This is a genomic window from Pseudomonas inefficax, assembly GCF_900277125.1.
In the GTDB taxonomy this organism is placed as follows: domain Bacteria; phylum Pseudomonadota; class Gammaproteobacteria; order Pseudomonadales; family Pseudomonadaceae; genus Aquipseudomonas; species Aquipseudomonas inefficax.
On record NZ_OPYN01000207.1, the window covers coordinates 1 to 115343 of the forward strand.

At 63.2% G+C, this 115343-nt stretch carries 98 protein-coding genes, 1 rRNA gene and 1 pseudogene (1 of these 100 running past the window's edge); 60 read left to right on the forward strand and 40 right to left on the reverse strand.

Going from position 1 to position 115343, the window contains the following annotated elements; translation table 11 throughout:
• Positions 1–929, reverse strand: a 16S ribosomal RNA gene (locus tag JV551A3_RS25020); the annotation flags it as partial.
• Positions 930–1385: 456 nt separating this feature from the next.
• Between JV551A3_RS25020 and JV551A3_RS25025 the strand changes: the two genes are divergently transcribed.
• Positions 1386–2282 carry a formate/nitrite transporter family protein gene (locus JV551A3_RS25025; RefSeq protein ID WP_133974912.1) on the forward strand — a complete coding sequence of 299 codons (897 nt, stop codon included), beginning with the start codon at positions 1386–1388 and terminating at the stop codon, positions 2280–2282.
• Positions 2283–2285: 3 nt separating this feature from the next.
• Here the strand turns inward: JV551A3_RS25025 and JV551A3_RS25030 are convergent, their stop codons facing one another.
• Positions 2286–3377 (reverse strand): MBL fold metallo-hydrolase, encoded by a 1092-nt coding sequence (locus JV551A3_RS25030; RefSeq protein ID WP_133974913.1) that lies wholly within the window; start codon positions 3375–3377, stop codon positions 2286–2288.
• 129 nt (positions 3378–3506) lie between these two features.
• Between JV551A3_RS25030 and JV551A3_RS25035 the strand changes: the two genes are divergently transcribed.
• A complete protein-coding gene (locus tag JV551A3_RS25035; protein WP_133974915.1) occupies positions 3507–4577 on the forward strand; it encodes a diguanylate cyclase in 1071 nt (356 codons plus the stop codon).
• Positions 4578–4628: 51 nt separating this feature from the next.
• Positions 4629–7214: a bifunctional diguanylate cyclase/phosphodiesterase gene (locus JV551A3_RS25040; RefSeq protein WP_133974917.1), complete on the forward strand. Its 2586-nt coding sequence runs from the start codon at positions 4629–4631 to the stop codon at positions 7212–7214.
• 162 nt (positions 7215–7376) lie between these two features.
• Here JV551A3_RS25040 and JV551A3_RS25045 read toward each other — a convergent pair whose 3' ends face one another.
• Together JV551A3_RS25045 and JV551A3_RS25050 are read right to left on the reverse strand one after the other, a co-directional pair.
• Complete coding sequence (locus JV551A3_RS25045; protein WP_013973906.1) at positions 7377–7712, reverse strand: DUF2025 family protein; 336 nt, start codon at positions 7710–7712, stop codon at positions 7377–7379.
• 123 nt (positions 7713–7835) lie between these two features.
• A complete protein-coding gene (locus JV551A3_RS25050; RefSeq protein WP_133974919.1) occupies positions 7836–8744 on the reverse strand; it encodes a LysR family transcriptional regulator in 909 nt (302 codons plus the stop codon).
• A 112-nt stretch (positions 8745–8856) separates the two neighbouring features.
• On the opposite strand from JV551A3_RS25050, the gene JV551A3_RS25055 reads away from it, so the two are divergent.
• The gene (locus JV551A3_RS25055; protein ID WP_133974922.1) at positions 8857–9615 is read left to right on the forward strand and encodes an SDR family NAD(P)-dependent oxidoreductase; all 759 of its coding nucleotides are present in this window, start codon (positions 8857–8859) and stop codon (positions 9613–9615) included.
• 142 nt (positions 9616–9757) lie between these two features.
• On the opposite strand, the gene JV551A3_RS25060 is transcribed toward JV551A3_RS25055, so the two are convergent.
• The 7 genes from JV551A3_RS25060 to JV551A3_RS25080 all read right to left on the reverse strand — a co-directional run bounded on the left by JV551A3_RS25060 (position 9758) and on the right by JV551A3_RS25080 (position 14689).
• On the reverse strand, positions 9758–10627 hold the full coding sequence (locus JV551A3_RS25060; RefSeq protein WP_133974924.1) for an efflux RND transporter periplasmic adaptor subunit: 870 nt from the start codon (positions 10625–10627) through the stop codon (positions 9758–9760).
• Positions 10628–10639: 12 nt separating this feature from the next.
• Positions 10640–10846 carry a DUF1656 domain-containing protein gene (locus tag JV551A3_RS25065; RefSeq protein WP_063913097.1) on the reverse strand — a complete coding sequence of 69 codons (207 nt, stop codon included), beginning with the start codon at positions 10844–10846 and terminating at the stop codon, positions 10640–10642.
• A complete protein-coding gene (locus JV551A3_RS25070) occupies positions 10833–12821 on the reverse strand; it encodes an FUSC family protein (RefSeq protein WP_133974926.1) in 1989 nt (662 codons plus the stop codon). Before JV551A3_RS25070 ends, JV551A3_RS25065 begins: the two co-directional genes overlap by 14 nt.
• Before the next feature lie 298 nt (positions 12822–13119).
• Positions 13120–13236: a cytochrome c oxidase subunit CcoM gene (gene ccoM, locus JV551A3_RS31275; protein ID WP_025340347.1), complete on the reverse strand. Its 117-nt coding sequence runs from the start codon at positions 13234–13236 to the stop codon at positions 13120–13122.
• A gap of 135 nt (positions 13237–13371) precedes the next feature.
• The gene (locus JV551A3_RS30785) at positions 13372–13533 is read right to left on the reverse strand and encodes a hypothetical protein (RefSeq protein ID WP_166674299.1); all 162 of its coding nucleotides are present in this window, start codon (positions 13531–13533) and stop codon (positions 13372–13374) included.
• A gap of 67 nt (positions 13534–13600) precedes the next feature.
• A complete protein-coding gene (locus JV551A3_RS25075; protein WP_112250672.1) occupies positions 13601–13930 on the reverse strand; it encodes an aspartate-semialdehyde dehydrogenase in 330 nt (109 codons plus the stop codon).
• 63 nt (positions 13931–13993) lie between these two features.
• Positions 13994–14689, reverse strand: a complete 696-nt coding sequence (locus JV551A3_RS25080) for a M949_RS01915 family surface polysaccharide biosynthesis protein (RefSeq protein ID WP_133974928.1) — start codon at positions 14687–14689, stop codon at positions 13994–13996.
• Positions 14690–14862: 173 nt separating this feature from the next.
• Here JV551A3_RS25080 and rapA point away from each other — a divergent pair, with 173 nt between their 5' ends.
• Positions 14863–17709 carry an RNA polymerase-associated protein RapA gene (rapA, locus tag JV551A3_RS25085; RefSeq protein WP_133974930.1) on the forward strand — a complete coding sequence of 949 codons (2847 nt, stop codon included), beginning with the start codon at positions 14863–14865 and terminating at the stop codon, positions 17707–17709.
• A 310-nt stretch (positions 17710–18019) separates the two neighbouring features.
• Positions 18020–20284: a putative bifunctional diguanylate cyclase/phosphodiesterase gene (locus JV551A3_RS25090; RefSeq protein WP_133975088.1), complete on the forward strand. Its 2265-nt coding sequence runs from the start codon at positions 18020–18022 to the stop codon at positions 20282–20284.
• On the opposite strand, the gene JV551A3_RS25095 is transcribed toward JV551A3_RS25090, so the two are convergent.
• Positions 20184–21071, reverse strand: coding sequence for an NAD(P)-dependent oxidoreductase (locus tag JV551A3_RS25095; protein WP_133974932.1), 888 nt, complete (start codon positions 21069–21071; stop codon positions 20184–20186). The genes JV551A3_RS25090 and JV551A3_RS25095 overlap by 101 nt on opposite strands.
• Positions 21072–21379: 308 nt before the next feature.
• On the reverse strand, positions 21380–21691 hold the full coding sequence (locus JV551A3_RS25100; protein WP_112250665.1) for a DUF2288 domain-containing protein: 312 nt from the start codon (positions 21689–21691) through the stop codon (positions 21380–21382).
• Between the two features lie 360 nt (positions 21692–22051).
• On the opposite strand from JV551A3_RS25100, the gene JV551A3_RS25110 reads away from it, so the two are divergent.
• The 8 genes from JV551A3_RS25110 to nhaA all read left to right on the forward strand — a co-directional run bounded on the left by JV551A3_RS25110 (position 22052) and on the right by nhaA (position 31110).
• On the forward strand, positions 22052–23167 hold the full coding sequence (locus JV551A3_RS25110) for a branched-chain amino acid ABC transporter substrate-binding protein (RefSeq protein ID WP_112250663.1): 1116 nt from the start codon (positions 22052–22054) through the stop codon (positions 23165–23167).
• A gap of 186 nt (positions 23168–23353) precedes the next feature.
• The gene (livH, locus tag JV551A3_RS25115) at positions 23354–24277 is read left to right on the forward strand and encodes a high-affinity branched-chain amino acid ABC transporter permease LivH (protein WP_025340356.1); all 924 of its coding nucleotides are present in this window, start codon (positions 23354–23356) and stop codon (positions 24275–24277) included.
• The gene (locus tag JV551A3_RS25120) at positions 24274–25530 is read left to right on the forward strand and encodes a high-affinity branched-chain amino acid ABC transporter permease LivM (protein ID WP_133974935.1); all 1257 of its coding nucleotides are present in this window, start codon (positions 24274–24276) and stop codon (positions 25528–25530) included. The genes livH and JV551A3_RS25120 overlap by 4 nt, the downstream gene beginning before the upstream one ends.
• On the forward strand, positions 25527–26294 hold the full coding sequence (gene livG, locus JV551A3_RS25125; RefSeq protein WP_025340358.1) for a high-affinity branched-chain amino acid ABC transporter ATP-binding protein LivG: 768 nt from the start codon (positions 25527–25529) through the stop codon (positions 26292–26294). Before JV551A3_RS25120 ends, livG begins: the two co-directional genes overlap by 4 nt.
• A complete protein-coding gene (locus JV551A3_RS25130) occupies positions 26295–26996 on the forward strand; it encodes an ABC transporter ATP-binding protein (protein ID WP_013973921.1) in 702 nt (233 codons plus the stop codon). It abuts the gene before it with no gap.
• Positions 26997–27236: 240 nt separating this feature from the next.
• Entirely contained in the window at positions 27237–27911 is a 675-nt protein-coding gene (locus tag JV551A3_RS25135; RefSeq protein ID WP_025340360.1) for a COG3650 family protein, read from the forward strand.
• 103 nt (positions 27912–28014) lie between these two features.
• Positions 28015–29622: an NAD(P)/FAD-dependent oxidoreductase gene (locus JV551A3_RS25140; RefSeq protein ID WP_133974937.1), complete on the forward strand. Its 1608-nt coding sequence runs from the start codon at positions 28015–28017 to the stop codon at positions 29620–29622.
• 312 nt (positions 29623–29934) lie between these two features.
• Positions 29935–31110, forward strand: coding sequence for a Na+/H+ antiporter NhaA (nhaA, locus tag JV551A3_RS25150; protein ID WP_133974939.1), 1176 nt, complete (start codon positions 29935–29937; stop codon positions 31108–31110).
• Positions 31111–31178: 68 nt separating this feature from the next.
• On the opposite strand, the gene JV551A3_RS25155 is transcribed toward nhaA, so the two are convergent.
• Positions 31179–31643 (reverse strand): outer membrane lipoprotein, encoded by a 465-nt coding sequence (locus tag JV551A3_RS25155; protein ID WP_013973925.1) that lies wholly within the window; start codon positions 31641–31643, stop codon positions 31179–31181.
• Between the two features lie 146 nt (positions 31644–31789).
• On the opposite strand from JV551A3_RS25155, the gene JV551A3_RS25160 reads away from it, so the two are divergent.
• Entirely contained in the window at positions 31790–32023 is a 234-nt protein-coding gene (locus JV551A3_RS25160) for a hypothetical protein (protein WP_133974941.1), read from the forward strand.
• Positions 32024–32152: 129 nt separating this feature from the next.
• On the opposite strand, the gene pdxH is transcribed toward JV551A3_RS25160, so the two are convergent.
• From pdxH to dinG, 5 genes are all read right to left on the reverse strand, one after another.
• Complete coding sequence (gene pdxH / locus JV551A3_RS25165; protein ID WP_133974943.1) at positions 32153–32800, reverse strand: pyridoxamine 5'-phosphate oxidase; 648 nt, start codon at positions 32798–32800, stop codon at positions 32153–32155.
• Between the two features lie 18 nt (positions 32801–32818).
• Complete coding sequence (locus JV551A3_RS25170; RefSeq protein ID WP_133974945.1) at positions 32819–33796, reverse strand: OmpA family protein; 978 nt, start codon at positions 33794–33796, stop codon at positions 32819–32821.
• Between the two features lie 99 nt (positions 33797–33895).
• Positions 33896–35041, reverse strand: coding sequence for a serine hydrolase domain-containing protein (locus JV551A3_RS25175; protein ID WP_133974947.1), 1146 nt, complete (start codon positions 35039–35041; stop codon positions 33896–33898).
• Positions 35042–35268: 227 nt separating this feature from the next.
• On the reverse strand, positions 35269–37503 hold the full coding sequence (locus JV551A3_RS25180; protein WP_133974949.1) for a beta-galactosidase: 2235 nt from the start codon (positions 37501–37503) through the stop codon (positions 35269–35271).
• A gap of 80 nt (positions 37504–37583) precedes the next feature.
• On the reverse strand, positions 37584–39728 hold the full coding sequence (gene dinG, locus JV551A3_RS25185) for an ATP-dependent DNA helicase DinG (RefSeq protein ID WP_133974951.1): 2145 nt from the start codon (positions 39726–39728) through the stop codon (positions 37584–37586).
• A gap of 98 nt (positions 39729–39826) precedes the next feature.
• On the opposite strand from dinG, the gene JV551A3_RS25190 reads away from it, so the two are divergent.
• Positions 39827–40291, forward strand: coding sequence for a CopD family protein (locus JV551A3_RS25190; protein ID WP_133974953.1), 465 nt, complete (start codon positions 39827–39829; stop codon positions 40289–40291).
• A gap of 184 nt (positions 40292–40475) precedes the next feature.
• Here the strand turns inward: JV551A3_RS25190 and JV551A3_RS25200 are convergent, their stop codons facing one another.
• The 4 genes and pseudogenes from JV551A3_RS25200 to JV551A3_RS25215 all read right to left on the reverse strand — a co-directional run bounded on the left by JV551A3_RS25200 (position 40476) and on the right by JV551A3_RS25215 (position 42630).
• Positions 40476–41234, reverse strand: a complete 759-nt coding sequence (locus JV551A3_RS25200) for a collagen-like protein (RefSeq protein WP_133974957.1) — start codon at positions 41232–41234, stop codon at positions 40476–40478.
• Positions 41227–41502, reverse strand: coding sequence for a DUF1145 domain-containing protein (locus JV551A3_RS25205; protein ID WP_023663398.1), 276 nt, complete (start codon positions 41500–41502; stop codon positions 41227–41229). The genes JV551A3_RS25200 and JV551A3_RS25205 overlap by 8 nt, the downstream gene beginning before the upstream one ends.
• A gap of 98 nt (positions 41503–41600) precedes the next feature.
• Positions 41601–41840 (reverse strand): annotated as a pseudogene (locus JV551A3_RS25210) (OmpA family protein); the annotation flags it as partial.
• Positions 41841–41937: 97 nt separating this feature from the next.
• The gene (locus JV551A3_RS25215; RefSeq protein ID WP_087500242.1) at positions 41938–42630 is read right to left on the reverse strand and encodes an OmpA family protein; all 693 of its coding nucleotides are present in this window, start codon (positions 42628–42630) and stop codon (positions 41938–41940) included.
• A 159-nt stretch (positions 42631–42789) separates the two neighbouring features.
• Here JV551A3_RS25215 and JV551A3_RS25220 point away from each other — a divergent pair, with 159 nt between their 5' ends.
• The 4 genes from JV551A3_RS25220 to JV551A3_RS25235 are packed head-to-tail and all read left to right on the forward strand — an operon-like array spanning position 42790 to position 44456.
• Positions 42790–43284 (forward strand): DUF6231 family protein, encoded by a 495-nt coding sequence (locus JV551A3_RS25220; protein WP_133974961.1) that lies wholly within the window; start codon positions 42790–42792, stop codon positions 43282–43284.
• Positions 43285–43286: 2 nt separating this feature from the next.
• Entirely contained in the window at positions 43287–43763 is a 477-nt protein-coding gene (locus JV551A3_RS25225; protein ID WP_015271542.1) for a YchJ family protein, read from the forward strand.
• A gap of 2 nt (positions 43764–43765) precedes the next feature.
• Positions 43766–44251, forward strand: a complete 486-nt coding sequence (locus JV551A3_RS25230; protein WP_133974964.1) for an LEA/WHy family protein — start codon at positions 43766–43768, stop codon at positions 44249–44251.
• Positions 44252–44258: 7 nt separating this feature from the next.
• On the forward strand, positions 44259–44456 hold the full coding sequence (locus tag JV551A3_RS25235) for an SEC-C metal-binding domain-containing protein (RefSeq protein WP_003258907.1): 198 nt from the start codon (positions 44259–44261) through the stop codon (positions 44454–44456).
• A gap of 54 nt (positions 44457–44510) precedes the next feature.
• On the opposite strand, the gene JV551A3_RS25240 is transcribed toward JV551A3_RS25235, so the two are convergent.
• Positions 44511–45707, reverse strand: a complete 1197-nt coding sequence (locus JV551A3_RS25240) for an MFS transporter (protein ID WP_133974966.1) — start codon at positions 45705–45707, stop codon at positions 44511–44513.
• A gap of 155 nt (positions 45708–45862) precedes the next feature.
• Between JV551A3_RS25240 and JV551A3_RS25245 the strand changes: the two genes are divergently transcribed.
• The 7 genes from JV551A3_RS25245 (at position 45863) to pdeM (ending at position 57836) form a co-directional block, all read left to right on the forward strand.
• A complete protein-coding gene (locus JV551A3_RS25245) occupies positions 45863–47203 on the forward strand; it encodes an aminotransferase-like domain-containing protein (RefSeq protein WP_133974968.1) in 1341 nt (446 codons plus the stop codon).
• A gap of 377 nt (positions 47204–47580) precedes the next feature.
• Positions 47581–50022 (forward strand): penicillin acylase family protein, encoded by a 2442-nt coding sequence (locus JV551A3_RS25250; RefSeq protein WP_133974970.1) that lies wholly within the window; start codon positions 47581–47583, stop codon positions 50020–50022.
• A gap of 627 nt (positions 50023–50649) precedes the next feature.
• Positions 50650–51666, forward strand: coding sequence for a ligase-associated DNA damage response exonuclease (locus JV551A3_RS25255; RefSeq protein WP_133974972.1), 1017 nt, complete (start codon positions 50650–50652; stop codon positions 51664–51666).
• On the forward strand, positions 51663–53321 hold the full coding sequence (locus tag JV551A3_RS25260) for an ATP-dependent DNA ligase (protein WP_133974974.1): 1659 nt from the start codon (positions 51663–51665) through the stop codon (positions 53319–53321). The genes JV551A3_RS25255 and JV551A3_RS25260 overlap by 4 nt, the downstream gene beginning before the upstream one ends.
• Before the next feature lie 222 nt (positions 53322–53543).
• A complete protein-coding gene (locus JV551A3_RS25265) occupies positions 53544–54659 on the forward strand; it encodes a succinylglutamate desuccinylase/aspartoacylase family protein (RefSeq protein ID WP_133974976.1) in 1116 nt (371 codons plus the stop codon).
• Positions 54660–54726: 67 nt separating this feature from the next.
• Positions 54727–57189, forward strand: a complete 2463-nt coding sequence (locus tag JV551A3_RS25270; protein ID WP_133974978.1) for a ligase-associated DNA damage response DEXH box helicase — start codon at positions 54727–54729, stop codon at positions 57187–57189.
• Positions 57186–57836, forward strand: a complete 651-nt coding sequence (gene pdeM / locus JV551A3_RS25275; RefSeq protein WP_133974980.1) for a ligase-associated DNA damage response endonuclease PdeM — start codon at positions 57186–57188, stop codon at positions 57834–57836. The genes JV551A3_RS25270 and pdeM overlap by 4 nt, the downstream gene beginning before the upstream one ends.
• A gap of 6 nt (positions 57837–57842) precedes the next feature.
• On the opposite strand, the gene JV551A3_RS25280 is transcribed toward pdeM, so the two are convergent.
• Both JV551A3_RS25280 and dcd read right to left on the reverse strand, forming a co-directional pair.
• Entirely contained in the window at positions 57843–58070 is a 228-nt protein-coding gene (locus tag JV551A3_RS25280) for a hypothetical protein (RefSeq protein ID WP_133974982.1), read from the reverse strand.
• A gap of 93 nt (positions 58071–58163) precedes the next feature.
• The gene (gene dcd / locus JV551A3_RS25285; protein ID WP_003258001.1) at positions 58164–58730 is read right to left on the reverse strand and encodes a dCTP deaminase; all 567 of its coding nucleotides are present in this window, start codon (positions 58728–58730) and stop codon (positions 58164–58166) included.
• Positions 58731–59058: 328 nt separating this feature from the next.
• Here dcd and JV551A3_RS25290 point away from each other — a divergent pair, with 328 nt between their 5' ends.
• A complete protein-coding gene (locus tag JV551A3_RS25290; RefSeq protein ID WP_056802159.1) occupies positions 59059–59268 on the forward strand; it encodes a cold-shock protein in 210 nt (69 codons plus the stop codon).
• Between the two features lie 188 nt (positions 59269–59456).
• Here the strand turns inward: JV551A3_RS25290 and apbC are convergent, their stop codons facing one another.
• The gene (gene apbC / locus JV551A3_RS25300) at positions 59457–60551 is read right to left on the reverse strand and encodes an iron-sulfur cluster carrier protein ApbC (protein ID WP_133974984.1); all 1095 of its coding nucleotides are present in this window, start codon (positions 60549–60551) and stop codon (positions 59457–59459) included.
• Positions 60552–60709: 158 nt separating this feature from the next.
• Between apbC and metG the strand changes: the two genes are divergently transcribed.
• From metG to JV551A3_RS30790, 7 genes are all read left to right on the forward strand, one after another.
• Positions 60710–62749 (forward strand): methionine--tRNA ligase, encoded by a 2040-nt coding sequence (metG, locus tag JV551A3_RS25305; RefSeq protein ID WP_015271555.1) that lies wholly within the window; start codon positions 60710–60712, stop codon positions 62747–62749.
• Between the two features lie 165 nt (positions 62750–62914).
• Positions 62915–63463: an Rnf-Nqr domain containing protein gene (locus tag JV551A3_RS25315; protein WP_133974986.1), complete on the forward strand. Its 549-nt coding sequence runs from the start codon at positions 62915–62917 to the stop codon at positions 63461–63463.
• Entirely contained in the window at positions 63460–64434 is a 975-nt protein-coding gene (locus JV551A3_RS25320; protein ID WP_133979221.1) for an RnfABCDGE type electron transport complex subunit D, read from the forward strand. Before JV551A3_RS25315 ends, JV551A3_RS25320 begins: the two co-directional genes overlap by 4 nt.
• Positions 64431–65033: an RnfABCDGE type electron transport complex subunit G gene (locus tag JV551A3_RS25325; RefSeq protein ID WP_133974990.1), complete on the forward strand. Its 603-nt coding sequence runs from the start codon at positions 64431–64433 to the stop codon at positions 65031–65033. The genes JV551A3_RS25320 and JV551A3_RS25325 overlap by 4 nt, the downstream gene beginning before the upstream one ends.
• Positions 65026–65550, forward strand: coding sequence for an NADH:quinone oxidoreductase (locus tag JV551A3_RS25330; RefSeq protein WP_133974992.1), 525 nt, complete (start codon positions 65026–65028; stop codon positions 65548–65550). Before JV551A3_RS25325 ends, JV551A3_RS25330 begins: the two co-directional genes overlap by 8 nt.
• 4 nt (positions 65551–65554) lie before the next feature.
• Positions 65555–66193 (forward strand): endonuclease III, encoded by a 639-nt coding sequence (gene nth, locus JV551A3_RS25335; protein WP_112250605.1) that lies wholly within the window; start codon positions 65555–65557, stop codon positions 66191–66193.
• Positions 66194–66297: 104 nt separating this feature from the next.
• On the forward strand, positions 66298–66474 hold the full coding sequence (locus tag JV551A3_RS30790) for a PA3496 family putative envelope integrity protein (protein ID WP_166674300.1): 177 nt from the start codon (positions 66298–66300) through the stop codon (positions 66472–66474).
• A gap of 43 nt (positions 66475–66517) precedes the next feature.
• Here the strand turns inward: JV551A3_RS30790 and JV551A3_RS25340 are convergent, their stop codons facing one another.
• Positions 66518–67138, reverse strand: a complete 621-nt coding sequence (locus JV551A3_RS25340) for a response regulator transcription factor (protein ID WP_112250603.1) — start codon at positions 67136–67138, stop codon at positions 66518–66520.
• 362 nt (positions 67139–67500) lie between these two features.
• On the opposite strand from JV551A3_RS25340, the gene JV551A3_RS25345 reads away from it, so the two are divergent.
• On the forward strand, positions 67501–67983 hold the full coding sequence (locus JV551A3_RS25345) for a hypothetical protein (RefSeq protein ID WP_133974994.1): 483 nt from the start codon (positions 67501–67503) through the stop codon (positions 67981–67983).
• Positions 67984–68054: 71 nt separating this feature from the next.
• On the opposite strand, the gene JV551A3_RS25350 is transcribed toward JV551A3_RS25345, so the two are convergent.
• Both JV551A3_RS25350 and JV551A3_RS25355 read right to left on the reverse strand, forming a co-directional pair.
• Positions 68055–69272: an argininosuccinate synthase gene (locus JV551A3_RS25350; RefSeq protein ID WP_013973956.1), complete on the reverse strand. Its 1218-nt coding sequence runs from the start codon at positions 69270–69272 to the stop codon at positions 68055–68057.
• Positions 69273–69545: 273 nt separating this feature from the next.
• On the reverse strand, positions 69546–70463 hold the full coding sequence (locus tag JV551A3_RS25355; protein ID WP_133974996.1) for a flagellar protein MotY: 918 nt from the start codon (positions 70461–70463) through the stop codon (positions 69546–69548).
• A 130-nt stretch (positions 70464–70593) separates the two neighbouring features.
• On the opposite strand from JV551A3_RS25355, the gene pyrC reads away from it, so the two are divergent.
• Entirely contained in the window at positions 70594–71640 is a 1047-nt protein-coding gene (pyrC, locus tag JV551A3_RS25360) for a dihydroorotase (RefSeq protein WP_046614753.1), read from the forward strand.
• Positions 71641–71699: 59 nt separating this feature from the next.
• Positions 71700–72311 carry a ribonuclease T gene (gene rnt / locus JV551A3_RS25365; RefSeq protein WP_230388460.1) on the forward strand — a complete coding sequence of 204 codons (612 nt, stop codon included), beginning with the start codon at positions 71700–71702 and terminating at the stop codon, positions 72309–72311.
• 159 nt (positions 72312–72470) lie between these two features.
• Here the strand turns inward: rnt and JV551A3_RS25370 are convergent, their stop codons facing one another.
• Complete coding sequence (locus JV551A3_RS25370; protein ID WP_003254945.1) at positions 72471–73073, reverse strand: peroxiredoxin; 603 nt, start codon at positions 73071–73073, stop codon at positions 72471–72473.
• A gap of 224 nt (positions 73074–73297) precedes the next feature.
• Here JV551A3_RS25370 and JV551A3_RS25380 point away from each other — a divergent pair, with 224 nt between their 5' ends.
• Both JV551A3_RS25380 and bfr read left to right on the forward strand, forming a co-directional pair.
• Positions 73298–73516, forward strand: a complete 219-nt coding sequence (locus JV551A3_RS25380) for a bacterioferritin-associated ferredoxin (protein WP_133974998.1) — start codon at positions 73298–73300, stop codon at positions 73514–73516.
• 201 nt (positions 73517–73717) lie between these two features.
• A complete protein-coding gene (bfr, locus tag JV551A3_RS25385) occupies positions 73718–74191 on the forward strand; it encodes a bacterioferritin (protein WP_003258014.1) in 474 nt (157 codons plus the stop codon).
• A gap of 139 nt (positions 74192–74330) precedes the next feature.
• On the opposite strand, the gene grxD is transcribed toward bfr, so the two are convergent.
• Both grxD and JV551A3_RS25395 read right to left on the reverse strand, forming a co-directional pair.
• Entirely contained in the window at positions 74331–74666 is a 336-nt protein-coding gene (grxD, locus tag JV551A3_RS25390) for a Grx4 family monothiol glutaredoxin (protein ID WP_003254949.1), read from the reverse strand.
• 91 nt (positions 74667–74757) lie between these two features.
• The gene (locus tag JV551A3_RS25395; protein ID WP_133975000.1) at positions 74758–76866 is read right to left on the reverse strand and encodes a molybdopterin-dependent oxidoreductase; all 2109 of its coding nucleotides are present in this window, start codon (positions 76864–76866) and stop codon (positions 74758–74760) included.
• A gap of 397 nt (positions 76867–77263) precedes the next feature.
• Between JV551A3_RS25395 and argF the strand changes: the two genes are divergently transcribed.
• A complete protein-coding gene (argF, locus tag JV551A3_RS25400; RefSeq protein ID WP_112250596.1) occupies positions 77264–78184 on the forward strand; it encodes an ornithine carbamoyltransferase in 921 nt (306 codons plus the stop codon).
• On the forward strand, positions 78181–79290 hold the full coding sequence (locus tag JV551A3_RS25405; RefSeq protein ID WP_025340392.1) for an ABC transporter ATP-binding protein: 1110 nt from the start codon (positions 78181–78183) through the stop codon (positions 79288–79290). Before argF ends, JV551A3_RS25405 begins: the two co-directional genes overlap by 4 nt.
• Positions 79291–79410: 120 nt before the next feature.
• On the opposite strand, the gene ybaK is transcribed toward JV551A3_RS25405, so the two are convergent.
• On the reverse strand, positions 79411–79881 hold the full coding sequence (gene ybaK / locus JV551A3_RS25410; protein WP_105945838.1) for a Cys-tRNA(Pro) deacylase: 471 nt from the start codon (positions 79879–79881) through the stop codon (positions 79411–79413).
• A gap of 303 nt (positions 79882–80184) precedes the next feature.
• Here ybaK and JV551A3_RS25415 point away from each other — a divergent pair, with 303 nt between their 5' ends.
• The 4 genes from JV551A3_RS25415 to glpD all read left to right on the forward strand — a co-directional run bounded on the left by JV551A3_RS25415 (position 80185) and on the right by glpD (position 85557).
• The gene (locus JV551A3_RS25415) at positions 80185–81036 is read left to right on the forward strand and encodes an MIP/aquaporin family protein (protein WP_112250595.1); all 852 of its coding nucleotides are present in this window, start codon (positions 80185–80187) and stop codon (positions 81034–81036) included.
• Between the two features lie 52 nt (positions 81037–81088).
• Entirely contained in the window at positions 81089–82588 is a 1500-nt protein-coding gene (gene glpK / locus JV551A3_RS25420; RefSeq protein WP_133975002.1) for a glycerol kinase GlpK, read from the forward strand.
• 233 nt (positions 82589–82821) lie between these two features.
• Positions 82822–83577: a DNA-binding transcriptional repressor GlpR gene (glpR, locus tag JV551A3_RS25425; protein ID WP_046614760.1), complete on the forward strand. Its 756-nt coding sequence runs from the start codon at positions 82822–82824 to the stop codon at positions 83575–83577.
• A 441-nt stretch (positions 83578–84018) separates the two neighbouring features.
• Positions 84019–85557, forward strand: coding sequence for a glycerol-3-phosphate dehydrogenase (gene glpD / locus JV551A3_RS25430; protein ID WP_133975004.1), 1539 nt, complete (start codon positions 84019–84021; stop codon positions 85555–85557).
• 36 nt (positions 85558–85593) lie between these two features.
• Here glpD and JV551A3_RS25435 read toward each other — a convergent pair whose 3' ends face one another.
• Positions 85594–89742, reverse strand: coding sequence for an NEL-type E3 ubiquitin ligase domain-containing protein (locus JV551A3_RS25435; protein WP_133975006.1), 4149 nt, complete (start codon positions 89740–89742; stop codon positions 85594–85596).
• Between the two features lie 341 nt (positions 89743–90083).
• On the opposite strand from JV551A3_RS25435, the gene JV551A3_RS25440 reads away from it, so the two are divergent.
• The 7 genes from JV551A3_RS25440 (at position 90084) to JV551A3_RS25470 (ending at position 96957) form a co-directional block, all read left to right on the forward strand.
• Positions 90084–91001 carry a glutamate/aspartate ABC transporter substrate-binding protein gene (locus JV551A3_RS25440; protein ID WP_112250592.1) on the forward strand — a complete coding sequence of 306 codons (918 nt, stop codon included), beginning with the start codon at positions 90084–90086 and terminating at the stop codon, positions 90999–91001.
• Positions 91002–91143: 142 nt separating this feature from the next.
• Positions 91144–91890: an amino acid ABC transporter permease gene (locus JV551A3_RS25445; RefSeq protein WP_112250591.1), complete on the forward strand. Its 747-nt coding sequence runs from the start codon at positions 91144–91146 to the stop codon at positions 91888–91890.
• On the forward strand, positions 91891–92562 hold the full coding sequence (locus tag JV551A3_RS25450; protein ID WP_133975008.1) for an amino acid ABC transporter permease: 672 nt from the start codon (positions 91891–91893) through the stop codon (positions 92560–92562).
• Positions 92559–93293 carry an amino acid ABC transporter ATP-binding protein gene (locus tag JV551A3_RS25455; RefSeq protein ID WP_003258023.1) on the forward strand — a complete coding sequence of 245 codons (735 nt, stop codon included), beginning with the start codon at positions 92559–92561 and terminating at the stop codon, positions 93291–93293. Before JV551A3_RS25450 ends, JV551A3_RS25455 begins: the two co-directional genes overlap by 4 nt.
• Before the next feature lie 73 nt (positions 93294–93366).
• The gene (gene aauS, locus JV551A3_RS25460) at positions 93367–95271 is read left to right on the forward strand and encodes a two-component sensor histidine kinase AauS (protein ID WP_133975010.1); all 1905 of its coding nucleotides are present in this window, start codon (positions 93367–93369) and stop codon (positions 95269–95271) included.
• Positions 95268–96596: a two-component response regulator AauR gene (aauR, locus tag JV551A3_RS25465; protein ID WP_133975012.1), complete on the forward strand. Its 1329-nt coding sequence runs from the start codon at positions 95268–95270 to the stop codon at positions 96594–96596. Before aauS ends, aauR begins: the two co-directional genes overlap by 4 nt.
• Positions 96597–96621: 25 nt before the next feature.
• Positions 96622–96957: a GlpM family protein gene (locus JV551A3_RS25470; protein WP_112250588.1), complete on the forward strand. Its 336-nt coding sequence runs from the start codon at positions 96622–96624 to the stop codon at positions 96955–96957.
• 158 nt (positions 96958–97115) lie between these two features.
• Here JV551A3_RS25470 and JV551A3_RS25475 read toward each other — a convergent pair whose 3' ends face one another.
• A complete protein-coding gene (locus JV551A3_RS25475) occupies positions 97116–98111 on the reverse strand; it encodes an alpha/beta fold hydrolase (RefSeq protein ID WP_133975014.1) in 996 nt (331 codons plus the stop codon).
• Positions 98112–98307: 196 nt separating this feature from the next.
• Between JV551A3_RS25475 and metR the strand changes: the two genes are divergently transcribed.
• Positions 98308–99225, forward strand: coding sequence for a transcriptional regulator MetR (metR, locus tag JV551A3_RS25480; protein WP_003258025.1), 918 nt, complete (start codon positions 98308–98310; stop codon positions 99223–99225).
• On the opposite strand, the gene JV551A3_RS25485 is transcribed toward metR, so the two are convergent.
• The gene (locus JV551A3_RS25485) at positions 99209–99622 is read right to left on the reverse strand and encodes an NUDIX hydrolase (protein ID WP_133975016.1); all 414 of its coding nucleotides are present in this window, start codon (positions 99620–99622) and stop codon (positions 99209–99211) included. The two genes, metR and JV551A3_RS25485, sit on opposite strands and share 17 nt — an antisense overlap.
• A gap of 246 nt (positions 99623–99868) precedes the next feature.
• Between JV551A3_RS25485 and JV551A3_RS25490 the strand changes: the two genes are divergently transcribed.
• Together JV551A3_RS25490 and JV551A3_RS25495 are read left to right on the forward strand one after the other, a co-directional pair.
• Positions 99869–104137, forward strand: a complete 4269-nt coding sequence (locus JV551A3_RS25490) for a DEAD/DEAH box helicase (RefSeq protein WP_133975018.1) — start codon at positions 99869–99871, stop codon at positions 104135–104137.
• A gap of 268 nt (positions 104138–104405) precedes the next feature.
• Positions 104406–106025, forward strand: a complete 1620-nt coding sequence (locus JV551A3_RS25495) for an FMN-binding glutamate synthase family protein (RefSeq protein WP_133975020.1) — start codon at positions 104406–104408, stop codon at positions 106023–106025.
• A 124-nt stretch (positions 106026–106149) separates the two neighbouring features.
• Here JV551A3_RS25495 and JV551A3_RS25500 read toward each other — a convergent pair whose 3' ends face one another.
• On the reverse strand, positions 106150–107571 hold the full coding sequence (locus JV551A3_RS25500; protein ID WP_133975022.1) for an amino acid permease: 1422 nt from the start codon (positions 107569–107571) through the stop codon (positions 106150–106152).
• Between the two features lie 475 nt (positions 107572–108046).
• On the opposite strand from JV551A3_RS25500, the gene JV551A3_RS25505 reads away from it, so the two are divergent.
• The 3 genes from JV551A3_RS25505 (at position 108047) to JV551A3_RS25515 (ending at position 112584) form a co-directional block, all read left to right on the forward strand.
• Positions 108047–111196, forward strand: coding sequence for a transglycosylase domain-containing protein (locus JV551A3_RS25505; RefSeq protein WP_133975024.1), 3150 nt, complete (start codon positions 108047–108049; stop codon positions 111194–111196).
• Positions 111197–111284: 88 nt separating this feature from the next.
• The gene (locus tag JV551A3_RS25510; protein WP_046614772.1) at positions 111285–111830 is read left to right on the forward strand and encodes a PadR family transcriptional regulator; all 546 of its coding nucleotides are present in this window, start codon (positions 111285–111287) and stop codon (positions 111828–111830) included.
• Positions 111823–112584: a siderophore-interacting protein gene (locus JV551A3_RS25515; protein ID WP_133975026.1), complete on the forward strand. Its 762-nt coding sequence runs from the start codon at positions 111823–111825 to the stop codon at positions 112582–112584. Before JV551A3_RS25510 ends, JV551A3_RS25515 begins: the two co-directional genes overlap by 8 nt.
• Before the next feature lie 91 nt (positions 112585–112675).
• On the opposite strand, the gene JV551A3_RS25520 is transcribed toward JV551A3_RS25515, so the two are convergent.
• Positions 112676–113305, reverse strand: coding sequence for a Pr6Pr family membrane protein (locus JV551A3_RS25520; RefSeq protein ID WP_133975028.1), 630 nt, complete (start codon positions 113303–113305; stop codon positions 112676–112678).
• Between the two features lies 1 nt (position 113306).
• Positions 113307–113528, reverse strand: a complete 222-nt coding sequence (locus tag JV551A3_RS25525) for a VF530 family protein (RefSeq protein ID WP_003252112.1) — start codon at positions 113526–113528, stop codon at positions 113307–113309.
• A gap of 165 nt (positions 113529–113693) precedes the next feature.
• On the opposite strand from JV551A3_RS25525, the gene JV551A3_RS25530 reads away from it, so the two are divergent.
• Positions 113694–115343 carry the 5' portion of a TonB-dependent receptor gene (locus tag JV551A3_RS25530; RefSeq protein ID WP_133975030.1) on the forward strand. It continues 396 nt past the right edge of the window, so 1650 of the gene's 2046 nt are visible here — the first part of the coding sequence; its start codon is at positions 113694–113696; the stop codon falls past the right edge of the window.

Consider the following 115343-nt stretch of genomic DNA (forward strand, 5'->3'; position numbering starts at 1 on the left):
TGCGGGCCCCCGTCAATTCATTTGAGTTTTAACCTTGCGGCCGTACTCCCCAGGCGGTCAACTTAATGCGTTAGCTGCGCCACTAAAATCTCAAGGATTCCAACGGCTAGTTGACATCGTTTACGGCGTGGACTACCAGGGTATCTAATCCTGTTTGCTCCCCACGCTTTCGCACCTCAGTGTCAGTATCAGTCCAGGTGGTCGCCTTCGCCACTGGTGTTCCTTCCTATATCTACGCATTTCACCGCTACACAGGAAATTCCACCACCCTCTACCGTACTCTAGCTCGCCAGTTTTGGATGCAGTTCCCAGGTTGAGCCCGGGGCTTTCACATCCAACTTAACGAACCACCTACGCGCGCTTTACGCCCAGTAATTCCGATTAACGCTTGCACCCTCTGTATTACCGCGGCTGCTGGCACAGAGTTAGCCGGTGCTTATTCTGTCGGTAACGTCAAAACAGCAAGGTATTAACTTACTGCCCTTCCTCCCAACTTAAAGTGCTTTACAATCCGAAGACCTTCTTCACACACGCGGCATGGCTGGATCAGGCTTTCGCCCATTGTCCAATATTCCCCACTGCTGCCTCCCGTAGGAGTCTGGACCGTGTCTCAGTTCCAGTGTGACTGATCATCCTCTCAGACCAGTTACGGATCGTCGCCTTGGTGAGCCATTACCCCACCAACTAGCTAATCCGACCTAGGCTCATCTGATAGCGCAAGGCCCGAAGGTCCCCTGCTTTCTCCCGTAGGACGTATGCGGTATTAGCGTTCCTTTCGAAACGTTGTCCCCCACTACCAGGCAGATTCCTAGGCATTACTCACCCGTCCGCCGCTGAATCAAGGAGCAAGCTCCCGTCATCCGCTCGACTTGCATGTGTTAGGCCTGCCGCCAGCGTTCAATCTGAGCCATGATCAAACTCTTCAGTTCAATACTGCTTGGGTTTTTAAGAAACCCTAAACTTGGCTCAGCAATCTCAAATGACTATGTGATTTCTCGCATGGCCACTTGTGATGCTGATAATCTTTGTGACTATCAGTCCGTACTCACAAGCACCCACACGAATTGCTTGATTCGATTTGTTAAAGAGCGTTTGGTTAAGAGCTTTTCGTCTCAACCGAGGCGCGCATTCTACGCTTTCCTCATTTGCTGTCAAGCGTTTATTTGAAGTTTTTTACAACCAGTTTCTTTCGAAACCCTTCAACCTCAATAACTTACCGCTTGCCTCGAAGCGTTCATCGCTGCGAGGAGGCGAATAATACGCGCTTTGAAATCAGAGTCAACACCTTGATCTGAAAAAACTTTCTGCCGGCGTTTTACCTTCGTCGGCAACTAATGAAAGCGCCGCGAATCTGTAGAAATACCCCCCAACGGAGCGTAGCGGCCATGAGCGATGCGCAAAGCGAGAAAACCCCAGGCCTGTCGGCGGACGAGGAGCAGGAAGTCAGCCTCAACCAACCGCCCCGCGCGGCAGTACTGCACGAGATCATTCGTTACCAGGGCGACCAGGAACTGGAACGCACACTCGCCGCACTATGGTGGTCGGCACTGGCCGCAGGCTTGTCCATGGGGCTGTCGCTCATGGCCATGGGCCTGTTCTACGCTCGCCTGCCGGAGGGCGACAGTGCCCAGGTAATCGCCAGCATCGGCTACAGCGCAGGCTTCCTTGCAGTAATACTGGCGCGCCAGCAGCTGTTCACCGAAAACACCCTGACCGCCGTGTTGCCAGTAATGACCGCCCCTACCCTGGCCAACTTCGGGCGCCTGCTGCGCCTTTGGAGCGTGGTACTGCTTGGCAACCTCGCCGGGACCTTGCTGGTGGCCTGGGTAATGCTTGAGTTGCCGATCTTCGACAGCAAGACCGATGTGGCCTTCCTGGAGGTGGGCCGCAAGGTAATGATGAACGATGTCAGCCAGATGTTCGCCAAAGGCATCGTATCGGGGTGGATGATCGCCACCATGGTCTGGATGATTCCGTCGATGGAACACGCCAAGATCTGGATCATCCTGATGATCACCTACCTGATGGCCCTGGGCGACTTTACCCATATCGTGGTCGGCTCGGTCGAGGTGTCCTATCTGGTCTGGGCCGGCGATGAAACCTGGAGCAGCTTCTGGCTGGAGTTCGCCTTGCCGACCCTGGCGGGCAACATCATCGGCGGCAGCTTCATCTTCGGCTTGATCAGCCATGCTCAGGTGCGCAGCGACAGCGGCAAACCGCCCTCGCGGCTACTGAAAGAGGATCAGCCCCCCTCCCCGCGCCGCGACAACGGCAACAAATGAACTTCAGCGTGCCGCTACCACGCGCTCGTTCGCCTGGCCGCGCTGACGCACAGGTAGCGGCTGCCACCAGTTCTGCCCGGCATGTGGCGAGTCAAGGCTGACCCGCTCCCCCATCTGCGGCGTGCTCAGGCGCACCTGTGCCTGGTTGGCCAACGCCAGGATACGCTCGAACGGCTCCTGCCAGCCGTGAATGGACAGATCGAAGGTACCGTTGTGAATCGGCAACAACCAGCGCCCGCGTAAATCCAGATGGGCCTGCAGGCTCTGCTCCGGCTGCATGTGCACATCGGGCCAGGCGACGTTGTAGGCCCCGGTCTCGATCAGGGTCAGGTCGAACGGCCCGAAGCGCTCGCCAATCTGCTTGAACCCATCGAAGTAGCCGGTATCACCACTGAAGAATACCCGCACATCTTCGTCGACGATCACCCACGACGCCCACAAGGTCCGGTTGCTGTCCAGCAGCCCACGCCCGGAAAAGTGCTGAGCCGGGGTGGCGACAAAACGCACGCCCTCGACCTCGCTTTCCTGCCACCAGTCCAGCTGCCGCACCTTCGCCGGTGCTACGCCCCAGGTCATCAGCAGGTTACCTACGCCCAGCGGGGCCAGGAACACACTCGTGCGCGGGGCCAGTTGGCGAATTGCCTGCTCATCCAGATGATCGAAGTGATCGTGGGACAGTACCACCGCAGCCAACGGTGGCAATTGGTCCAGCGCCAGGGGTGGCGCATGGAAACGCAGCGGGCCGGCCCACTGCACCGGCGAGGCGCGCTCGGCGAATACCGGGTCGGTAATAAAGAAGCGCCCGCGCAACTTGAGCAATACCGTGGAATGGCCAAGGCGCCACAGGCTGCGGTCAGGTGCGTCGAGCACCTGCTGGCGAGTCATGGGCTGCAGGCTCACCGGTGTGGCCGGCCGGGTTTCCGGCGCTTTGCGCAGGAACAGGTACTTGAGCCCGATGCGCAGCTTCTTCAATACGCCATCCTGCGGCAACGACGCCTGGTTGTGAAAGCGCCCTTCCCGCTGGGGCGCCGGCTCGCCGGCAGGGCTGGTCAAAGGGACCATCAGCAACACTCCGAGCAACAGGAAAGCCTTCATGTTACCCCACAGTGATCGGACCAACCGTGAATTGGCTTGTAAGGTCATTTTTCATAGATGAAACACTGTTCAACAATATTCATGAGAGTTATGCGATAAACGGTGCTCCAGCAGAAGAACGATACCAAGATGGATAAACGCAGCGGCAAAGGACTTTCATTCGTCAAACGCATCTACCTGCCGCGTGTCATCGGCCTGGGGATCGGCCTGTTCAGCGTCATGGCCGCCATGGCGCCGCTGTCCCCGCCCACCTGGGCATGGCTGCTGTTACTGTTCAATGGCCTGCTGTGGCCGCATGTGGCCTACCTGTGGGCAGCCCGTTCGGCCACGCCTTACCAGGCAGAACAGCGCAACCTGGTGCTGGACTCCCTGATGGGTGGGTTCTGGACCGCTGCCATGCATTTCAATCCATTGCCCAGCGTGACCGTGCTGTCGATGATGACCATGAACAACGTCGCCGCCGGCGGCAAGCGCATGGTCGTTCGCGGAGTCCTGGCCCAGCTGGCGGGCATGCTCGTCGCCATCCTGCTGCTGGGCCCCGGCCTGCAATTGAACGCTACGCCCCTGCAGGTCTATGCCTGCCTGCCGATGCTGACGCTCTATCCGCTGGCGCTTGGCTGGGTCTGCTACCAACTGGCGATCAAGCTGGCCGACCACAAGCGCCGCCTGAGCACCCTGAGCCTCACGGACAGCCTGACTGGCCTGCTCAACCACGGCGCCTGGAAAGACCTGCTGCTGTTGAAGTTCCAGGCCTGCCAGCAGCAGGGCCACGCGGTGATTGCCCTGATCGACATCGACCACTTCAAGACCATCAACGACACCTTCGGCCATGTGGTTGGCGACTGTGTGCTGCGCCAGCTTGGTGCCGAGCTGCGGCAAAACCTGCGCGAAGGTGACCAGGCCGGGCGCTACGGCGGTGACGAATTCTGCGTGATCTTGCCCGATACCAGTGAAGCCCAAGCCTGCCAGGCCATGGAGCGCCTGCGCGAGCGGGTCGCCAGCTACCGCAACCCGCAGCTGCCGCACCTGCGCATCAGCCTGAGCATCGGCCTTTCGGCATTCGAAGCCAACCTGGAGTCGCCCGAGCACTGGCTCGAACAGGCGGACAAGGCGCTGTACACCGCCAAGCATGCCGGACGCGACCAGGTCAATTTTGCCCGCAGCGACGCTGCGGCGCCCAGGCTGGCCTATCCTGATTGAACCTCCTTCCTGACTGCCTGGCGGGAGGCTGCCTGAAGGAGCCGCTCGCTCATGGCCAGGACCGCCAACCCTCCACCCGCCAGCCCCACCCCGCGCTTCCAGGTGCGTCGCCTGATAGCCGGCTTCAGCGCAGTTTTCGGCCTGGCCTGCCTGGTCATCGTCGGCGCCCTGTTCAACATCGCAGGTACTCTTGACCATCAGGAGCGCCAGCGCAGTGCCTCCCAGGCCAGCAAAGCGCTGGAACAACGGTTGCTTGCCTCGCGCCAGTTCCTTTCCAGTTACGCCGTATGGGATGCTGCTTTCGAACACCTGGCGGGCCAGGTCGACTGGAAATGGGCCTACGAAGAAAAGAACGTGGGCGAGTCCCTGTACAGCGCCAGCGGCTATGAAGGGGTGTTCGTGGTGGAGGACGCACGCACCACCTACGGCTTGTTCAAAGGCCAGCCTACCCAGGCAGCGGCCAATACTTACATTGATGCAGCGTTGCAGCCAATCATCGACCAGGCTCGGGCGGCGGCTATCCCACGTGAACAGATCACCCGGTTCGTCCTGTTCAACGGTTGGCCGGCCGTGCTCAGTGCTGCGGCAGTGCGCCCGGACCGGGATGTCACCGATAGCGAGGTGCGCCAGGCGCCGGTGATGCTGTTCGTCGACCAGCTCACCGAGGAAAAGCTGGCGCAGCTGAGCAGCAGTGCCGGCCTGAGCGGCATGCACGTGGAAAACAATGATGTGGGTGAGCACGACCACCTGCGCATCGACCTCGGCGATACCGGCTACCACCTGTCCTGGAGCAGCCCGCTGCCAGGGCACCAGTTGCTGCGGGCGGTGTTGCCGCCGCTGGCGGGTGCCTTGCTGATACTCGGCCTGATCATGCTGTACCTGTTCCGCCATGCCTTGCGCAGCTCGCGGGCGATCGACCTCACGCTCGCCGATCTGCAGCAGAGCAACCAGGCGCTGGAGGCCAGCGAGCAACGTTTTCGCGCGGTAGCGGAGTCGGCCTCTGACTGGATCTGGGAAACCGATCGGCAACAGCGCCTGACCTACCTTTCGCAACGCTTTGTCAACGTCACCGGCTACCCGGTGGACGACTGGCTCGGCCACCCGCTCAATCAGTTGCTGGCCTGCGATACCACGCCGCTCTCGCCATGGCTGGATGCCTTGGCCGCGGCCGACCCACAACAACTGGCCAACCTGCGCTGTACCTACCGCGACCAGAACGGCCAGAACCGCTACTGCCGGATTTCGGCCCGAGCCATCTGGTACGACGGCAGGCCCGTCGGTTTTCGCGGCACCGCCAGCGACATCACTGACGAAGTCGACGCTCATGCGCGCATCCAGCATCTGTCGCTGCACGACCCGCTGACCGGGCTGGCCAACCGCAACAAGCTGGCCCGGCACCTCGAGCAGGCATTGTTGCGCGGCAGTGATTCGCCGCCACTGACCTTGCTGCTGCTCGACCTGGACAACTTCAAGCCGATCAACGATTCCCTTGGGCATGCCGCTGGTGACGCCGTGCTGCAGGAGGTAGCAACACGCCTGCGCGACAGCACCCGCGATGGCGACCTGGTAGCGCGACTGGGCGGCGACGAGTTCCTCCTGGTGCTCGGCGGCATGGACAACCGCAACGAGATCGACCGCTTCTGTGCGCGCCTGATCAGCCTGCTGCAGCAACCGATCGTGTTCGATAGCCAGCTCCTGCACGTTGGCGCCAGCATCGGTGTCGCCCAGACCCGCACCCAAGGCTTCGATGCCGGCGAGCTGATCCGCTGCGCCGATATCGCCCTGTACCAGGCCAAGGCCGACGGCAAGGGCATATGGCGCTATTTCGCTGCCGAAATGAGCCAGCAGATTCAGTACCGCCGCCAACTGGAGAACGACCTGCGGCGGGCCCTGCGCAACCAGGAGTTCGAGCTGCACTACCAGCCGCGCTACCGCCTCAGCGACCTGCGCATCGTCGCGGTCGAGGCCTTGCTGCGCTGGCAGCATCCGCAGGAGGGGTTGCTGGGGCCGGACACCTTCATCCCGCTGGCCGAACAGAGTGACATCATTGTCGCGCTGGGCCGCTGGGTGCTGCGCGAAGCCTGCCGCACAGCCCATGACTGGCCCGCCGATGTGCTGGTTTCGGTGAACCTGTCACCGGCACAGTTCCTGCGCAGCGACGTGGTGGCTGATGTACGCGAGATCCTGCTGGAAACCGCTTTCCCCGCACAGCGCCTGGAGCTGGAAATTACCGAGAACGTGATGCTCAATGACATCGAAGGCGCGCTGGGCACCATGCTGTCGCTAAAGGAGTTGGGCGTGCGCCTGAACATGGACGACTTCGGCACCGGCTACTCGTCGCTGGGCTACCTGCGCACTTACCCGTTCGACAGCATCAAGATCGACAAACGCTTCATCGGCGGACTGAACAACACCAGTGGCAGCGACCGCGCCGTGGTCCAGGCCATCATCAACCTTGGCGAAGCGATGGGGCTGACGGTGACGGCCGAAGGGGTGGAGAGCGAGCAGCAGCTCAAGGCACTGCAGAAGGACCGTTGCCATGAAGTGCAAGGCTACTACCTGAGCAAGCCGCTGGACAGTGCGGGGCTTGAGGCGTTGTTACGGCAGGCAGCCCAGCGTTCGGCACCTTACCTGTAGCGCGTCGATGTAACTGGTCTTGCTCAGTTTGGAATGCTTATCCCTGTGGGAGCGGGTTCACCCGCGAAGAATGCGACGCGGTATATGGCACCGGCTTCGCCGGTGTTCGCGGGTGAACCCGCTCCCACAGGGATAGTGCAGTTTTTCGAGATTTCTCCGTTATTACAGAGCAGAATCCCGCTGCAAGCTGCGCTCAGCCACGATTTCCGGCAGGTCGCGCCGACGCAGGTAGGTGCGCAGCGGTTCACCGATGTTCAAACGGTCATCCACATGCTGCTCCAGCAACAGCGCCAGCCGTTCGCGGCACAGGGCCATGCGCTGCCCTTGCTCGGGCCGCCAGACAAACTCGCTGCAGGGCGTGATACTGGCGTCGGCCACGTCCATGCCGAACGAATCTTCGGAAAAACGCACGATGTGCACACCGCGCTTGCCATGAAAACCGACAAAGCCCTTGAGCTGGTCGGCAGCGTTGCAAATGTCCTGGGAAGTGATGGCCATGACGTAACCTCGCAATAAAATCGGAAGATACGCACGCCAGGCGGGGAAAGGTTGCCTCTGCCGGGCAACTCGTGGCAGGCAGCCTAACGCAAGCCGTCGCACAGGCGCCACGGTTTTCATCGATCAGCGCCCACCGTCTACCTGGGAATGCAGCAGCTCGCCCAGCCACTGCATGAAGGCCTGCACCCGGCGTGGCACGTGCCGTTGCCGTGCATACAGCAGTGACACTGGCATGGCCGGGGCCTGCCAGCCTTCCAGTACCGAAACCAGCTCACCGCGCTGCAGGTGCTCGGCAACGCCCACCGCAGGCACCTGGATCAGCCCCAGCCCGGCCAGGCAGGCCGCCGAGTACGCCTCGGCATTGTTGACCGTCACCACGCCGGCCATTGCCTGGAAGTGCAGTTCACCGCCCTGCAGGTATTCGAAACCGGCGCTGCGCGCGCCCAGGGTGCGAACATAATGCACCAGGTGGTGCCGGGCCAGGTCCTGCAGCGTGTGCGGCACGCCATGGCGGGCCAGGTAGGCAGGGCTTGCACAGTTGCGCATGCTCAGTTGCCCGACCGGGCGCGCCACCACATCCAGGTCATGCAGGGCACCAATGCGCATCACGCAATCGAAGCCTTCACGCAGCAGGTCGACCTGGCGGTCGGTGCAACTGAGCTCCACCTCCAGGCGCGGAAAGCGCTGTAGAAACTGCGGCAACGCCGGGATGATGACCCGGCGGGCCATCATGGTCGGCAGGTCGACCCGCAGGCGCCCGGCCAGCTCGGCATCGTCGGCGCGGAACAGGCTCTCGATTTCGTCCATGCCCGACAGCAGGTCCTTGCTGCGTTCGTACAGCAACGCGCCATCCTGGGTCGCCTGCACCCGGCGGGTGGTGCGGTTGAACAGCTGCGTACCCAGCAAACGCTCCAGCGCCCTGACCTGCTCCGACACGGTCGAACGGGGCAGCCCCAGGCTTTCGGCAGCCAGGGTGAAACTGCTGACCTCGCTGACCCGCACAAAGGTGCGCAACAACTCCAGCTTGTTCACTTGAAACCTCGTCTATCCGGTTTTACCGAACAGTATTTCCATATTTGCTGGATTTAACAGCAGAACAGCGACCAATAACCTGTGCTCATCAGCCCACCATGAGGTTTTCACCATGACCCGCAAGATTGCCCTGATCACTGGCGCCAGCCGCGGCCTGGGCCGCAACACTGCCGAACACCTGGCCGCACGCGGCATCGATGTCATCGGCACCTACCACAGCAAGGCGGAGGAAGCCCAGGCCGTGGCCACCCGGCTGGAGCAGGCCGGGGTCAAGGCCACCATGCTGCAACTGGACGTCAGCGACAGCGCCAGCTTTGCCGGTTTCGCCGAACGCCTGAAGGCGACCTTGCAGCAACACTTCGGCCGCGAACGTTTCGACTTTCTGGTGAACAATGCCGGGATCGGCTTGAACGTGCCCTACACCGAAACCAGCGAGGCGCAGTTCGACCAGTTGCTGAACATCCAGTTGAAAGGGCCGTTCTTTCTCACCCAGCGCCTGCTGCCGCTGCTGGTCGACAATGGTCGCATCGTCAACATTTCCACTGGCCTGGCGCGCTTTGCGCTGCCGGGGTATGCCGCCTATGCCGCGATGAAGGGGGCGATGGAAGTGCTTACCCGCTACCAGGCCAAGGAACTCGGGGCGCGCGGGATTCGTGTGAACATTCTGGCGCCGGGGGCGATCGAGACGGATTTCGGCGGCGGCGTGGTGCGGGATAACCGCCAGGTGAATGAGTACATTGCCGGTAACACGGCGCTGGGGCGGGTGGGTTTGCCGGATGATATCGGGGCAGCGATCGCGCTGTTGCTGGAAGATGGCAATGGCTGGATCAACGGGCAACGGCTGGAGGTGTCGGGCGGGATGTTCCTCTGAAATCGAGAATCTGGGGCCGCTTTGCGGCCCATCGCGACACAAGGCCGCTCCTACAGGCGATCGCGTATTCCCCGTGCGATTGCATATTCCTGTAGGAGCGGCCTTGTGTCGCGATGGGCTGCAAAGCAGCCCCCCTTCGCCCTCACGGCCGATTCTGCTCCTCATGCACCTGCACACTGGCCGTCATTCCCGCACTCAGGGTCACCCCCTCCGGCACCTGGTCCAGGCGAATCCTCACCGGTATCCGCTGCGCCAGACGCACCCAGTTGAAGGTCGGCTCGACCTCCGGCAGCAACTGGCTGTCGGGGTTGCTGTTGCGGTCAGTGATACCACGGCTGATGCTTTCCACATGCCCTTGCATCGGCTCGCCCGCGCCCATCAGCCAGACCTTTACCGCATCCCCCACACGAATGCGCGGCAGCTTGGTTTCCTCGAAATAGGCCTGGATATAGAAGGTTGAATCGTCCACCAGGGCCATCACCGATTCCCCGGTGTTCACATAGTTGCCCTCGGCCAGGCGCAGGTTGGTGATATGCCCGCTGCGCGGTGCCCGCACTTCACTGCGCGCCAGGTTGATTCTGGCAACTTGCAACTGTGCCTCAGCCTCATGCAGTTCACCGCGGGCAATGGCCGCATTGATCTGGGCATTCTCCCGCAGTTCGGCACTGATCGCCTCCGGCCCCAGGGCCGTACGCCGGGCGGCTTCCCGCTCGCGCAGGCGCAGTTGCTGGCTGCGGGTCTCTGTCACCGCGCTGGCCTGGTCGAATGCAGCCTGGAAGCGTTCGCGGTCAATGCTCATCAGCAGGTCGCCGGCCTTGACCTGCTGGTTGTCACGAACCTTCAGCTCGCGCACCCAGCCGGACACATCGGGGGCGATCACCACCACATCGGCACGCACACGGGCATCGCGAGTCCAGGGGGTGAGCATGTAGTACTGCCACAACTGATAGCCGGCGAACACGGCAAGGGCCACCACACACAAGGTGACCAGGGTACGTACGGCCGCACGCATCGAAACACTCCTTCACAAGGTTCCCAGCAGTCGCACCACCAGGAACAACACACAAACGAACAGCGCCGCGTCGAACAGCGCTTCATGCCAGATCCAGCGCCCCAACGGCGTGGCCTGCACCACCAGACGCAGCAACCCGGTAAGCACCAGCGCCAGCAACACATAAACAAGGAAGGGACTGAACAGCACGCCGCCCACTTCCCACTCACGCAACCCCATGGGCTTCCTCCTGCCAGCGGCACCACTTGCCCCAGCTTTTCTGCAGTTGCAGCACCGCCCCTTCGGCCAACCGCAGTGGATCGCTGGAGGGTAGACGGCGCAAGGCGCCAATGAACTGTTCGCTGGCGGCATCCAGGCGCTGCCCGCGCCCGGGCGCCGGCCCTTTGGCCAGCACGGCCTCTACCTGCTGCAAGTATTCACGCTCGGCACGCCCCAACGGGGCTTGGGCAACCGCCAGGCACATGCGCAGATGCACCAGTTCATCGCCGATATCCAGGCCGTGCAGGCCGTCGTCCCAGCGCTTGCGTTCGCTCTCGGGCAGTTCACCGGCATGCCGCGCCAGTTGCATCAGGCGGTCGGCCATGCGCCCGCCAAACCAGCTGTCGGCCCCGCGCAGGTCGCGCCGGGTCAGGCGCACCAGGTCGTTCTGGGTCGCCGCACGCAAGCGCCGGCCCAGCCAGGCCGGGTGACGGAACACCAACAAACGGAAGGCCATCACTGCTGCCGACACACCCACCAGCATGGCCAAGGCACTGTTGAGCATGGTGGCCACGCCGAACTGCATGGCGTTGAGCGGCGACACCAGCACGATGAAGTGCAGGCAATAGGAGGTGGCCGTGGCCCCTGTCCGCGGGTGAGCCATGCCCAGCGCGCCAAGAAACAGCGGCACGCCCATGCCCAGGCAGAGCATGGCGAAGCTGCTCCATTGCGGCAGCAGAATCTGCCCGACCAGAAACGCCGCGGGGATCGCCAGGAAGATCCCGCGTAAAAAGCTCAAGCCGATCTGCGCACCGTTCTCGCGGCTGGCGAACAGGCTGCAGACCACGCAGGTCAGCACCAGGCCACCCGGCGCCGAAGGCCAGGCGGTGGCCAGCCAGAAGCCGCTCATTACCAGAAAGGCCAGCGCACTGCGTGAGCCGAACAGCAAGGCCAGCGACCAGTCTCGGTGCGCAGCCAGGCCTTGGGACACATCCTTGGGCGCCCTGCCCGCCTCGACATCTTCCAGCGCCTGGCTGGCAGCCATGGCGTAGTCCAGCAGCAGCGCCATGCGCGCCAGGCAGAAGTGCTCCGCCGGGCTGATCTGCTCATCGTGGGCGGCATCCCAGATGCGCTGGCGCAGCACCAACAGGCCCGGCTGGTCGGGCTTGCCCAGCAGTGCGCGCACCTCCTCCAGCCAGGGCGCCAGGCGTTGGGCCTCGCGCTCATCCAGTTGCCGCCACTGTCGGCGCACCGACCGGGAAATGCGCAGCAGCACCATCAGTTTCTGGCTCAGGCCGCGAATGGCACGAGCACGCTGGCGCCCGCGGTTGCCTTCGAACCAGGCGTGTTCGCGCTGGCTGTCGATGGCAACGATACGCCCCAGGCTCTCCAGCAAGCCTTTGCGCGCCTCGTCTTCACCGCCCAGCATGGCACTGGCGGCCTGCAGGCCGTTCTGCCAGGCCTGGCGGGCCTGCCCGCCCAGTTGCTGCTCTACCCGCATGGGCCAGAGCAAGGCACTGCTGACGGTGGCACAGAAGATACCCAGGCAGATCTCGGTGCAGCGCGCCACGGCCTGGTCGAACACCTGCAATGGGTGGTCGATGGCCGGCAGGGCGATGATCGCCGCGGTGTAGCCTGCCAGCACGAAGGCGTAGGCCCAGGCGCTGCGTAGTTGGGTGGAGGCGGCGGTGCACAGGGCCAGCCACAGGGCCAAGGTGAGCAGGAACAGGCCGGGGGTCTGGGCGAACAGGCCGATGAACAGCACCGACACAATCGTGCCGACAAGAGTGCCCGCCAGCCGCGCCAAGCCCTTTTGCACCACCATGCCCGATAAAGGCTGGGCGACGATGAAAGCGGTCATCAATGCCCAGGACGGTTGCTCCAGGCCCCAGCGCATCGCCAGCCACAGCGCCAGGCCGCCACCGAGCAGGGTCTTGATGGCGAACTTGAGTGCGAGGCTGCTGGGGGCGAACAGGGCCTGGAGAGTGATGGGCACGAGGCGGACCTTGCGGGGATGGTCTTGTAGAAAGATAGACAATGATGGGAAGGATAAGGCGGAAAGGATTAATTAGCTAGCTAATCATCTTTAAGGCAGTGCAGACTATCCTGTGCCGGCCCTTTCGCAGCACAAGGCTGCTCCTACAGATTCCGCGCCAAACATGCCTCAGTGGAACTCTTGTAGGAGCAGCCTTGTGCTGCGAAAAGGGCCGGCACAGGCAACACAAAAATTGCAGGCAAAAAAATGGGCGACCGAAGTCGCCCTAAATGCCTTGCGTGCTCGTGTATCCGGAAGGTCAGCGCGGCTTGCGCTTGTTCGAATCCTTCCAGATGAAAATGCCCAGACCGGCAAAGAAGACGACCATCAACCCGACCGTTACCACTCCGGCGATAACCACGTTGTCGAAGAACATGCTGGCCTCCCCATTCGTTTGCCGTTGTCCGATGGGTGCAAGTTAACCAAAGTGGGGGTGGGGAAAATTGATCGGTGTCAATGGTGCCCGGGGCCGGGCACGCGAGGCGGGTGCAGGGTTGACCTGCGTCAAGTTTCAGCGTTTCTTCGGCTTGTTCTTGGGTTTCTTTTTCTTGGCGGTGTTCAACGGCAGGGCCTGCTCGAAAGCATTGCGCATTTCGTTCAGGCGCTTTTCCTTGAGGTCGTGGACGCGCTTGGCGCGTTCGGCATCGAAATCGATGAGGTTGTCTTGGCTCATGGGTGGGCTCGACGATCAACTGAGACTTGCATGATGAAGCCAGGCGCTGGCGCTGACCAGCCCCGCGTCAGACTTCGATGTCCACCAGCAGCCCCTGGCGCCCGTGCTCGCCCATCAACGGCGCCACCGGCACGGTGTTGTCGGCGTTGACCTCGTCACCCGGCATCGCACTGTAGCGTTCGTCGTCGCCCTTCTGCCGGCGTTGCTGCTGGCGGCGCTGCTCGTCGCGCAGCAATAGTGCCTGCTCCTGCGGGTCACGCTGGTGCTTGAGGTCGATGGTGCTTTCGCCGGAGGCAGGCTGCGTCGGCACCACCGGCTTGATGTCGGGTGTCGGTTTGACCGGGTCCTGTTGCGAGGTCACCGGGGCGGCGCTGAGCGGAATGATCGGTGGCAGCATGGACGTTCTCCTATGCCCCCTGTATCGGCAGGCGCGGGCTTATCTTGATGACATGCGCAACACTTATTCGGCTTCTTCGTCAGGCTCGTCGTGAGTTGGCGGGCTGGCCTCGCTCCAGGGACGCTTGTAAACCTGCTGCCAGACCGCGTCCATGTGTTCGCGCAGCACCTGTGGCGCAGCTTTGAGCGAGGCGCTGTCCTCGCGTTCACCGCCGATCGGCTCCTCACCCGCCGGGGTGATCAGCGACTGGCCGGTGATGCTGTAGCTGGCCTGCCCTTCACGCATCTCGATGGCGATGTCGTGCGGGTCGATGCCACCGCCGCAGAAGGCGTGGCTGGCAACCGTCACCTCGGCGACGCCGTCCTTGTTAAGGTCGCCGACATCGCTGACATCATTATAGAAGTCCACATCCAGGTCCAGGCCCGGGCAGGTGGTTTCCTGTTCGATCTGCCAGCGCGCCTTGAACGCGTCGCTTTCGGCGGTGCGCCCGTACAACGTGGCCTTGAGTACCACCTTGTCCACTTCCTGCTCGCTTTCCGGGTCGCTGGCCTGGCCATCGCTGCGGCTCAATACCAGCAGGCCTTCACCATCGCGGTCACGAAAGTGCACGCTCTTGATCGGCGTTTGCACGCCCAGTACCTCGAGCTGCTCGATCGGGATGGCGGGCAAGGTCTCGAAGTTTTTCTGCTCGCAGGCGGCCAGCAGCAACAGGCTGCCCACGGCCATTGAAGTGCTGATCCAGCGGTGCTTGGCAGACATGTTGATCCGGGGCCCTCGTCGGCAGCACGGTGGGGGACGATGAAGCGACTAGACTGTTGCTACCTATCGCACTTGCTATCGCAATTCGGCACCTTTCGATGCGCTCGGCACTTTGGTCTGTCCGGCCGATCCGTTAACATAATCGGCTTTTTCATCGCGGGAGTTCAGGCAGTATGGCGCAGCAGTATCAACCGGGGCAACGCTGGATCAGCGACAGCGAAGCCGAGCTCGGCCTGGGTACCATCCTGGCGCAGGATGGCCGCCTGTTGACCGTGCTCTACCCGGCCACTGGCGACACCCGCCAGTATTCCCTGCGCAATGCGCCGCTGACCCGCGTGCGCTTCTCGCCAGGTGACCAGATCACCCACTTCGAAGGCTGGAAGCTGACCGTGCGCGAGGTCGAGGATATCGACGGGCTGATGGTCTACCACGGTCTGGACGGGCAAAACCAGCCGCGCACCCTGCCAGAAACCCAGCTGTCGAACTTCATCCAGTTCCGCCTGGCCAGCGACCGCCTGTTCGCCGGGCAGATCGACCCGCTGTCGTGGTTCAGCCTGCGCTACAACACCCTGCAGCACACCAGCAAGCAGATGCAGTCGGCGCTGTGGGGCCTGGGCGGCTGCCGCGCCCAACCCATCGCCCACCAGTTGCACATCGCCCGCGAAGTCGCCGACCGCAGCGCGCCGCGCGTCTTGCTGGCCGACGAAGTGGGCCTGGGCAAAACCATCGAGGCCGGCCTGGTGATCCACCGCCAGCTGCTGTCCGGCCGTGCCAGCCGCGTGCTGATCCTGGTGCCGGAAAACCTCCAGCACCAGTGGCTGGTGGAAATGCGCCGCCGCTTCAACCTGCAGGTGGCCCTGTTCGACGCCGAACGCTTCATCGAAAGCGACGCCAGCAACCCGTTCGAGGATGCCCAGCTGGCGCTGGTGGCCCTGGAGTGGCTGGTCGAAGACGAAAAGGCCCAGGACGCGCTGTTCGCCGCCGGCTGGGACCTGATGGTGGTGGACGAAGCCCACCACCTGGTCTGGCACGAAGACCAGGTCAGCGCCGAATACGGCCTGGTCGAACAGCTGGCCCAGGTGATCCCAGGCGTGCTGCTGCTCACGGCCACCCCCGAGCAGCTCGGCCAGGACAGCCACTTCGCCCGCCTGCGCCTGCTCGATCCCAACCGTTTCCATGACCTGGCCGCCTTCCGCGCCGAGAGCGAGCACTATCGCCCGGTGGCCGAAGCCGTACAGGAACTGCTCGACGAAGGCCGCCTGTCAGCCAAGGCCCACGCCACCATCCAGGGCTTCCTGGGTGCCGAAGGCGAAGCCCTGCTGGCAGCGGTCAGCGACGGCGATACCCAGGCCAGCGCGCGCCTGATCCGTGAGCTGCTCGACCGCCACGGCACCGGCCGCGTGCTGTTCCGTAACACCCGCGCGGCGGTCCAGGGCTTCCCTGAGCGCCAGCTGCACCCTTACCCACTGGCAACGCCCGAGCAGTACCGCGACCTGCCAGCCGGCGAACATGCCGAGCTGTACCCGGAAGTTGCCTTCCAGGCCCAGGGCGAGGTGGCCGACGACGAGCGCTGGTGGCGTTTCGACCCGCGTGTCGACTGGCTGATCGACACCCTGAAGATGCTCAAGCGCACCAAGGTGCTGGTGATCTGCGCCCATGCCGAAACCGCGATGGACCTGGAAGACGCCCTGCGCGTGCGCTCGGGCATCCCGGCCTCGGTGTTCCATGAAGGCATGAGCATCCTCGAACGCGACCGCGCCGCCGCCTACTTCGCCGACGAAGAGTTCGGCGCGCAGGTGCTGATCTGCTCCGAGATCGGCAGCGAAGGCCGCAACTTCCAGTTTGCCCACCATCTGGTGATGTTCGACCTGCCAGCGCACCCGGACCTGCTCGAACAGCGTATCGGCCGCCTCGACCGCATCGGCCAGAAGCACACCATCCAGCTGCATATCCCGTACCTGCAGGACAGCCCGCAAGAGCGCCTGTTCCAGTGGTACCACGAAGGGCTCAACGCCTTCCTCAACACCTGCCCTACTGGCAATGCACTGCAGCATCAGTTCGGCCCACGCCTGCTGCCACTGCTCGAAAGCGGCGAAAGCAAGGCCTGGAAAGCACTGGTGGCCGACGCCCGCAGCGAGCGCGAACGCCTGGAAGCCGAACTGCATACCGGCCGTGACCGCCTGCTGGAACTCAACTCCGGCGGTGCCGGCGAAGGCCAGGCGCTGGTCGAGGACATTCTCGAACAGGACGACCAGTTCGCCCTGCCGATCTACATGGAAACCCTGTTCGACGCCTTCGGTATCGACAGCGAAGACCATTCCGAGAACGCGCTGATCCTCAAGCCGAGCGAGAAGATGCTCGACGCCAGCTTCCCGCTGGGCGACGACGAAGGCGTGACCATCACCTACGACCGTGGCCAGGCGCTGTCGCGCGAGGACATGCAGTTCCTCACCTGGGAACACCCGATGGTGCAAGGCGGCATGGACCTGGTGCTGTCCGGCTCGATGGGCAACACCGCCGTGGCGCTGATCAAGAACAAAGCGCTCAAACCCGGCACCGTGCTGCTTGAACTACTGTTCGTCAGCGAGGTGGTGGCACCGCGCAGCCTGCAACTGGGCCGTTACCTGCCACCGGCAGCATTGCGCTGCCTGCTTGATGCCAATGGCAACGATCTGGCGTCGCGCGTGGCCTTCGAAACCCTCAACGACCAGCTGGAAAGCGTGCCGCGCGCCAGCGCCAACAAGTTCGTCCAGGCCCAGCGTGACATGCTGGCTCAGCGCATCGGCAGTGGCGAGGCCAAGGTCCTGCCGGCCCATGTCGAGCGCGTGGCCGAGGCCCAGCGTCGCCTGAAAGCGGAGGCCGACGAAGAGCTGGCCCGTCTGGTCGCGCTGCAAGCAGTCAACCCGAGTGTGCGCGACAGCGAGATCGAAGCGCTGCGCAAGCAGCGCGAAGAGGGCCTGGCGATGCTGGAAAAGGCCGCCCTGCGCCTGGAGGCCATTCGCGTGCTGGTGGCTGGCTGATACAGGTCAGACACCGCCGCCTTTGTGGGAGCGGCCTTGTGTCGCGAAAGGGCCGCAACGCGGCCCCAGAATTGGCGCAATAATTGAAATTGCTGGGGCTGCTTTGCAGCCCTTTCGCGACACAAGGCCGCTCCCACAGGGGGCCAATTTTCAGAACCATATTCCCGGCTGCGATCAGGTTCATAACCAAATCGTGGGAATCAATGTGCCATTAGTCAGGAAGGCTTAACCACCTCTTCCTATACTGCCTCTGGACAGTCTGCACAGGGTTGTAGCGCAGACGAGTGAAAACTCGATCATGAGGCATTCCATGGAGTGGCTGGGGCTGCAACTGTTCGCCGACCTGCCGGCAACCGGGCGCATCGTCATTGATTGCCGGCATGAACCGTTCCTGGTTCTGCTCGCCTACCTCGTCGCCTGTGCGGCCTGCTTCGCCACCCTGGACATGGCCGAGCGCCAATCCCACAGCGAAGACCCCACCGCCCACCGACAATGGAACATGCTCGGTGCCTGCTGCCTGGCAGGTGGCATCTGGGCCATGCATTTCATCAGCATGCTGGCCTTCCAGGCGCCAGTTGAAGTGCACTATGACGCGTCCCTGACCATCCTTTCGCTGCTCATCGCCCTGGCCGTCGCCTGGCTGGCCATGCACAGCCTCGACCGCAGCCAGATGCGCACCCACCACTACCTGCAAAGTGCAGTGCTGATTGGCCTGGGCATCATCCTCATGCACTTCGTCGGCATGGCTGCCCTGGAAACCGGCGCCCGCCAGTACTACCAGACCGGCCTGCTGCTGGCATCTGCCACCATTGCCCTCCTGACCAGCCTTACGGCGCTGTGCCTGGCACGCTACTTCCGTCATGGCAGCGGCACCCTGCACCATGCCATGAAGTACGGCGCCAGCCTGCTGATGGCCGGCGGCATAGTCGCCACCCACTTCACCGCGATGTCGGCCTTGACCCTGGTCATCCCGGCAGACACTGCCCTGCGCCTGCCCTCTGGCGACAACAGCCTGCAACTGGCGCTCGGCATCGGCTTCATCACCCTGCTGATCAGTGCTGCCAGCATCAGCACCGCGCTGGCCGACAAGAAGCTGCAAAGCAAGGAACACGACCTGCGGCGGGTCAGCGTGCTGCTCAGCCAGCTGGACCAAGCCCGCGCGTCGCTGCAACAGGCCGCGCACTACGATGCCCTGACCAACCTGGTCAACCGCCGAGGTTTCAACCAAGTGTTCGCCGAACGCCTGGCCGAACACCAGGCCACGCAAAGCCACCTGGCGGTGATGTTCCTCGACATCGACCATTTCAAGCGCATCAACGACAGCCTTGGCCACGACGCCGGCGACGAACTGCTCAAAGTGATTGCCAGCCACATCAAGGCCGCCACCCGCAACCACGACCTGGTCGCGCGCTTTGGCGGCGATGAGTTCTGCGTGGTCACCAGCCTCAACAACCGCGACGAAGCCCGCCACCTGGCCCAGCGCATCATGCAGCGGATGAAGGAGCCCATCGACCTGGGCGGTCGGCGCATGGTCATGACCACCAGCATCGGCATCAGCATCTTCCCCGACGACGGCACCACCGCCGAAGAGCTGCTCAAGCATGCAGACCTCGCGCTGTACCAGTCCAAGGGCAACGGGCGCAACAGCCTGAACTTCTTCAACGACAGCCTGAAGACCCAGGCCTCGATTGCCCTGCAACTGGAAGAGGAACTGCGAGTGGCCCTGCTCGAGGAGCATGGGCTGTGCGTGCATTACCAGCCGATCTTCGACCTGCGCAGCAGGCAAGTGGCCAAACTGGAAGCCCTGGTGCGCTGGCGACACCCGCAACACGGCCTGCTCGGGCCCGATCGTTTCATTGCCATCGCCGAAGCCAACGGCCTGATCATCGACCTTGACCTGTGGGTGCTGCGCCACGCCTGCGCCGACCTGGCCTACCTGCAGCGCCACGGCCATGGCAACCTCAAGGTCACGGTCAATTGCTCGGCCGTCACCCTCAGCCACGACGAACTGCCCAACGAGGTGGAGAAGGCGCTGTTCCACGCCGGGCTCGCGCCCTGGCAGCTGGAGCTGGAAGTGACCGAGAACGCCCTGATGGGTGACATCCAGCGTACGGTCAACCTGCTCAAGCGCGTGCGCGCCCAGGGCGTGGCGCTGTCGATCGATGACTTCGGCACCGGCTACTCGTCACTGGCCTACCTCAAGCGCCTGCCGCTGGATGTGCTGAAGATCGACCGCAGCTTCCTGCAGGATGTGCCGGGCAGCCAGAAGGACCGCGAGATCGTCCAGGCGATCATCGTCATGGCACATACCCTTCATCTGCAGGTGGTCAGCGAGGGCGTGGAAAACGCCGAACAGCTGGCGTTTCTCGAAGCCCACGGCTGCGACTACCTGCAGGGCTATCTGCTGGGCCGCCCGGAGCCGCTGGCCGAACTGCGCTCGTTGCTGGAGCGGCTAGAGCACCAGGGCGGCCTATTCAGCCCTTGCTGCGATACAGCTCAACCAGTGTCGCCGGATCTTTTTGCAGATACCCCTGGCTTGCGTGCAGGCGCATCAACTGTGCGGCAAGGCCACTGAGCGGCGTCGCCGAGCCTTGCTCGCGGGAGAACTTGACCGCGCCATCGAGGTCCTTGAGCAGCGTGCGCACGTGCCACTTTATTGGCTCGAAGCGGCTCTCGGCCATTTGCGGAGCGAGAATCTGCAACGGTCTGGAATCGGCAAAACCGCCCGCCAGCGCTTCGGCGATCAGCGTCGCGTCGACCCCGGACTGTTCGGCCAGGGCCACCACTTCGGCGATCACCAGGGCATTGCAGGCCACGATCATCTGGTTGCAGGCCTTGGTCACCTGGCCTGCGCCCACCGCCCCCATGTGCGTCACACGCTGGCCAAGTACCTGCAGTACCGGGCGCGCACGCTCCAGGTCGGCCGATTCACCACCGACCATGATCGCCAGGGTGCCGGCTTCGGCCCCGGGCGTGCCGCCGGAAACTGGCGCGTCCAGCCAGGCCATGCCGCACAGCGCTGCCAGTTCGGCAGCCATTTCACGGGTGGCGGTTGGCTCAAGGCTGGAGAAATCGATCAGTAACTGGCCACTACGCCCGCCCTGGGCAATGCCTTGCTCGCCGAACACCACTTCGCGGACCACGGCCGTGTCGGCCAGGCACAGCAGCAGCATGTCGCTGTCGCGGCACAGTTCGGCAGGGCTGCTGGCCAGGCGCGCGCCGGCGGTGACCAGTGCAGCGCACTTGTCCGGGCTGCGGTTCCACACCGTCAGCGGGTAGCCCGCTGCCAACAGGCGCCGGCACATGGGCAGGCCCATCAGGCCGATGCCGGCGAATCCAAGCGAAGGTAGTGTAGTGCTCATCGATGACTCCTGACTGGTTCGAACATTTCCCATGCGGGCCAGGAACCTGTAGGAGCGGCCTTGTGTCGCGATGGGCTGCACAGCAGCCCCAGATTTCCGCATCGATGCAAAAAATGCCGGGGCTGCTGCGCAGCCCATCGCGACACAAGGCCGCTCCTACAGGTTTCGCGTTGCCTGGCAAAACGGCGGGGCATTACGCATCCCGTAAACTGTTACCGCCACGCCGAATTGTTACTTACCTCTACCCGCCTTGAACGCTTGCAAGCACCAAAACGAGGCGGCTGCGCATTTTCGCGCACCAAAAGCGATCATGCATCGAGAGGGCGCTTCGCCTGGATCACGATGAACGGCGAAACTACCACCGCCCAGATCTCTGGATCGCGGCTTTGCAGGTCCTGGGCCTGCTCGGCAGTCACCGGCCCAACAGTGCCATCACTACGCCACTTGGCGAAGATCTCGCTGCGATTCTCGGCCATTGCCTCGGCAACGGCGATCAGGTCCAGGCTAGGGTCGACCCAAATCAGGTCACCCTTGGCCCAGAAACGCTCCAGCGCTTTCCACTCGATGATTGCCGTCTCGCCAAGCAATTTGGCATAGAGGGTGCTTGTGTGATCAGTCATGGGTGGTATCCGCAAAAATCGGCCAATAAAAAAGGTCGGCATTTTTGCAGAAAAACCCGGTTTCAAATATGTAATTTGGTCGATTGATCCCGAAACTTGTGGGGCGGGGTCGCAGATGCAGGCAGTTTGATGGCGCCTTTCTGTATCTTTGTGTCGACCAAGCGACAACCCAGGAAGCAGGCACTTTTCGACCGCTTTTCAAGCGCTCGGGCAGCGCTCTACACTGTACCGGTACAGTTCCGGGACATGTTCCGGGGGAAGGTGGGCTTGCGCGTTGGCATGGCCACGCCGCAAATCCCGCCCGGTCTGTAGCCCTGGCCGCCAGGACTATAAGAATTACAACAGAATGAGTGGAGCACTATGATCAAGATTTCCAAGCTGTTCGCCGCAATGGTTCTGGCAGGGGTAGCCAGCCATTCGTTTGCCGCCGATACCATCAAGATCGGGATTGCAGGCCCCAAGACCGGCCCTGTGACCCAGTACGGCGACATGCAGTTCATCGGCGCCAAGCAAGCCATCAAGGATATCAACGCCGCGGGCGGCGTGGATGGCAAGATGCTCGAAGCCAAGGAATACGACGACGCCTGCGATCCTAAACAGGCCGTTGCAGTCGCCAACAAAGTGGTCAACGACGGCGTCAAGTTCGTCATCGGCCACCTGTGCTCCAGCTCCACCCAGCCTGCGTCCGACATCTACGAAGACGAAGGCGTGATCATGATCACCCCAGCCGCCACCTCCCCGGAAATCACCGCCCGTGGCTACAAGCTGATCTTCCGTACCATCGGCCTGGACAGCGCCCAGGGCCCGGCTGCCGGCAACTACATCGCCGACCACGTCAAGCCGAAGGTGGTCGCTGTCCTGCACGACAAGCAGCAGTACGGTGAAGGCATCGCTACCGCGGTCAAGCAGACCCTGGAAGGCAAAGGCACCAAGGTTGCCGTGTTCGAAGGCCTGAACGCCGGTGACAAGGACTTCTCCTCGATCATCCAGAAGCTCAAGCAGAACAACGTCGACTTCGTCTACTACGGCGGCTACCACCCAGAGCTGGGCCTGATCCTGCGCCAAGCTCAGGAAAAGGGCCTGAAAGCCAAGTTCATGGGCCCGGAAGGCGTGGGTAACGACTCCATCTCGCAGATCGCCCAGAACGCCTCCGAAGGCCTGCTGGTGACCCTGCCGAAGTCGTTCGACGCGGACCCTGCGAACAAGAAGATCGTCGACGCCATCAAGGCTGACGGCAAGGACCCAAGCGGCCCGTTCGTGTTCCCGGCCTACTCGGCTGTCGAGCTGATCGCCCAGGGCATCAAGGCCGCCAAGTCCGAAGACGCCGAGAAGGTGGCCGAAGCCATCCACGCCGGCACCTTCAAGACCCCGACCGGTGACCTGTCCTACGACGCCAAAGGCGACCTGAAAGACTTCAAGTTCGTGGTCTACGAATGGCACTTCGGCAAGCCGAAGACCGAAGTCTCCCCTCAGTAACTGCGTGACTAATAGCTGACCGTAGAAGCCCACTGTGCGAGCAGTGGGCTTTGTTTTACGAGGTTCATGGGCCTGATCCCCGCGATCCGGGGGCGGGTTCACCTGAAAATCTTAAAACCGTCACCCGCGGTTTCCTGGCCGTACCCCCGCCAGCGAAATGCAAATCAGGTTTTTAGGAGCGCTGTAATGCCTGAGATCTACCATTTCTTCCAACAACTGGTTAATGGATTGACCATCGGCAGCACCTATGCCTTGATCGCCATCGGCTACACGATGGTGTACGGCATCATTGGCATGATCAACTTCGCCCACGGCGAGGTATACATGATCGGTTCCTACGTGGCCTTCATCGCCCTGGCGGGCCTGGCCATGATGGGTATCCATTCGCTGCCGATCCTGATGACCGTCGCCTTCGTCGCGACGATCTTCGTCACCAGTGCCTATGGCTACAGCATCGAACGGGTTGCCTACCGCCCCCTGCGCAACAGCAACCGTCTGATCCCGCTGATTTCCGCCATCGGCATGTCGATCTTCCTGCAGAACACCGTCTTGCTGTCGCAAGACTCCAAGGACAAGTCCATCCCCAACCTGATCCCCGGAAGCTTCTCTTTCGGGCCGGGCGGCGCGGAGGAAGTACTGATCAGCTACATGCAGATCCTGGTGTTCGTGGTCACCCTGGTGGCCATGACCTGCCTCACCCTGTTCATCTCCCGTTCCCGCCTGGGTCGCGCCTGCCGCGCCTGTGCCGAGGACATCAAGATGGCCAACCTGCTGGGCATCAACACCAACAACATCATCGCCCTCACCTTCGTCATCGGTGCCGCCCTGGCGGCGGTGGCGGCCGTGCTGCTGAGCATGCAGTACGGGGTGATCAACCCCAACGCCGGTTTCCTGGTGGGCCTGAAGGCCTTCACCGCGGCGGTGCTGGGTGGCATCGGCAGCATTCCGGGCGCCATGCTCGGCGGGCTGGTGCTGGGCGTGGCCGAAGCGTTCGGTGCCGACATCTTCGGCGACCAGTACAAGGACGTGGTGGCATTCGGCTTGTTGGTTCTTGTCCTGCTATTCCGGCCGACCGGCATCCTGGGCCGCCCGGAGGTTGAAAAAGTATGAACAGAAATCTCAAACAGGCGTTCTTCAGCGCCTTGCTGGTATGGGCCGTGGCCTTCCCGGTACTGGGCCTGAAACTGAGCATCGACGGCATCAGCCTGGTGGTGCACAGCCAGGGCTCGTTCACCATCAGCATCATTGCCGTATGTTCGGTGCTGATGTTCCTGCGTGTGCTGTTCGACAAGCAGTGGAGTTCGGTGATGGGCCGCCGTTCGGATCGCAAGCTGATCCCGCCGGCCGTCAGCAACTACCTGACCCTGCCGAAGACCCAGCGCTACGTGATCCTGGGCCTGATCGTCGCGGCACTGGTGTGGCCGTTCTTCGGTTCGCGCGGTGCGGTCGACATTGCCACGCTGATCCTGATCTACGTGTTGCTGGGCCTGGGCCTGAACATCGTGGTCGGTCTGGCAGGCCTGCTCGACCTCGGTTACGTCGGCTTCTACGCCGTCGGCGCCTACAGCTATGCCATGCTCTCGCACTACCTGGGCTGGAGCTTCTGGGTATGCCTGCCGATCGCCGGCCTGATGGCCGCTACCTTCGGCTTCCTGCTCGGCTTCCCGGTGCTGCGCCTGCGCGGTGACTACCTGGCGATCGTGACCCTCGGCTTCGGCGAGATCATCCGCCTGTTCCTGCGTAACCTCACCGACTGGACCGGCGGCCCCAACGGCATCAGCAACATCCCCAAGCCGGAGCTCTTCGGCCTTACCTTCGAACGCCGTGCCGCCGAGGGCATGCAGACCTTCCACGAGTTCTTCGGGCTGGAATACAACTCGATCAATAAGGTCATCTTCCTCTACCTGGTGGCCCTGCTGCTGGCCCTGCTGGCGCTGTTCGTGATCAACCGCCTGCTGCGCATGCCGATCGGCCGCGCCTGGGAAGCCCTGCGCGAAGACGAGATCGCCTGCCGTGCACTGGGCCTGAACCCGACCGTGATCAAGCTGTCGGCATTCACCCTGGGCGCCTGCTTCGCCGGTTTCGCCGGCAGCTTCTTCGCTGCGCGCCAGGGCCTGGTGACGCCGGAGTCGTTCACCTTCATCGAGTCGGCGATCATCCTCGCCATCGTCGTGCTTGGCGGCATGGGTTCACAACTGGGCGTGATTCTCGCGGCCATCGTGATGATCCTGCTGCCCGAGCTGATGCGTGAGTTCAGCGAATACCGGATGCTGATGTTCGGTGCGCTGATGGTGTTGATGATGATCTGGCGTCCGCAAGGCCTGCTGCCTATGCAACGTCCACACATGGAGCTGCGTCGATGAGCCGCGAAATTCTGCAAGTCAGCGGCCTGAGCATGCGCTTCGGCGGCTTGTTGGCGGTCAACGGCGTGGGCCTGACCGTCAAGGAAAAACAGGTGGTGGCACTGATCGGCCCGAACGGCGCCGGCAAGACCACGGTGTTCAACTGCCTGACCGGCTTCTACAAGCCCAGCGGCGGCACCATCCTGCTCGATGGCCAGCCGATCCAGGGCCTGGCCGGGCACCAGATCGCCCGCAAGGGCGTGGTGCGGACCTTCCAGAACGTGCGCCTGTTCAAGGAAATGACCGCGCTGGAAAACCTGCTGATCGCCCAGCATCGCCACCTCAACACCAACTTCTTCGCCGGCCTGTTCAAGACCCCGAACTTCCGCCGCAGCGAGAAGGAGGCCATGGAGCGCGCGCAGTACTGGCTGGAGAAGGTCAACCTGACCGAGTTCGCCAACCGTACCGCCGGCACCCTCGCCTACGGCCAGCAGCGCCGCCTGGAAATCGCCCGCTGCATGATGACCCAGCCGCGCATCATCATGCTCGACGAACCGGCGGCCGGCCTGAACCCGAAGGAGACCGAAGACCTCAAGGCGCTGATCGCCTACCTGCGCGAATCGCACAACGTCACCGTGCTGCTGATCGAGCACGACATGAAGCTGGTGATGAGCATTTCCGACCATATCGTGGTGATCAACCAGGGCACCCCCCTGGCCCACGGCACGCCGGAAGAGATCCGCGACAACCCTGACGTGATCAAAGCCTACCTGGGGGAAGCGTAAATGCTGAAGTTCGAAAACGTTTCCACCTTCTACGGCAAGATCCAGGCGCTGCACAGCGTCAACGTGGAGATCAACCAGGGCGAGATCGTTACCCTGATCGGCGCCAACGGTGCCGGCAAGTCGACCTTGCTGATGACCCTGTGCGGCTCGCCGCAGGCGCACAGCGGCAGCATCAAGTACCTGGGTGAAGAGCTGGTCGGCCAGCCGTCCTCGCACATCATGCGCAAGAGCATCGCAGTGGTGCCGGAAGGCCGCCGTGTGTTCTCCCGCCTGACCGTCGAGGAAAACCTGGCGATGGGTGGTTTCTTCACCGACAAGGGCGATTACCAGGAGCAACTGGACAAGGTGCTGCAGCTGTTCCCGCGCCTGAAGGAGCGTTATATCCAGCGTGGCGGCACCATGTCCGGTGGCGAGCAGCAGATGCTCGCCATTGGCCGGGCGCTGATGAGCAAGCCCAAGCTGCTGTTGCTCGACGAGCCGTCGCTGGGCCTGGCGCCGATCATCATCCAGCAGATCTTCGACATCATCGAACAACTGCGCCGTGATGGCGTGACGGTGTTCCTGGTGGAGCAGAACGCCAACCAGGCGCTGAAGATTGCTGATCGGGCGTACGTGCTGGAGAACGGCCGGGTGGTGATGCAGGGGACAGGTGAAGCACTGCTGACCGACCCGAAAGTGCGCGACGCGTACCTGGGGGGGTGATCGGAAAAAGGGCCTTCGGGCCCTTTTTTCTGCCTGCCGGTTTTGTGTCGCCTGTGCAGCCCTCTTCGCGGGTAAACCCGCTCCCACAGGTACGGCGCCACACTCAAGCCTTGCGCTACCCCTGTGGGAGCGGGTTTACCCGCGAAGAAGCCAGCACAGTTGACCGAAAACTTGTGATCCCGGCAAAGCCTGAGTAACGTGGCCAGCTCCTTGGCAAAAGATTCCCCCGGAGCCCGCCCCATGCGCCTCACCCCCACCCTGCTGCTCACCGCCCTGCTGCCCCTGTTCGCCGGTTGCCAGCTGATGGCTGACGCCCCCAGCGACCCGAACATCGGCACCACGCGCATGCAGGGCGAGCTGCGTGCCGCCGGTGGCCAGCTGCTGTTCAAGCCGTGCAGCGAAAACCGTACCTTCGTGATCAACGACGTCGCCGCCACCGGCATCCTGCAGGAAGCCGCCAACCTCGCCAAGGATGCCAACGACAAGCTGTTCGCCGACGTCCGTGGCCGCCTCACCGGCAGCAGGCAGGCCAACAACGACGGCCAGCTGGAAGTACGCCGCCTTTACCGCCTGGAACCTTCCACCCGCGCCTGTGAAGACCCCAACTTCAAGCAGCTGACCCTGCGCGCCAACGGCCACGAGCCGGAATGGGACATCAAGGCCAGCGGCAAAGGCATGGTGCTCAACCGCGTCGGCCAGGAACCCCTGCCCCTGCCCTTCCTGGAAGAAGAAGTGCCCGGTGGCGGCCTGACCCTGACCAGCGAAGCCAACGGCCAGCACGTGGAGCTGTGGGTCGCGCCGCAACGCTGCGTGGATACCGCCACCGGTGCCATCCACCACCTGCGCGCCGAACTGCGCATCGACGGCAAGACCCTGCAGGGCTGCGGCTACTACGGCGGCGCACGCGACAACTGATCGCCGGGCGCTTTTATCCTGCCAGTCCGGGTGGCGAACAGCTTATACTTGGCGGTTTGTGTAAAGCCGCCGGCCGCCCATGGCCGGGATACTGGACCCTGCCATGCTACGAATCACCGAACTGAAGCTGCCCCTGGACCATCCCGACGAAGCCCTGCGTGAAGCCATCGTCCAGCGCCTGGGCATCCGCGACGAGCAACTGCTCAGCTTCAACCTGTTCAAGCGCAGCTACGATGCGCGCAAGAAGAACAGCGAACTGCTGTTCATCTACACCATCGACCTGGAAGCCAGCAACGAAGCCGAACTGCTCAGCAAGTTCGCCGACGATCGCAACATTGGCCCGGCGCCAGACGTAACCTACAAGTTCGTCGGCCAGGCCCCTGCCGAACTGCAGGAACGCCCGATCGTGGTCGGCTTCGGCCCGTGCGGCATCTTCGCCGGCCTGTTGCTGGCACAGATGGGCTTCAAGCCGATCATCCTCGAGCGCGGCAAGGAAGTGCGCCAGCGCACCAAGGACACCTGGGGCCTGTGGCGCAAGAGCGTGCTCAACCCGGAATCCAACGTGCAGTTCGGCGAAGGCGGCGCCGGTACCTTCTCCGACGGCAAGCTGTACAGCCAGATCAAGGACCCGCAGCACCACGGCCGCAAGGTACTGGAAGAGTTCGTCAAGGCCGGTGCGCCGGACGAGATCCTGTATATCAACAAGCCGCACATCGGTACCTTCCGCCTGACCGGCATGGTCGAGCAGATGCGTCAGGACATGATCGCCCTCGGCGCCGAAGTGCGCTTCCAGCAGAAGGTCACCGACCTGCTGATCGAGGATGGGCAACTGACCGGCGTGGTGCTGGAGAGTGGCGAACAGCTGCACTCGCGCCATGTGGTGCTGGCCCTGGGCCACAGTGCCCGCGACACCTTCCGCATGCTGCACGCCAAGGGCGTGTACATGGAAGCCAAGCCGTTCTCTGTCGGCTTCCGTATCGAGCACCCGCAAACGCTGATCGACAAGGCGCGCCTGGGCAAGTACGCCGGCCACCCGAAACTCGGTGCCGCCGACTACAAACTGGTGTACCACGCCAAGAATGGCCGTTCGGTGTACAGCTTCTGCATGTGCCCGGGCGGCACCGTGGTCGCCGCCACCAGCGAACCAGGCCGGGTGGTTACCAACGGCATGAGCCAGTACTCGCGTAACGAGCGCAACGCCAACTCCGGCATTGTCGTCGGCATCGACCCCGAGCGCGATTACCCGGGTGGCCCGCTGGCCGGCATCGAGCTGCAGGAACGCCTGGAAGCCCACGCCTACGTGATGGGCGGCAGCAACTACCAGGCCCCGGCGCAGCTGCTGGGTGACTTCGTCGCCGGTCGGCCGTCGACTGCGCTGGGCAGTGTCGAGCCGTCCTACAAACCGGGCGTGACCCTGGGCGACCTGGCGCCGAGCCTGCCGGACTTCGCCATCGAGGCCATTCGCGAGGCGCTGCCGGCGTTCGACCGGCAGATCAAGGGTTACAACCTGCATGATGCAGTGCTGACCGGGATCGAGACCCGCACCTCGTCGCCGCTGCGCATTACCCGCGGTGAGGACTTCCAGAGCCTGAACCTGAAGGGGCTGTTCCCGGCGGGTGAAGGGGCCGGGTATGCAGGCGGGATCCTGTCCGCGGGGGTCGATGGGATTCGCATTGCCGAGGCGGTGGCGCGGGATATGCTCGGCCTCTGATCCTCTGTTGCCTGCGAGGGCCCTTTCGCGGGCTCGCCCGCTCCCACAAGTGCCGCGTCAGATCTGAATGTGGCGCAGAACCTGTGGGAGCGGGCAAGCCCGCGAATAGGCCCTGACAGGAATCAGGATTATCCAACCCAGATATCAGACTTTCCCTCCCCCTTCCTTCTCCATCTGCATCTAGGCTTCCCTCAGCCCAGCCAGTAACACCATATAACAAAAACGAATATAGTTTTTGTTTGAAAGAATATCGTCACAGGCTAGGGTGTATGCCCGTTCCATCTTCAACTGCTCATGGAGAGCCTATAGCCCGTGCGTAGCCTGTTCACCCGCTTCTTCCAGCTCGAAGCCGCCAGTGGCCTGTTGCTGATCGCTGCAGCCATCCTGGCCCTGGTCATCAACAATTCGCCACTGTCCTACCTGTACAGCGGCCTGCTCGACGTGCCCGTCGCTGTCCAGGTCGGCGCGCTGCAAATTGCCAAACCGCTGCTGCTGTGGATCAACGACGGCCTGATGGCGCTGTTCTTCCTGCTCATCGGCCTGGAGGTCAAGCGCGAGGTGGTCGACGGCCACCTGTCCAAGCCCTCCCAGGTGATCCTGCCTGCCACCGCCGCCGTGGGCGGCATGGTAATACCGGCACTGATCTACTGGTTCATCAACCGTGACAACCCGGCGGCCGTGGCCGGCTGGGCGATCCCCACCGCCACCGACATCGCCTTCGCCCTCGGCGTACTGGCCCTGCTGGGCAAGCGTGTGCCGGTGTCGCTGAAACTGTTCCTGATGACCCTGGCGATCATCGACGACCTGGGTGCGATCATCGTCATTGCCCTGTTCTACTCGGGCACCCTGTCGAGCGTGTCGCTGCTGCTGGCCGCCGCCTGCCTGGTAGTGCTGGTGGCCATGAACCGGCTTGGCGTGGTCAAGCTCGGGCCGTACATGGTCGTTGGCCTGATCCTTTGGGTCTGCGTACTCAAGAGCGGTGTGCATGCCACCTTGGCCGGGGTTGCCCTGGCCTTGTGCATCCCGCTGCGCACGCGCCATGCCGAACGCTCGCCACTGCTCGCCCTGGAACACGCCCTGCATCCTTGGGTCGCCTACGCCATCCTGCCGCTGTTCGCTTTCGCCAATGCCGGTGTATCGCTGGCAGGCATGACCGTAGAAAGCTTCACCCACCCGGTGCCACTGGGCATCACCGTCGGGCTGCTGCTGGGCAAGACCGTGGGTGTCTTCGGCCTGACCTGGGTCGCGATCAAGCTACGCCTGGCCGCGCTGCCTGCCGGCGCTAGTTGGGGGCAATTGCTTGGGGTGGCGATACTTTGCGGTATCGGCTTCACCATGAGCCTGTTCGTCGGCTCGCTCGCCTTTGTGCCTGGCAGCAGTGATTACGCCGGGATGGACCGCATGGGTATTCTCACCGGCTCGTTCTTCGCCGCCGTGATCGGCTATGCGGTAACCGCCATGGCCAGCCGCAAGCCCAACGTCGGCTGACCTGGCCGCAGCATGAAAAAACCCCGACTGGCGAGCGCCATGTCGGGGTTTTTCTTGTTGGGCTACGGTCAGTGCGTGACGCGGCTGGTGCCATCAACGGTCATGATGCGCACGCGGTCGCCAACGCGGAAGATCTCGTTCTGCTGCACGGCCTGCACATAGGCACGCATGCTGCCATCATCCTCACGCACGGTGATTTCGACACCCTGGGTACGAGTCAGGCCTTCTTCGGCGGCGGAACCGGCCAGGCCACCGGCAACGGCACCGATCACGGCGGCAACGATGCTGCCACGCCCACCGCCCACGGCGCTACCGGCCACGCCACCGACGATGGCGCCAGCGCCACCACCGATCGGGGTCTTGGTGCCCTCGATCTTGACCGGGCGCAGGGACTCGATGGTGCCCATGCGCACGGTTTGCACGCGGCGGGCCTCATCACGGGAGTAGCTGTCACCGGTCAGGCTCGAGGCACAGCCACCCAGCAACAGCGACATGGTGGTAAAGGTCGCCACCAGCAAAGCGGATTTACGCATGGGTAAAGTCTCCATAAGTCAGGTGCTCATTAGACGCTGCACGTTGACGGCTGTCACGGTACAAACGTAATAAAATTGTTTTCATTCAGCCAAGGGACAGCCTGCGTGGCTGTGTCGAGGCCTTTCAAGTGAGACCAAGGATAGCCATGGATTACTTCATCGTCGTGGTCACCACCGTTGCGGGGCTGTACTTCCACTGGTGGTTGTATGTGCGCATGCGCCGCTGGATGGACCGTGACCTGGCGTTGTCGCTGGCTGGGGCGGACCCGGGAAAACGCGCGTATATGCTGCAAAGGCTGGAGCAGGCGCGGGTGGAGAAGGTGGGGCGCAAGCAGTTGGCGGGGTGGTTGGAGCGGGAGGCTGCGGGGTATTCGGTGTAGCCTTGGAGATTGCCGGGGCCGCTTTGCGGCCCTTTCGCGACACAAGGCCGCTCCCACAGATTGGGTCTGCGCTGTACCTGTGGGAGCCGGCTTTGCGTCGCGATGGGCTGCGCAGCAGCCCCCGGAACCTCAGGGCGCCAACCGCTCCCGCAGCCATTGCCCATCGACCAACCGGTAGTTCAGTCGGTCATGCAGGCGACTCGCCCGCCCCTGCCAGAACTCGATGCGCTCAGGCAGCAACCGATACCCACCCCAATGCTCCGGGCAATGCGGCTGGGTGTCGGAGAAGCGCGCCTCGGTGGCCTTGACCAGCCCCTCCAGTTCCTCGCGACCGGCAATCACCTGGCTTTGCGGCGACGCCCAAGCCCCCAGGCGGCTGCCCAGCGGGCGCACCTGGTAGTACGCGTCAGACTCCTGGGGCGTGACCTTTTCCACCCGCCCTTCGATGCGTACCTGGCGCTCCAGCGCGGGCCAGAAGAAGGTCATGGCGGCGAAAGGATTGACCAGCAGTTGCTGGCCCTTGGCACTATCGTAGTTGGTGAAGAAGGTGAAACCACGCTCATCGAGCCCCTTCAGCAGCAAGATACGGCAATGAGGGCGGCCTTCACCATCGACAGTGGCCAAGGTCATGGCGTTGGCTTCCACCGGTGCCTGCTCGGTTTTCACCGCATCGGCGAACCACTGGTGGAACAGGGCGAACGGCTCCCCCGGGGCCTGGGCTTCGGCCAGGCCATCACGGGTGTAGTCGCGGCGCATATCGGCCAGGGATTGGGTCATTGCTGCGTTCCTTGACGATCAGTTGGTCTTCGCAGGGCTATTGGCAGCTACTTTCTTGTCAGTGGTAGCTTTCTTGGCGACGGGCTTGGCCGGCGCGGCTTTTTTCTTGGCCGTGGTCTTGGCTGGCGCCTTGGCCTTGGCTTTGGTTACAGGTTTCTTCGCCGCAGCCTTGGTGGCCGGTTTGCTTTCGGCAGGCTTGGCGGCAGGCGCCTTGACGTCCTGCACCGCTACCATCGGGGCCCGCGCCGGGGCAGCTTGTTGGTACTTGGCCAGCAGGGCGACCATGGTGTTCTGCGGGGTCAGCAACATTTCCACACGGCGGTTCAGGGCACGGCCCTCGGCGCTGTCGTTGGCGGCGCGCGGCATTTCCGAGCCCATGCCCTTGAGGTTCAGGCGGTCACGCTGCAGGCCGCTGAGGCGGAAGATGGCCGACACCGAAGCGGCGCGCTCCAGGCTGAGCTTCTGGTTGGCGGCAGCCACACCGCTGCTGTCGGCATGGCCAAGCACCAGCACGGCGGTCTTGGTATCGCCCTCGACAGTCTTGGCCACCCGGGTGATCGGGCCCAGGGTCATCGGCAGCAGCATGTTAGGACGATCGGGGTTGTACGAGCTGTCCACCGGGATGGTTACGGCCAGCACGTTGTCACGGCGCTCCAGCTCCAGCTTGCTGCCCTTGATCGCCTCACGCAGCTTGGGCTCGTACTCGTCCAGCCAGGCCTGGGTGGCCTTCTGGTCGATCTTCGGCACCACCGGCCCCTTTGCCTGCTTATCTTCACCGCCGAACGGCCACCACCAACGGCTGGCGTTGTCGGATTTGGCGTCGGCCTTGGCCACGTTTTCCGTGACGGCTTGCTTCACTTCCTGCTCGGCAACCTTGTCCGAACCGAAGGGCCACCAGCTCGAGGCGCTGTCCTTCGAGCCGTCCTGGGGGTGGCTGGCGCAGCCGGTAACGGCGGTCAGGCACAGGGCGAGTGCTAAGGTTTTGTGTGAAGACATCAGCGATACACCATGAAATAGAAAGAAATTTTGCCTACGCCCTTCAGGCGTTGGCATTGAGGATAGTCAAAGGGATGGGGCAATACCCGCATTACCCGATCAAAGGCAACTGGCAAGGACACGTACCAGTTTCTGGGCTCGCGGGTCCATGAGCACATAAGGGCCAAGGGTATTGACCACGAAACCGAAGGCCACATCGTGTTCCGGGTCAGCGAAACCGACCGAGCCACCAGCGCCTGGGTGGCCGAAGGCGCGGGCCCCGAGGCCGAACGTGGCATTGGCCACATCGGGCTGGTCGAGCATGCAGCCCAGGCCAAAACGGGTCTGGGTAAGCAGGGTGCGATCCTGGCCGAGGCTGTGCTCACGGGTCAGTTCGTCGAGCAGTTCGGATTCGAGCAGGCTACCGTCCAGCAACCCGGCATAGAAGCCCGCCAGGCTGCGCGCATTGCCATGGCCATTTGCGGCTGGCTGCTGCATGCGCCGCCACTCCGGCTTGTTGGTACTGGTCAGGATCGCCGGCGGGTTGGTGAAGGCACGGGTCGACAATGCCTCTGGCTCGCGCATGGTCACCTGTAGCAGGCGCTGGGCCGCAGCGTCGCCGGCGTTGCCCTTGCCACGGGCGATATGCGCTACGCGATGGAACTCATCGTCTGCCAGGCCGACATGAAAATCCAGCCCCAGGGGCCGAGCGGTACGGGCCACGATCGAGTCGCCGGGGCCGCGGCCGTCGGCACGGCGGATCAGTTCGCCGATCAGCCAGCCGTAGGTAATGGCGGCATAGCCGTGCTCGGTGCCGGGTGTCCACCAGGGCGTTTCGGCAGCCAGCGCATCGACCATGGCCTGCCAGTCATACAGCGCCTCGGCCGGCAGCAGCTCACGGATGGCCGGCAAGCCGGCACGGTGGCTGAGCAGCTGGCGCAGGGTGATCGCCTGTTTGCCTGCCTGGGCAAACTCGGGCCAGTAGTTGGCCACCGGGGCATCCAGGGCCAGCTTGCCCTCGCCAACCAGTTGCAGGGCAGTGACGGCGGTGAAGGTCTTGGTGCAGGAGAACAGGTTGGCGATGGTGTCGCTGTGCCAGGCCTGCTGGCCGTCCTTGTCGGCACTGCCGGCCCACAGGTCGACCACGGTTTCGCCACCAACCTGGATGCACAGCGCGGCGCCACGCTCCTGGGGATCATCGAACAGCGCGGCGAAGGCTTCGCGCACTGCTTCGAACTTCAGCTCATAGTGACCCTGAATCTGCACCCGCTGTTCTCCGTACGACCAATTCCGAAAATGGTGTGCATTGTTTCAGTAGTTTGGCGTTTTGCAAACTGGCTTGGGCTGGGTGGTCACTGTGGGAGCGGCCTTGTGTCGCGATGGGCTGCGCAGCAGCCCCGGCAATTTATGCAGCGCCGCTGAAATCAGGGGACTGCTCCGCAGTCCTTTCGCGACGCAAGGCCGCTCCCACAAAAAGACCGCGTCAACCTGGGCTAGGGCGCTGGCTTTTCCAATTGGGCGCGCAGCTTGGTCATTGCCTGCAAGTTGCTCTTGCGCACGGCATCGACAAACCCTGGGTATGGCATATCGGTGATCGCCACCAACCCGAGGTGGCCGTTCTCGCCGTCGAGCAGGCGGCCGCTGGCCGGCTGGTCGAGGTACTGGAACCAGTGCGCGCCAACGATCATCGGCTGTGCCAGGGCCGCCTTGAGGAAGTTGCCGTAAGCCGGGCCACGGTCTTCTTCCCGCGCTACTTCCAGCGGCCCCGGCCAGAACGGCCCGCGATCGCGCGAGCCGAACTGGAACTCGGACACCAACACCGGCTTGTCCAGTTCGGCCAGGCGGGCGAAGTCGTAGCCGTCCTGCGGCTTGAGGGTATAGAAGTTGAAGCTGAGCACATCGCAGAACTCGGCGCAGGCCTTGACCGCCTCCGGCGTGCTGACGGCAAAGCGGCCGCCCAGCAGCAAGTGATTGGGCGCATGCCACTTCAACGAGTCGGCAATGGTTTTGAAGTAGGTTTCGGCGAACACCTGCTGGAAGTGCTGGTAGTCACGCTCGATTTCCGGGTGCTCCGGGTTGGGCAACGGTGCCTCGAAGCCCGGGTCTTCCATCAGTTCCCAGGCCGCCAGCTCGATCCCCCAGGCCTTGGACAGCCCTTCCTGGTTGCGGTACTTGTCACGCAACTGCTTGAGGAAGGCGCGCTTGGCCGGTACATCGGTGGTCAGGCGCAAGGTACCGTAGGCCAGGCCATAACGCGCCTTCGGGTCGTTACCTGGGGCAGCCCAGGCCAGTTCGTTGTCGGCGAAATAACCGATCAGCCAGGGGTCGTCGCGGTGATCGCGGGCGGCGATGGCCACGGCGCGCTCGGTGGCCATGGCAAAACGCGGGTCGAACGGGTCGGGCATGCGGCCCCACCAGTCCATGCCGGTGCTGATGCTGGCGTAATCCCCCACGATCGATAGCGGCAAGGTGTACGGCATGCGCCTGGCCTGACCCAGAGCCGGCTCGCTCCAGTTGCCTACCGTGTTGAAACCCCAGGCCTGCAGGCGGTCGAGCGCATGCGCCTGCCAGCGGGCGCTATCCAGCGCCACCGGCGGGCAACTGGCCGGCTGCCCTTCTACCGCGGGCGGGCAAGATTTGCCATGGGTGCGCTGCAGGTTGGCGGCATAGAAATCGAACCAGCGCCCTTGCTTGAAGTTACGCCCTTGCGACGAAGGGTTGCCATCGTCGTTGTTGCCATCACCATAGAATGCTGCCAGTGCATCACCCTCGCCCGGCAACGCCTTGAACATCCCCTCACGCCCGGCAACGTAGGTACGCCCGCCATCCGCAGCCACGGCATTCACCCCCAGGGAATAGAACGGATGCCCCTCGGGCGTTACCAGGTACCAGCGGCCGTCACGCTTTTCGGTGCGGAAGAAGCCTTTGGCCTCGAACGCCGGGCCGGCCAGCAGGCCACCGTATGCGTCCAGCTGCTGTTTGCCGCGCTCTGCCAGCCAGCCTTTGAGCTGTTGCTGCTCGCGCGCGTCGGCCGCCTTGAGCTGCTCGTCATTGGCAACCTTTTCTGGCCAATGGCCGCGGGTGGACTGGCCATAGGCATCGATCAGCTCCTGATAGGCCGCCTTGTAGGGCTGGTCGTCATCCTGGATGCCGACACGTTCGATCAGCAGATTTTGCGCCACGTTGGGGTTGGGGATACTCAGGCTGACCGACGCCACCTGCTTGAGGTCGACCGCGCCGGCGCTGCTGGTCAGCAGCAGGCGCTGGCCGCCATGGTTCCAGGGCATCGGCGGGCCGACGCGCATGCCCTGACTCAGCGGCGAGCTGGCCGTCAGCGGTACCATCACGGTTTGTGCAGGACCGGCCGGAAGATCGATGCGGCTGGTCAACATGCGCCCATCACTGCCTTGCACCGTGACATCCACCGTCAGCGCCCAATCCATCGCGCTTTGCAGGCGCAAGGTCAGGAACTGCCCGCCGGACCAGTCCCATACACCGCTTTGCGGGCTCAGGCGCAGGGTCGGCCGCTCGGCCGGGTTGAACACCACGCGCCGCAGCACTTCGCCTTCGGCCGTCTGCTCCGCATTGTACTGCGGCATGCCGGCGTTTTCGGTCGCCACGTTGACCACCGAGGCCGGGCGCACGAAGCTGAATAGCGTCTGCTGCCCAGCCAGCAAGGGCGAGCTGAACAACAAGGCGAAAACGGCGGGCAGGGTACGGCGGACCATAAGGCTTGGGCTCTCCTTCAGGGCCCTCATGGGCCCACGACTGAGTAATGGACAACGCGCCGGAGCAAGTGCTCCGGCGGTCAGGAAATCTCCCGCCGGAACGGCGGCAGCGCATTGAGAATAGCCTTGCCGTAGCGCTGGGTGACCAGGCGCCGGTCAAGCAAGGTGATGACACCGCGATCCTGTTCGGTTCGCAGCAGGCGGCCGCAGGCCTGGATCAGCCGCAGCGAGGCGTCAGGCACGGCAATTTCCATGAACGGGTTGCCGCCGCGAGCCTCGATCCACTCGGCCAATGCAGCTTCGACCGGGTCGTCGGGCACGGCAAAGGGAATTTTGGCGATTACCACATGCTCGCAGTAGGCACCCGGCAGGTCGACACCCTCGGCAAAGCTGGCCAGGCCGAACAGCACGCTGTGCTGGCCATCGTCGACCCGCGCCTTGTGCTTGTTCAGGGTTTCCTGCTTGGACAGGTTGCCCTGGATCAGCACCAGCTTGCGCCAGTCCCGGTCCAGGCCATCGAACACGTCCTGCATCTGCTTGCGCGAGGAGAACAGCACCAGCGCGCCGCGGGCATCTTCGACAATGTTCGGCAGTTCGCGGATGATCGCAGCGGTATGCGCCGCCGCATCGCGCGGGTCGGCCTTGAGGTCGGGGACCCGCAGCAGGCCGGCATCGCCATGCACGAACGGGCTGGGTACCACGCAGGTGACCGCGTCACGCGGCAACCCCGAGCGCATGCGGAAGCGGTCGAACTTGCCCAGAGCGGTCAGTGTTGCCGAGGTCACCAGCGCGCCATGGGCCACGCTCCACAGGCTGCGGCGAAGCATTTCGGCGGCCAGGATGGGGCTGGCGTTGACTTCGATGTCGAACAGCGCACCGCTCTCGGCCAGGGTCAGCCAGCGAGCCATGGGCGGGCTGTCTTCCGGGTCTTCGGCGGTAAAGGCCGTCCACAGCTCCCAGTTGCCCTGAGCACGGGTGACCAGGCTCCCGAACAGCGGGTACCACTCCTCGGCCTGGTGGCTGGCGATGCCGATGTTGACCTCACCGTCCATGCCTTCCTTGAGCAGGTCGGCCAGGCGGGTGAACAGGTCGTTGAGGCGGGCAAAACCCTTTTTCAGCTCGATGCCCACTTCACGAATCTGCTCCGGTACCACGCCACCTTCGAAGCGATAGCGCGGGCGCTCACGGCCTTCGTTGTCCTCGCTGGGGCGGAAGTCGGCAATCTGCTCGCACAGGGTGAACATGAACTGCTGCTGGGTACGCACTTCCCGCGCAAGCTCCGGCACCTGCTCGATGTACTTGCCCAGGTCACCAGGCAGCGGGTGCTGGGCGAGCAGCTTGGTCAGGTTCTTGGCGGTCTGCTCCAGCCAGTCGGCAGTGGAGCGCAGGCGCGAATAGTGGGCGAAATGGCCGATGGCCTTGTCCGGCAGGTGGTGGCCTTCGTCGAACACGTATATGGTGTCGCGCGGGTCGGGCAATACCGCGCCGCCGCCAAGGGCCAGGTCGGCCAGCACCATGTCGTGGTTGGTAACGATCACATCGACCTTGCCCATGCCTTCGCGTGCCTTGTAGAACACGCACTGCTGGAAGTTCGGGCAATGACGGCCGGTGCACTGGCTATGGTCGGTGGTCAGGCGCGCCCAGTCCTGGTCCTCCAGGGCTTCGGGCCAGCTGTCACGGTCACCGTCCCAGCGGTTGCCGGCAAGCTTCTCGATCATGCTGTTGAACAGCTTCTGGCTGCGCTCGTCGACTTCGATGTGGAAGCCTTCTTCCTCGAACAGCTGGGCGGTGGCCGACTGGGCATGGCCCTCCTGCAGCAGGATGTCGAGCTTGGACAGGCACAGGTAGCGGCCACGGCCCTTGGCAAGGGCGAAGCTGAAGTTCAGCCCGCTGTTGCGCATAAGGTCGGGCAGGTCCTTGAAAACAATCTGCTCCTGCAGCGCCACAGTGGCGGTGGCGATCACCAAGCGCTTGCCGGCGGCCTTGGCGGCCGGAATCGCAGCCAGGCTGTAGGCCACCGTCTTGCCGGTACCGGTGCCCGCCTCCACTGCCACCACGGCAGGCTCGCCGGCACGGCGGCCTTCTTCGTCGCAGGCAATGTCGCCGAGCACCTTGGCCACTTCGGCGATCATCAGGCGCTGGCCATAGCGCGGCTTGAGGCTCTTGGCTTCGAGAAAACGCGTATAGGCGCCCTGGATGGTGGCTTTGAGTTCGTTGCTGATCATGGTCTGCAGGCGCCCGGAGGGCTGGATATATTTTCAGTGTTGCGCATGGGGCGGCTATCATACCCCGCTATTGCCCTTTATGCCGCATGGAGATCCGCATGCTTGCCTTTGCCCTGCCCTACACACTGCATGTCCTGGCCGCCCTGGTGTGGGTGGGCGGCATGTTCTTCGCCTGGCTGGTACTGCGCCCGGCAACGGTTGCAGCCCTTGAAGGGCCTGCCCGGCTGCGCCTGTGGGTGGAAGTTTTCCGACGCTTCTTCGGCTGGGTCTGGCTGGCGGTGGCGATTTTGGCGATAAGTGGTATCGGCATGTTGCACATGCGCTTCAGCGGCTTCGAGACTGCACCGAAGTACGTGCAGGTGATGATCGGTGGGGGCATCGCCATGTTTGCCCTGTTCATGCGCATCCAGGCGTTGCTGTTGCCGGAGCTGAGGGCGGCGGTGCAGGCCGAGGACTGGCCGGCAGGTGCGGCAGTGCTGGGGCGGATTCGGCGGATGGTGGGGATCAACCTGCTGCTGGGTCTGGCGGTGGTCGCAGTGGCCAGCTCGCGGCTGATGATCTGAGTGCTACCACGCCCCTTTGCGGGGCAACTATCTTGTTCAGAATCTCAAAGCTTGCGCATTCCCTGTGGGAGCGGCCTTGTGTCGCGAAAGGGCTGCGTAGCAGCCCCCGAATTTCAGCGTCTACGCATAAACCATTGGGGCCGCTACGCGGCCCTTTCGCGACACAAGGCCGCTCCCACACTGTTCAGAGGCGTTGCAGAATCAGCTCACCTGCAGCCCCCGCCAACCCAGGCTGGCCCGGCTGCCCCGCCCGGCCGTTGGCACCGGCGTCTGTGCGGTACACCAGGCAACCCTTGCTAGCCCCGCCTTTACCGGCCTTGCCGGCAGCCCCGGCCTTGCCCGGCGCGCCGCCGTCCAGGCGCACAACGATACGTTCCTGCGGGAAGCCCTGCGGCAGGCTCAGGCGGACGCGCCCACCCGGCGCACCATCGTGCCCGTTGCCGCCGTCATCGCCGTTGGCACCGCGGCTGGCCTGGCCCCAGGTGCAGCCACCGGCCTGGCCGTTGGCACCATCGAGCCCCACGTACCCCGGCGCACCGGCACCGCCACGGGCATCGATTGCAAGGCGTTCGGCATCCACTTCCGCCAGCTTCAGGTCCAGGCTGCGGCCGGACCGCGCTCCCCGCTGGTAAGTGCCCGCCGCTCCCGGCGCACTGAATTCACTACCCTCACCCAGCCGCGCGCTGCGCGCCTCGATCAGCAACGGGCTATCGGACGGTGCAATGGCGATACGCGCATCGCGCCCCAGCTCCAGCTGGTCGACCTTCAATTCGGCGAGCGTGGCAGGCAGCAGCAAGGTTGCAGCATCGGCGACACGCAGCTGTGCAAGGTGCACGCTGGCCGACTTGTCGGGCAGGCGCAGCATGGAATTGGCAGCGACCTCCAGGCTTTCGGCCTGGGCCAGTGGAGCAGCCAGCATGGCCAGTAACATCAGATTACGCATTTCGCGGCGCCTCCTGCACACGGGGGATGGACATGACATGAAAGATACCCGTCAACAGAATCTGCAGACGATCGAACCAGCGGTGGCTGCGCCCGCGCAGGCTGCCATTGAAGAACAGCACTTCGAGCAGGTGCAGGCCCAGCAAGGTGATGCCGGCGGCGTTGATCAGCAGGTTGAAGGGCAACGGTTGTGGCATCAACTGATTGAACAGCACCACACCCCAGAAAGCGACAGTCAGGACCTTGCCCAAGCCCAGGATGAACCTCATATCCCGCCCCCATGGATTGTTGTTATGTCGAGACGGCCCGTTCGAGCGGGCCGTGCGACAAACATTAACCGCAATGCCGAGACTGGCGCCAGCACCACTCAGTTGAGGTGCAGCTCCACCCGTCGGTTGCGGGCGCGGCCCTCCTCGCTTTCGTTGTCGGCAAGCGGCTCGCTCTCGCCGCGCCCCTGGCTGGTGACCTTGCCGGGCTCCAGGCCCTGGCCGATCAGGTAAACGGCCACGCTGCTGGCGCGGCGTTCGGAAAGTGCCTGGTTGTAGCTGTCGGAACCCACGTTGTCGGTATGCCCGATCACGCTGACCTTGGCCACCGTCGGTGAATCACACTCATGGTGAATGCTCCAGTGTCATTGGCCACGAACGGCTGAGCGCCGTGAAGACACGCCCGTGCCACTGCTCAAGGCACGGGCGCACGCCGTTCTACCGCTGGATCTTGATCTCGGTACGGCGGTTCATGGCACGCCCGTCGGCCGTGGCGTTGTCTGCCACCGGCTGGGTTTCACCGGCACCGACCACCGACACGAAGCTGCTGCGCGGCACACCGCTCTCGACCAGGTAATCAGTCACCGAGTGGGCTCGGCGTTCGGACAGTTTCTGGTTGTAGCTGTCGGAGCCGACGCTGTCGGTATGGCCGCTGACGCTCAGGCGGGCGGACGGCGCTTCCTGTTTCAGGCGCGTGGCAATGGTGTTGAGGCGCTCCTTGTCGCTGGCGGTCAGGCGCGCAGAGTCGAACTCGAAGTGCACATCGCGGATGACGATGACTTCTTCCTTCTGCACCACCACTTCCTCGACCACCGCGGCCGGCTCCGGTGGGCAGCCGTTGGCATCGACCTGCACACCGCGCGGGGTGCCAGGGCATTTGTCACGGCTGTCCGGCACGCCGTCGCCATCCTCGTCGCCATCGCCATGGGCCCAGCAATAGCCCGCCGCCAGGCCACCGCCCAGCAACGCGCCCCAACCAGCCCAGCTGGAGCTCTCGATGGCGCCCAGGGCAGCGCCGCCTACACCCCCGACGGCAGCACACTTCGGCCAGTCGGTCTTTTGCAAACCTGCACAACCAGTCAACACACTGGTGAGCAGAACCAGGGGTATCGCTGTGCGTACTATGCTCATTTCATTGCTTCTCCTAGGGGGAATCGGCATAAGGCCGATCTCAGGGATTAAAGACCGAGCATTTGATCCCTGCCAGCAATAAGCCACGACACAATCACATGCCTCTTTGCCCGCACGCTGCGGCCCGCTAGTCTTGGACGACTTCAACGAGGATTGCCAATGACCGACGGTTTTTCCCAGCGCACCCCGCAGCAGGCCCTGGCGGCCCTGCTCGAGCGCTTCACTCCGCAACGCCTGCTGCTGGTGGGCACGCGTTTCCCGGCGCTGGACGCCTTCGCCCAGGCGCATCCACAGGTAACCATCGCCGCGGCCGACCCAGGCCCGCTGCCGGCCGAACTGGCCGCCCAGCGCTTTGACCTGGCGGTACTGGTCGACTGCCTGGAGCACCTGCCCAAACGCACCGGCCTGGAATTGCTCGGCGGCATTCGCAACCTCAATGCCAGCCGGGTCGCGGTGCTGGCCGACCTGCCCGCCTGTGGCTGGCAAGACACCGATTTCTTTGCCCTGGCCCTGTCGGCCAGCGAGAAATTCCGCCGTGACCAGCAGGTATTGAGCCTGTTCACCTATGATCTACATGACTACAAGCAGGTACCGGACTGGCTGAATGCCAAGTTCTGGGCCAACCCTGAAAACTTCGGCAAGTACTGGTGGTGATGATGAGTGTCTCGGTCTGCCCTTGTGGCAGTGGCAACCTGCTCGATGCCTGCTGCGGGCATTACCATGCCGGCACCCCGGCACCGGATGCCCAGGCGCTGATGCGCTCACGCTACAGTGCCTACGTGCTGGGCCTGGTCGACTATCTGGTGGCCACCACCCTGCCGGCCCAGCAAGCTGGCCTGGACCGTGCTGCCATGGCCGCCTGGAGCGCCCAGAGCACCTGGCTGGGCCTGGAGGTGGAAAGCGCAGAGGTGCTGGGCGGCCAGCCGGAGCACGGTTTTGTCACCTTCACTGCCCGCTGGCATGACCAGGAGGGTGACCATCAGCACCGCGAGCGCTCGGCATTCGTCCAGCATGCCGGGCGCTGGTACTTCATCGACCCCACGGTCGGGCTCAAGGCCGGGCGCAACGACCCCTGCCCCTGCGCCAGCGGCCAGAAGTTCAAGAAATGCTGCGCCAGTTACGTGGGTAGCTGACCATGATCGCCCGCGCCCGCCCGCTGCTGCTCGCCGCCCTGATCGCATGGCTGGCACTGCTGGCGGGCTGCGCCAGCTGGGGCGGTGACGACTGGCGCGAACCCGAGGTGCACCTGGTCGAAGTGGAGACGGTCAAGGCTAGGTTGCTGGAGCAGGAGTTCGTCCTGCATCTGCGAATCGACAACCCCAATGACAGCCGCCTGTTCATCCGCAACCTGTCGTACGCCATACGCCTCAACGACCTGTTGCTGGTGCAGGATGAAACCAGCGTATGGCGCAGTGTCGGCGGGCATGCCCGGCGCACTTTCAAGATCACCGCGCGGACCAACCTGTGGCAGCACCTGAAGCCTCTGGCCAAGCTGCTGAAAAGCGAACAACCGCTGCATTACAGCCTGCAAGGCGAACTGGCGACCGGGTTGCTCATCCATCGGGACCTGCACTTGTCGCGCAGTGGTGAGATAATCCCCGGCGATTACAAACCGGAGTAACCCTGCAATGTCCCAGCAACCCCACGTTCATGGCCCTGACTGCAACCACGATCATGATCACCACCACGATCATGGCCATGTACACGGCCCGCACTGCAACCACGGCCACCAGGAGCCGGTACGCAACGCCTTGAAGGACGTTGGCCGTAACGATCCGTGCCCGTGCGGTAGCCAGAAAAAGTTCAAGAAGTGCCACGGCGCCTGAGCTGAACAGCACTTGCGCGTCCCTGCCGTGGGCCGCGCAGTGGGTAGCCGGGGCCTAGCTGGCCCTGGCAGGCCCTGAAAACTTGCGCTGCAGCAACCCGGCGGTGGCCATGAGCAGCACGATGCACAGGGCCATGCAAATGGCATTGGTACCCTCCCAACCGACCGTGCCCAGCAACAGCGCCGGGCTGAACGCGCCAACGGTCGCGAATACCGCGATGGCCAGATCGTTCTTCCCCTGCATCTGCATCGCTGCCGGGCTGTTTTGCAGCGTCTGCGCCAACAGCGCACCACCGCCCACGTAGGTCAGGTTCCAACCCAGGCCCAGGGCTATCAGTGACAAGGTCATCATCGCGTAGCTGTGCGACCACATGTTCATGGCCGTGCAACCGATCAGCAGGCCCAGACCGAGACAGATGGTGGCCCTGATGCCGAGCTTGTGGATGATGGCGCCGGTGAAAAACGATGGCGCAAACATGGCAATCACATGCCATTGAATCGCCAGGCGAACGTCGGAAAAGTCCTCATGCATGTGTTTCATGTGCATGGACGCCTGGATCATCAGCAGATTCATGATCCCGTATCCCAGCGCGGCCACTGCCATGGCCACGGCAACCACCGGGCTCAGCGGCTCGGCGGCCGTGCCAGCCGGTTTCGCTGCACGGTCATTACTGGCGGTGCCGGTATCGCCGGGCAGGCAGGCCGCTGTCAGCAAGGACATCACCGCCAGGCCGACAAAAGCGGCGTAGCACAGCGAAAACAGCGGATACCCACCAATGTCCCTAAGCCACTCGGTGAGTGTCGGCCCGACCACGGCAGCGATCACCCCACCGGCCACGACCAGGGAAAGCGCTTTGGGCTTCAGGTCCTGGGCCAGATTGTCGGTGGCCGCAAAGCGATTGAAGTTGGCAAACGCAATGTAGATGCCCAACGCCGAATGGCTGATCACCAGCATCGGGAAGTGCTGGTACTGCACCGCCAGGTAGCCACTGATGCCAGACACCGCCAACGGGATCGAGCCCAGCATGAAGGCGCGCTTGCGGCCAATACGGCTCATCAGCCTGGAGACCGGATAGGTCGCCAGCATCAGGCAGAGGAACTGGAAACCATAGGGCACGGTGGACCACGTGGCGGCAGGCGCCAGCGCCGCCCCGACAATGGCCGCCATGGTCACGGACATGACCGCAGTCGTCAGGTTGATCGATTGCGCGGTGAAATACAGGTACGTGCGCCGCGGAAGTGTGCTCGGCATGGCGTGTGCTCACGGTAGGTGGACAGGGTAATTGTCGGCACGGGAAAAGTGCCGACAGGTGCATGGTGGCATCTGTCGAACCCAGCGATGCGAACAGTCGACGCACTTTCCGATTAACTGTTAGGCTGTTTTTTCTAACAGCTGCTGGACCCGCCATGCGCCCGCACAGCCTTCTTGCTCAGTTGAAACAGCGCCTCGAAGCCGGCGAATGGCTGCCCGGCCAGCGCATGCCGTCCATCCGCAAACTGACGGCGGCAATTGGCTGCAGCTACCACGATGTCGTCTCCAGTTATGCCCGGCTGGTCAGCGAAGGTGTGTTGACCGCCATTCCTGGCCGCGGCTACTTCGTCGCCAGCCACACACGACAAACCGGCGCGGTGGATGCGCCCGCAGGCATGTCCGCAGACCCGTTGTTCAAGCTGCTGCAGGGGGGCCAGCACTACACCAAACTGGGCAGCGGCTGGCTGCCACCCGCCTGGCGTGACACCGAGCTGCTGGCCAAGGCGATTCGGCGCACGGCGCGGCTGGAACAGAGTTCGCTGGCCGAATATGGCGACATCCAGGGTTACCTGCCCATGCGCAAACAGTTGTGCGTGCACCTGAAACGCCTGACCCGTGTCGATGCCCGGCCCAGCCAGTTGCTGACTACACTGGGCGCCACACAAGCGCTGGACCTGGTGGCGCGGTTGTTGATCAAGCCAGGGGATCACGTGTTCGTCGACGAACCCGGCAATGGCAACCTGATCAAGCTGATCCAGTTGGCCGGCGGCCACGTGGTCGGGGTGCGCCGAACCCAGGACGGGCCAAGCGTGGAAGACATGAAGGAGCACCTGGCCAGGCACAAGGTCAAGGCATTCTTCTGCAACAGCACCTTCCACAACCCGACCGGCGGCAACATCAGCCCGCACAATGCCTTCAACGTCCTGCGCCTGGCGGTGGAACACGACTTCTTCGTGGTCGAGGACGATGTCTACGGCGACTTCAGCCCGGGTGTGCGCCAGACCTTTGCCGAACTGGACAACCTTGAGCGGGTCATCTACATCGGCAGCTTCTCGAAATGCCTGTCCGCCTCATTGCGGGTGGGCTACATCGCCTGCTCGGCAGAGCTGATAGAGCCACTGACGCGCCTGAAGCTGCTGACCTGCGTGGCGGTGCCGGCGTTTTGCGAACGCTTCGTCAACACCATCTTGTCCGACGGCACTTATGCCCGGCACATGCAAGACCTGCAGCAGCGCCTGGTCCGGCAGCAAGCGCAGACCCAGCAGTTGTTGCGGGCACGTGGCTGGCAGTTCGACATAACGCCCCAAGGCGGCATGTTCCTGTGGGTCTACCACCCCGAACTGGCCGACCTTCAGCCTTTCATGCGTCGCCTGGAACAGCACCAGGTGCTATTGATGCCAGGCTCGGCCTTCGCCGTCAGCCGTGACTATCAAAGCCTTGCTCGCATCAATTGCACGCACTTTTCCGACGCCGTGGCCGAACATTTCAAGGTTTGAGCGCCTGCCTTGATTTTTGAGGTAGTGCGCAAATCGAGCGCCGCCCGCGCGGCGCTTCGCAGCACAAGGCTGCTCCTACATCTGTTTCGGGCCAGTAACGCCTGTGCCAGTGCACGCGACCGCCTTGTTCGTACGACGCAATATCGAGCCATACGCCAAAGCGTTCGCGCACAAACCTCACAGGAATAATTGGCCCGAAACAGATGTAGGAGCAGCCTTGTGCTGCGAAGCGCCGCGCGGGCGGCGCTCGATCTCACAGGCACCACACACCCCATGGCAAGCACAAAAAATAAACCGCCCAGGGACCTTGCACGGCGCCTGCGCGCTCACTACCTTAGCGCCTTTCAAACTCGCCACGCCTTGCAGGAGCCCTCGTCATGGCCGCCCCCGCCTTTCCTCCATTCCGCCCGCGGTTCGCAACCGCTGCCACGCTGCTCGGCATGCTCGGGCTGGCCGGCTGCCAGACGGGCGGCTACCAGGACAGCGTGCCACCGACCAGCGGCGTGCAGCCGCTCAAAGGCCTCGCGCAGAACGTTTCGGTTCGGCGCAACGCGATGGGCGCACCACTGATCGAAAGCAGCAGCTTCCATGACGCCCTGTTCAGCCTGGGTTATGTGCATGCCGGCGACCGCATCGAGCAGATGGTTGCCATGCGCCTGCTGGCCCAGGGCCGCCTGGCAGAACTGGCCGGCAGCGAGGCGCTGGACATCGACCGCCTGATGCGCGCAGCCAACCTCAAGCAGAGCGCCGCCCAGCAGTACGCCGACGCCTCGCCTCGGCTCAAGCGCTTCTTCGAAGTGTATGCCCGCGGGGTCAACGCCTACCTGTTCCGCTACCGCGACAAGCTGCCCGCCAGCTTGGCTGGCAGTGGCTACCGCCCCGAATACTGGAAGCCCGAAGACTCGGCGCTGATCTTCAGCCTGTATGCCTTCAGCCAGTCGGTGAACCTGCAGGAAGAACTGAGCGCCCTGACCCTGGCGCAGAAAGCCGGCAGCGACAAGCTGGCCTGGCTGCTGCCCGGTGCCCCGGACGAGCCGTTGGCCGAGGCCGAAGTGGACAAGCTCAAGGGCCTGAACCTGGCCAGCCAGTTGCCGGGACTACCGGCCCTGGCAGCTGCCAGCCAGAAGCTGGCCGACCTTGACCTTCTGGGCAGCCCGGGCTCGGCCAACCTGGCCCTGGCGCCGCAGCGCAGTCGCAGCGGCAAAAGCCTGCTGGCCAGCGACAGCCGCGCCGCCTGGGCCCTGAGCCCGGTGCAGATCCACACCGGCAAGTATCAGGTCGCCGGCCTGTCGTTGCCTGGCCTGCCGATCGTGCTGGCCGGCTACAACGGCAAGCTGGCCTGGAGCAGCAGCGCGGTCATGGCCGACAACCAGGACCTGTACCTGGAGCAACTGCGCCATCAGGGCAGCCAGCTGAGCTACCTGGCCGACGGCAAATGGCTGCCGGCCCGCGCCCGTAGCGAAACCTTCTTCGTCCGCGGCCAGCGCCCGCTGCGCGAGGTGATGTACGACACCCGCCACGGCACCCTTCTGGCCCAGCCAGGCAATGCCAGCCTGGGCCTGGCGCTGAACCTGCCACAGTTCAAGGGCGACCGCAGCCTGGATGCGCTGTTCGACCTGACCCGTGCCAAGAGCGTGGAGCGGGCCTTCGACAGTACCCGTGAAGTGACCTCCGCCGCCCTCAACTTCGTCTTCGCCGAACCCGAGCACATCGGCTGGCAAGTCAGTGGCCGCTACCCCAACCGCCGCGAAGGCCAGGGCCTGCTGCCCTCGCCGGGCTGGGACGGGCGCTACGACTGGGACGGCTATGCCGACCCGATGCTGCACCCTTATGACCAGGACCCACCCGCCGGCTGGATCGGCCACGCCAACCAGCGCAGCCTGCCGCGTGGCTATGGCATGCAGCTGTCCAGCACCTGGTACTACCCCGAACGCGCCGAGCGCCTGGCCCAACTGGCCGGCAATGGCCGCCACGACAGCCGCAGCCTGATGGCCCTGCAGAACGACCAGACCACCCTGCTGGCCGACAAGCTCAAGCAGATGTTCGACGCCCCGGGGATGGCCCAGCCGCTCAAGCAGGCGATCGATGCCCTGCCCGCCGCACAGCGCGACAAGGCCCGCGACGCGCTGGCCCGGCTCAAGGCCTTCGATGGCCGCCTGAGCCCGGTGTCGAGCGATGCCGCACTGTACGAACTGTTCCTCCAGGAAGTGGCCCGGCAAACCTTCCTCGACGACCTGGGCCCTGAATCCGGCGCGGCCTGGCAGGCTTTCGTCAGCAATGCGCGGTTGTCGTTCTCGGCGCAGGCCGACCACCTGCTGGGCCGCGACGACAGCCCGTTCTGGGATGACCGCAATACCCCGCAGAAGGAAGACAAGCCGGCCATCCTGGCCCGCAGCCTGGCTGGCGCAGTGGATGCCGGCACTGCGCAACTGGGTGCTGACCGCCGCGCCTGGCAGTGGGGCAAGCTGCACCAGTACCGCTGGCCTGCTCCGGCCTACCATGGCCTGGGCGATACCCTTGAACGCTCACCGCAGGCTGCCGGTGGTGACTTCACCACCCTGGCCCTGACGCCATACGCCTGGGGGAGCGACTTCGACACCCGCCTGCCGGCCTCGGCACGGATGATCGTCGACTTCGGCCAGGCCGAGCCGTTGCAGGTGCTGACCAGCAGCGGGCAGTCCGGCAACCCGGCCAGCAAGCATTACAGCGACGGGCTGGACGCCTGGTTCAAAGGGCGCTTCATGAGCCTGCCGCTGCAGCAGCAGAACTTCGGGCGGGCGTATGGCAACCAGCGTCTGACGTTGGTGCCTGGGCGATAAGAGATATATCGGGGAGGCTGAGAGGCGCTTGATCGGACCTTCTCAGCGCCTGTGAGATCGAGCGCCGCCCGCGCGGCGCTTCGCGGGACAAGCCCGCTCCCACCTCGACCACACCGGTCTCAAGCCATGTGCAAATACCTGTAGGAGCGGCCTTGTGTCGCGATGGGGCGCGAAGCGGCCCCAGGTTTTCAGCTCCGCAGCAAAGATTGCCGGGGCCGCTGCGCGGCCCATCGCGACACAAGGCCGCTCCTACAAGGGCCAGTGCTGGCTTGAAGAGATATCCAAGACAGTTGCTCCCACATTTGTTGCAACGTGGCCATGCCTGTGGGAGAGGCGTTGCTCGTCTTGGTGGAGTGTTTGAGTCCGGTGAGGCGGCGGTAGCGCCAGCCGGGAAACCGCGCCAAGGCAACAAGGCTGGCAACCATGGCCTGACAGGTCCGGCACGTTGCAACAAATGTGGGAGCGGCGGTGCGGCGATCCGACTTGTCCCGCGAAGCGCCGCGCAGGCGGCGCTCGATCTCACAGGCGCTGCCAATTGCCAGCCCGGCACCTGCCAGCCCCACCCTGTCCGAACTTCTCTCCTCCGCCACGGCTCCTAACTGGTAACCCAATCAGTGCACAAAGCCCATGGACCTCGTAATCGCCCGCCCCGAAGGGCTCTATTGCCCCCCCGGTGATTTCTATATCGACCCGTGGCGGCCCGTAGACCGGGCCGTAATTACCCATGGCCATGGCGACCATGCCCGCATCGGCAACCGCCATTACCTCACCGCCGCCCCAGGCGCCGGCATCCTGCGCAGCCGCCTGGGCCAGGACATCAACCTGCAAACCCTGCCCTACGGCGAACGCCTGCTGCACCATGGCGTTACCCTGAGCCTGCACCCGGCCGGGCATGTACTGGGCTCGGCGCAAGTGCGCCTGGAGTACCAGGGCGAGGTGTGGGTCGCCTCCGGGGACTACAAAGTGGAGCCCGACGGCACCTGCACGCCGTTCGAACCGGTGCGCTGCCACACGTTCATCACCGAATCGACCTTCGGCCTGCCAATCTACCGTTGGCCCAGCCAGGGCGAGATCTTCACCGGCATCAATGCCTGGTGGCGCGCCAATAGCGAACAGGGCAAAGCCAGCGTGCTGTTCTGCTATGCCTTCGGCAAGGCCCAGCGAATCCTCCACGGGTTGGACGCCAACATTGGTCCTGTCCTCGTGCATGGCGCTGTAGAACCGCTCAACCGAGTGTACCGGGACGCTGGCGTCTACCTTCCGCAAACCCGTTATGTCGGCGATATCCCACGCAACGACCCGCTGCTGCGCCAGGCACTGGTCCTGGCACCGCCTTCGGCTGGTGGCAGCAGCTGGATGCGCCGTTTCGGCGACTACAGCGATGCCTTTGCCAGTGGCTGGATGCTATTGCGCGGCACCCGCCGCCGGCGTGGGGTAGACCGCGGTTTCGTGCTCTCGGACCATGCCGATTGGCCGGGTTTGCTCTGGGCCATCGGCCAGACTGGCGCAGAACGCGTGATGGTCACCCATGGCTCGGTCAATGTGCTGGTGCGCTACCTCATCGAACAAGGCCTCGACGCACGCGCCTTCGTGACCGAGTACGGCGAGGAAGATGACGTTGTAGCCGCGGAGGCAGACGCATGAAAGCATTCGCCGAGCTGTACCTGAGGCTGGATGCGACCACCTCCAGCACTGCAAAGCTCGAGGCGCTACGCGACTACTTCAGCACCGCCCCGGCTGTGGATGCCGCCTGGGCGGTGTATTTCCTGGCAGGTGGCCGCCCTCGCCAACTGGTGCCTACACGCGTGCTGCGGGAGCTGGCCGGCAGCTTGGCCGGGCTGCCTGACTGGCTGTTCGAGGAATGCTACCAGGCCGTTGGCGACCTGGCCGAAACCATTTCCCTGCTGGTACCGGAAAGCCGCAACCCTGGCGATGACGGCCTCGCCCGCTGGGTCGAAGCCCATCTGCTGCCATTGCGGAGCCTGCCGGTCGAGGAAATCCAGCAACGCCTGCCGCCTCTTTGGGCCCAGCTGGACCGCCCCAGCCTGATGCTCTGCCTGAAACTCATCACTGGCAGCTTTCGCGTGGGTGTATCGAAGCTGTTGGTCACTCGCGCCCTCGCGCAAATGGCCGGGCTGGATGCCAAACGCGTGGCCCAGCGCCTGGTTGGCTACACCGACATCAGTAACCGCCCGACGGCAGCCAGCTTTCAACGGCTGATAGCCCCGGAATCAGACGATGAACATAGCCAGCGTGGTGGCCAGCCCTACCCGTTCTTTCTGGCCCACCCCCTGCAGGTGCCAACCGAACAGCTCGATGCACTGCTCGGGCCGCCGAGCGAATGGCAAATCGAGTGGAAATGGGACGGCATTCGCGCCCAGGTGGTCAAGCGCGAAGGCCAGCTGTGGGTCTGGTCGCGCGGTGAGGAACTGGTCACCGAGCGCTTCCCCGAATTGCACAGCCTGGCGCAGACGCTACCCGACGGTATCGTGCTCGATGGCGAGATCCTGGTGTGGAAACTTGGTGGCTCAGCGGCTGAACTGGCTGTACAGCCCTTTGCCATGTTGCAGCAGCGCCTGGGTCGCAAGACTTTGGGCAAGAAGCTGCTGAGCGACGCGCCAGTGGTACTGCAGGCCTACGACTTGCTGGAATGGCAAGGCGAGGACTGGCGCAGCCGGCCGCAGCATGCACGCCGCCAGCAGCTGGAACACGTGCTTGAGGAACACCCATCGGCCCCGGTGTTGCTCTCGCCTCTACTGGCAGGCCAGAACTGGGCCGACCTTGCCCGCCAGCGCGAACAGTCCCGCAGCCTGGGGGTGGAAGGGCTGATGCTGAAACAGCGCGAGGCCCTGTATGGCGTGGGGCGTACCAAGGATATGGGCACCTGGTGGAAGTGGAAGATCGACCCGTTCAGCGTCGATGCCGTACTGATCTATGCCCAGCGCGGCCACGGCCGGCGGGCCAGCTTGTACAGCGACTACACCTTCGCCGTGTGGGACGCGCCAGCCGGTACGCCGGGGCGGGCACTGGTCCCCTTCGCCAAGGCCTATTCAGGCCTTAGTGATGAAGAGATGCGCAAGGTCGACGCCATCATCCGCAAGACCACTGTTGAAACATTCGGGCCGGTACGCAGCGTGACGCCGACGCTGGTGTTCGAGCTTGGCTTCGAGGGCATCGCCCTGTCCAGAAGGCACAAGAGCGGCATTGCCGTGCGCTTTCCGCGGATGCTGCGCTGGCGGCTGGACAAGCCGGTGGAAGAAGCGGATGACCTGGCTACATTGCAGGCACTGCTGGCCTGAAACCATTTCGATACCGCGTTGGCTTTTTCGCGGGCTCGCCCGCTCCCACAGGTTCATCACAGGCCCCGAGTATTTTGAGTTCTTTGTGGGAGCGGGCGCGCCCGCGAAGAAGCCGACGGGGTAATCGGAGCGCAATCGAAGGAGGCGCAAGCCCGAAAACTGTGCTTCCATCTTTGTGCCGACTGTGTCGCAGACCGTTTTCGCCACGCACCCAGGACCACCATGCACCACTCGACTCATGACCTGCTCTCTCCCGTTCCGGGCATCACCCGCCAGTTGCACAGCTTCCACTTCGGACCTCGCGGTGGCGGCAAAGTCTATATCCAGGCCTCGCTGCATGCCGACGAACTGCCCGGCATGCTGGTGGCCTGGCACCTCAAGCGCCGCCTGGGTGAACTGGAACAGCAAGGCCGCCTGCAGCGCGAGATCATTCTGGTACCGGTGGCCAACCCGGTCGGCCTGGAACAGGTGCTGCTGGACGCGCCGCTGGGGCGTTTCGAACTGCAAAGCGGCGAGAACTTCAACCGTAACTTCGTCGACCTCTCCGACAGCATCGGCGACCAGATCGAAGAACACCTGACCGAAGACCCGGCCCACAACCTCGCGCTGATCCGCGAATACCTGCGCCGGGGGCTGGACGCACACCCAGCGCGCACACCGCTGCAGGCCCAACGCTTGATCCTGCAACGCCTGGCCTGCGATGCCGACATGGTGCTGGACCTGCACTGCGACTTCGAGGCGGTCGAGCACCTGTACACCACGCCAGACGCCTGGCCGCAGATCGAACCGCTGGCGCGCTACCTGGGCGCCCAGGCCAGCCTGCTGGCCACCGATTCGGGCGGGCAGTCATTCGATGAATGCTTCAGCCTGGTCTGGTGGCAGTTGCAGCAACGCTTCGGCAAACGTTTCCCGATTCCGCTGGGCTGCTGTTCGGTCACCGTCGAGCTGCGCGGCCAGGCAGATGTCAGCCACGATCTGGCCAGCAAGGACTGCCAGGCAATCCTCGACTTCCTGACCCATGCGGGGGTCATCGAAGGAGCCGCAGCCGCCCTGCCCGCCCTGCGCTGCCCGGCCACCCCGCTGGCCGCAGTCGAACCGGTGATAACGCCACTGGGCGGGCTGCTGGTGTACCACGCCCGGCCAGGCCAGCACCTGCAGGCGGGCCAGTTGATCGCTGAAGTCATCGACCCGCTCAGCGACCGGGTGACTGCCATCCACAACAGCCAGCCCGGCCTGCTGTATGCGCGTAACGTACGGCGCATGGCAACAGCCGGCATGGTCATCGCCCACATCGCAGGCGAGCAGGTGTGCCGCAGCGGCTACCTGCTGGCCAACTGATCCGGTAAAACCATTGCACTTGGCTAGTGGTCTGTAGACACACAACCTCCAAAGGACCTCATGCCTCATGCCCGCTGCCCCCGACCTCGCCAAGGCCTGGTTCGCCAAGCGTGGCTGGAAGCCGTTCGCGTTCCAGCGCCGTGTCTGGGCCGCCGTGGCACGGGGCGAGTCCGGCCTGTTGCATGCCAGTACCGGCGGCGGCAAGACCTATGCGGTATGGCTCGCCGCACTGCGCGCGTTCAAGGCACAATGCCAGGAGCGCCAGGGGCGCCAGGCTGCGCCATTGCAGGTGCTGTGGGTCACGCCCATGCGGGCCTTGGCCACCGACACTGCCCGCGCCCTGCAGGCGCCACTGGACGAGCTTGGCCTGCCGTGGAACGTGGGCGTACGCAGCGGCGATACCGGCAGTGCCGAACGCGCCCGGCAGGCACGGCGCCTGCCCAGCGTACTGGTGACGACGCCGGAAAGCCTGACGCTGTTGCTGACCCGGGCACAGGCCAGCGAAGATTTCGCCACGCTGCGCCTGGTGGTGGTGGACGAATGGCACGAACTGTTGGGCAACAAGCGCGGGGTGCAACTGCAACTGGCCTTGGCGCGCCTGCGCCGCTGGCACCCGGGCCTGCCCACCTGGGGCCTGTCCGCCACCCTCGGCAACCTCGAGCATGCGCGGGATGTACTGCTGCCACAGGGCGGCTTGCTGGTGCAGGGCCGGCAAGACAAGCCGCTGCTGGTCGATACGCTGCTGCCAGCGGCCATCGAGCGCTTCCCCTGGGCCGGGCACATGGGCTTGAAGATGCTCGACCAGGTCAGCCGGGAGATCGATGCCAGCACCAGTTGCCTGGTATTCACCAACACTCGGGCGCAGGCCGAACTCTGGTACCAGGCCCTGCTCGAAGCACGCCCCGACTGGGCCGGGCTGATTGCCTTGCACCATGCCTCACTGGCCCGGGAAACCCGCGACTGGGTCGAGCGCGCCCTCAAGCAGGGCAGCCTTAAAGCGGTGGTCTGTACCTCCAGCCTGGACCTGGGCGTGGACTTTCTGCCCGTGGAGCGCGTGCTGCAGATCGGTTCTGCCAAAGGCATCGCCCGCCTCATGCAGCGCGCCGGGCGCTCGGGCCACGCGCCGGGGCGGCGCTCCCGGGTCACTTTGGTGCCCACCCATAGCCTGGAACTGGTGGAAGCCGCTGCCGCCAGGCAGGCCCTGGCGGCCAGGCACATCGAGGCCCGGCAGTCACCGCGCCTGTGCATGGACGTGCTGGTGCAGCACCTGGTCAGCATGGCGTTAGGCAGCGGCTTTCGCGCCGAATCGTTGCTCGAAGAGGTGCGCAGCACCTGGGCCTTCCGTGAGTTGCGCGACAGCCAGTGGCAATGGGCGCTGGATTTCGTCTGCCATGGTGGCAGCTCGCTCAGCGCCTACCCGGACTACCAGCGGGTCGAGCGCCATGCCGACGGCGTTTACCGGGTTGCCAGCGAACGCCTGGCGCGCCGCCACCGCATGAGCATCGGCACCATCGTCAGCGACGCCAGCCTGCAACTCAAGTACTGGAGCAAGGGCGGTGGCGGCAAAGCGCTGGGCAGCGTCGAGGAGGCGTTCATCGCCCGCTTGCGCCCGGGCGATACCTTGGTCTTCGCCGGCCGAGTGCTGGAACTGGTGCGCGTGGAAAACATGACCGCCTACGTGCGCCGCAGCACCGCACGCAAGGCAGCGGTGGCACGTTGGAACGGTGGCCGCATGCCGCTCTCCAGCGAACTGGCCGACGCCCTGGTCGAGCAGCTTGGCGCAGCAGCTCAAGGGCGTTTCGACGGCCCCGAGATGCGCGCAGTACGGCCTCTGCTGGCCTTGCAGGCGCAATGGTCGGCGCTGCCTGGCCCTGGCACGCTGCTGGCCGAAACGCTCAAGTCGCGCCAGGGCTGGCACCTGTTCCTCTATCCGTTCGCCGGGCGCATGGCCAACCTTGGTCTGGCCAACCTGATTGCCTGGCGGGTGAGCCGGGTACAGCCGCTGTCGGTCTCGATTGCCGTAAACGACTATGGGTTCGAACTGCTAAGCCCCGGCAACGTCGACTGGGCGACGCACCTGCCACAGGCGCTTGCCACCGAACATCTGCTGGACGATGTGCTGGCCAGCCTTAACGCGGGGGAAATGGCGTTACGGCGCTTTCGCGAGATAGCCCAGATTGCCGGCCTGGTGTTTGGCGGATATCCGGCGGCGCAAAAAAGCCTGCGGCAGATCCAGGCCTCCAGCGGGTTGTTCTACGAGGTATTCCGCAAGCATGACGCCGGCAACCTGCTGTTGGGCCAGGCGCGGGACGAAGTGTTGAACGAGGAGCTGGAAATCGAGCGGCTGCATCGGCAACTGCTGAAAATGGCGCAATTACGCCTGGATCTGCGACAGCTGAAGCGGACCGGGCCGTTGGCATTCGCCCTGCTGGTGGAAGGCATGCGAGAAACCTTGAGCACCGAGAAACTGGCGGACCGGATTGCGCGAATGGTTGCGGAACTGGAAAGCGCGGCGGGGGGTTGCGCATGACCGAGTCTTTATCCATCGAGCACTGTGGCCAGGTGCTCTGGCTGCTTGCGGACAAGGCCCTCTATTGGCCGTCACGCCGGGCCCTGCTGGTCGCCGATGTGCACATCGGCAAGGCGGCAAGCTACCGTGCCCTGCACCAACCAGTACCACGCGGCACCACCGAAGCGACGCTCGCCCGGCTGGATGCCCTGTTGGCGGCGCATGATTGCGAGCAACTGATCGTTCTGGGCGACTTTCTGCATGCGCGCACAGCACGGGCGCCAGCAACGCTGGCCAGGCTGCAAGCGTGGAGGGAACGGCACGAAAACCTGAAGATCGTGCTGATACGCGGCAATCATGATCGCAACGCCGGCGATCCTCCGGCATCGCTCGGCATTGAGGTAATGGACGAGCCCTGGCTGTTGGAGCCCTTCGCCCTACAGCACGAACCCGCCCCCCACCCAACTCATCCCGTGCTGGCAGGCCATGTACACCCGGTGTTCGTGCTGCGCGGGAAGGCGCGACAACGCCTGCGACTGCCCTGCTTCCTGATCGATGTCCAGGTCAGCCTGCTGCCGGCGTTTGGTGAGTTTACCGGGGGTTGGGAAATCGCCCCCACCGGCAGCAGGGTGTACCTGGCCGGGGCAGACCGCGTCTGGCCGGTGTAGCGACGCTCAGGCGACAGGCGCAGGAGGCGGCTCGTCAGGCAGGGTTGGCTCGCCTGGTTCCATGGGGGGCGTTTCGCCCGGTTCCGGCGGTTGCGGGGTATCCGGGTCAGGCTGGTGGGGCACGCCCCCCGCCTGCATCGGCAGCGGGTGTGCCAGCAGTGACCATGATAGCAACCCGACGTGGTTGGGCTGCAGACCTGCCAGCTTGGCACTGATTGTGGGGTGGAGTTTCATTGGCTGCTCCTGGCAAGGCCGCCACGCATCATGCGTACCGGCGTTATCCAGTTGGAGTGCCAAAGGCGCGGGGAATTCCCCGCGCTTGTCGGCTCAGGTACGCGGCAGGGTGACGCCGCGCTGGCCCTGATACTTGCCGCCACGGTCCTTGTACGACACTTCACATTCTTCGTCGGACTGCAGGAACAGCATCTGGGCCACGCCTTCGTTGGCGTAGATCTTTGCTGGCAGCGTGGTGGTGTTGGAGAACTCCAGCGTCACGTGTCCTTCCCACTCGGGTTCGAGCGGGGTGACGTTGACGATGATGCCGCAACGGGCGTAGGTGCTCTTGCCCAGGCAGATGGTCAGCACGTCACGCGGAATGCGGAAGTACTCGACGGTGCGCGCCAGGGCGAAGGAGTTCGGCGGGATGATGCACACGTCGCTCTTGATGTCGACAAAACTGCCGGCATCGAAGTTCTTCGGGTCGACGGTGGCCGAGTTGATGTTGGTGAACACCTTGAATTCATCGGCGCAGCGCACGTCGTAGCCGTAGCTGGAAACGCCGAAGGAGATCACCCGGCTGTCTTGTTCGCCGCGCACCTGGCGCTCGACGAACGGTTCGATCATGCCGTGTTCCTGCGCCATGCGGCGAATCCACTTGTCCGATTTGATGCTCATGGCGGGTTGTCCTGAAGAGTTGCGAGGTGAAAATTCGAGACGCGCATCTTACCGGTCCCGGCGCCCAGGTTAAAGTTCCATGCCTCATCCCGCGCCGGGCGGGGCCTGCAGCCGCCGTCGATCCGAATTTGCATAAAGCGGCTTCTGACCATTGGCAGGTTGCGGAAAGTGGGGTAAGGTGTTGCCACTGTGCTGCACGTGACACCGAGAATATCTAGTTTGATGCACGATCCTGATCGGCCCATCGCTGAATTTTCTGCTCTCTTTGCGCTCAGTCCCGGCCAGGGTTTTTCCTGACCGTTATCAAATTGTCCAAGGAGACAGAAAAATGTCCAATCGTCAACAAGGCGTTGTTAAGTGGTTCAACGATGAGAAAGGCTACGGCTTCATCACCCCTCAGTCGGGCGACGATCTGTTCGTGCACTTCAAAGCCATCCAAGCTGACGGCTTCAAAACCCTGAAAGAAGGCCAGGCTGTTACTTTCGTCGCTACCCGCGGCCAGAAAGGCATGCAGGCTGAAGAAGTTCAGATCGCCTAAGTCGATCGAAGCTTCCTAGCTTTCAAAAAAACCCGCCTTCCGGCGGGTTTTTTTATGCCTGGCCGAAAGACCGAGTCAGCCTCTTCGCGGGTAAACCCGCTCCCACAGGGCCCGCGCGGTATTTTGAAGGCTGCGCTAAACCTGTGGGAGCGGGTTCACCCGCGAAGCAAGCGACGCGGTCTGACAGGTCAATCTTCGCTGATGGTAATGCTAGGCATCGCCGGCGCCGCCGCTTCCTGCAGCACGATGCGCGCCCCTACCTGGCGGGCCAGTTCCTGATAGACCATGGCAATCTGGCTTTCCGGCTCGGCGATCGCCGTCGGCTTGCCATTGTCGGCCTGCTCGCGAATTACCATCGACAGCGGCAGCGACGCCAGCAGGTCGACGCCATACTGGCCCGCCAGCTTCTCGCCACCGCCCTCGCCGAACAGGTGCTCGGCATGGCCGCAGTTCGAGCAAATGTGCACGGCCATGTTCTCCACCACGCCCAGAACCGGGATGTTGACCTTGCGGAACATCTCCACGCCTTTCCTGGCATCCAGCAGGGCCAGGTCCTGTGGAGTGGTGACGATCACCGAACCGGCCACCGGCACCTTCTGCGCCAGGGTCAGCTGGATATCACCGGTGCCCGGCGGCATATCGATCACCAGATAATCCAGGTCGTCCCAGGCGGTCTGGGTCACCAACTGCAGCAGCGCGCCGGAAACCATCGGGCCACGCCAGACCATCGGGGTGTTGTCGTCGGTAAGGAACGCCATGGACATGACTTCCACGCCATGGGCCTTGATCGGTACGAACCACTTCTGCTCGCGAATCTGCGGGCGGGTGCCTTCGGCGATACCGAACATCACGCCTTGGCTGGGGCCATAGATATCGGCATCGAGAATACCCACCCGCGCGCCTTCGCGAGCCAGCGCGAGGGCCAGGTTGGCCGCCGTGGTCGACTTGCCCACACCACCCTTGCCCGAGGCCACGGCGATGATGTTCTTGACGTTGGCCATGGCCGGCACCTGGGCCTGAGCCTTGTGCGCGGCAACCACGCAGTCGATCGACACCTGGGCACTGCTGACGCCCTCGAGGTTGCCGATGGCGGTCTGCAGCACCTGAGCCCAGCCGTTCTTGAACAGCCCTGCGGCATAACCCAGCTGCAACTGCACGCTGACCTGCCCGCCCTGGATATCGATGGCACGCACGCAGCCGGCGCTGACCGGGTCCTGGTTCAGGTAGGGGTCGGTGTACTGGCGAAGCACGCCTTCGACGGCGGCACGGGTGACGGCACTCATGGAGACTCCCAATGGCAAACTGAATGTAAAACAGACGCCTATCCTAACCCGTCAATCGTCAGCAGATGCGCATGCGGGGTGAAATATCTTCGCCAGCCCTTTATAGTGGCCGATCAACCTCATTTTTACCCCGTCGCCAGATAAGTAGCCGAGCCACCATGTCCGAGCCACGTCAGATTCTCGTCACCAGCGCCTTGCCCTATGCCAACGGATCGATCCACCTTGGCCATATGCTCGAGTACATCCAGACAGACATGTGGGTCCGCTTCCAGAAGCTGCGCGGCAACCAGTGCATCTATGTCTGCGCCGACGATGCCCACGGCTCGGCCATCATGCTGCGCGCCGAAAAGGAAGGCATCACCCCGGAACAGCTGATCGCCAACGTCCAGGCCGAACACAGCAGCGACTTCGCCGACTTCCTGGTGGACTTCGACAACTTCCACTCCACCCACAGCGAAGAGAACCGCGAGCTGTCGGGCCTGATCTACGCACGCCTGCGTGACGCCGGGCACATCGCCACCCGTTCGGTGACCCAGTACTTCGACCCGGAAAAGGGCATGTTCCTCGCCGACCGCTTCATCAAGGGCACCTGCCCCAAGTGCGCGGCCGAAGACCAGTACGGCGACAACTGTGAAAAATGCGGCGCCACCTACGCGCCCACCGAGCTGAAGAACCCCAAGTCGGCCATCTCTGGTGCCACCCCGGTACTGCGTGATTCCCAGCACTTCTTCTTCAAGCTGCCGGACTTCCAGGCCATGCTGCAGCAGTGGACCCGCAGCGGCACGCTGCAGGACGCGGTGGCCAACAAGCTGGCCGAATGGCTGGACTCGGGCCTGCAGGAATGGGACATTTCCCGCGATGCGCCGTACTTCGGCTTCGAGATCCCGGGCGAGCCAGGCAAGTACTTCTACGTGTGGCTGGATGCACCGATCGGCTACATGGCCAGCTTCAAGAACCTCTGCGCACGCCGCCCGGAGCTGGATTTTGACGCGTTCTGGAACGAAGGCTCCAAGGCCGAGCTGTACCACTTCATCGGCAAGGACATCGTCAACTTCCACGCCCTGTTCTGGCCAGCCATGCTCGAAGGCGCAGGCTTCCGCAAGCCAAGCGCGGTCAACGTCCACGGCTACCTGACCGTGAACGGTGCCAAGATGTCCAAGTCGCGCGGTACCTTCATCAAGGCCCGCACCTACCTCGACCACCTGCAGCCGGAATACCTGCGTTACTACTACGCGGCCAAGCTGGGCCGTGGCGTCGATGACCTGGACCTGAACCTTGAAGACTTCGTGCAGAAGGTGAACTCCGACCTGGTCGGCAAGGTGGTCAACATCGCCAGCCGCTGCGCCGGCTTCATCCACAAGGGCAACGAAGGCGTGATGGTGGCTGGCGATGCCGCACCGGAGCTGACCGAAGCCTTCCTGGCGGCAGCCCCGTCGATCGCCGACGCCTATGAAGGCCGCGACTTCGGCCGTGCCATGCGCGAAATCATGGCGCTGGCTGACCGCGCCAACGCCTGGATCGCCGACAAGGCCCCATGGTCGCTGGCCAAACAGGAAGGCAAGCAGGATGAAGTGCAAGCCATCTGCGCCCAGGGCATCAACCTGTTCCGCCAGCTGGTGATCTTCCTCAAGCCGGTGCTGCCGGTGCTCGCCGCCGACGCCGAGGCTTTCCTCAACGTGGCACCGCTGACCTGGAACGACCACCTGTCGCGCCTGGAAAACCACCAGCTGAACCCGTTCAAGGCACTGATGAGCCGCATCGAGCCGGCCAAGGTCGAAGCCATGGTCGCCGCCAGCAAGGAAGACCTGCTGGCCGCCGAAGCCAAGGCCCCGGCCGGCAACGGCGAGCTGGCCAAGGACCCGCTGTCGGCGGAAATCGAGTTCGACACCTTCGCTGCCGTCGACCTGCGCGTGGCGCTGATCGTCAAGGCCGAGGCCGTACCGGGTGCCGACAAGCTGCTGCAACTGACCCTGGACATCGGTGACGAGCGCCGCAACGTGTTCTCCGGCATCAAGTCGGCCTACCCCGACCCGTCCCAGCTGGAAGGCCGCCTGACCATGATGGTAGCCAATCTCAAGCCACGGAAGATGCGTTTTGGCGTGTCCGAAGGCATGGTAATGGCGGCCGGGCCTGGCGGTGAAGAGATCTACCTGCTGAGCCCGGACAGCGGCGCCAAGCCGGGCCAGCGCATCAAGTAACAAAACCTGCTGGACCTTGTGGGAGCGGGCGTACCCGCGAAACGGACTACGCGGTGCATGGCACCGGCGTTGCCGGTGTTCGCGGGCACGCCCTCTCTCACAATGACTCCGGCACCTTGATGCCAAACCCGGACAATCGCCCCGATTCCCGGCTATCGTCATCTCATGAACGATTACCTTCTGGTGCTGATCAGCGCCGCGCTGGTCAATCACCTGTGCCTGCCACAACAGCCAATCCCCAGGCTGCACCTGCACGTGCACGGCCTTGCCTGCGCACTGTGCATTGCCTTGGGCGTGATTGGCGCACAACTACTGGTACGCGGGGTGCTTGCCCCGCTGCAGGCCCAGGACCTTGCCCTGTTCCTGTTGTTGCCCTGGCTGGCCATGCTTGCCTGGGGCGTGCCATGGCTGCTGACAAGGTGGCGCCCGACCTGGCCGACAACGCAATTGCCCACGCTGCTATTGAGCAACGCGGCAGTACTGGGGTTGACCCTGCAACAGGCAAGTGACGACAGCACATGGCTAGCTACCCTGCTGCAAGGCCTGCTGGCCGGCAGCGGCTTCTGGCTGGCGCTAGTGTTGTTCGCCGACCTACGCCAGCGCAGCGCTCATGCCGACGTCCCCGGGGCAATGCGCGGCCTGCCCATCGAACTGCTCGGTGCCGGGGTGATGGCCATGGCGTTTTCAGGCTTCAACGGGCTGTTCGCCCAATGACTGCCAAGCCCGACCCGCGGCTCCGCACCAGCATGGGCCTGGTGTTGCTGGCTTGCGTACCTGGCCTGCTGGCGCTGTTCTGGCTGCATGGCTGGAGTTTGCTGCTGAACCTGTTGCTTTGCGCCAGTGCCGCGCTGCTGTGCGAGGGGTTGTTACTCACATTGCGAGCACAACCGCCGAGCACGGCGCTGAACGACGGCAGCGCGCTGGTCACTGCCGTGCTGCTGGCCGCCGCCCTACCCCCTCTGGCGCCGTGGTGGTTGCCGGTGATCGCTACCAGCGTTGCCATCGGCATCGGCAAGCAGGCCTTTGGTGGGGTCGGGCGCAACCTGTTCAACCCGGCCATGGTCGGCTACGCCTTCGTGCTGCTGAGCTTCCCGTTGCAGATGAACCATTGGCCAGGGCCAGCACCTGGCCTGCTCGACAGCCTGCAACAGGTATTCATCGGCAGCGATCAGATCGATGCCTGGGCCCGGCCGACACTGCTCGACGGCCTGCGTCACAACCGCAGCCTGACCATCGATGAGCTGTTCGCCAGCCACCCGGGCTTCGGCAGCATCGGGGGGCGAGGCAGCGAATGGGTCAACCTGGCATTCCTGTTGGGCGGCCTGTTCCTGCTGCAACGCAAGGTGATCAGCTGGCATGCGCCGGTTGGCCTGCTGGCAGGGTTGTTCCTGTTCAGCCTGCTGGGCTGGAATGGCTCGGGTTCGGACTCCAACGGCTCTCCCCTGCTGCATCTGTTCTCCGGCTCGACCATGATGGCGGCGTTCTTCATTGCCACCGAACCGGTGACCGCGCCCCGGCAGGAGTGGGCGAAGCTGGGGTTCGGCCTGGGGGCAGGCCTGCTGATCTACCTGATCCGCACCTGGGGTAGCTACCCGGACGGCACGGCGTTCGCCATCTTGCTGATGAACCTCACGGCACCGAGCCTGGAACGCCTGGCCATGCAGCGCCAGCGGGTTGCCCGATGAAGCGCCTGATACGTGATATGGGCGTGCTGCTACTGACTGGGGCACTGGCGCTGTCGGCCACCCTCGCTTGGCGGCACTGGACCAGCGCGGCCGTCGCCGACGCAGAGAAACAACTGAACAGCAGGCAGCGGCTGGCGGTGCTGCCAGAAGGCAATTACGACAACCAGCCCCTGGACAGCCCCCTGCCCAGGCCCGCCGCACAGCGGCCAAATAGCCGGATCCTGGCCGCTTACCGGGCGACACTGGCGGGCAAACCGGTCGCCATCATTCTGGTCACCCAGGCACAAGGCTATGCTGGGCCGATCATGCTGAGCGTGGCCATCGCCGCGGACGGCCGGTTGATCGGCAGCCAGGTGGTAGAGCAACAGGAAAGCCCCGGGCTGGGTGCACGCCTGGGTGATCCGCAACTGAACTGGCTGAGCCAATTTGCCAACCGCCAGCTGGGCGATCGCTGGGCGCTGAAGCGCGACCAGGGCGACTTTGACCAGTTGGCCGGCGCAACCGTGACCTCTAGGGCAGTGATCGGCGCGCTGCAGGAAGCGCTGAGTTACTTCGATGAACAGCGCAGCGTATTGCTGGGGGGCGCCACGCATGACTAGGTTCTACCTGCTCGGCGCAAGCCTGGTGCCGCTACTGGGTGCCACCCGAACATTGAGCGAAGGCGCCACCATAGGCGTGTGTGCGGTGCTGATGAGCAGCCTTCACCAGCTGTTGCTGGCACCCCTGCGCCAGCGGCTCGCTACCTGGACCTATATGCTGGCCAGCCTGCTGCTATTGGCGGCCTTGGCCAGTTGCCTGCAACTGGCACTGCGTGCCTGGCTGCTGCCACTGGCACTCGCCCTCGGCCACTACCCCGCACTGCTGTGCCTGCAATGCCTGGCCATTGACCACCTTTTGCCCGGTCAAGGGCGCTGGCGCGTGCTCGCTGGCCACCATTGCGCGCTGCTCGCCACATGCCTGCTGCTCGGCGCCAGCCGCCAATGGCTGGCCGGTGGTAGCGGCCTGCACCTGGCTACCCTGGCCCCGGGTGGCTTGCTACTGCTTGGATTGTTGCTGGCCTTGTACAATCGCCTGCGTCCGGGCCCCGCCCAATCACACCGTCAAGGAAAGCTCTGATTTCATGAATGCCGCCAAACGCCTGGAGATCTTTCGCAGGCTGCACGAAGACAACCCCGACCCGAAGACCGAACTGGCCTACACCACTCCGTTCGAACTTCTGGTCGCCGTGACGCTGTCCGCGCAGTCCACCGATGTCGGCGTCAACAAGGCCACTGCACGCCTGTTCCCGGTCGCCAACACCCCCGAGACCATCTATGCGCTGGGCGTCGAAGGCCTGAGTGAGTACATCAAGACCATTGGCTTGTACAACAGCAAGGCCAAAAACGTCATCGAAGCCTGCCGGCTGCTGATCGAACGCCATGACAGCCAGGTACCACAAACCCGCGAAGCTCTGGAGGCGCTACCCGGCGTGGGTCGCAAAACCGCCAACGTAGTGCTCAACACGGCGTTCCGCCAGCCGACCATGGCCGTGGATACCCATATCTTCCGGGTCAGTAACCGCACAGGCATCGCGCCAGGCAAGACGGTGCTGGAAGTGGAGAAGAAGCTGATCAAGTTCGTACCAAAGGACTACCTGCTCGACGCGCACCACTGGCTGATCCTGCACGGGCGTTATGTGTGCCAGGCACGCAAGCCACGCTGCGGCAGTTGCCGGATCGAAGACTTGTGCGAGTACAAGCACAAGACCTCCGACGATTGAGCCGATAGCTGGAAACCACCTGCGGCGATTGAAAAAATCTTTTTTACCAGCGTCTGCTTTCTGGTTATAAGGTCGGCCAATGGCCCCTTGGCTTGGAGCGACTCATGAGTAGCGATAAAGACGACCTGCCGATCGAAGATGATTTTGTTGCCGTGGATGACGAAGCGGAACCCCAGGTGGAAACCGCAAAGACCAACCTGAGCAAGCGCCGCACCATCGACAATATGCTTGAAGAAAGGCGCCTGCAGAAGCAGCTGGCCGACTTCGACTACGACCTGTAACCCGGGCAAAGCCTCCTGGCTGGAGGCTTCACGGCCTTGGCGGTCAGTTCAACCCTTGCCGTTGCGCCAGCTCGATCAGGTCGACCAGCGACCGCGCATTGAGCTTGAGCAACAGACGTGACTTGTAGGTACTGACCGTCTTGTTGCTGAGGAACATGCTGTCGGCAATTTCCTTGTTGGAACGCCCTCGCGCCAGCTGTTGCAGCACGGTCATCTCGCGCGCCGAAAGGCGGTTGACCATATCCGTCTCGCTTCCGCCCCTTCCTCGTGACACATGCAGAGCCTGGTTGGGGAAATAGCTGTAACCCGACAAAACGGCCTTGATGGCGCTCAGCAGTTCTGTGAGTTCCTGCTGCTTGCACACATACCCTGCCGCCCCCGCCTGCATGCAGCGCATCGAAAAGTTGCCGGGAGCCTGTGATGTCAGCACCAGCACCTTGCTGCCCGGGCTGAAGGCCGTCATGCGGCCGATCACCTCCAGGCCATCCAGCTTGGGGATACCGATATCGAGCACCACGATATCCGGAAGGTGTTGCCGTGTCAGTTGCAACGCAGCCACTCCGTTGTCCGTTTCCGCCACGACGTCATACCCATGCCGCTCCATCAGCATGCGTACGGCCAGGCGTATGACCGGATGATCATCCACGATAAGCACTTTATTCATGCGATATCCATTCATTGCTTTTGCTTTGGCACGCCAAGATAACCTACAGAGCGCTTGCTGGCGCGGCGATTTAGCGGCGAAATAAATGAACAGATGGAACCTACAACACTTACAGAAATTTCCTACACTCAATTGATGTGCTTGTAACAATCAAATTCCTTGTTACCAACTAAACAGTATCACCGACCTGAAAGTGCACCCACTTGAAAACCGGCCAATCCTGATGAAATGACCGTTCAAATACGCTCATTAGACAATTTCGCCTAGGTTTCGAGCGATTACTCTCACCCGGGAAACAATCCAGTCTTTAGTTGAGCATCGTCAAAAGGTAAAGATGTGCAAAATCGCTGGAGACGACCCATATGCACCAAGTACAACCTGTCGCCCCGCTGACGATCATTGCCATCTTCGCAGGGATTATCGAAGCCTCGGCCCTTGCCACATTGCCATTTCTCAGCGAGTCCAGCCAAAAGCTCTACACCTGGTTCCTGGTAGGCTTCCCATTCTTCCTGACGGCACTTTTCTTCCTCACACTCAACTTCAATTACAAGTCGTTCTACGACCCGTCGCCAAACACAAAGGCAAACGACAAGGCGTCGACACAGAGCGATGTCGCCAAACATGCAATGCCCGGTGATACCAGCGAAGCGCTGCAGGGCGAGCCTGTCACATTCATGTTTTCCGGCCCTGATGCCTGTCGCATGATGGAACAGCAACTACTATCCGCCCTTGCCCAACCGCCTCAACCAGCGCGCACCTGGCGCTTTTGCAACTTGGACAGACGCCAGTGTGCGCAACTATCGATCAGCGCGCTTGATGGACAGGTGACGAACGACGGCCATTGAATGCCACAGGTTTTCCACAGGTCAAAAAAAACCCCGGCCTGCGCCGGGGTTCTTGCTGCACATGCCAGCGATCAGAGCAGCGAGCGGCCCTTGTTGGCAGCAATGCGCATACGCAGGGCGTTGAGCTTGATGAAGCCCGCAGCGTCCGCCTGGTTGTAAGCGCCGCCATCTTCTTCGAAGGTAGCGATGTTGGCGTCGAACAGCGAGTCGTCCGACTTGCGGCCGACAACGGTGACGTTACCCTTGTACAGCTTCAGGCGTACCACGCCGTTCACGTTGACCTGCGACGCATCGATCATCTGCTGCAGCATCAGACGCTCCGGGCTCCACCAGTAGCCGGTGTAGATCAGGCTGGCGTACTTCGGCATCAGCTCATCCTTCAGGTGAGCGACTTCGCGGTCCAGGGTGATCGACTCGATGGCACGGTGGGCCTTGAGCATGATGGTGCCACCCGGGGTCTCGTAGCAGCCACGCGACTTCATGCCGACGTAACGGTTCTCGACGATGTCCAGACGGCCGATGCCATTGGCACCACCGATGCGGTTCAGGTCGGCCAGGACGGTGGCCGGGGTCTTCTCGACGCCGTCGATGGCAACGATGTCACCGTTGCGGTAGGTCAGCTCGATGTAGGTAGCCTGGTCCGGGGCGTTCTCGGGCGAGACGCTCCAGCGCCACATGTCTTCTTCGTGCTCGGTCCAGGTATCTTCCAGAACACCGCCTTCGTAGGAGATGTGCAGCAGGTTGGCGTCCATCGAGTACGGCGACTTCTTCTTGCCGTGGCGCTCGATCGGGATGCCGTGCTTCTCGGCGTAGTCCATCAGCTTCTCGCGGGACAGCAGGTCCCACTCACGCCATGGGGCGATGACCTTGACGCCTGGCTTCAGGGCGTAGGCACCCAGTTCGAAACGCACCTGGTCGTTGCCTTTGCCGGTGGCGCCGTGGGAAATGGCGTCGGCGCCGGTTTCGTTGGCGATTTCGATCAGGCGCTTGGCGATCAGCGGACGGGCGATGGAAGTACCCAGCAGGTACTCGCCCTCGTAGACGGTGTTGGCGCGGAACATCGGGAACACGAAATCACGCACGAATTCTTCGCGCAGGTCGTCGATGTAAATCTCTTTAACGCCCATTGCCTGGGCCTTGGCACGAGCCGGCTCGACCTCTTCGCCCTGCCCCAGGTCAGCGGTGAAGGTCACCACTTCGCAGTTGTAGGTATCCTGCAGCCACTTGAGAATCACCGAAGTATCAAGGCCGCCGGAATACGCCAGTACGACCTTTTTTACGTCCGCCATGCCATCACTCCACGGGGTTGTACGGAAAGGGATCGATTCTAACGACGTTACGGATAAATTTACAGTGGGGCGACAGCTTCTGACGACAAAGCGACAGGAAGTTTCGGAAGGGCGACTTACCGTCGGAAAATATGAAGTGCCGTGTAGGAGCGGCCTTGTGTCGCGATGGGCTGCGCAGCAGCCCCGGCAATTTTCGCTGCTTGGCTGAGATCCGGGGGCTGCTGCGCAGCCCATCGCGACGCAAGGCCGCTCCTACAGAAAGCCCTGCAGACTTCAGGACTTGGCAGGCGTTGGCTCAGGAGCCTTTTCGACAGGTTTTTCAACCGGCTTCTCGATCACCGTCACCCGATCCAGTTCAATATTCACCCGACGATTACGCGCCCGGTTGGCAGCACTGTTGTTCTTCGCCAACGGATAACGCTCACCATGAAAGCGCACGGTAATCTGGTCTTCCGGCACGCCATGGGCCTTGAGGTAGTCGGCCACCGCCAGTGCCCGGCGGCGCGACATGTCGCGATTGGTCAGGCGGTTGCCACTGTTGTCGGAATGGCCGTTGAGCTCGACATGGTTCACCGTCGGGTCGGCCTTCATATAGTCGAGAATCACGTCCAGCCGCGCCTTGGCCGAGCCATCCAGCTCGAAGCCTCCCCCAGGGAAGCCCACCTGGGTCTGACGCACCTGATCGTAGTTCATCGGCAGCAGCTTGCCGGCACAGGCCTGATAGTCGTTGTAAGCCTTGGCAAAGCTGACCGGCAGCACCCGCACTTCCATCGGCCTGCCCGCCTCGCCGGCGTAATTGCGTATCACCGTGCTGCGCCCATCGAGCAAGCCATTGATCAGGCGACTGGCCTGGCCCTGGGAGGAACTGAACAACAGCCCGGTGCGGGCCATGCGCACGCTGCCCAGATTGATGTCGCTGCGCCCGGGTTGCCACGGTGCAGCAGCTGCCAGCAATGTGGCCGTGCCCGCACCCAGTACGTTGCTGTCCGAGCGCAGTTGGAACACCGGCTGCTCGCCCGCGCGGCGCACGAACTCGCCACTGCCGAAACCGTCGATAGGCTGGATCAGCCGGCATTCGAACTGGTCACCCTCGACCTTCCAGGCAATGTTCTCCATGCGCGTCTGGAAGGTCAGTGCACCGGCCGGCAGGCTGGCGAACAGGGTCAACAGGGCTAGGTAACGCTGGCGCACGGGCGGCTCCACAAATTCTGACGGCTTACCTGCAGGCTATCGGACGCCTGGCGGAAAACTTGATAGCCGTGCTCCACCCAGGGTTTTCCGGTAGCATTGGCGCTTGAGTTCGACCCGCCTGGAATCCCCAATGTCCGATCGCCTGACCCTCCTGCGTCCCGACGACTGGCACATCCATCTGCGCGATGGTGCCGTCCTGCCCCACACCGTTGGCGACGTGGCGCGTACTTTCGCCCGTGCCATCATCATGCCCAACCTGGTTCCGCCGGTGCGCAATGCCGCCGAGGCCGGCGCCTACCGTGAGCGCATCCTGGCCGCCCGCCCGGCTGGCAGCCGCTTCGAGCCGCTGATGGTGCTGTACCTCACCGACCGCACCAGCCCCGAGGACATCCGCGCGGCCAAGGCCAGCGGTTTCGTGTACGCCGCCAAGCTGTACCCGGCCGGCGCCACCACCAATTCCGACTCGGGCGTGACCAGCATCGACAACATCTTCCCGGCCATCGAGGCGCTGGCGGAAGTCGGCATGCCGCTACTGGTGCATGGCGAAGTGACCCGCAGCGAGATCGATGTGTTCGACCGCGAGAAGCGCTTCATCGACGAACACATGCGCCGTGTGGTCGAGCGCTTCCCGACGCTGAAGGTGGTATTCGAGCACATCACCACCAGCGATGCCGCGCAGTTCGTCACCGAGGCCCCGGCCAACGTCGGCGCGACCATCACCGCGCAGCACCTGCTGTACAACCGCAACCACATGCTGGTTGGCGGCATTCGCCCGCACTTCTACTGCCTGCCGATCCTCAAGCGCAACACCCATCAGGTGGCGCTGCTTGACGCAGCCACCAGCGGCAACCCGAAGTTCTTCCTGGGTACCGACTCGGCTCCGCACGCCCGCCACGCCAAGGAAGCCGCCTGTGGTTGTGCCGGTTGCTATACCGCCTACGCAGCCATCGAGATGTACGCCGAAGCATTCGAGCAGCGTAACGCGCTGGACAAGCTGGAAGGCTTCGCCAGCCTGCACGGCCCGGCGTTCTATGGCCTGCCGGCCAACACCGACACCATTACCCTGGTCCGCGAAGAATGGACCGCCCCGGACAGCCTGCCTTTTGGCGAGCAGACCGTGGTCCCGCTGCGCGCCGGTGAAAAACTGCGCTGGCGCCTGCTGGAGGAAAACGCGTGAGCGAAGACCTCTACGAAGACGACTTGGACACCCAAGGCAGCAGCGGTTCGCGCCACCCGATGGCCGAGCGCTTCCGCGGCTATCTGCCGGTAGTGGTGGATGTTGAAACCGGCGGCTTCAACAGCGCTACCGATGCCCTGCTGGAAATTGCCGCAGTCACCATCGGCATGGACGAAAAGGGCTTCCTGTTCCCCGAGCACACCTACTTCCATCGGGTGGAGCCATTCGAGGGCGCCAACATCGAGGCGGCTGCGCTGGAGTTCACCGGGATCAAGCTGGACCACCCGCTGCGCATGGCAGTCAGCGAGGAAAGTGCGCTGACCGACATCTTCCGTGGCGTACGCAAGGCGCTCAAGGCCAATGGCTGCAAGCGGGCGATCCTGGTCGGCCACAACAGCAGCTTCGATCTGGGCTTCCTCAATGCGGCGGTGACACGCAATGACCTGAAGCGCAACCCGTTCCACCCGTTCTCCAGCTTCGACACCGCTACCCTGGCCGGCCTGGCTTATGGCCAGACCGTACTGGCGCGGGCGTGCCAGAGCGCCGACATTGACTTCGACGGGCGTGAGGCGCACTCGGCGCGTTATGACACCGAGAAGACGGCCGAGCTGTTCTGCGGCATCGTCAACCGCTGGAAGGAGATGGGCGGCTGGCGCGACTTCAACGATTGAGTTGGGATCGCATTCGCGGGTAAACCCGCTCCCACAAGGATCGCACATTGGCTCAGACCTGTGGCTCTCCTGTGGGAGCGGGTTTACCCGCGAAGAGGCCGGCACAGGAAGACACAAAAAAACCGGCCACCAGGGCCGGTTTTTTCATGCACGCGGCAATTACAGCTTGCCAGCGTTCTCGCTCAGGTAGGCAGCAACGCCTTCTGGCGAAGCATTCATGCCTTTGTCGCCTTTTTTCCAGTTGGCAGGGCAGACTTCGCCGTGCTCTTCGTGGAACTGCAGGGCGTCGACCAGGCGCAGCAGCTCGTCCATGTTGCGGCCCAGAGGCAGGTCGTTGACGATCTGCGAACGGACAACACCGTTGGTGTCGATCAGGAAGGCGCCACGGAAGGCTACGCCGCCTTCGGACTCGACGTCGTAGGCCTTGCAGATTTCGTGGGTCATGTCGGCAGCCAGGGTGTATTTGACCTGGCCGATACCGCCGTTGTTGACAGGGGTGTTACGCCAGGCGTTGTGGGTGAAGTGCGAGTCGATCGACACGCCGATCACTTCCACGTTGCGCGCCTGGAAGTCAGGGATGCGGTTGTCCAGGGCGATCAGCTCGGACGGGCAGACGAAGGTGAAGTCCAGCGGGTAGAAGAACACCAGGCCGTACTTGCCCTTGATGGCCGAAGCCAGGTTGAAGCTGTCGACGATCTCGCCATTGCCCAGCACGGCCGGAACGGTGAAATCGGGGGCTTTCTTACCAACGAGTACGCTCATTGTAATCTCCTGATGAGGGTGAAAAACCGTTTGCCGGGCCAGACTGGCTTGCCCGACATCCAACAAAGGCTGACCATCATACACGGCTTCTGGTGACAGGCCGACTCCAACGACGAAGCAACCGCCGGTCGCTCAAGCACGGCCATTTCAGAAACCACTTTGACAAGCATTCTCATTAACATTAAGCTCCACTCCATCGAGCCCACCAACGATGGTCAGCCTTTATGTATGTGTGTCTTTGTGTCGGCGTTACCGACGGACAGATCCGCGATGCGATCTATGAAGGATGCTGCAGCTACAAGGAAGTGCGAGCCGCGACCAACGTCGCCAGCCAGTGTGGCAAATGTGCCTGCGTAGCCAAGCAGGTGGTCCGCGAAACGTTGACCGAGCTTCAGGTCAGCCAGGCAGCCCTGCCCTACCCCGCGGAATTTACCGCGGCCTGAAAACCCAGAATTCGAAGAACCGGACCATGCGTCCGGTTTTTTTATGCCCGCAATTCAATAAGTTAGCGCACCAACGCGGTTCACAAACATTCTTATTTCCATTAATTTTCACTTATTATTCAAGAACTTAGGTTTGACACACCCAAGTATCGGGCTCAAACTTCCCAGTATTGGCACACTTCTACAGGGCAGGAACCCGACATGAAAGGCGACGTAAGCGTCATCCAGCATCTCAACAAGATCCTCGGAAACGAGCTGGTCGCGATCAACCAGTACTTCCTGCACGCACGCATGTACGAAGATTGGGGCCTGAACAAACTCGGCAAGCACGAGTACAAGGAATCCATCGACGAGATGAAGCACGCTGACAAACTGATCAAGCGTATTCTCTTCCTCGAAGGCATCCCCAACGTCCAGGACCTGGGCAAGTTGCTGATTGGCGAGCACACCAAGGAAATGCTCGAATGCGACCTGAAGATCGAACAGAAAGGCCTGGTCGACCTGAAAGCAGCCATTGCCCATTGCGAAACCGCTGGCGACTTCGGCTCGCGTGACATGCTCGAAGACATCCTAGAGTCCGAGGAAGAACACATCGACTGGCTGGAAACCCAGCTGGGGCTGATCGACAAGATCGGTATCGAGAACTACCTGCAGTCGCAGATGGGCGAAGAGTAAGTTTCACCGCCATAAAAATGGGGCCGCTTTGCGGCCCTTTCGCGACACAAGGCCGCTCCTACAGGAATATGCATAACCTGTAGGAGCGGCCTTGTGTCGCGAAAGGGCTGCAAAGCAGCCCCATCTTTCTGGAAGACTATCAGGCCTCGGAAGCCTTGGCCTTGGCAGCCGCTTCCTTGATCAGGGTCTGCAGCTCACCCTTCTCGAACATTTCCAGCATGATGTCGCTGCCGCCGACCAGTTCACCAGCTACCCACAGCTGCGGGAAGGTCGGCCAGTTGGCGTATTTTGGCAAATTCGCACGGATTTCCGGGTTCTGCAGGATGTCGACGTAGGCGAACTTCTCGCCACAACCCATCACGGCCTGCGATGCACGCGCAGAGAAGCCACACTGCGGGGCATTCGGCGAGCCTTTCATGTAAAGCAGAATGGTGTTGTTGGCAATCTGCTCTTTGATCGTTTCGATGATATCCATGTAGCACCTCGGCTGAACTTTCCGACGCGGTCGTCGGCACGGTGACGCATTGTAACGGAAAGCCGAGCAGCATGCTCGGCCTTACCATTCCTTACGCGGCCTCTACCTGCACGGGTACGCCATTGAGGGCGGCATTGCCGGAAACCTGGTCACGCAGGCGCTCATCGGTGAGGTCGTTGGCGCTCACGCCAGGTTGCGCCTGGGCGATCTGCATGTGCACGCCCTGACGAGAGTGACCGAAGCCATGAGGCAGGCTGACCACACCGGGCATCATGTCCTCGCAGGCCTGTACCTCGACTTCAAGGTCTCCGGTACGCGAGCGGACACGAACCCGTTGGCCGTCCTGCAGCTGCCGTTGCTGCAGGTCCTGCGGGTGCATCAACAACTGATGTCGCGGTTTGCCTTTCACCAGCCGATGAAAATTGTGCATCCACGAATTGTTGCTGCGTACATGACGACGGCCGATCAGCAGCAGCTCGCCCGGCGCCGGAGGGGCTTGTTGCGCCAGCCGACCGAGGTCGTCCAGCAGCACCTGGGGCGCCGCTTCGACAGCCTTGCTGGCAGTCGTCAGACGTGCAGCGAGGTTGGCACGCAATGGCCCCAGGTCGAGGCCATGTGGGTGCTTGTCCAGCGCTGCCAGCGACAACTGCCACGGCGTCGCTTCACCATAGCGCCCCTTGCGCAGGGCCAGGTCGATCATCTGCGCTGGTGCCCAGGTCGGCTTCAATTCCAGCTCGGCGCGTTTGGCGAACGCTTGGGCCAGCCCGACGAAAATCTCCCAGTCATGCAATGCGCCTTCGGGCTTGGCCAGGATCGCCCGATTGAAGCGTGTCACGTTGCGCACGGCCAGCAAGTTGAACGTGCTGTCGTAATGGTCGTTTTCCAGCGCCGAGGTGGAGGGCAGGATCAGATCGGCATGGCGGGTGGTTTCGTTGATGTACAGGTCGATGCTGAGCATGAATTCCAACCCCTCCAGCGCCACATCCAGCTGACGGCCGTTCGGGGTGGACAGCACCGGGTTGCCAGCCACCGTCACCAGCGCGCGTACCTGCCCTTCGCCGGGTGTCAGCATTTCCTCGGCCAAGGCCGCCACGGGCAGTTCGCCGCCGTACTCGGGCAAGCCCGACACCCGGCTCTGCCAGGCGTTGAAATGGCCACCGGAGGTAGTCGCCACCAGGTCGACGGCAGGCTCGGTGCACAACGCGCCGCCTTCACGGTCAAGGTTGCCAGTCACCAGGTTGATCAGTTGCACCAGCCAGTGGCAAAGGGTGCCGAAGGCCTGGGTCGAAACCCCCATGCGGCCATAGCACACCGCCTTGTCGGCTGCGGCGAAGTCCCGAGCCAGCTGGCGAATGTCTGTCGCTGCAATGCCACAGTGTGCGCTCATGGCTTCCGCGCTGAACGGCGCGATCGCTTCGCGCACCTGCTGCAGGCCGGCGACCGGCAAGTGCGAGCCGCGAGCCAGGCCTTCAGCGAACAGGGTGTTGAGCAAGCCACACAACAAGGCCGCATCCCCTCCAGGGCGAATGAACAGGTGACTGTCGGCCATCGCCGCCGTTTCGCTGCGCCGTGGGTCCACCACGACCAGGCGCCCACCCCGAGCCTGCAGGGCTTTCAGTCGTTTTTCCACGTCCGGCACGGTCATGATGCTGCCGTTGGATGCCAGCGGGTTGCCGCCAAGGATCAGCATGAAACCGGTCTGGTCGATATCTGGGATCGGCAGCAGCAGGCCATGGCCGTACATCAGGTGGCTGACCAGATGCTGCGGCAACTGGTCCACCGAGGTGGCAGAGAAGCGGTTGCGGGTTTTCAACAGGCCCAGGAAGTAGTTGCTGTGGGTCATCAGGCCGTAGTTGTGCACGCTCGGGTTGCCTTGGTACACCGCCACGGCATTGCGCCCATGGGCCTGCTGGATCGCCCACAGCCTGTCGGCAGCCAAGGCAAAGGCTTCGTCCCAGCCGATGGCCTGCCAATGCTCGCCCACCCGCTTGTGCGGTTGGCGCAGGCGGTCGGGGTCATTCTGGATGTCCTGCAAGGCCACGGCCTTTGGGCAGACATGGCCACGGCTGAACGGGTCCTGGGGGTCGCCCTTGATCGAACTGATCAGCGCCCGGCCGTCGTCGTCATGGCTGACTTCGATGTTCAGCCCGCAGATTGCTTCGCACAGGTGACAGGCACGGTGATGCAGGGTCTTGGTCATGGCCGCCTCTGCCTTGTTGTTATGGAAGATGTGTAGAGGGTTGTCGAACATCGACTATGCGCCCAGCACCGGCCACCGGCCAGCGCGCTTCGCGGCGTGAATCCACCGACATCAGGCACACGATTTGCGACAGCCATTTGCCAAATTGCCGGCAAGCCGTGTACAACCCTCTGTAGCAAATAAAAAACAGCACTGCCCGTCGGGTAAAGACACCCTTTGCAACACCCTTTGATACTGGGCAGCTGTTTCCCCTCTTGGCTTCAGGCGACATTTACTTATAGTATTGCGCCTTTCCCTATTTCGTCCGCCCCCGTGCGGCTTACGCCGCAGGTCACTCCCGTTGTCAAAAAAAACCATACGGTCGACCTGCATACAGTTGCAGATAAGGTAGTCAATCATGAGCGCTAGGCACTTTCTCTCCCTGCTGGACTTCACCACCGACGAATTGCTCGGTGTGATCCGCCGCGGCATCGAGCTGAAGGACCTGCGCAAGCGAGGCGTGCTGTTCGAGCCCCTGAAAAATCGCGTGCTGGGTATGATCTTCGAGAAGTCCTCGACCCGTACCCGCGTGTCGTTCGAGGCCGGCATGATCCAGCTCGGCGGCCAGGCCATCTTCCTGTCCCCGCGCGACACCCAGCTGGGCCGTGGCGAGCCGATCGGCGACAGCGCCATCGTGCTGTCGAGCATGCTCGATGTGGTGATGATCCGTACCCACGCCCACAGCACCCTGACCGAATTCGCCGCCAACTCGCGTGTGCCGGTGATCAACGCGCTGTCCGACGAGTCGCACCCATGCCAGCTGCTGGCCGACATGCAGACCTTCCTCGAACATCGCGGTTCGATCCAGGGCAAGACCGTCGCCTGGATCGGTGATGGCTTCAACATGTGCAACTCGTACATCGAGGCAGCCAGGCAGTTCGACTTCCAGCTGCGCATCGCCTGCCCGGAAGGCTACGAGCCGGACCCACGCTTCATGGCCATTGGTGGTGAGCACGTGCAGATCGTGCGTGACCCGAAGGAAGCCGTGCGCGGCGCCCATCTGGTGACCACGGATGTCTGGACTTCCATGGGCCAGGAGGAGGAAACTGCACGGCGCCTGGCGCATTTCGCGCCTTACCAGGTCACCCGCGAACTGCTCGACCTGGCGGCACCCGACGCCCTGTTCATGCACTGTCTGCCAGCCCACCGTGGTGAGGAAATCAGCCATGACCTGCTCGACGACCCACGTTCGGTCGCCTGGGACCAGGCTGAAAACCGCCTGCATGCACAGAAGGCCCTTCTCGAATTCCTTGTAGAACCGGCTTACCACCACGCATGAGTCAACCCCTACTGCTCAACCTGCGCAACCTCGCCTGCGGCTATGGCGACCAGCGCATCGTCCAGAACCTCAACCTGCACCTGAACGCAGGCGACATCGGTTGCCTGCTGGGTTCATCCGGTTGCGGCAAAACCACTACCCTGCGTGCCATCGCCGGGTTCGAACCCGTGCACGACGGCGAGATCCAGCTGGCCGGCGAGGTCATTTCCCGGGCCGGCTTCACCCTGGCCCCGGAAAAACGCCGCATCGGCATGGTGTTCCAGGATTACGCGCTGTTCCCGCACCTGACCGTGGCGCAGAACATTGCCTTCGGCATCGCCAAGCACCCGCGCCAGGCCGAGGTCATCGAAGAGATGCTCGAACTGGTCAAGCTGGGCGGCCTGGGCGGGCGCTACCCGCATGAACTTTCCGGCGGCCAACAGCAACGGGTCGCCCTGGCCCGTGCACTGGCACCGGAGCCGCAACTGCTGCTGCTCGACGAGCCATTCTCCAACCTCGACGTGGAACTGCGCCGGCGCCTGAGCCATGAGGTTCGCGACATTCTCAAGAGCCGCGGCACCAGCGCCATCCTGGTGACCCATGACCAGGAAGAGGCCTTTGCCGTCAGCGACCAGGTCGGCGTGTTCAAGGAAGGCCGCCTGGAACAATGGGACACGCCCTACAACCTTTACCACGAGCCGCAGACGCCATTCGTGGCCAGCTTCATTGGCCAGGGGTATTTCATCCGTGGGCAGATGATCAGCCACGAGGCGGTCAATACCGAGCTGGGTGAATTGCGCGGCAACCGTGCCTACATCATGGCGCCGGGCAGCTCGGTGGATGTGCTGCTGCGCCCTGACGATATCGTCCATGCACCGGGCAGTGCGCTGCAGGCGAACATCGTCGGCAAGAGCTTCCTTGGGGCATCGACCCTGTACCGCCTGCAGTTGCCGACCGGCAGCCAGCTGGAGGCGATCTTCCCTAGCCATAACGACCATCAGGTCGGTGAGGATGTGGGAATTGCGGTCAAGGCCGATCACCTGGTGCTGTTCCCGGTTCCGGGCAGCGTGGCGGCGCAGTTGCCGCGGCAGGAGAACGGCGTGCGCCGGTACAGTTCGGCGACCTGATTCGAAATTTTTGGGCCGCTTTGCGGCCCATCGCGACACAAGGCCGCTCCTACACGGGGACGTATTACCCTGTAGGAGCGGCCTTGTGTCGCGATGGGCTGCAAAGCAGCCCCAGAAATCTCAGCCTCTACCGATCCCGGCAAACTTGCCCTGGGTGTGCTCAGCCAGCACCACGGCCGCCAACTCCACCTCCAACCCACGCCGCCCGGCGCTGACATGGATGGTTGCAAAGTTCTGCGCCGAGTCATCGATGAAGGTGCGCAGGCGCTTCTTCTGCCCCAGCGGGCTGATCCCGCCCACCAGGTACCCCGTGGCCCGCTGTGCCGCCGCCGGGTCGGCCATCTCGCACTTCTTCACCCCCGCGGCATGGGCCAGAGCCTTGAGGTCCAGCGTACCCACCACGGGCACCACCGCCACCAGCAATTCTCCCTTCTCGCTGCTCGCCAACAAGGTCTTGAACACCTGCTGCGGATCGAGACCGAGCTTTTCCGCCGCCTCCAGGCCATATGACGCCGATTTGGGGTCATGTTCGTAACTGTGCACACGGTGCTCGGCACGGTGTTTCTTCAACAGGTCTAGGGCGGGGGTCATGCAGGGGCTCCGGTCGGGACAGCTCGGCCGCTACTTTAGGACAATTCCCACACCGCAGCCAGCGCACCGCAATTGCGCCCCTCTAGTACGCGGATCGGCACCTGAAATCAGCATCCAGATCGTGACCGACCGTTCACTTTCGACCTTTGACATCAGCGTTTCTTGTCTATATTTTTTCGTTTCTGAATAAATGGCGCACTTTTAAGGTGCACTACCTACATCTGCCTGGGGTCAACGGGGATAGATTCCGGGCTTTGCTGTCGAGCGCCACGCGCCTCACAACAAAAAAAAACGAGGTCATACATGACGACTGCTCTACGCCAACCCGCGCTGTCCAGCCAATGCCTGGCCGAGTTCCTCGGCACTGCACTGCTCATCTTCTTCGGTACCGGCTGCGTCGCCGCGCTCAAGGTCGCGGGCGCCAGCTTCGGCCTGTGGGAAATCAGTATCATCTGGGGTGTGGGCGTCAGCATGGCGATCTACCTGACCGCCGGGATTTCCGGCGCGCACCTGAACCCGGCGGTGAGCATCGCCCTCACTCTGTTTGCCGGTTTCGACAAGCGCAAGCTGCCCTTCTACATGCTGGCCCAGGTGTGCGGCGCGTTCTGTGGCGCAGCATTGGTCTATACGCTGTACAGCAACCTGTTCTTCGATTTCGAACAGGCCCATGCCATGTTGCGCGGTAGCGAAGCCAGCCTGGAACTCGCCTCGGTGTTCTCCACCTACCCGCACCCATCGCTATCCACCGGCCAGGCGTTCCTGGTCGAAGTGATCATCACCGCCATCCTGATGGCCGTGATCATGGCCTTGACCGACGACAACAACGGTCTGCCGCGCGGCGCCATGGCCCCACTGCTTATCGGCCTGCTGATCGCCGTGATCGGCAGCGCCATGGGCCCGTTGACCGGCTTTGCCATGAACCCGGCGCGCGATTTCGGGCCAAAACTCATGACCTTCCTGGCCGGTTGGGGCGAAATCGCCTTCACTGGCGGTCGGGACATGCCTTATTTCCTGGTTCCGGTGTTCGCACCGATCCTTGGCGCCTGCCTGGGCGCCGCGACCTATCGCGGCCTGATCGCCCGCAACCTGCCAATGGCAGCCGCTGTGAACCCTGAGACAAATGACAATCGCCAGGGCGATACTCAAGTCAATTGACGCCGGCATCGCGCCCAGCCCTGAACCCCCTATTTTCGCAAGGCCTACGACCATGACAGACACCCAGGATAAGAACTACATCATCGCCCTGGACCAGGGCACCACCAGTTCGCGGGCCATCATTTTCGACCGTGACGCCAATGTGGTGGGTACCTCCCAGCGCGAGTTCGCCCAGCACTACCCGCAGGCGGGTTGGGTCGAGCACGACCCGATGGAAATCTTCGCCACGCAGAGCGCGACCATGGTCGAGGCCCTGGCCCAGGCAGGTATCAGCCATGCCCAGGTCGCGGCACTGGGTATCACCAACCAGCGTGAAACTACCGTGGTGTGGGACAAGGAAACCGGCCGTCCGGTGTACAACGCCATCGTCTGGCAGTGCCGCCGCAGCACCGAAATCTGCGCGCAGCTCAAGCGCGACGGCCATGAAGACTACATTCGCGAAGCCACTGGCCTGGTCACCGACCCGTACTTCTCCGGCACCAAGCTGAAATGGATCCTCGACAACGTCGAGGGTGCCCGCGAACGCGCCGAGCGCGGCGAACTGCTGTTCGGCACCATCGATACCTGGCTGATCTGGAAGTTCTCCGGTGGCAAGGTGCATGTCACCGACTACACCAACGCTTCGCGCACGCTGATGTTCAACATCCACAGCCTGCAATGGGACGACAAGCTTCTGGAAATCCTCGGTATCCCACGGCAGATGCTGCCCGAGGTACGCCCTTCTTCCGAGGTCTACGGCCACACCAAGAGCGGCATCGCCATTGCCGGTATCGCCGGTGACCAGCAGTCGGCACTCTTCGGCCAGATGTGCGTGGAGCCGGGCCAGGCCAAGAACACCTATGGCACCGGCTGCTTCCTGCTGATGAACACCGGAGCTCAGGCGGTGAAATCGTCCCATGGCCTGCTCACGACCATTGCCTGCGGCCCCCGAGGCGAAGTGGCCTACGCGCTGGAGGGCGCGGTGTTCAACGGTGGTTCCACCGTGCAGTGGCTGCGTGACGAACTGAAGATCGTCAACGATGCACTGGATACCGAATACTTCGCCAGCAAGGTCAAGGACAGCAACGGCGTATACCTGGTGCCCGCCTTCACCGGCCTGGGTGCACCGTACTGGGACCCGTATGCCCGTGGCGCACTGTTCGGCCTGACCCGTGGCGTGAAGGTGGACCACATCATCCGCGCCGCACTGGAATCGATCGCCTACCAGACCCGCGACGTGCTCGACGCCATGCAGCAGGACTGCGGGCAACGCCTGTCCGAGCTGCGCGTGGATGGCGGTGCGGTGGCTAACAACTTCCTCATGCAGTTCCAGGCCGACATCCTGGGCACCTGCGTGGAGCGGCCGAAGATGCGTGAAACCACGGCGCTGGGTGCGGCCTACCTGGCAGGCCTGGCCTGCGGTTTCTGGAGCGGCCTGGACGAACTGCGCGACAAGGCGATCATCGAGCGCGAGTTCAGCCCGCAGCTGGATGAAACGCAGAAAGAGAAGCTGTATGCCGGCTGGAGGAAGGCAGTGGATCGTACCCGTGACTGGGAAGATCACGAGGCCTGATGCATACCTGACAGGCACTACCTGTGGGAGCGGCCTTGTGTCGCGAAAGGGCTGCGGAGCGGCCCCAGGAAATTCGCGTCATGGCGAATATTGCTGGGGCTGCTCCGCAGCCCTTTCGCGACACAAGGCCGCTCCCACAACGACTGCGCGCTAATGCGCCATAGTCTACTGGCTGTCATCCCCGTCCTACGGCATCATTGCAGCATTTGTCCGGCAGCCCCAAAGGACCGCCCATGAATCTGCCCCCTCGCCAACAACAAATCCTCGAACTGGTGCGCGAACGCGGTTACGTCAGTATCGAAGAAATGGCGCAGCTGTTCGTCGTCACACCGCAAACCATCCGCCGTGATATCAACCAGTTGGCCGAGCTCAATCTGCTACGCCGCTACCACGGGGGCGCGGCCTACGACTCGAGCATCGAGAATACCGCCTACGCCATGCGCGCCGACCAGATGCGTGACGAAAAGCAACGCATCGCCGAAGCCGTGGCCCGGCAGATTCCCGACCATGCCTCGCTGTTCATCAATATCGGTACCACCACCGAATCCATCGCCCGGGCGCTGCTCAACCACAACCACCTGAAGGTCATCACCAACAACCTGCACGTGGCCGCGATCCTTGCCGCCAAGGACGATTTCGAAGTGCTGGTGGCAGGTGGCACGGTGCGCCGTGATGGCGGCGTTGTCGGCCAGGCCAGTGTCGACTTCATCAACCAGTTCAAGGTCGACTTCGCCCTGGTGGGCATCAGCGGCATCGACGAAGATGGCAGCCTGCTCGATTTCGACTACCAGGAAGTACGGGTGTCCCAGGCGATCATCGCCAATGCCCGACAAGTGATCCTTGCCGCCGACTCCAGCAAGTTCGGGCGTAACGCCATGGTGCGCATGGGCTCGATCAGCCTGGTCGACTGCCTGGTGACCGACCAGGCGCCAACGCCAGCCCTCACCCAGCTGCTCAATCAGTACAAGATTCGACTTGAGGTGGTTTGAGAGCTGACAAGCGCATGCCGCAAGGTTTGTCGCGCCTGTGAGATCGAGCGCCGCCCGCGCGGCGCTTCGCAGCACAAGGCTGCTCCTACATCTGTTTCGGGCCAATTATTCCTGAGGCGAAGGTGCGCGGCCCCTAAGAGTCCACCTCGATATCGCGTCGGGCAAGAAGGCGGTCGCGTGCGTGGGCACAGGCATTACTGGCCCGAAACAGATGTAGGAGCAGCCTTGTGCTGCGAAGCGCCGCGCGGGCGGCGCTCGATCTCACAGACGCCACACCTCTCAAACCGATCATCGAGATTTTCGTAAATGTTCATTTCATTGTCATCTGATCAGTTTTTTCTATAAAGACTGACTGGCGACCGGCTTTCTGTTGCGCTAGTATTTTCGAAAACGAACATCAATGTTCATATTCGATGTGAACAGCCCCAGGAGGCCTTGCCCGTGTCCCAGCCCGTTTCGTCCCAGCCCCCAGTCGCCGACTGCTATGACCTCGTCGTGATCGGCGGCGGCATCAATGGCGTGGGCATCGCTGCCGACGCCGCCGGGCGTGGCCTCAAGGTATTTCTCTGCGAAAAGGACGACCTGGCCCGGCACACCTCGTCGGCCAGCAGCAAACTGATCCACGGCGGCCTGCGCTACCTGGAGCACTACGAGTTCCGCCTGGTGCGTGAAGCGCTGGCCGAGCGCGAAGTGCTGCTGGCCAAGGCCCCGCATATTGTCAAGCCAATGCGCTTCGTGCTGCCGCACCGCCCGCACCTGCGCCCGGCCTGGATGATCCGCGCCGGCCTGTTCCTGTATGACCACCTGGGCAAGCGCAAGCGCCTGGGCGCCTCGCGCAGCCTGCGCTTCGGCCCGGGCTACCCGCTCAAGCCGGCGATCACCCGCGGCTTCGAGTACGCCGACTGTGCCGTGGACGACGCTCGCCTGGTAGTGCTCAACGCCATGGCTGCCCGCGAACATGGCGCGCAAATTCGTACCCGTACCCGCTGCCTGCGCGCCGAGCGTGCAGATGGCCTGTGGCAGGTTGAACTGCAGCATGCCGACGGCAGCTTGCAGAGCATTCGCGCCCGCGCCCTGGTCAACGCCGCCGGCCCCTGGGTCGCCAGCTTCATCAAGGACGACCTCAAACTCGAGGCGCCTTACGGTATCCGCCTGATCCAGGGCAGCCACATCATCGTGCCGCGCCTGTACGAAGGCGAACATGCCTACATCCTGCAAAACGAAGACCAGCGCATCGTTTTCTGCATCCCCTACCTCGACCGCTTTACCCTGATCGGCACCACCGATCGCGAATACAGCGGCGACCCGGCCAAGGTGGCGATCACCGAGCAGGAAACCGACTACCTGCTGAATGTAGTGAACCAGCACTTCAATCACCAGTTGAGCCGCAGCGATATCCTGCACACCTACTCAGGCGTTCGTCCGCTGTGCAACGATGAGTCGGACAACCCCTCCGCGGTCACTCGCGACTACACCTTGGCGTTGTCCGCAGGCGAAGGCGAGGCACCCTTGCTGTCGGTGTTCGGCGGCAAGCTGACCACCTACCGCAAGCTGGCCGAGTCGGCGATGGGCGAGCTGAAGCCGTTCTTCACCCAGATGCGAGGCAGCTGGACAGCTGAGGCCGCGCTCCCCGGAGGTGAAAACATGACCACCGTCCAGGCCCTGGTCGACGCCATTTTGGCGCGCTGTGGCTGGTTGCCGGTAGACATCGCCAAACGCTGGGCAGTTACCTACGGTAGCCGCGTCTGGCGCCTGCTGGATGGCGTGCATGGGCCTGAAGATCTCGGCCAGTCGATTGGCGGTGGCTTGTTCAGCCGCGAAGTGGACTATCTGTGCAACGAAGAATGGGCATGCGACGCCGAAGACATTCTCTGGCGCCGCACCAAGCTGGGGCTGTTCACCAGCGCGAGCGAACAGCAAGTACTCAGGGAGTATCTGCAACAACGCGGACAAGATCAGGCACGCATCCAAGCGGCCTGATCGGTGCCGCCTCGCAGCCTTCAGGCGCGGGGCGGTTTACACTTGGGTCGCATAGCGCGAGCGCGCCCACACTTCGGTGGTCAGGTTGCGCATCAAGTTCGACTCTTCTGCAGCGTGCTGCTGCATCAGGGACCGTGCTCGCTCGTCATACTCGTGTTCCTGGCCAGCCCTGGCCTGTTCTTCGAGTACCTCCAGGCGATCATGGTACGGCGCGCCCAGCACCTCGAAACGCTCCGGGAAAGTTTCGCGCAGGTAGCTCTGCCAGAAGGGGCGTTCGACAAGTGCGTCCAACATGGCAACCGGGGTACTGGAACGCAGTACCTCAAGTTCCGCATGGCTCAGGTCGGCCATGGTCACATTGGCGAATGAGGCAAAATGCATTTCATCGGGCGGTACCGGCAAGTCGAGTGCTCCCGCTAGCCGCGAGCGGTAGTACAACCGCACCTCGATTTCATCGACCCTGCGCAAGCCCTCCTGGCGCAACCGCTGTACATGCCTGTTGGCGATCTCGTCCAGCAAGTCCAGGCGGTGCAACTGCCGCCCCAGGCGCAACAACCGATTCGCCCTCAGCTCAGTGGGTATCCCCTCGATACCCCGGTAGGCCAGGATGCCCACTTCCAGCTGGTTGAGCATCAGCAACAGGCGGTCCTCGCAACTGCGCGGCGCATCGGCTTCGCGAAACAGCAACTCGCGTAGTGCTTCGTTGTTTTCACAGGCATCAAGGATGCGCCATATGCGGCGGCGGAAATAGCGCGGGTGGGATTCGAAATCCTCACTTTCGGCAAAGTCGGCCAGGAACCTGAACAACCCATCCGAACCAGGCTCTTCAGTCAGGCGATCCCAGGTAGCTTCCCGCTGCCTCATGAGCAGATCGCTCCTGGACATGACCCAGTTAGCCCGGGTCTGCTCATCGACCACCTCATGGGTATAACCTGCACTGCCTCTGGCAGCCGCGTCGTTGACACCACGTGCTTCGTCCAGATATTGCACACTGCTTTCCGTCAACGGGTTGTCATGAAGGTTCAGGCGCTGAAGACGCAAGCGCAGGCCGCGCATTTCCCGTTGCAGCTCGCTGATCCTGTTGTCACGCAAATCGATATGGGCGCGCAACGTCACGTTTTCATGGACTTGGCGGATATCCACCTGCCCGGTAGAGCGTAACCGCACATCGCGAACATGCGGCAATGCGGAGAGGTCCGGCATGCCATTGAGCGGGTTGTAGCTCAATATCAACGTATCAAGGCGGCGTAACTGGGCCAGGCGCTGGCTGCCCGTCTCGTCCATGACGATACGGTTGTTGCCCAGGTCCACCCTTCTGAGCTGGGTCAGGCGCTCGATTCCGTCCGGCACCTGGACAAGCTGATTACCGCTCAGGTCGAGGTCGACAAGGTTCGGGAACAGGCTGAGGAACTGGGCGTCGATGGCCGGCAGCTGCATATTGCGCAAAGCCAGCCGGCGTACATGCACAAAATCGACACCTGCCGGCAAGGCCGGCAACGCCCCTACCTGCTCGCCTTCGATGGTCAGTTCGTACTGATCGTTGCTATCGACCAACTTGCGTCGCCAACTGCGTCGCAGTGTGTCCGCAACACGGCGACGACGGATGGCATCAATCGGTGTCTGCCAGCCGGCCTGCCATTGTCGCAATGCCTCACGCAGCTCGGTGAGTTGGCGTTGCAGCATCTGATAATGGTCCCACAGGTTCCCCCCGCGCTGGCGTACAGCCTCGATGTAGGCGTCCAGCTGCATTTCACTGAGCGTCGGGAAAATCTGATGAATACCGCGGCGGATGGCCTGCTGGCTACTTTCCCCGCCACCACTGAGAGGGTAGGCCAGCCGCCCGTCGGCGAAACGCCGGGGAGGCCTGACACCAGCACCAACCGGGCTCAAACCGATCAGCCTGGCAGCCTGTTCACGATCACCAGCGGCCGCTTCCAGCAACCAGGTACGCAACTGCTTCACCTGCAAGTTCGGGTGACCCAACACGGTTTTCTGGCTCTCGTCCAGGCATTGCAATACCGCCTGGAGCAAAGGCCTGTTCCCAACGGCCAATTCCTCGCTACCCTCCCCGGACAGGGCATAGCCTTGCTCATGCCTGATGATTGTGCGCGTCGGCTCTGCAGCCTCCCCTTGGCTAGCAAACAACAAGCGCCCGTCGCGGCTACCTTCGCGCAGTTCGACACGTGATGCCAGTGGCCAAGGCGCCTTGCGCTCGATCAGCCCGAGCACCAGTTTCTCAGTGTCGGCATTGGCCATCGCTTGCAGGCGGATACCCAGGCAGGCCTTATCGACCCTGCTGTCACGGATATACCAGCGCGCGCGTTCCGCCATGCTCAGCGGCACACGGTTACTGGCGCGAAGAGTTTCCAGAAGGGAAACACTGCTGTGATCCAGAATTTCCTGAGCCCCTCTGGGCGACAGGCCCTTGAATGCCTCCATCAATTGCTTCCCGTCATCCGAAGGCGTTTCACTCAGCGTTTGCAGTTCGTCCTCGAACGCAGTGCCCGTGAGGGCTGGATACCGCCGGCCCAGCTCGATGCGCTCATGGATGTCCAGCAACCGCGCCGGAGGGGCTGCATCCTCCAGGCTCAAGCGCCGTAACTGGGCAAGTTGAATGCCGGTAACTTCGAGCATGATGCTGGCGTCATCCGACAAGGTGTCGGCAAAGTGCTCGCCTTGCAGTTGATCGAGCAACGGCAACACCTGCTCTTCAACAGGTGCATAACGAGGCGCTCGAACCAGCTTCACACTGCCCTCAGGCGTTACCTTTGGCGCCAATCCATCGACAAAAGGCAGCCGCTTCGCTACGTGGCCTGCCCCTGCGGTCACACCTGCCAGTACCAGCCCCTGCGCAACGGCAAACAGATGGTCCAGCGCCCCTTGACGATCACCCAACTGCCAGTCCTGATATCCCTCATACACCTCATCAAACAGTTGCACCGCGCCAACGACCAACATCAGCTCGCCCAGGCCGGGCACGAAGAAAGCTGCCATGCCCAGCAGATCCAGACCCGCGCTGGCCATTTCCTGCAAACGCTTGTGCCTGGTCATTCGATCCTCAACCCCCGTCGGGACCGCGAGGTAGCAAGCGTCATCGAATATTTTTGCAATCAGCAATGCTCGTACATGAGCGAACATATCGCCGTCGACAGGCCGGTTTCGTCCGTCCAGTTCCATCGCCTTGCCGGGCTCCGATGCGGCCAGCAAGCGCATCAGGCTCTTGTCGAACTGGCTTCTGTCCTGCGCCTTGATGAAACGGCCGAAGAACCGACGGAAAGGCTGCTGCTGCAGGCGAATGGAAAGAGCGCTGTACACTTCATCCCATGAGTCGTAATAACGCAGGCTTTTCTCTGGGTCATCAGGAATCCAGACAATGACTTCGTCAATGTCTGCATCCGGCGCAGGCCGCCATTCGAAGGCGACAACCCCGACCATACATTTGCCCAGCAGATACAGTTGGCTGGGTGTCAGCGTACCTCCCCGGTATGTCGGTGTGGGCGACTTGAAGACCTTTTGCAGCCGCTGCAGATCCCGCTCGTCCAGTTCACCCTTTAACCGTCCCTGATACAGCGAAACCTGCATCTGGGTACGCACGCTGCTCTCAAACAGCTGCTCTATCTGCCTTCGGGCCTGATGCTCAGGTTGATTGCGACCGGCCTTGGGGTGCAGGAGTCGCTTCAGGAGCGACTGATACTGCCCGCCAATGTCCAGCGTGCGAGTCAGCCTGGCAAAATCCTCATACGTCATGGCCAGCCTTACCCCGTTCGGGTCGACAAGATGCGCCTTGCGCATCAGCCATTGCAGGGTTTCATGCTCTTCGAAATTATGCAGCGCGGCCGCAAGAAGGCTCTGACGCGTTGAATACGTGATCCTTGGCTGATAAAGCTTTTCCGCAGCCGAAGGGAGAGGAAATTCTTCGGAAACGACCACCCACGCATGTCGTGTGTCGATATCACCAAGCCCCTGCTCCAGCAAAGCCTGCTCCAGCAGCGGGGCGGCGAAGTCTTCAATGGCAGGAATGCTGCCAAGCAAGTGCTTCAAGTCATTTGCAATTTGTTGCTGCGCCCGTAGCGCCTGGTGATAAGCGCTGATGTGATGCTTTTCGGCAGTTGTCAGCCAAGCAGGTAGTTGCCGCGCGATCAGATGATCGATAGAGGTCGTGGGGATGCTTTGCGCAGTTGCCATGTTGGTGTTCTCCGTACCTGAAAGGTTCAGGACACCACGCTGCTGGTGCGTACTGGCGGTATATAAAGCCCCTCGGCCTGCCAAGTACCCGGACACCTTCGTTCGGATTCCCGAACAGCAACTAGCAACTCATTCGGAAACCCGTTCGAAAAAAGCGGTAAAACCTGAGTAAAAAAAGATTAATCCCATGGATTTTCGCGGCGTTATGATCATCAGCAGAGCTTGGCACGACTCATGCTCTACACTTGGTAGCCGAATGCACTCGCTTCTAGCGGTATTCGTTGAACGAAAGAGTCCGCCAACGGCTCCATAAAAAAAACAAACACGTCGAGGAAAATTTGATGCGCATCGTTCGTCAATTGCTGGGCGCCGCCATCGCGGCCGCTGTGATCGCTTCGCCGGCCATGGCCGAAGAACTGACCGGCACCCTGAAGAAGATCAAGGATTCGGGCACCATCACCCTGGGCCACCGCGACTCCTCCATCCCGTTTTCCTACCTGGCCGGCAAGCCCGAGCCCGTGGGTTACTCGCATGACATCCAGCTGGCTGTCGTCGAGGCCCTGAAGAAGCAGCTGGGCACGGACATCAAGGTCCGCTACAACCTCGTCACCTCGCAGACCCGCATCCCGCTGGTGCAGAACGGCACCGTGGACCTGGAGTGCGGCTCCACCACCAACAACGTCGAGCGCCAGCAGCAAGTCGGCTTCTCGGTCGGTATCTTCGAAGTCGGTACCCGCCTGCTGACCAAGGTCAAGGACGGTCAGCCAGCATACAAGGACTTCCCGGACCTGGCCGGCAAGAACGTGGTGACCACCGCCGGTACCACCTCCGAGCGCATCCTCAAGGCGATGAACGCCGACAAGCAGATGAAGATGAACGTGATTTCCGCCAAGGACCACGGTGAAGCCTTCAACATGCTCGAAAGCGGCCGAGCCGTGGCCTTCATGATGGACGACGCCCTGCTCGCCGGTGAAATGGCCAAGGCTCGCAAGCCGGCAGACTGGGTCATCACCGGTACACCACAGTCGTACGAAATCTACGGCTGCATGGTGCGCAAGGATGACGCAGCCTTCAAGAAAGCGGTCGATGACGCCATCGTCGGCTACTTCAAGTCGGGCGAAGTCAACAAGAGCTACGACAAGTGGTTCCAACAGCCAATCCCACCAAAGGGCCTGAACCTGCAGTTCCCGATGAGCGACGAGCTGAAGAAACTGATCGCCGAGCCGACCGACAAGGCTGCGGACGAGAAGAAGTCCTGACTCTCAGATAGTGGCCTGGTGCTCAACAGCACCAATCAATACTGCAGGCCACTCATTAGTGTCTAACCTTTCATCCGAGGGCGCCAAGCGCTCTCGGATGCTCGAAGGTGCCCGTGAAACAATCGTCTGAGGGGAAATCCCGATGAATTACAACTGGGACTGGGGCGTGTTCTTCAAGTCCACCGGCGTGGGCAGCGAAACCTATCTGGACTGGTACGTCACCGGCCTGGGCTGGACCATCGCCATCGCCATCTCCGCCTGGATCATCGCCTTGCTGCTGGGTTCGGTCCTCGGTGTCATGCGTACCGTGCCGAACCGTCTGGTAGCAGGTATCGCCACTGCCTACGTGGAGCTGTTCCGCAACGTACCGCTGCTGGTGCAGCTGTTCATCTGGTACTTCCTGGTGCCGGACCTGCTGCCCGAAGGCCTGCAGGAATGGTTCAAGCAGGACCTCAACCCGACCACCTCGGCATTGATCAGCGTGGTCATCTGCCTGGGCCTGTTCACCGCTGCCCGAGTGTGCGAACAGGTGCGTACCGGCATCCAGGCGCTGCCCCGCGGCCAGGAAGCCGCCGCCCGCGCCATGGGCTTCAGCCTGTCGCAGATCTACACCAACGTGCTGCTGCCGCAAGCCTACCGGATCATCATTCCGCCGCTCACCTCGGAATTCCTGAACGTGTTCAAGAACTCGTCGGTGGCGTCGCTGATCGGCCTGATGGAACTGCTGGCACAAACCAAGCAGACCGCCGAATTCTCGGCCAACCTGTTCGAGGCCTTCACCCTGGCCACGCTGATCTACTTCACCCTGAACATGGGCCTGATGCTGCTGATGCGCATGGTCGAGAAGAAAGTCTCGGTGCCCGGCCTGATTTCCGTAGGGGGCAAATAAATGGACATGGATTTCAGCGAAATCATCCCGGCCCTGCCCGCCCTGTGGGAAGGCATGGCCATGACCCTGCAACTGATGGTCATGGGCGTGGTCGGCGGCATTGTACTGGGGACCATCCTGGCCCTGATGCGCCTGTCGTCGAGCAAGCTGCTGTCGAATGTGGCCGGTGCCTACGTCAACTACTTCCGCTCGATCCCGCTGCTGTTGGTGATCACCTGGTTCTACCTGGCGGTACCGTTCGTGCTGCGCTGGATCACCGGCGAGGACACCCCGGTGGGTGCCTTCACCTCCTGCGTGGTCGCATTCATGATGTTCGAGGCCGCGTACTTCTGCGAAATCGTCCGCGCCGGCGTGCAGTCGATCTCCAAGGGCCAGATGGGCGCCGCCCAGGCCCTGGGCATGACCTACGGCCAGACCATGCGCCTGATCATCCTGCCCCAGGCCTTCCGCAAGATGACCCCGCTGCTGTTGCAGCAGAGCATCATTCTGTTCCAGGACACCTCGCTGGTATACACCGTGGGCCTGGTGGACTTTCTCAACTCGGCACGCTCCAACGGCGACATCATCGGGCGCTCCCATGAGTTCCTGATCTTCGCCGGTGTCGTGTACTTCCTCATCAGCTTCTCCGCTTCGTGGCTGGTCAAGCGCCTGCAAAAAAGGATCACCGTATGATTTCCATCAAGAACGTCAACAAGTGGTACGGGGACTTCCAGGTACTGACCGACTGCAGCACCGAGGTCAAGAAGGGTGAAGTGGTGGTGGTGTGCGGCCCGTCGGGCTCGGGCAAATCCACCCTGATCAAGTGCGTCAACGCCCTGGAGCCGTTCCAGAAAGGTGACATCGTGGTCGACGGCACCTCGATCGCCGACCCCAAGACCAACCTGCCCAAGCTGCGTTCGCGCGTTGGCATGGTGTTCCAGCACTTCGAGCTATTCCCGCACCTGTCCATCACCGAGAACCTGACCATTGCCCAGCGCAAGGTACTTGGCCGCAGCGAAGCGGAAGCGACCAAGAAAGGCCTGGCCCTGCTCGACCGCGTCGGCCTCGGTGCCCACGCCAAGAAGCACCCTGGCCAGCTGTCCGGCGGCCAGCAGCAGCGCGTGGCCATTGCCCGCGCCCTGTCGATGGACCCGATCGTCATGCTGTTCGACGAACCGACCTCGGCGCTGGACCCGGAAATGGTCAACGAAGTACTGGACGTGATGGTCGAACTGGCCCACGAAGGCATGACCATGATGTGCGTGACCCACGAAATGGGCTTCGCCCGCAAGGTGGCCAACCGCGTGATCTTCATGGACAAGGGCAACATCATCGAGGATTGCCAGAAGGAAGACTTCTTCGGCAACCCGAGCGCCCGCCACGAGCGTACCCAGCACTTCCTCAGCAAGATCCTGCAACACTGATTTTGCTTCACTGAAGCGGTCGGCGCCGCTGCCCTTTCGGGCAGCAGGCGCTGGTCGTGACAAGGCCACTGTGATGAAATGCGATCCTTCGCTTCTTCTCCCTGCCAAGCCTGCCGTGAAATCCCGCCTGCTCCGCCAATTGCTGTTACCGCCACTGATCATCCTGCTGATGGTCGGCCTGGGAACGGCCGGCTACCTGATCAGCGAGAGCAACGGTATCCGCGCCCTCAGCGAAAACGGCGAGCGCCAGCTGGAGCTGCACGCGCGCACGGTCGAGAGCGAAATCAGCAAGTACACCTACCTGCCCAGCCTGCTGGAGCTGGAAGACAGCGTCTCGCACCTGCTCACCGACCCTGACGGCGGCTCGCGGCAGGCCGTCAACGAATACCTCGAAGGCCTGAACCGGCGCAGCCGCAGCCGGGCCATCTTCGTGCTCGACACCAATGGCCGGGTCCAGGCCACCAGCAACTGGCGCGATGCCGACTCGTTCCTCGGCGAGGACCTGTCGTTCCGTGCCTACTTCCAGACCGCCGTGCGCGGCGAACCCGGGCGTTTCTACGGTATCGGCAGCACCACCGGCGAGGCCGGCTATTACCTGGCGCATGGCCTGGAGGAACACGGCAAGGTCATTGGCGTGGCGGTGATCAAAGTGCGCCTGGACACCCTGGAGGAGCGCTGGCAGCGCGCCCGCCTGGAAGCGTTCGTCAGCGACGAGAACGGCATCATCATCCTCTCCAGCGACCCGGCCCGGCGCCTGAAGTCGGTACGCCCGCTGACCCCGCAAATCAAGGAGCGTCTGGCCCGTAGCCTGCAATACTACTGGTGGCCGCTGAACGAGCTGCAGCCCCTGGCTCGGGAAACACTAGCCGATGGTGTGGAAAAGCTGACCTTCCCGGCCAACAGCGAAACCGCACAGGGCAAGGCCCGCGAAATGGCCTACCTGGCCCAGACCCGGCGCCTGGTCGACACGCCCTGGCATTTCACCTTGCTGACCCCGCTGCAGGACCTGCGCCGCGAATCCATGGTACAAGGCGTCCTGGTGGGCGTGGCCTTCGCCTTGCTGGCAATCCTCGGCATCGCCTGGAACGAACGACGCAAGGTCATCGCCACCCGCCTGGCAGCCCGCGAGGCCCTGCAGGAAGCCAACAGCCAGCTGGAGCGACGGATTACCGAACGCACGGCCGACCTGCGTGCCAGCAACGAGCGCCTGAAGGGCCAGATTCGCGAGCGCCGGCATGCCGAACAGACCTTGCGCCACGCCCAGGATGAACTGGTACAGGCCGGCAAGCTGGCTGCCATTGGGCAGATGTCCACCAGCATTGCCCACGAACTGAACCAACCGCTAGCCGCGCTGCGCACGTTGTCCGGCAATACCGTGCGTTTCCTCGAACGCGGGGCGCTGGAAACCGCCAGCACCAACCTGCGCACCATGAACGACCTGATCGACCGCATGGGTCGCATCACCGCCAGCCTGCGTTCGTTCGCCCGGCGCGGTGACGACAGCGGCCAGGCCTCGCTGGCCAAGGCGGTTGACGCTACCCTGCAGGTGCTGGCCAACCGCATCAGCGCCTGCCACCTGCAGCTGCACAATCAGTTCGAGGACCAGCAGCTGGCGATCGACCAGACTCGACTGGAGCAGATCCTGGTCAACCTGATCGGCAACGCCCTGGATGCCATGGCCGCCCAGCCGCTGCCGCAACTGTGGCTGGAAGGCGAGCTGCAGGGCGACAAGTACCGTTTGCAGGTGCGCGACAATGGCCATGGCATCGACGCCGAGGCGCGTAAGCACTTGTTCGAACCTTTCTTCACCACCAAACCGGGCGAACATGGCCTGGGCCTGGGCCTGACCCTGTCGGCGAGCCTTGCGGCCGCCGCCAAGGGCAGCCTCAACGTCGAGCACCCCGCCAGTGGCGGCACGGCCTTCGTCCTGGCCCTGCCCCTGGCCTCACCCCCTAGCGAATCGGCAGAGCACCCATGAACCAAGCGCCTCTTACCGTCCTGATCGTCGAAGACGACCCGCATGTGCTGCTCGGCTGCCAACAGGCGCTGGCCCTGGAGGACATCGCCTGTGAAGGCGTGGGCAGCGCCGAGCAGGCGCTGGAACGCATCGGCGACGACTTCGCCGGCATCGTCGTCAGCGATATCCGCCTGCCAGGCATCGATGGCCTGGAGCTGCTCAACCGCCTCAAGGCCCGCGACCGCAGCCTGCCGGTGGTGCTGATCACCGGCCACGGCGATATCGACATGGCGGTCGGCGCCATGCGCAATGGCGCCTACGACTTCATGGAAAAACCCTTCTCCCCAGAGCGCCTGGTCGACGTGGTGCGCCGTGCCCTCGAACAGCGCGGGCTGTCGCGCGAAGTGGTGGCCCTGCGCCGCCAGCTGGCCGAGCAGAGCAGCCTGGAGGGGCGCATCATTGGCCGTTCGCCGGCCATGGAGCACCTGCGCGAACTGATCGCTAACGTCGCCGATACCTCGGCCAACGTGCTGATCGAAGGCGAAACCGGTACCGGCAAGGAGCTGGTCGCCCGCTGCCTGCACGACTTCAGCCGCCGCCAGGGCCAGCCCTTCGTGGCACTGAACTGTGGCGGCCTGCCGGAAAACCTGTTCGAAAGCGAGATTTTCGGCCACGAGGCCAACGCTTTCACCGGTGCCGGCAAACGCCGCATCGGCAAGATCGAACACGCCAACGGCGGCACGCTGTTCCTCGACGAAGTGGAGAGCATGCCGATCAACCTGCAGATCAAGCTGTTGCGCGTGCTGCAGGAGCGCACCCTGGAGCGACTGGGCTCGAACCAGAGCATTGCGGTGGACTGCCGGGTGATCGCCGCCACCAAGTCCGACCTGGATGCCATGGGCCAGAGCGGCCAGTTCCGCAGCGACCTGTATTACCGGCTGAACGTGGTAACCCTGGAGCTGCCACCGCTGCGCGAGCGCCGCGAAGATATCCTGCAGCTGTTCGAACACTTCCTGCAGCAGTCGGCCCTGCGCTTCGACCGTGAAACACCTGCACTGGACAGCCAGACCCTGTCGCGCCTGATGGCCCACGACTGGCCGGGCAACGTGCGTGAACTGCGCAACGTCGCCGAACGCTATGCCCTCGGCCTGCCAGCATTCAAGAAAGGCCCCAGCGGTGCTGCCAGCCAAGGCTTGGGCTTTGCCGAGGCGGTGGAAGCATTCGAGCGCAACCTGCTCGGCGACGCCCTGCAACGCACTGGCGGCAACCTCAGCCAGGCCAGCCAGGAGCTGGGCATGGCCAAGACCACGCTGTTCGACAAAGTGAAAAAATACGGCCTCGGCTGACCTCAATCCCAACTGGAAAGACAACGTGGACCTGGTATTCAAAGCGGCCCTGGGCGCTGGTGTGGTATTGCTGCTGGCGGTGCTGTCGAAGACGCGCAACTACTATATCGCCGGGCTGGTGCCGCTGTTCCCGACCTTCGCCCTGATCGCCCACTACATAGTCGGCAAGGGCCGCAGCATTGCCGACCTGAAGACCACCATCCTGTTCGGCATGTGGGCGATCATTCCGTACTTCGTGTACCTGGCGACCTTGTATGTGCTGGTCGACCGCATGCGCCTGGAGGTATCGCTGGCGTTGGCCACCGTGGCCTGGCTGATGGCCGCGACCGTGCTGGTGACCTTGTGGGTGCGGATGCACTAGCCTGAAGGCGCACGCAACCCTGTGGGAGCGGCCTTGCGTCGCGAAAGGGCCGCAAAGCGGCCCCGGCATTTTTGCAAGGGGGCTTGAATCCTGGGGCCGCTACGCGCCCCTTTCGCGACGCAAGGCCGCTCCCACAATGGACCGCGCCAGACCTCGATTCAGAGCCCTGCGATATGCGTGACATCCTGCCGATGCGCCTGCAGGTAGGGCAACACCGCCCCCAGCAACGGCGCCTTGAATTCTTCCTGGAAGCGGTGCGCCAACCCCGGTATCAAGCGCAGCTGGCTGCCCTGGATATGCGCCGCCAAGTGCACGCCATGCATGACTGGCAACAAAGGGTCGGCCGTGCCGTGCACCACCAATGTCGGCACCCTCAGCTGGTTCAATAGCTCGACCCGGCTCGGCTCGGCCAGTATCGCCATGATCTGGCGCTTGGCCCCGTCAGGGTTGAACGCCCGGTCATAGGCCACCGCCGCCTGCTGCAGCAAGGCCGCACGGTCGTCACGCACGTCAGGGCTACCCAGCGCCGCCAGCAGGTCGGCCTGTTGCTCGATGGCCACTTCGCGGTTCGGTGCGCTGCGCCGGGCCAGCAACTGCACCAGCGCCGGGTCCGGCGCTGGCAGCCCCGCCGCCCCTGAACTGGACATGACCAAGGTCAGGCTGCGCACCCGCTCGGGCGCCATTGCAGCCAGGTGCTGGGCAATCATGCCGCCCATGCTCACGCCCAATACATGAAACTGGCGCACACCCAATGCATCCATCAGGCGCACGCCATCATCCGCCATGTCGGTCAGCGTGTATGGCGCCGCCATCGGCAGGCCCAGCTTGTAGCGCAGCAGTTCGACCGTCAGGTTGGCCGACGGCGGCACCTGGTTCCAGCGCGACAGCCCGACATCGCGGTTGTCATAGCGGATTACCCGAAAGCCCTGTCGGCACAACGCCTCGACCACATCGTCCGGCCAGTGGATCAACTGCCCACCCAGGCCCATCACCAGCAGCAAGGCCGGGTCGCGTGGCGCGCCGACGCTCTGGTACACCAGGCTGACCGCGCCCAGTTCGGCACGCTGCACCGGCACGTGGGCGTCACAACGCTGTTCAGCAAAACCCGCAGGAACGCCGAATACAAAGAAAAGAAAAAGCCAAAAAGCCCGCATGAAAGAAACACCAGAATGCAGATCCCCAGTAGAACGCGAGTCTGATGAATTCTGTTCGGGCGCGCTGCCACAGTTCGGTGACAGTTTGATGACTCCCGCCAGGCGGTGCGGCCGTATGCCCAGTCGACAGGCGCGGCAACATGAGGGAAACTCAACTCATTCCCTGTTTCCTCAAGTCCACACACCGGAGTCAGCTGTGCTGGAGATCCGTCACCTGAAAACCCTTCATGCCCTGCGCGAGGCCGACAGCCTGGTGGAGGCCGCCGAGCGCCTGCACCTGACCCAGTCGGCGCTGTCGCACCAGTTCAAGGAGCTGGAAGAACGCCTGGGCCTGCCGCTGTTCGTGCGCAAGACCAAGCCGATCCGCTTCACCAGCGCCGGGTTGCGCCTGCTGCAACTGGCCGATGCCACTCTGCCGCTACTACGCGGCGCCGAACGTGACATCGCGCGCCTGGCCGGCGGCACCGCCGGGCGCCTGCACATGGCCATCGAATGCCACAGCTGCTTCCAGTGGCTGATGCCGACCATCGACCAGTTCCGTGACGCCTGGCCGGAGGTGGAGCTGGACCTGGCCTCCGGCTTTGCCTTCGCCCCACTGCCGGCCTTGGCCCGCGGCGACCTCGACCTGGTAGTGACCTCCGACCCGCTGGACCTGGCGGGCATCACCTACGTGCCGCTGTTCACCTACGAGGCGATGCTGGCGGTGGCCAACCAGCATCCGTTGGCCAGCAAGCCCTACATCGTGCCGCAGGACCTGCTCGACCAGACCCTGATCACCTACCCGGTGGAGCGCGACCGCCTCGACATCTTCACCCGCTTCCTGGAGCCGGCCGACATCGAGCCCGCTGCCGTGCGCACCTCGGAGCTGACGGTGATGATGATGCAACTGGTGGCCAGCGGCCGTGGCGTGTGCGGCATGCCGCACTGGGCGCTGCACGAGTACAGTTCGCGCGGGTATGTGAAGGGCAAGCGCCTGGGTGAGAAAGGCCTGTTCGCCACGCTTTATGCCGCCGTGCGCACCGACATGCTCGATGCGCCATACATGCGCGACTTCCTGCTGACGGCCAAGGACACCTCGTTCGCCACCCTCGATGGCGTCAGTGCGGTGCGCTGACGGCCTGGCGGTAAAGCGGCAGGATCAGGTCGCGGGTCAGGGGCGCCAGCTGCATGGCGGGTACCTGGTCAGCGGCCAGCCACACCACCTCCTCTATCTCCGCGGCCGGCAGCACGGCTGCGGCGCTGTCGACACGGAACAGTTCGGCCTGTACCTCGAAGCCCGGCTCGTTGGCGGCGGGGGCACTGAACTGGCCAAGGTGCACGGCCTGGGCCGGGTCAATGTGCAGGCCCAGTTCCTCATGCAGCTCGCGCACCAGCGCCTGCACCGGGGTTTCGCCAGCATCGATCTTGCCGCCGGGCTGCATGAAGGCCAGGGTGCCGCGCTTGCGTACCAGCAGGGTGCGGCCTTGGGGGTCGATCAACAGGGCGGCGGCGATGCGGATGGTGTTAGGCATGGGTGGGCTCACCTGAAACAATGGCCGGGGAGGATCCCATGGGGGTCAATGGCCTGACAAGGCCGGTGTTTCCTGTGCCGGCCTCTTCGCGGGTAAACCCGCTCCCACAGGTGCACCACAGGGCCAGGGAGCGGCGCTGTACCTGTGGGAGCGGGTTTACCCGCGAAGAGGGCAGCACAGGTCAAAGCTTGTTTCACAGACGAACGGCCCCTTGCCAACCCGCCCCACACCCTCCATAACCAACACATGAACCTGCCCGCCAAACACCACCCGGTGCTCGAGCTGTTCCACCCCGCCGTGCGCACCTGGTTCCGTCGCCACTTCGCCACGGTGACCGATGCCCAGGCCCAGGCGTGGCCGTTGATCCATGCAGGCCAGTCGATGCTGCTGGCCGCGCCGACCGGTTCGGGCAAGACCCTCAGCGCGTTCCTTGCCGTGCTCGACGAACTGTTTCGCCAGGGCCTGGAGCATCAGGGCGAACTGCCCGCACGAACCCAGGTGGTCTACGTTTCGCCACTCAAGGCGTTGTCCAACGACATCCGCCTGAACCTGCAGGCACCGCTGGAAGGCATCAGCCAGGCCCTGGCGGACCAGGGCCTGAACGCCCCGCGCATCACCACGGCCGTGCGCAGCGGCGACACCCCACAGAAGGAGCGCGCCGCCATGCGCAAGCTGGCGCCGCACATCCTGGTGACCACACCCGAATCGCTCTACGTGCTGATGGGCTCGGCTTCGGGCCGTGAAGGCCTGGCCAGCGTGCATACGGTGATCGTCGACGAAATCCATGCCTTGGCCGGCAACAAGCGCGGCGCCCACCTGGCACTGACCCTGGAGCGCCTGCAGGCCCTGTGCAACCGGCCGTTGCGGCGTATCGGCCTGTCGGCCACGCAACGCCCGGTCGAGCGGGTGGCGCAATTCCTGGTCGGCAACGGCCGCCCCTGCGCAATCGTCGATGTCGGCCATGCTCGGCAGCGCGACTTGGCCATCGAGGTGCCGCCAGTGCCGCTGGGTGCAGTGATGGCCACCGATGTCTGGGGCCTGGTCTATGACCGCCTGGCCACCCTGGCGCGCGAACACCGCACCACCCTGGTGTTCGTCAACACCCGGCGCCTGGCCGAGCGCATCACCCGCCACCTCAGCGACCGCCTGGGGAAAGAGGCGGTTGCCGCGCATCACGGCAGCCTGGCCAAGGAACTGCGCCTGGATGCCGAACAACGCCTGAAAAACGGCCAGTTGCAGGTGCTGGTGGCCACTGCGTCGCTGGAGCTGGGCATCGATATCGGCGACATCGAACTGGTCTGCCAGATCGCTTCGCCAGGTTCGATCGCGGCCTTGCTGCAGCGGGTCGGCCGCGCTGGCCACCAGGTCGATGGCGTGCCCAAGGGGCGCTTGTTCCCGACTTCACGCGATGACCTGATCGAATGCGTGGCCCTGCTCGACTGCGTACGCCGGGGCGAGCTGGACGAACTGCACATTCCCCGGGCGCCGCTGGATGTGCTGGCCCAGCAGATCGTCGCCGAGGCCAGCAACCAGCCCTGGCACGAACAGGCCCTGTTCGACTGCCTGCGCCAGGCCACCCCCTACGCCGAACTCGACCAGCAACATTACCAGGCCCTGCTGCGCATGCTCGCCGAGGGCTACAACGGCCGCCAAGGCGTGCGCAGTGCCTACCTGCACCGCGATGCGGTGAGCGGCACCCTGCGTGGCCGCCGCGGCAGCCAACTGACCGCGCTGACCAGCGGCGGCACCATCCCCGACAACGCCGACTACGCCGTGCTGCTCGAACCGCAGGCGCTGAACATCGGCAGCGTCAATGAAGACTTTGCCGTGGAAAGCATCGCCGGCGATATCTTCCAGTTGGGCAATGCCTCCTATCGCATCCTGCGGGTCGAGCCGGGCCGGGTGCGGGTGGAGGATGCCCATGGCCTGCCACCGACCATCCCGTTCTGGCTGGGCGAGGCGCCGGGGCGCAGCGACGAGCTGTCTGCCGCAGTGGCCCGGCTGCAGGCGCAGATCGACCAACAGCTGGCTGACAACGACCAGGCCAAGGTGCTGGCATGGTTGCAGGGCACCTTCGAGCTGGGCGAAGACGCCGCCAGCCAGTTGCTCGACTACCTGGCCCGCACCCGCGAAGTGCTCGGCGCCCTGCCCTCGCAGGACACGCTGGTGATGGAGCGCTTCTTCGATGAGTCCGGCGGTACCCAGCTGATCATCCATTCACCCTACGGCAGCCGCATCAACCGCGCCTGGGGGCTGGCCCTGCGCAAGCGCTTCTGCCGCACCTTCAACTTCGAGTTGCAGGCGGCCGCCAGCGAGGACGCCATCGTGCTGTCGCTGTCCTCCAGCCACAGTTTCGAACTGGACGACGTGTGGCGTTACCTGAATAGCCGCAGCGCCGAGCCGATCCTGGTCCAGGCGCTGCTCGACGCGCCGCTGTTTGGCGTGCGCTGGCGCTGGAACGCCAGCGTGACCATGGCCCTGCCGCGCTTTGTCGGCGGACGCAAGGTGGCACCACAGATCCAGCGGATGAAGAGCGAAGACCTGATCGCCGCCGTATTCCCCGAGCAGATCGCCTGCCTGGAGAACATCGTCGGCGAGCGGCAGATTCCCGATCATCCGCTGGTCGAGCAAACCCTCGACGACTGCCTGCACGAGGCCATGGACAGCGAAGGCTGGCTGGCGCTGTTGCGGCGTATGGAAAGCGGCACGGTGCGCCTGCTGTGCCGCGACCTGCCCGCCCCTTCGCCGCTGGCGTCGGCCATCCTCAACGCACGGCCCTATGCCTTCCTGGATGACGCACCACTGGAAGAACGGCGCACTCAGGCAGTGCTCAACCGGCGCTGGAGCGAGGTGCAGAACGGCGACGACCTGGGCGCGCTGGACGCCGATGCCATTGCCGCCGTCGCGGCCGAGGCCTGGCCGCAGCCGGGCAATGCAGACGAAATGCATGAAGCGTTGATGGGCCTGGGTGCCATCAGCCAGGACGAAGTGCAGGGCAATGCCAGCTGGGAGCTGCTGCTCAGGCAGTTGGCCAAGGCCGGCCGGGCGTTGCGCCTGGTGGATGAAAAGCTGTGGCTGGCGCGGGAGCGGTTGAGCCTGCTGCAGGCGCTGTACCCCGGCGCCCGGCTGGAACCTGCGTTGCAGGTACTGCCTGGCTTCGATCAGGTCATCGAGCCGGACGTTGCGCTGGTCGAATTGTTGCGAGCCCGTCTGAGCGGCCATGGACCACTGACCCGCACACAGATTGCGACAGCACTTGGCAAGCCGCTGCAGGCCATCGAACAGGCCTTGGCCCGCCTGGAGGCCGAAGGCTATGTGCTGCGTGGGCATTTCAGCCCTGGCGCAAGCGAACTGCAGTGGTGCGAGCGCCATTTGCTGGCGCGCATCCATCGCTACACGGTCAAACGCCTGCGCCGGGAGATCGAGCCGGTCAGCCTGCAGGACTTCATGCGCTTTCTGTTCGACTGGCAGCACCTGGCCAACGACACGCACCTGCGTGGCCCGCAAGCGGTGGCCGAGGTCCTTGGCCAGTTGCAAGGGTTCCCGAGTGCCGCCGGAGCCTGGGAAGCCGAACTGCTGCCGGCACGTATCAAGGACTACAGCCCGCAATGGCTCGACGATGCGTGCCGTAGCGGGCAGTTCGCCTGGAGCCGGCTGGCGGCGACGGTGTCGAGCAACACCCTGTCAAGCACACCGCTGGTACTGCTGCCGCGCGAGCACCTTGGCCTGTGGCGCAGCCTGGCCCCCGTGCCTGCGGTGGATAGCCTCGGCGCACGGGCGCAACGCGTCCACCAGGTGCTGAACGCACATGGCGCGCTGTTCTTCGACGAGCTGGCACACGACGCCCACCTGCTGCCCAGCGAGCTGGAGACAGCCTTGCAGGAGCTGGTAGGCGCAGGCCTGGTGGGGGCCGACAGCTTCACTGGCCTGCGCAGCCTTATCACCCCGGCGGCGAAACGCACGTCGCGCAACAGCCGACGCGGCCACCCGCCGCTGTCCAGCAGCATGTCCCATGCCGGGCGCTGGGCCTTGCTGCGCAGGGGTACCGTAGACGACAGCCAGCGCCTGGAGCACATCGCCCGGGCTCTGCTTCGACGCTATGGCGTGGTGTGCTGGCGCCTGCTGGAGCGCGAAAGCGATGTGCTGCCGCCCTGGCGTGAACTGCTGCGCTGCTATCACCGGCTGGAAGCGCGTGGCGAGATTCGTGGCGGGCGCTTCATTGCCGGGCTGGCCGGCGAACAATTCGCCTTGCCGGAGGCGGTGGGGCTGCTGCGGCAGGTGCGGCGGCGTGAACTGGACGGGGCATTGGTGGTGGTGAGTGCCAGTGACCCGCTGAACCTGGTCGGGTCGTTGCTGCCGGGGGCGAAAGTGCCAGCGGTCAGTGGCAACCGTTTGTTGTATCGCGACGGGGTGCCGGTGGCGGTGCGGGTGGCTGGGCACTATTCGTACCTGGTCGAAGCGCCGGCACAAGAGCAGGAAAGCTGGCGGCAGAAGCTGCTGCGCGACACTGTCTGAATCCCTTCAGGGCATGCACAGGCCCTGTAGGAGCAGCCTTGTGCTGCGAAGAGGCCATTGTTGCCGAAGACAATCTGTATCCCTGCTGGCCTCTTCGCAGCACAAGGCTGCTCCTACAAAAGCCCGCGTTGCCCCGAAGACCGTTGCCAAGTCTCGGCGAGAATGATTTTCGCTACCCCGATTTTCATTTTCAGCACCGCCCAAACCGGGCTATGGTCGGGGTTTGCCCCAGGCCCTGAGCCTGACCGCGCCATCGCAAGGACCCTGTATGAGCCTGTCACTTCTCAGTCGCTATGCCTTCTTCGCCGCCTGTGTGCTGTTCACCCTGGCGAGCCTGCCCTTCACCCACCACGAATGGTTGTGGCCGTTCACCCTGAGCACCGCCATCCTCAGCCTGATCGGCCTTTTCGACCTGTTGCAGCAGCGCCACGCGGTACGCCGCAATTACCCGATCCTGGGCAACATCCGCTACCTGGTCGAAGCCATTCGCCCGGAAATCCGCCAGTACCTGCTGGAGGCAGACAGCGACGCCCTGCCGTTCTCCCGCGCCCAGCGCTCGCTGGTGTACGCTCGGGCGAAGAATGAAGCCTCGGACAAACCCTTCGGCACCCTGATCGATGTGTACGAGTCCGGCTTCGAATTCATCGGCCACTCCATGCGCCCGGCGCCATTGGCCGACCCGGCAAGTTTCCGGGTCATCGTAGGTGGGCCGCAGTGCAGCCAGCCATACTCGGCGTCGATCTTCAACATATCGGCGATGAGCTTTGGCTCACTCAGCGCCAACGCCATCCGCGCCCTCAACCAAGGCGCCAAGCTGGGCAATTTCCACCATGACACCGGCGAGGGCAGCATCAGCCCCTATCACCGCGAGCACGGTGGCGACCTGGTCTGGGAACTGGGCAGCGGCTACTTCGGGTGCCGCACGCCGGACGGGCGCTTCGACCCCGAACGCTTCGCCGCCCAGGCACGCAGCCCGCAGGTGCGGATGATCGAAATCAAGATGAGCCAGGGCGCCAAGCCCGGCCATGGCGGCATCCTGCCCAAGCACAAGGTGACCCGGGAAATTGCCGAAACCCGTGGCGTGCTGATGGGCGAAGACTGTATCTCGCCGTCACGCCACAGCGCCTTCTCCACCCCCATCGAGATGATGCAGTTCATTGCCCAGCTGCGTGAACTGTCTGGTGGCAAACCGGTAGGCTTCAAGTTCTGCCTGGGCCACCCGTGGGAGTTCATGGGCATCGCCAAGGCCATGCTGGAAACCGGCATCCTGCCCGACTTCATCGTCGTCGACGGCAAGGAAGGTGGCACCGGCGCGGCACCGGTGGAGTTCACCGACCACATTGGCGTACCACTGCGCGAAGGGCTGCTATTCGTGCACAACACCCTGGTCGGCCTGAACCTGCGTGACAAGATCAAGCTGGGCGCCAGCGGCAAGATCGTCAGCGCCTTCGACATTGCCAGCGTGCTGGCCATTGGCGCTGATTGGGCCAACTCGGCGCGCGGCTTCATGTTCGCCATTGGTTGCATCCAGTCGCAAAGCTGCCACACCAACAAGTGCCCGACCGGTGTAGCCACGCAAGACCCACTGCGCCAGCGTGCGCTGGTGGTGCCGGACAAAGCCCAGCGGGTGTTGAACTTCCATCACAATACCTTGCGAGCCTTGGCCGAAATGCTGGCTGCAGCGGGGCTGGAACACCCGGCGCAGCTGGAAGCCAAGCATCTGGTGCGACGCATCTCGGCCACCGAGATCAAGCTGTTCTCGCAGATGCATGTGTTCTTGAAGCCGGGTGAGCTGCTGACTGGCGAGGTTAATGGCCAGTTCTACTCGCGCATGTGGCAGCTGGCGCGGGCGGACAGCTTCGAGCCCAATAGCGAAGTAGCGGCCTGATAGATCCCCGGGGCTGCTGTGCAGCCCATCGCGACACAAGGCCGCTCCCACAGGAGTACGAGACCTCTTGTAGGAGCGGCCTTGTGTCGCGAAAGGGCCGCAAAGCGGCCCCAGCCATTTCAGATCAGGAAGCAGTACTGGCGGCCACACCCTGCGCGTCTTTCGGCGCCAGGCGGAACGCGTAGTACAGCACCGTCAACAACACCAGGAACGCCGGGCCGATGTACAGCGCCACGCGGGTATCCTCGAAGTACGCCATCAGGCCGACCACCAGCACCAGGAAGGCCAGCGCCAGGTACGAGCTCAGCGGCCACAGCCACATGCGGTACTTCAGTGCCTTGCGCTCGGCAGTGCTGAGGCCGGCGCGGAACTTCAGCTGCGCCAGCAGGATCATCACCCAGGTCCAGATCGCGCCGAAGGTGGCGATCGAAGTAACCCATACGAAGACCTTCTCCGGCACCAGATAGTTGGCCAGCACGCCCAGCAGCAGTGCGCCGATGGACAACAGCAGCGCGTTGCGCGGCACGCCGTTCTTCGAAGTACGGGCGAAGGCCGCCGGGGCCTGGCCGTTCTGCGCCAGGCTGTAGAGCATGCGCCCGGTGCTGAAGATGCCGCCGTTGCACGACGACAGCGCTGCAGTGATGACCACGAAGTTGATGATACCGGCGGCGGTCTTGATGCCCAGGCGCTCGAAGGTCATGACGAACGGGCTGCCCTGGCTGCCGATTTCGTTCCACGGGTAGATCGACAGGATCACGAACAGCGCACCGACATAGAACAACAGGATGCGCCAGAACACCGAGCCGATAGCCTGCGGGATGGTCTTTTGCGGGTTGCGTGCTTCACCGGCGGTCAGGCCGATCATTTCCACGCCCAGGTAGGCGAACATGACCATCTGCAGCGACATCAGCACGCCGGTCACGCCATTGGGCATGAAGCCGCCGTTGCTCCACAGGTTGGAGATACCCATTGCCACGCCGTCATTGCCAAAGCCAAAAGCAATGATGCCGATGCCGCCAAGGACCATGGCGATGATGGTGACGATCTTGATCAGGGCGAACCAGAACTCGAACTCGCCAAAGGCCTTGACGGCCACCAGGTTGACCGCACCCATGCTGCCCAACGCCGCCAAGGCCCAGATCCAGCGCGGTACGTCGGGGAACCAGATGCCCATGTAGATGGCCACCGCAGTGATTTCGGCAACGCAGGTCACCAGCCACAGGAACCAGTAGTTCCAGCCGGTAAGGAAGCCCGCCAGCGGGCCGAGATAGTCCTGGGCATAACGGCTGAACGAGCCGGCGACCGGGTTGTGCACGGCCATTTCGCCAAGGGCGCGCATGATCACCAGAATGGCCAGACCGCCGATGATGTAGGACAGCATGATGGCGGGGCCGGCCATTTCGATGGCCTTGGCCGAACCGAGGAAAAGACCGACACCGATACAGGCGCCCAGCGCCATCAGGCGGATGTGCCGTTCGCCCAGTTCGCGCTTGAGCGGGCCGCCTTCAGTGGCCTGGCCGTGGGCAGGATGGTTGCCGACTGGCATAGCAATACAACCTCATTTTGTTATTGGATTTGACCTTCGTGCAGCACCGGCCACGCCGATAGGCGAAGCGTTGGCTTGCCGGGCTGGCCTCGTGGGCCGGCCCGTGTGCCGGAATAGAGCGCCCGGCAAGGCGAAGGGGGCGAGCAGTATAGGAAGACCGCTGCAGGGTTTTTCGCTGTATAAACAGGAAAATTCAGCAAGATCTCTGGGGCGCTTCGCGCCCATTCGCAGCACAAGGCTGCTCCTACATGGGAATGCGTATCTCCTGTAGGAGCAGCCTTGTGCTGCGAATGGGGCGCGAAGGGGCCGCAAAATCGCCCGGCCACCATAGCAATATCGCCTTACGAAGAAACCCACACCAAAGCCGCATAGCCCTACGCTACTTTTCGCCGTCTCTTACAAATTTTTCACCTGACCCGCTCAACGTCTAAGCTTCAGACAAGCAAGACGAAAATACCTGGCCGGATAGAAGACTATGGGCGCACTGTGGCAATCGGAACCAAGCAGAACGGAAGCACCCGAGATACCTCCGGCCGAGACGCCACAACCCAAATCCCCCCGTCAGCGTCGGCTGTGGTGGCGGCTGATCATCCTCATCCTGCTGGTGGCGCTGGTGGCCATCGGCTTCGCTGCGTATGACGAATTCCGCACCTCCAACCTGCAGTCGCGGGAATTCAGCAAACTGGCCAGCACCCTCACCTATTCGCTGCAACCAGGCCCCAGCGATGCCATCGTCTACCCTGGCGAAGGGCCGTTCGACAAGCGCCTGGGCTACAGCGCCCTGGGCGAATTCCTGCCGCGCCTGCTCAAGCGCGACTACCTGATCAGCGAACAGGTGAAGTTCTCCCCGGCGTTGATGAACTACGTCGATCATGGGCTGTTCGCCCCCTATATCGAGAAAATCCAGGCTGGCCTGTCGATCACCGACTGCCGCGGCGACGTGTTGTACCAGTACAACTACCCGCAACACCTGTACCCGGACTTCGCTGCGATCCCGCCGGTGATCGTCAACAGCCTGCTATTCATCGAGAACCGCGACCTGCTCGACACCAAGGACCCGCGCAACAACCCGGCCGTGGACTGGCCGCGCTTCGCCAAGGCCGCCTACAGCCAGGTGGCCAAGTACCTGGCCCTGCCCGGTCAGTCCGCTGGCGGCAGCACCCTGGCCACGCAACTGGAAAAGTACCGCCATTCACCGGACGGCCTGACCGTTTCCGGCGCCGAGAAGATCCGCCAGATGATTTCCGCCAGCGTGCGCGCCTACCAGGGTGGCCCCGACACTACCGAGGCACGCCAGCGCATCGTGCGGGACTACCTGAACAGCGTGCCGCTGTCCGCAGTGCCCGGGCATGGCGAAGTGCATGGCATGGCCGAAGGCCTGCGGGTGTGGTACGGCGCCGATTTCGACCAGGTCAACCAGACCCTGAATTCCACCGCCAGCGACCCCGAAAGCATGGCCGCTCGCGGCCTGGCCCTGCGCCAGGTGCTGTCGCTGATGATCGCCCAGCGCCGGCCCTCGCACTACCTGTCCAAGGGGCGCCTCGAACTGGCCGAACTGACCGATGCGCACATCCGTGTGCTGGCCGCCAACAAGGTCATCGAGCAGCCACTGGCCGACGCGGCACTGGCCAGCAAGGCGGTATATCGCGACTGGGTGGCGCAACCGACCATCGTGCCGATCGTCACCAACAAGGGCATCAGCCTGGCACGCAACCGCCTGGCGGCCATGCTCAATCGCCCGCTGTACGACCTCGACCGGCTCGACGTGTCGGCCACCAGTACCCTGCAGTCCGACCTGCAACTGCAGGTCAGCCAGTACCTGAAAAACCTTGCCGACCCTGAATTCGCGGCGCAGATCGGCCTGATCGGCGAACGCCTGCTCACCGCCAAGACCACCGACCAGGTGAGCTACAGCTTCACCTTGTTCGAGCGCACCGCCGACGGCTCGCGGGTGCGGGTGCAGACCGACAGCACCGACCAGCCCTTCGACATCAACGAAGGCAGCAAGTTGGAACTGGGTTCCACCGCCAAGTTGCGGGTGCTCACCACCTACCTGGAAATCATCGCCGAACTGCACGACAAGTACGCCGGCAAGCCTGCCGCCGAGTTGAAGAAAGTCGAAGTCGCCGAACTCGACCGCATCAGCCAGTGGTCGCTGGAATGGCTGGCACAGAACAGCAAGAACCAGAGCCTGGACGCCATGCTCGATGCCGCGTTGGAGCGCAAGTATTCAGCCAACACCGGCGAAGCCTTCTTCACCGGCGGCGGCATGCATGTGTTCAACAACTTCCGCAAGGAAGACAACAGCCGCAACCCAACCCTCAAGGATGCATTGCGCGAATCGATCAACCTGCCGTTCATCCGCCTGATGCGCGACCTGGTGCGCTACGTGACCTACCAGCAGCCGTACAACCGCGTGCCGTTGCTCAAGGACGACTCCGACCCGCGCCGCCAGGAATACCTGGCCCGTTTCGCCGACAAGGAAGGCACCAACTACCTGATGCGCTTCTGGAAGAAATACCAGCGCAAGACCTCGCAGCAGCGCCTGGACACCTTCCTCGACAGCATGCGCGTGACCCCGCAACGGTTGGCGGCCGTGCACCGCTACCTGTTCCCCGAGGCTGGCCAGGAAACCTTCAACGCGTTTGTCCGTGCCCACCTCAAGGGTGACAAGATCGTTCTGGGCAAACTGACCGATGGCCGCCTGTCGGAGATGTACGACGCCTATGGCCCGGGCAAGTACGACCTGCCCGATCAGGGTTATATCGCCAAGGTCCACCCGCTGGACTTGTGGCTGCTCGGTTACCTGCTGAAGAACCCCGGCTCTACCTTGACCGAAATGGTCAATGCCAGCCGCTTCGAGCGCCAGGAGGTATACGGCTGGCTGTTCAAGAGCCGCCATCAGGGCGCCCGTGACAGCCGCATTCGCACCATGGTGGAGATCGAAGCGTTCCTCGACATTCACCAGCGCTGGAAGCGCGTGGGCTATCCGTTCGACCACCTGGTACCCTCGCTGGCCACCGCCATCGGTAGCTCGGGCGATCGACCTGCCGCCCTTTCCGAGCTGGTCGGCATCATCCAGAACGATGGCGTGCGCCTGCCGACCTTGCGGATCGACACATTGCACTTCGCGGCCAACACGCCCTACGAGACCAAGCTGGTCACTGACCCGGACCGGGGTGTGCGGATACTGCCGGTCGAAGTGGCTCGCGCCCTCAAAGGCGCCATGTCGCAGGTGGTGGATGCGGGCACAGCGCGGCGTATTTCCGGCAGCTTCAAGCTGCAGGACGGTACGCCACTGGTGATGGGCGGCAAGACCGGTACTGGTGACAACCGCATCGAAAGCTTTGGGGCTGGCGGCCGGCTGATCGGCTCGCGCTCGCTGAACCGTACCGCCACTTTCGTGTTCTTCCTGGGCGACAACCACTTCGGCACCTTGACCGCATTCGTGCCGGGGCGCTCGGCAGAGGCCTTCAAGTTCACCTCGGCGCTGCCGGTGCAGGTACTCAAGGGCATGGCTCCGATTCTCATGCCATACCTGCAACCGGGCAATCCGAATGAATGCAAAGCGCCGCAGGTGGCCGTGCATACAACCACGCCGCAAGGGGATACATCAAATAACTAGATGATAATCATCTGCAATTGAAGGCTTGTCTTTAGATATATCTTGAGTAATATCTTACGATATATCGCAAACGACGGAGCCTTGCCCCATGCGCGAACACACCCCCCATGACCCCTTCGAACGGCGCCCTGGCCGTGGCGAGCGCGGCCCACGCGTCTTTGCCCCCGGCGACCTCAAGCTGCTGATGTTGGCCCTGCTCGCCGAGCAGCCAGGCCACGGCTACGACCTGATCCGTCAGATCGAAAACCTGTTCGACGGCAGCTACAGCCCAAGCCCCGGGGTGATCTACCCCACCCTCAACTTCCTCGAAGAGGCCGAGCTGATCAGCGGCCAGGTGCAGGGCAGCAAACGCCTCTATGCCATCACCGAAGCCGGTCGCACCGCCCTGGCCGAACAGGCCGTCGCGCTGGACGGCGTGCGCATGCGCATCGAAGTCAGCAAGCGCGCCCTGCGCGGCCACGACCGCCCACCAGAGATTCATGAAGCGGTCGGCAACCTGCGCCACGCACTGCACATGCATAGCGGCCGGTGGACACCGGAAGAAATCGAGCGGGTTCGCGACCTGCTCAATCACACCGCCAAGGCCATCGCCTCCGGGCCGGCCGAACCTGTCAGGGAGACACCCCATGAGTGACACCATTCACCGCGTCAACCACGAAATCCGCCAACGCCGCCTGCAGGTGCTGCGGGTCACCGAACTGACCCCGCGCATGCGCCGCATCACCCTCGGGGGTGCCGAGCTGCAAGGCTTCACCAGCGTGGGCAGCGACGACCATATCAAGCTGCTGTTCGCCGAAACACCGGAGCAACAGCAAGCCATCGACGCTCGTAACCTGGGCCGAGAGGGTGGCGCACGGCCTACCATGCGCGAATACACGCCACGGCGCATCGACCTGGTGGCCAATGAGCTGGACATCGACTTCGTGCTGCACGGCGATGGTCCCGCCTCCACCTGGGCCGCGCAGGCGGCACCCGGGCAAACTCTGGACATCGCCGGGCCGCGGGCTTCGATGGTGGTGCCGGACATCTTCGACAGCTACCTGCTGATCGGCGACGAAACCGCCCTTCCGGCCATTGGCCGCCGCCTGGAGGAGTTGCCTGCGGGGCGCCAGGTGCTGGCGGTTATCCAGATCGAAGACGAGCAGGAACGCCAGCCACTGCCGAGCAAGGCGCAGGTGGAGGTGATCTGGGTACGTCGCCAACAGGAAGACTTGCTGGCGCTGGTGAAGAACCTGACCTTGCCGCAAGGCCGGTTATACGCCTGGGTGGCACTGGAAAAAGCCCTGTCCCGCCAGGCCAAGGCACTGTTGCTGGAGAAAGGGGTGCCTGAGGACGCGCTGAAGGCTGTAGCGTACTGGCGTGCCGACGGGACTGCGGACGACGAATGATTGTTTGCTGCCCCGGCCTCTTCGCGGGTAAACCCGCTCCCACAAGGGCGGCGCTGTTCCTGAGGGCAGCGCAGTACTTGTGGGAGCGGGTTTACCCGCGAATGGGGCGCCACCGATCCAGCCCCAGCAACACCAGCCCGATCCCCCAGAACCCCGCCAACACCCCCAAAGCATTGAGCAATACCTGCCCATACCCCAGGCTCGCCACATCGATGAACGGGTAGGCATACACGCCAATCTCGCTCCCTCGCCACAGCGCATAGGCAAAATAGGTTGCCGGGTACACCGCCCAGACCGGCAAGTGCCATAGGCGCAACCTGCCCTTGGGCACCTCGCACCACCAATACAAGGCATATAGCACGGGCATCACATCGTGCAGCAACTCGTCGGCCAGCCATTGCCAGCCCTGCGGTTGCCACAAGTGACGCAACAGCACGCTGTAGGCCAATGCCACCAGCACGATGCTGGCGGCCACCGCGGAACTCACTGAAGGCGACAGGAAAAAACGCTTGGCACGGCCTTCCCGGCCGAACGCCGCATAACTGAGCACCGTTGCCACCAGGGTATTGGTCAACACGGTGAAATACCCGAACACATTGATCAGGCCACCAACCAGGCTGGCCTGCTCCTGCCAACGCGCCAACAGCACCAGGTACACCTGCACGGCCAGGCCGAACCAGCCCAGCACGGCCATGCCGGTCAGCCAGGGACGGCGCGGCATGTCAGGCCTGGCGCTGCAGCTTCACGTACAGCTGCTCGACCTTTTCCCGTGCCCACGGCGTCTTGCGCAAGAAAGTCAGGCTCGACTTGATGGTCGGGTTGCTCTTGAAGCAGCGCACATCGATGCGCTCGGCCAGGCCCTGCCATTGGTAGTGCGCAACCAGCTCGGTGAGGATCTGTTCGAGGGTCTTGCCGTGCAGCGCGTTGTGTTGGGCCGTGCTCATGCCAGTGCTCCGTAGGAAAGATGCGCACCTTACACGAGTGTAGTGGTGGGTGGGATCAGATGAGTCGACAGAAAAACCGCTGGCCAGGCGCAAAACCTCTGTGCTGAAATAGAGATGTTATATTGTAACAATACAAAAGCATCTGCCAAGGAACGCCCCATCCCCATGCTGTACACACCGCTTCGCCTTTCTCCTCTCGCCATCGCACTGTGGCTGGCCGCATCACCCAGCCACGCCGTGGAACTCGAACCTCAGGTCATCACCGCCAACCCTTTGGGCAACAGCCAGCTGGCCGCCCCCAGCACCGTGCTCGAAGGCGACAAGCTGCTGCAACAGCAACACGGCAGCCTCGGTGAAACCCTGAACAAACAGCCCGGAGTCGCCTCTACCTGGTTCGGCCCTGGCGCCAGTCGCCCGGTAATCCGTGGCCTGGATGGCGACCGCATTCGCATCCTGCGCAATGGCGTCGGCGCCCTGGATGCTTCATCGCTGTCCTACGACCACGCCGTGCCGCTGGACCCGGTGACCGTCGACCGCATCGAGATCGTCCGTGGCCCGGCTGCCCTGCTCTACGGCGGCAACGCCATCGGCGGCGTGGTCAACACCTTCGACAATCGCATCCCGGACGCCCCCATCGAGGGCATCCAAGGTGCCGGTGAACTGCGCTACGGCGGCGCCGATACCACCCGCAGCAGCGCTGGCAAGCTGGAAGCCGGCAACGGTGCCTTTGCCCTGCACCTGGATGCCAACAGCCGCCAGTTCAACGACCTTCGCATCCCCGGTTACGCGCGCAGTTCCAAGGTACGCGATGCCGACGAACCCGGCAGCAAGCACCGCCTGGAAAACAGCGACGGCCGCCAGGACGGTGGCGCCGTGGGTGGCGCCTACCATTGGGACCACGGTTACGCCGGCGTGTCGTACAGCCGCTACGACAGCAACTATGGCTCGGTAGCCGAGCCAGGTGTGCGCCTGGACATGAAGCAGGACCATTACGCCTTCGCCTCCGAACTGCGCGATCTGGAAGGCCCGTTCACTTCGGTCAAGGTCGATGCCGGCTACACCGACTACGAGCACCGTGAAATCGAAGAAGGCGAGGTCCACACCACCTTCAGGAACAAGGGCTATGAAGCACGTATCGAAGCCCGCCACCAACCGCTCGGGCCGGTAGAAGGCGTGATCGGTGCGCAGGTCAGCCGCAACGAATTCTCCGCCTTGGGCGAGGAAGCCTTCGTCCCGCACACCGACACCGATAGCCTGGCGCTGTTCATGCTGGAACAGTGGCAAGCCACCGAGCGCCTGAACCTGAGCCTGGGCGCACGCATGGAGCACACCCGGGTCGACCCGGATGCCAAAGGCAACGAGAACTTCGCCGACGCCGACAGCGCCAGCAGTTTCAACGCCTTCAGCCTGTCTTCCGGGGCGGTGTACCAGCTCGACCCGATCTGGGCGCTGGCCGCCAACCTCGGCTACACCGAGCGCGCCCCGACCTTCTACGAGCTGTATGCCAATGGTGCCCACGTGGCCACCGGAGCCTTTGAAGTCGGCGATGCCAGCCTGAACAAGGAAAAAGCCATTTCTGCCGACCTGGCCCTGCGTTTCGACAACGGCACCCACAAGGGCAGTGTCGGGGTGTTCTACAGCCACTTCCGCAACTACATCGGCCTGATCGGCACCGGCAACATCCGCGAGGGGCATGACCATGACCATGGCGAGGATGACCACGACCACGATCACGACCATGACGGTTTCCCGGAGTACCAGTACCAGGGCGTGCGGGCGCGCTTCTATGGCATCGAGGCCCAGGACCGCTGGCAA

Bases quoted from the DNA above. Each gene is read 5' to 3' on its own strand.
- JV551A3_RS25130 (WP_013973921.1), top strand. From the start codon at position 26,295: ATGCTGAAGTTCGAAAACGTTTCCACCTTCTACGGCAAGATCCAGGCG.
- JV551A3_RS25330 (WP_133974992.1), top strand. From the start codon at position 65,026: ATGACTAGGTTCTACCTGCTCGGCGCAAGCCTGGTGCCGCTACTGGGT.
- JV551A3_RS25215 (WP_087500242.1), bottom strand. From the start codon at position 42,630: ATGAGCATAGTACGCACAGCGATACCCCTGGTTCTGCTCACCAGTGTG.
- JV551A3_RS25435 (WP_133975006.1), bottom strand. From the start codon at position 89,742: ATGGCAACTGCGCAAAGCATCCCCACGACCTCTATCGATCATCTGATC.
- rnt (WP_230388460.1), top strand. From the start codon at position 71,700: ATGGCCGAGCGCTTCCGCGGCTATCTGCCGGTAGTGGTGGATGTTGAA.
- nth (WP_112250605.1), top strand. From the start codon at position 65,555: ATGAATGCCGCCAAACGCCTGGAGATCTTTCGCAGGCTGCACGAAGAC.
- JV551A3_RS25120 (WP_133974935.1), top strand. From the start codon at position 24,274: ATGAACAGAAATCTCAAACAGGCGTTCTTCAGCGCCTTGCTGGTATGG.
- JV551A3_RS25395 (WP_133975000.1), bottom strand. From the start codon at position 76,866: ATGACCAAGACCCTGCATCACCGTGCCTGTCACCTGTGCGAAGCAATC.
- JV551A3_RS25045 (WP_013973906.1), bottom strand. From the start codon at position 7,712: ATGGCCATCACTTCCCAGGACATTTGCAACGCTGCCGACCAGCTCAAG.
- JV551A3_RS25370 (WP_003254945.1), bottom strand. From the start codon at position 73,073: ATGAGCGTACTCGTTGGTAAGAAAGCCCCCGATTTCACCGTTCCGGCC.
- JV551A3_RS25505 (WP_133975024.1), top strand. From the start codon at position 108,047: ATGGGCGCACTGTGGCAATCGGAACCAAGCAGAACGGAAGCACCCGAG.
- JV551A3_RS30790 (WP_166674300.1), top strand. From the start codon at position 66,298: ATGAGTAGCGATAAAGACGACCTGCCGATCGAAGATGATTTTGTTGCC.
- rapA (WP_133974930.1), top strand. From the start codon at position 14,863: ATGGCGCAGCAGTATCAACCGGGGCAACGCTGGATCAGCGACAGCGAA.
- JV551A3_RS25490 (WP_133975018.1), top strand. From the start codon at position 99,869: ATGAACCTGCCCGCCAAACACCACCCGGTGCTCGAGCTGTTCCACCCC.
- JV551A3_RS25025 (WP_133974912.1), top strand. From the start codon at position 1,386: ATGAGCGATGCGCAAAGCGAGAAAACCCCAGGCCTGTCGGCGGACGAG.
- JV551A3_RS25075 (WP_112250672.1), bottom strand. From the start codon at position 13,930: ATGCTGCCACCGATCATTCCGCTCAGCGCCGCCCCGGTGACCTCGCAA.
- JV551A3_RS25090 (WP_133975088.1), top strand. From the start codon at position 18,020: ATGGAGTGGCTGGGGCTGCAACTGTTCGCCGACCTGCCGGCAACCGGG.
- pdxH (WP_133974943.1), bottom strand. From the start codon at position 32,800: ATGACCCAATCCCTGGCCGATATGCGCCGCGACTACACCCGTGATGGC.
- JV551A3_RS25055 (WP_133974922.1), top strand. From the start codon at position 8,857: ATGACCCGCAAGATTGCCCTGATCACTGGCGCCAGCCGCGGCCTGGGC.
- JV551A3_RS25170 (WP_133974945.1), bottom strand. From the start codon at position 33,796: ATGTCTTCACACAAAACCTTAGCACTCGCCCTGTGCCTGACCGCCGTT.
- JV551A3_RS25180 (WP_133974949.1), bottom strand. From the start codon at position 37,503: ATGGTCCGCCGTACCCTGCCCGCCGTTTTCGCCTTGTTGTTCAGCTCG.
- JV551A3_RS25485 (WP_133975016.1), bottom strand. From the start codon at position 99,622: ATGCCTAACACCATCCGCATCGCCGCCGCCCTGTTGATCGACCCCCAA.
- apbC (WP_133974984.1), bottom strand. From the start codon at position 60,551: ATGAGTGCCGTCACCCGTGCCGCCGTCGAAGGCGTGCTTCGCCAGTAC.
- JV551A3_RS25340 (WP_112250603.1), bottom strand. From the start codon at position 67,138: ATGAATAAAGTGCTTATCGTGGATGATCATCCGGTCATACGCCTGGCC.
- JV551A3_RS25290 (WP_056802159.1), top strand. From the start codon at position 59,059: ATGTCCAATCGTCAACAAGGCGTTGTTAAGTGGTTCAACGATGAGAAA.
- JV551A3_RS25030 (WP_133974913.1), bottom strand. From the start codon at position 3,377: ATGAAGGCTTTCCTGTTGCTCGGAGTGTTGCTGATGGTCCCTTTGACC.
- JV551A3_RS25080 (WP_133974928.1), bottom strand. From the start codon at position 14,689: ATGTCTGCCAAGCACCGCTGGATCAGCACTTCAATGGCCGTGGGCAGC.
- JV551A3_RS25160 (WP_133974941.1), top strand. From the start codon at position 31,790: ATGGATTACTTCATCGTCGTGGTCACCACCGTTGCGGGGCTGTACTTC.
- JV551A3_RS25445 (WP_112250591.1), top strand. From the start codon at position 91,144: ATGAATTACAACTGGGACTGGGGCGTGTTCTTCAAGTCCACCGGCGTG.
- livH (WP_025340356.1), top strand. From the start codon at position 23,354: ATGCCTGAGATCTACCATTTCTTCCAACAACTGGTTAATGGATTGACC.
- JV551A3_RS25135 (WP_025340360.1), top strand. From the start codon at position 27,237: ATGCGCCTCACCCCCACCCTGCTGCTCACCGCCCTGCTGCCCCTGTTC.
- JV551A3_RS25405 (WP_025340392.1), top strand. From the start codon at position 78,181: ATGAGTCAACCCCTACTGCTCAACCTGCGCAACCTCGCCTGCGGCTAT.
- JV551A3_RS25190 (WP_133974953.1), top strand. From the start codon at position 39,827: ATGCTTGCCTTTGCCCTGCCCTACACACTGCATGTCCTGGCCGCCCTG.
- JV551A3_RS25260 (WP_133974974.1), top strand. From the start codon at position 51,663: ATGAAAGCATTCGCCGAGCTGTACCTGAGGCTGGATGCGACCACCTCC.
- ccoM (WP_025340347.1), bottom strand. From the start codon at position 13,236: ATGTTCTTCGACAACGTGGTTATCGCCGGAGTGGTAACGGTCGGGTTG.
- JV551A3_RS25350 (WP_013973956.1), bottom strand. From the start codon at position 69,272: ATGGCGGACGTAAAAAAGGTCGTACTGGCGTATTCCGGCGGCCTTGAT.
- JV551A3_RS25320 (WP_133979221.1), top strand. From the start codon at position 63,460: ATGACTGCCAAGCCCGACCCGCGGCTCCGCACCAGCATGGGCCTGGTG.
- JV551A3_RS25155 (WP_013973925.1), bottom strand. From the start codon at position 31,643: ATGCGTAAATCCGCTTTGCTGGTGGCGACCTTTACCACCATGTCGCTG.
- bfr (WP_003258014.1), top strand. From the start codon at position 73,718: ATGAAAGGCGACGTAAGCGTCATCCAGCATCTCAACAAGATCCTCGGA.
- JV551A3_RS25325 (WP_133974990.1), top strand. From the start codon at position 64,431: ATGAAGCGCCTGATACGTGATATGGGCGTGCTGCTACTGACTGGGGCA.
- metG (WP_015271555.1), top strand. From the start codon at position 60,710: ATGTCCGAGCCACGTCAGATTCTCGTCACCAGCGCCTTGCCCTATGCC.
- argF (WP_112250596.1), top strand. From the start codon at position 77,264: ATGAGCGCTAGGCACTTTCTCTCCCTGCTGGACTTCACCACCGACGAA.
- JV551A3_RS25265 (WP_133974976.1), top strand. From the start codon at position 53,544: ATGCACCACTCGACTCATGACCTGCTCTCTCCCGTTCCGGGCATCACC.
- JV551A3_RS25500 (WP_133975022.1), bottom strand. From the start codon at position 107,571: ATGCCAGTCGGCAACCATCCTGCCCACGGCCAGGCCACTGAAGGCGGC.
- JV551A3_RS25495 (WP_133975020.1), top strand. From the start codon at position 104,406: ATGAGCCTGTCACTTCTCAGTCGCTATGCCTTCTTCGCCGCCTGTGTG.
- JV551A3_RS25345 (WP_133974994.1), top strand. From the start codon at position 67,501: ATGCACCAAGTACAACCTGTCGCCCCGCTGACGATCATTGCCATCTTC.
- JV551A3_RS25440 (WP_112250592.1), top strand. From the start codon at position 90,084: ATGCGCATCGTTCGTCAATTGCTGGGCGCCGCCATCGCGGCCGCTGTG.
- JV551A3_RS25200 (WP_133974957.1), bottom strand. From the start codon at position 41,234: ATGCGTAATCTGATGTTACTGGCCATGCTGGCTGCTCCACTGGCCCAG.
- dinG (WP_133974951.1), bottom strand. From the start codon at position 39,728: ATGATCAGCAACGAACTCAAAGCCACCATCCAGGGCGCCTATACGCGT.
- JV551A3_RS25270 (WP_133974978.1), top strand. From the start codon at position 54,727: ATGCCCGCTGCCCCCGACCTCGCCAAGGCCTGGTTCGCCAAGCGTGGC.
- JV551A3_RS25040 (WP_133974917.1), top strand. From the start codon at position 4,629: ATGGCCAGGACCGCCAACCCTCCACCCGCCAGCCCCACCCCGCGCTTC.
- JV551A3_RS25230 (WP_133974964.1), top strand. From the start codon at position 43,766: ATGATCGCCCGCGCCCGCCCGCTGCTGCTCGCCGCCCTGATCGCATGG.
- JV551A3_RS25245 (WP_133974968.1), top strand. From the start codon at position 45,863: ATGCGCCCGCACAGCCTTCTTGCTCAGTTGAAACAGCGCCTCGAAGCC.
- pyrC (WP_046614753.1), top strand. From the start codon at position 70,594: ATGTCCGATCGCCTGACCCTCCTGCGTCCCGACGACTGGCACATCCAT.
- pdeM (WP_133974980.1), top strand. From the start codon at position 57,186: ATGACCGAGTCTTTATCCATCGAGCACTGTGGCCAGGTGCTCTGGCTG.
- JV551A3_RS25380 (WP_133974998.1), top strand. From the start codon at position 73,298: ATGTATGTGTGTCTTTGTGTCGGCGTTACCGACGGACAGATCCGCGAT.
- JV551A3_RS25525 (WP_003252112.1), bottom strand. From the start codon at position 113,528: ATGAGCACGGCCCAACACAACGCGCTGCACGGCAAGACCCTCGAACAG.
- JV551A3_RS25095 (WP_133974932.1), bottom strand. From the start codon at position 21,071: ATGAGCACTACACTACCTTCGCTTGGATTCGCCGGCATCGGCCTGATG.
- JV551A3_RS25455 (WP_003258023.1), top strand. From the start codon at position 92,559: ATGATTTCCATCAAGAACGTCAACAAGTGGTACGGGGACTTCCAGGTA.
- JV551A3_RS25065 (WP_063913097.1), bottom strand. From the start codon at position 10,846: ATGGGGTTGCGTGAGTGGGAAGTGGGCGGCGTGCTGTTCAGTCCCTTC.
- JV551A3_RS25450 (WP_133975008.1), top strand. From the start codon at position 91,891: ATGGACATGGATTTCAGCGAAATCATCCCGGCCCTGCCCGCCCTGTGG.
- JV551A3_RS25035 (WP_133974915.1), top strand. From the start codon at position 3,507: ATGGATAAACGCAGCGGCAAAGGACTTTCATTCGTCAAACGCATCTAC.
- livG (WP_025340358.1), top strand. From the start codon at position 25,527: ATGAGCCGCGAAATTCTGCAAGTCAGCGGCCTGAGCATGCGCTTCGGC.
- JV551A3_RS25205 (WP_023663398.1), bottom strand. From the start codon at position 41,502: ATGAGGTTCATCCTGGGCTTGGGCAAGGTCCTGACTGTCGCTTTCTGG.
- JV551A3_RS25110 (WP_112250663.1), top strand. From the start codon at position 22,052: ATGATCAAGATTTCCAAGCTGTTCGCCGCAATGGTTCTGGCAGGGGTA.
- JV551A3_RS25250 (WP_133974970.1), top strand. From the start codon at position 47,581: ATGGCCGCCCCCGCCTTTCCTCCATTCCGCCCGCGGTTCGCAACCGCT.
- ybaK (WP_105945838.1), bottom strand. From the start codon at position 79,881: ATGACCCCCGCCCTAGACCTGTTGAAGAAACACCGTGCCGAGCACCGT.
- grxD (WP_003254949.1), bottom strand. From the start codon at position 74,666: ATGGATATCATCGAAACGATCAAAGAGCAGATTGCCAACAACACCATT.
- aauR (WP_133975012.1), top strand. From the start codon at position 95,268: ATGAACCAAGCGCCTCTTACCGTCCTGATCGTCGAAGACGACCCGCAT.
- JV551A3_RS25415 (WP_112250595.1), top strand. From the start codon at position 80,185: ATGACGACTGCTCTACGCCAACCCGCGCTGTCCAGCCAATGCCTGGCC.
- dcd (WP_003258001.1), bottom strand. From the start codon at position 58,730: ATGAGCATCAAATCGGACAAGTGGATTCGCCGCATGGCGCAGGAACAC.
- glpK (WP_133975002.1), top strand. From the start codon at position 81,089: ATGACAGACACCCAGGATAAGAACTACATCATCGCCCTGGACCAGGGC.
- JV551A3_RS25280 (WP_133974982.1), bottom strand. From the start codon at position 58,070: ATGAAACTCCACCCCACAATCAGTGCCAAGCTGGCAGGTCTGCAGCCC.
- JV551A3_RS25140 (WP_133974937.1), top strand. From the start codon at position 28,015: ATGCTACGAATCACCGAACTGAAGCTGCCCCTGGACCATCCCGACGAA.
- JV551A3_RS25475 (WP_133975014.1), bottom strand. From the start codon at position 98,111: ATGCGGGCTTTTTGGCTTTTTCTTTTCTTTGTATTCGGCGTTCCTGCG.
- glpR (WP_046614760.1), top strand. From the start codon at position 82,822: ATGAATCTGCCCCCTCGCCAACAACAAATCCTCGAACTGGTGCGCGAA.
- JV551A3_RS25060 (WP_133974924.1), bottom strand. From the start codon at position 10,627: ATGCGTGCGGCCGTACGTACCCTGGTCACCTTGTGTGTGGTGGCCCTT.
- JV551A3_RS30785 (WP_166674299.1), bottom strand. From the start codon at position 13,533: ATGAGCCAAGACAACCTCATCGATTTCGATGCCGAACGCGCCAAGCGC.
- JV551A3_RS25520 (WP_133975028.1), bottom strand. From the start codon at position 113,305: ATGCCGCGCCGTCCCTGGCTGACCGGCATGGCCGTGCTGGGCTGGTTC.
- JV551A3_RS25240 (WP_133974966.1), bottom strand. From the start codon at position 45,707: ATGCCGAGCACACTTCCGCGGCGCACGTACCTGTATTTCACCGCGCAA.
- JV551A3_RS25100 (WP_112250665.1), bottom strand. From the start codon at position 21,691: ATGACTGATCACACAAGCACCCTCTATGCCAAATTGCTTGGCGAGACG.
- JV551A3_RS25220 (WP_133974961.1), top strand. From the start codon at position 42,790: ATGACCGACGGTTTTTCCCAGCGCACCCCGCAGCAGGCCCTGGCGGCC.
- JV551A3_RS25515 (WP_133975026.1), top strand. From the start codon at position 111,823: ATGAGTGACACCATTCACCGCGTCAACCACGAAATCCGCCAACGCCGC.
- JV551A3_RS25315 (WP_133974986.1), top strand. From the start codon at position 62,915: ATGAACGATTACCTTCTGGTGCTGATCAGCGCCGCGCTGGTCAATCAC.
- JV551A3_RS25225 (WP_015271542.1), top strand. From the start codon at position 43,287: ATGAGTGTCTCGGTCTGCCCTTGTGGCAGTGGCAACCTGCTCGATGCC.
- aauS (WP_133975010.1), top strand. From the start codon at position 93,367: ATGAAATGCGATCCTTCGCTTCTTCTCCCTGCCAAGCCTGCCGTGAAA.
- JV551A3_RS25510 (WP_046614772.1), top strand. From the start codon at position 111,285: ATGCGCGAACACACCCCCCATGACCCCTTCGAACGGCGCCCTGGCCGT.
- JV551A3_RS25235 (WP_003258907.1), top strand. From the start codon at position 44,259: ATGTCCCAGCAACCCCACGTTCATGGCCCTGACTGCAACCACGATCAT.
- JV551A3_RS25255 (WP_133974972.1), top strand. From the start codon at position 50,650: ATGGACCTCGTAATCGCCCGCCCCGAAGGGCTCTATTGCCCCCCCGGT.